The following is a 115,070-nucleotide window of genomic DNA, read 5'->3' on the forward strand; positions in this document are numbered from 1 at the left end:
GCAATGGGCAGCATCTTTTCGGGCAGGGTGGGGCAGAGTTTCTGCACCAGAAACGTTGGGAGGGAGAACGCATCGCGCCCAAAGCAGGTTTCAAGGGTTTGTTCGTCGGGTGTAGGCCCTTTGGTAAGCAGCGCGCCAATAAACGCACCCATCTGTAGCGGGTGCGCCGTACCCGACAGCAGCGCGGCGCGGCACTCCGCAATCAACTCGGGCGAGAGGGGTTTACTACCGTATTTACCAATGCCGATGAGTTTGATTCCTCGGCCCAGCGGCGTGTCGGCGGGATCGCCCATGACGGGCGAAACGGAATGCATGCCAAGCTGTTGCATACGCCTGATGATTGAGTTCAGAAGAAGGTAACGCTGAACACCGTGGTTAGTTTGCCGAAAGGGCCTGTACCGGTCTTTTTTAATTAGCTGCGAAAATAAAATTAACTTCCGTAAACAGAAGTATGTAGCAAATTTTTATTTGCTAAACCGGGTAAATGGCAAATTTTCAATTAGTAAGTTTTCTTTTGGCAATGCAATTATTACACAATTGTATCCAAAACCAGCACGCCTAACAGTCCTACGACACCAACGATCGTTTCCATGACCGACCAGGTACGTAGGGTATCGGCGATGCTGAGGTTGAAATACTCTTTGAACAGCCAGAAACCAGCGTCGTTGATGTGCGACAGCATAAGGCTGCCCGCGCCGATAGCCAACACCATCAGTTCGGGATTAACCCCGGTTTGGCTTTGGAGCAACGGCAGCATGATGCCCGCCGTAGTGAGGCCCGCGATGGTGGCCGACCCGACACACACCCGGATGAGCCCGGCCATAGCCCAGCCCAATACCAGTGGGGGCATGTGCAGCCCGGCCAGTTGCTGCCCAATGTAAACGCTCGTGCCCGAATCGTTGAAGATTTGCTTGAGCGCCCCTGCCCCGGCGATGGTCAGCAGGATGGGCGCGGCTGCTTTGATGGCCTCCTCCAGCATTTTCATGGCGGCTTTGGTGGTTTGCCCCCGCCGGATGGCGAGCGTGTAGACAGCCACCAGCACGGAGAGCAACATGCCCACATAAGGCTCGCCCATCAGGTAGAGCACCTTACCGCCCAGGGTCTGCTCCAGGCCGTGGGTTTTCAGGTACGTGCGGAGCGGCCCGAAGATGGTGAGCATAAGCACCGGCAGCAGTGCCACGAAGAAGCTAATACCGGCACCGGGCAAATCGGTCCTGGGGGCCTCGGTCGGGTCAAATACTTCGCGGTCGGGTTTGGGTGTGAAGCGGCCCAGGGTTTTGCCGAAAATAGGCCCGGCGATGATGATGGCAGGGGTAGCCACAATGATGCCGTACAGCAATGTTTTGCCAATATCGGCCTGCAACTGCCCCACGAGGGCCGCTGGTGAGGGGTGCGGCGGCAGGTACCCGTGCGCCACCGACAAGGCCGACAGCATCGGGATGGCGATGGTCAGCATGGGGAGCTTGGTACTGGCGGCGATGGTGAAAATGAGCGGAACGACGATGATAAACCCGGCATTGTAGAACAGCGGAATGCCGATGATGAACCCGGCCAGCGCCAGCCCCCAGCGGATGTTTTTCACGCCAAACCAGCCAATCAGCACGTCGGTGATGCGGCGGGCAGCGCCGCTTTCGGCCACCACCCGGCCCAGCATGGCCCCAAAGCCGATGATCAGCACCAGATCGCCCAGGGTGCCGCCAATGCCCGTCTGAATCGACTTGCCCACGGCGCCCACCTCCATCCCGGCCGCCAGCCCGATGCCGATAGACACCAGAATAAAGGAGATGAACGTATCGAGGTGGAAATAGGCAATGAGCACAATAAGGGCCAGAATCCCGATAAAGGTTAAGAGCAGCGGCATGTGTTTAGGAATTTGTCATAAAGATAGAAGCACGCCTCGTTTGGGCACGATGGTGGCGCCCCGGACGGTGACCGTACGTCCATTCGCCGATAATAAATAAGTTGGCAATCGTGGCGGCTAGCTTTCGGCGCCGAAGTGATTACTGACACATGGAAGACGCAAGGGTTTGCATTTCTACCTTTGTTTCATGACAACCGACCAACTACGAACCGTTGCGGTGACGCGCTACGTAACGCCGCTGCGCGAGGGGGGCTCGCTGCCCGCACTGGCCGAAGCCGACGACGGATTTCTATACGTGTTGAAATTCAGAGGGGCGGGGCAGGGCGAAAAGGCGCTGATTGCCGAATTGATTGTGGGCGAACTGGCGCGGTTGCTGGGTCTGCGCGTGCCCGAGCTGGTCTTTGCCGAACTGGATGAAGCCTTCGGCCGCACCGAGCCCGACGAAGAGATTCAGGATCTGCTGAAGGCCAGTACGGGCCTGAACCTGGGTCTGCATTACCTGTCGGGCGCCATGACGTTCGACCCCGTCGTGACGACGATCGACGCGCGGCTGGCTTCCGAAATTGTCTGGCTCGACTGCCTGACGATGAACGTAGACCGCACCGCCCGCAACACCAACATGCTCATGTGGCATAAGGAGCTCTGGCTCATCGACCACGGCGCGGCTCTGTACTTTCACCATACGGGCCAACCGTGGCAAGACTTTGTCGAGCGGCCGTTTGCGCAGGTGAAAGATCACGTGCTGCTGCCCCATGCGTCCGAGCTGGAAGCCGTCGACGCTGAGTTTCGCGCTCGGCTGACGCCCGATCAGCTTCAAGCCATCGTTGCCAACGTACCCGACGAATGGCTCACCGACCGGGCCTTCGAGTCGGAAGCGGCGCAACGGGCCATGTATAGCCAATTTCTAGAAGCCCGGCTGGCGGCTTCGTCCATCTTTATTCAGGAAGCGCTCCATGCCCGACAAGCACTTAGTTGAATACGCCGTGATCCGGGTGGTGCCGCGCGTGGAGCGGGAGGAGTTTCTGAATGTGGGTGTAATTCTGTTCTGCGCTTCGCAGCGGTTTCTGCAAACGCGCTGGGTGTTGCCCACCGATCGTCTGCGGGCCTTCCTGCCGAACGTACCTGAGCCGGAACTGGCCGACCGCTGCGCCGAAATCAGCGCTCGGTTGCAGGCTCTTGAACAGGTTAGTCTGGGCGGTCCGGGCAGTGGCCCCATCGGGCAATTGCCGCCCGCCTCGCGCTTTCGCTGGCTCACCGCCGCCCGCAGTACGGTCGTCCAAACCTCACCCGTGCACCCCGGCTTCTGCACCGACCCAGCCGAGATGCTGACGAAGCTATTCGAGCAATTGGTGCTTTGATGAATTGGTCGAACGCGGATGGCGCGGATCTGGGGGGATTAATGAGGATCTGATACTTATCAAGAGCACAGTAAGGGTCGTTTCGTTAGCGGGCGGTTTAAACCGCCCGCTAACGAAACACATTTCAAGATCTGCGACTATCCCAAAAATCCACGTCATCTGCGTGCCATACCTTCATCACTTACTCATTAAAGATTGAACTCCAGAGGGCTTTAGCCTTTTCTTTGGCGGCTTCGATCTGGAGGGCGGCTTCGGCTTTTACTTCGTCGAGTTTAGCCTGTGCCGCTTCGAGTTGAACGGCGGCTTCGGCCCGTACGTCGTCAAACTTATCGTCGGCGATGTCGGCGAGTTCGTCAACTTTGGCGGAGGCCGCCGCATAAGCCGTTTCGGCCTGTGCCTGCAACGACGACAGGGCGTCGGCAGCCGAGGCTTTGGCGTTGTCGAAGTGGGTAGCGGCCTGGGTTTTCAGTCCCTCGATGTCGATGTCTTTACCGGCTTCACGGGCTTTCGCGACCAGCTGATCTTTCAATTCGTCGAGCTGATTGGCGGCGGTATTCAGGTGTTGGCTGGCTTCGTTCTTAAACGCTTCCAGCTTTTCGGCGGCGGCGGTTTTGGCGGCTTGTAGTTGCTCCGTGGCGGTGGTTTTCTGCTCCATTGAAAAAGGTGTTTGCTGTTTGTCGTTTAACGGTTGGCGTGACTTGGCGAAAGCTACCCGGATGGTACCCCGCTCAAGCGCCCTCAAACATCAGACATCAAACGGCAAACTCCAAACCGCTCATCCCAGCCGTCTTACCATCAGACCGTTAACGACGTCAATCAGCTGCATCGGTTTCAGGGTGCGCCAGTTGGGAATGTGCAGGGTGCCCCCGAAGTTGATGTAATAGTCGAGGCGGAAGCGCTTCCATTCCTGCTCCACAAAATCGGGGAAGTTGATGGCCGTAATCCAGCCGTCTTCGACCTCGTCGAACCACTCTTCGTAGTAGCTGTCGTCGGAGCCGTGGAAATTCAGGAGGTTTTCGCCAATCAGCAGAAAGTACTTGATATCCTGCTTGAGCAGGGGATCGATCACCTGTCGTTTCAGGTGCATGATGTCGTTATGGAGCGTGTCGTTCCACTCGCCAAACAGCTCGATCACCACGGCCTGCCGTTCGTAGTTGGCGTAGAGAATCTTGCAATACAGCGTTTCGGAACCGATCTCGTCCCAAAGCGGATGGATGTAGTAGCCGTAAATGTCGTTCTCGTACTGCATCGTATTGTAGGTACGTTCGTAGAACGGCGACTGCTCATCGTCGGAAGCAGCATAGTACTTCTCCCAGCCATAAAACGGTTCAATATCTTGCATAATGGTTGAGTAACGCAGGCGAGCGGCCTACTGTTTCCGCCTTTTATTTCGAGCTCTCAATCAATAAAAAGGTTAGCGAAATTGAGGTGGCCCGCCGGGGAAAAGGGCAAAAATAAGCCTTGCTAACGGCCCGGTAAGCGGGAAATCACCGAAATAGGAACGCAGGAATGATCTTAAATCTATTAAATGGATCGACTAACTAGTTAAACAATGAGTTGCTTAATCTAGCACATAGCCTGCCGGTTGGCAGGTTTTTTTGTGTACACGCTGATGTTCAAGAATCCAAAACTGGCACTTGTGTACGGCATCACCTTTATTGATGCCGTCGTTGCGGGAGGGGTAGGCCCGCTGTTCAACAAATACACCGAAACGCTGTCGGCCAAGCAGGTCTGGGTCATGGCTGGCTCGGCCCTGTTGCTGGGTCTGCAACTTGTGTTATCGCCCGTACTGGGGGCTTTATCCGACAAAATTGGGCGCCGCCCCGTGTTGATCGGTACCGCGCTTGGCTCCCTGCTGGCACCCTTTCTGTTGCTCCCGGTCAACGTGGGTGGTTACCTGAGCAACCGGGCCGTTGAAGGCACAACCAATGGCATGTCGTCGGTGCTGCGCTCGGCGGTGGTCGACATGGCTCCCAAGCAGGACATGATGCAGCAAACGAGCATTCAGGGAAGCATTACGGCGCTGGGCGCGTTGTTTGGCCCAGCGGTGGGCGGTGTGCTGATCATCGCGCTGGCGCAGGCCCGGTTCGATCCCATTCCGATCGTGATTATGTGTATCGGGCTGGCGGTGCTCAATGTGGTGCTGACGTTCATCTTTAAAGAGACCAACCAAAAGGAGAAGCAGCCGGTCGAACTGAAAGAGTTGAAAGCAAAAGCCCTGAACGCGATCAAAGTGAAAACGCTCTGGGATCAACTCGCCGAGGTCGACAAGAAGCTAGAGGGCTTCAAAGACCTGTATATTTTGCAACTGCTGTCGTTGCTGGCGCTGGGCTACTACAATTACTTCATCGCCTACCTCATTGTGGGCGATCTGGGCCTGACGCCCAAACAGGCCTCGTTCTTCTTCATTTATTACAGCCTGATCACCTTTGCCACGAACCTGCTGTTTTTTCAGTTTGCGGTTAAGCACGTCAACCAACGGAAAATGCTGATCGTGCTGGCTTTCGTGGGCATCGGCGTGATGGGGCTGTATGCGTTCACGGGTGGGAGCGTGATGATGCTCTACATCGCGGCTACCGTCGATTCGCTGAGTATTGGTTTGCTCGCCGGGCTGATCTCGGGCCTCACCTCGCAACTCGTATCGAAAGGAGAGGGGCAGGGTAGTATTTTCGGCGATACGCAGGCGCTGGGCGGCGTGGCGAGTTTCATGGCGGCCGTGGCGACAACGCTGCTGACCGCCGTGGATGCGCGGGCGCCGTTTATCTTCTATGCGTTGGCGCTGGGCGTAATTGCCTACCGGGCCATCTACCTGCCCGAAGCGTCGGCGAAGGAAACCGAGCCGGCCAATCAGAACTACGTATAAGCGGAAGCAGGTCAGAGGAGCACCAACAGGCTGGCCGGCAATACCCGAACCGTGCACTCGTTGCCCGGAAGCAGCACGGGTTCGCCATCGGCATGGGCCAGCAACGTATCTGGCCCATCCAGGTCAGGGGCATCGTCGGTGACTTTGGCCAATGTGGCCTGCCGGAGAGGCTGGCTTGCCCAGTAGGAAGATTGGTTGAGGGTTCGGTTGAAGAGCTGCCAACCGATCATGGCCACCATGTGGCCGGGGAAGGGCCGAATCAGGCATACATCGAGCAGGCCGTCGGAGACGTTAGCGTTGGGAGCAATCCAGGCGTTGTTGCCAAATTGGGCAGCGTTGGCGATGGTCAGCGAGAAAAGTGGCCCGGCAGGTACGTTATTGATGAGGTAACTGGCCGGTTGGTAATTCCAGAAGGCCTGATAGGTGGTGCGGACGTAGGTTTGTAACCCACGCACGGGCTGTTTGGCAAATTCGTGGGCTACGTAGGCCTCGAAACCCAGGCCCGCAGTGCAGAAAAAAGGCAACTCGTTCAGTTCGGCGCTGTCGATCAGAACGGGCCGCCCACTGATGGCTTTCTGAATGGCTTTTTGCGGGTTCATCGGGATCCCCAAGTGCCGCGCCAGCCCATTGCCCGACCCCATCGGGATGATGCCCAGCGCCGTGGCCGTTTTGCGGAGCGCGCGGGCCGTTTCGTTGACGGTACCGTCGCCCCCCATGACCAGCACGCGCCGGATGCCGCTTCGGGCTGCCTGCGCGGCCAGCTCGGTGGCATGGCCCGCGTGGGTGGTGGTGATGATCTCCGGTTGAAAGCCCTGACGTTGCGCTTCGGCCACAATGTAGGTGCGAAGGGCCTCTTTCTGCGCCAGCGGCAACGTACCTGAAAGCGGATTGATAATAACGAGCAGGTCGGTGGCGGGCATCAGCTAGGCAAAAAACAGAAACATCAGGGCAATGAAAACGATAATGAAAATGTAATACCACCCGTCGGAGAAGACGTAGGGCTTATATTCCCGGTAAAAATCACGTAACCATTTCATGCCCTAAAGTTCGCCAAAAATGAGACACCTGCTTTGCCTTATCGTTCTACTCGCGCTCGCTCAATCGAGTATGGCCCAGACAGCGGCCGACCGCCAGGAAGTGCTTGGTATTCTAAAACGCCAGAACAACGACTGGAACGCCGGCCGCGTCGAGCAGTTTATGGTTGGCTATTGGCCGTCCGATTCGCTAACGTTTGTGGGGAAGGCAGGGATTACCTACGGGTATGCGGCCACGCTGGCCAATTACAAAAAGCGCTACCCCGACCGGGCGTCGATGGGTACGTTGGCCTTCACGATTCTGAAGGTCGACTTTCCCGGACCCAACGTGGCCTACGTGATCGGGAAGTGGCACCTGACCCGCCCGCAGATTGGCGACGTAGGTGGGCATTTTACGCTCTTATGGCGCAAGATCAACGGTCGCTGGCTGATCGTCAGCGATCATTCTTCGTAGAATGAATAATGTACGATGTACAATGTACAATGGCGCTGTCGGCAAGCGGGCTTTCGTAAGCGGAACGTCGCCCGGCCCATTGTACATTGTACATCGTACATTATTCATTAGTACTCGTCTTCGTTGAAGAAGAAGTCGTCTTTGGTAGGGTAATCGGGCCAGATTTCTTCGATGCTCTCGTAGGGTTGGCCGTCGTCTTCCAGTTCCTGAAGGTTTTCAACCACTTCCAGCGGGGCGCCCGACCGGATCGAGAAGTCAATGAGTTCGTCTTTGGTGGCGGGCCAGGGAGCATCTTCCAGGTAAGATGCAAGTTCGAGAGTCCAGTACATAGTAGAAAAAATTACGCTTTTAAGGTCCGTATTTTTTGAGGCTGCAAAAGTAAAAAAAAACACTAATGCAACACGATACGCTATTTGTTTTTCAAAACTGACTGTTAGCAGGTTATGGCATAAACGGCTTCGTGGGGGCAATGTTATAAAAACAGCAGAGAAAATGTACGGGTTAGATTACCGTTTATTAAGCGCTGTTCGCTTTTACGTTACTCCGCCTGTCGTTGTTACCAAACCGCCGATATTTAGCAAGAAACACATCGATCATGCCCTATACACTTCAAAATCAATACCTCCGGGTGGGTATTCGCGAGCAGGGAGCCGAACTAACGTCGTTGTTCGACCTGACGACCCAAACCGAACATCTCTGGCAGGCCGACCCCAACGTGTGGCCCTGGCATGCGCCTAATCTTTTTCCTGTGGTAGGCGGCCAAACCAACGATCAACTGCTGATCGACGGACAGACGTACCCAATGAAACGCCACGGTTTTGCCCGAACCAGCGTCTTTACCTGCACAGAGGCCTCCGACACGCACGCCGTTTTTGAGCTGCGTTCGTCGGAAGCGACCAAACAGCAGTTTCCGTACGAGTTTGTGTTCGAGATCAGCTACACGCTCGACGACCGCGAACTCGAAGTCAAATACCGGGTAAAGAACCCTACGTCGACCAACCTGTTTATGTCGTTGGGTGCGCACCCGGCTTTCAATGTGCCGTTTGCACCCGACGAAACGTACTCCGATTACTACATTGAATTCGCTGACGATGAAGTATTGGAAACCAGCACGTTGGCGTCCAGTGGCCTGCTGTCGGGCGACAAACAACCGGTGGCGCTCGACAAGCGACACCTGAACCTGACGCCTGACCTGTTTGACAACGACGCGTTGGTGTTATTGACGCTCAAATCACGGAGCGTCACGTTGCGGAGCCATAAAAACCCACACCACATCCGCCTCGACTTTGCGCTGTTTCCGTATTTGGGCATCTGGGCCAAACCGGGTGCGCCTTTTGTGTGCATTGAACCCTGGCTGGGCGTCGCCGATACCGAAACCAAACCCCGCCCCATCGAAGGCAAGCAGGGCATTCAGCGCGTCACGCCCCGGAGCGCGTTCGTCGCGCATTACACGATATCGGTGAATGAATAATGTACAATGTATGATGTATAATGAGCCAGACGGCGTACTGCTAGCATACCCCATTGTACATTGTACATTATTCATTCACGTACATTATTCATTCCCACCCGTCAGCGTCTTAAACACGCCTTCGAGGGAGGTTTCCTGCTGGCGGAGGCCAATGAGCGTGAGGTTGCGGTCGGCGGCGAGGCGGAAGATGGCGGCGCGCAGGTCGGCGTTGGCGGGTGCCGTTACCTGATACTGCCCCTGTCCGGTGCGCTCGACGGCCGTCACGCCGGGCAGGCTGCGCAGGAGTGCTGGGTCGGGTAAATCGCGTTCAAATTCAGCCAGGTACGTTGCCGTATCCACGAGTTGACCGCCGCCGTACCGGGTACGCAGTTCCGCCAGGGGGCTGTCGGCGACGAGTTGGCCTCTGTTGATGATCACGACGCGGTCGCAGAGGGCCTCTACTTCCTGCATGATGTGGGTGGAAAAGAGCACGGTTTTGTCGCGACCGGCGGTTTTGATCACCTGCCGGATGTCGGCCAGCTGATTGGGGTCGAGGCCGGTGGTGGGTTCATCGAGGATCAATACGGGCGGGTTGTGCAATAGTGCCTGCGCCAGTCCTACGCGTTGCCGGTAGCCTTTCGACAGTTGCCCGATGCGTTTGTGCTGCTCGGGCCCCAGGCCCACCTGCTCGAGTACGTCGGCAACGCGTTGGCTCAGGGCCTGCCCGCTCAGGGTGTGGAGCCGCCCCGCGAACCGAAGGAATTCCTTCACGTACAGATCGAGGTAGAGCGGGTTGTGCTCGGGCAGGTAACCCACGCTGCGCCGAACGGCCATCGGGTCGGTTTGCACGTCGTGGCCGTTGACGAGCACCGTGCCGCTGCTGGGTGGCAGGTAGCCCGTGGCAATCTTCATGGTGGTGGATTTTCCGGCTCCGTTCGGCCCCAGAAAACCAACGATCTGCCCCGGTTCGACCGAAAACGTGAGGTCGTCTACGGCCCGGCGGGTATCGGTCCCGTTGGCGCTATATTGCTTGGTTAGGTTCTGTATCTGAATCGACATTGCACGGAGATAACGTATTTTCGGCAAAAAACAGCAATTTTAGTCGTAGAGACGCAACTCTGTGCGTCGCCACGAACGCATTTCATGAGCAATTCTATCCTTCGCAAAAAATCCGTAACACAGGCCGTTGGCGACACGGGCGGTCATCAGCTAACCAAAATTCTGGGGGTGCGTGATCTGACTTCCTTCGGAATTGCCGCCATCATTGGGGCTGGTATTTTCAGCACCATCGGGCGGGCGAGTCTGGCGGGTGGCCCGGCGGTGTCGCTGCTGTTTGTGTTTACGGCGATCGCCTGCGTATTTACGGCCCTGAGTTACGCCCAGTTTGCCAGCACCGTGCCCGTAAGTGGCAGCGCCTATACGTACGCCTACGTGTCGTTTGGTGAGATTTTCGCCTGGATCATCGGTTGGGCGCTTATTCTCGAATATGCCGTTTCCAACATGGTGGTGGCCATTTCCTGGTCCGAATACTTCACGTCGATGCTGGCGGGTTTCGGGGTGCATTTTCCCGACTATCTGGGTACTGACTATGGCTCGGCGGCCAGCGCGGCCGAAAAACTGCGAGCGGGCACCGAAACGCTGACCGACGGCGAAAAAATGCTGGCGGCGGCCTATGATGCCGCGCCAAGTATTGGTGGTTTGAAAGTGATTCTGGATCTGCCCGCCGGGGTGATCACCGTCCTGATTACGTCGCTGGTGTACGTAGGAATTAAAGAGTCGCGGGCGGCGAGCAACCTGCTGGTGGTACTGAAACTCGCCGTGATTGCGCTGGTGATCGTAGCGGGAGCCTTCTTCGTGAAACCCGAAAACTGGTCGCCGTTTGCGCCCAACGGTATCAAAGGGGTGCTGGGGTCGGTGGCGTCGGTGTTTTTTGCCTTTATCGGCTTCGACTCCATCTCGACGACGGCCGAAGAGTGCAAAAACCCACAGCGCGATCTGCCCCGCGCCATGCTATACTGCCTCGCCATCTGTACCACGCTGTACGTGCTGATTACGCTGGTGCTAACGGGCATGGTAAACTATAAGGAACTGGGCGTCGATGATCCGCTGGCCTACGTGTTTCAGAAAGTAGACATGAACTTCATTGCGGGCGTTATTTCGGTCAGTGCCGTGGTGGCCATTACGAGCGCGCTGCTGGTGTATCAGCTGGGCCAACCGCGTATCTGGATGACGATGAGCCGCGACGGGCTGCTGTGGCCCAAATTCGCCCAGATTCACCCACGTTTTCACACGCCTTCGTTCGCGACGATTGTGACGGGCGCGCTGGTAGCCATTCCGTCGTTGTTTCTGGACATGCAGTTTTTCATCGACCTCACCAGCGTGGGTACGTTCTTCGCGTTCATTCTGGTGTGCGGCGGTATTTTGTACCTCGACAGCAGCGGGCTCTCGGCGCAGTCGAAGTTCAAAGTGCCTTACGTTAACGGCAAGTACATCATCGGGATCGGGTTTGTGCTGGCGTTGGCCTACGCGCTCAGTGCGGGCGCTTTCACGGCTGGCTTGGCCGAAAAACCCCTGCTGATCGTGTTCTGGCTTGTGTGGGGTACGTTGTCGGTGCTGGCCTTCCGGCGGAATTTCTCACTGCTCCCGGTGCTGGGTATCCTCACCAACCTCTACCTGATGACCGAACTGGGCATCACCAACTGGGTCATCTTCGTGATCTGGCTCGTGATCGGTCTGGTGCTGTATTTCTCGTACGGCTACCGCAAGAGCAAGCTGGCGTAGGGAAAAGAGTGAAAGAGCGAATGAGTGAAAGAGTGGTGGGTTACTAGATTGCACACTAGTGCTGTAACCACACTCTTTCACTCATTCGCTCTTTCACTCGTTAGTTTCTCCCGAAGATCAGCACGTGTTGCTGGGGGAGGCGGGCGTCGTTTTTGAGCAGCTTCAGGCCGAGGGCCGCCATTTCGCGGGTGGCTTGCTGGGCCGTCATTTTGTGGTGCTCCTTGATGGGTACGTTGGGGTCTTCGCCGCGGTACTCGACCAGCACGATGCGACCACCGGGTTTAAGGGCTTTCACCAGCGCCTGACCCATTTCGCGGGGGTGATCAAACTCGTGGTAGGCATCCACCATCAGGGCGATGTCGACGCTGTTGGCGGGGAGTTTAGGATCGGTGATGGTGCCGAGCACGGGTTGCACGTTGGGCGTTCCGGCTTTTTTCTTGCCCTGATTCAGGTACTCGATCATTTCGGGCTGAATATCGACGGCGAAAACGTTGCCCTTCGGCAGCGCCCTGGCGAGCCGGAACGTGAAATAGCCCGTACCAGCGCCAATATCGGCTACGGCGTCGGTAGGTTTGAGGTCGAGGATATCAAGGAGCAGATCAGTGCGTTCTTCCTGCTGCCGTTCGGGGCGTTCGAGCCACTCGGCGCCCAGATGCCCCATCACCTGCGCAATCTCCCGACCCATGTAGACTTTGCCGATGCCGTCGTAGGCGGGTTTCTTCTCGGTATAGCCGGTTGCGGGCTGGGTACGTTCCGCCGTTGGGCTAGTTGCCTGGGTACGTTGCTCCGTCGACTGACTGTGGCCGCAGCCCGCCATCAAGCAAAGGGCCACCAGAAAAAGCCATGCCGGGTACGTTCCTTCCTTGTTCATTGCGTTGTCGTTTAGTGAATAACGAACGGAACGCGCTTTTGTCCAGTCAATTTTAGCTGGAATAACCTCCCATGACAGCACTGTACGAGATGAGATGACCGACACGGCTGGAGCCGTGCGTTACTTATCACTACCTTGGTGCCAGCCAGGCTTCGGGGTTCATTTTGGCGAACTCTTTCCAGATCTGGAATTGCAGTTCGGCGTTACCGCGGCTGTCGGTGCTGACGGCGCCGATGGTTTCGCGGGCTTTTACGCGTTCGCCTACTTTCACGCGCACGTCTTTGAGCTTGGCGTAGATGGTGTAGTAATCGCCGTGCTGAATGGCCACCACGTTCTGGCTGCCCATCACGTATTCGACGTTCATCACGATACCGTCGTAGATAGCCCGGACGGGCTCGCCCGCGTTGGTCTGAATGTCGATGCCGGGGTTGGAGACTTTCACGCCTTTCAGCACCGGGTGAGCATGCACGCCGAACCGCTCCGACACAAAGCCGCGCTGCACGGGCCACGGCAGGCGGCGGCGCGAGGCGGCAAACGACGAGCCAAGGGCCAGTTCTTCGCGGTTAAGGTTGCTGCTTGTGCGGGTGGCGTCGGCGGCGGCCGCGGCGGGCTCCGGTTCGGGAATCACCACGGGCGGCGGGGCGGGTTTGCCTTCTTCGGCGGCTTTGGCTACGGCTTCGGCGCGTTTGCGCTCGGCTTCGCGGCGTTCAGCAGCACGGCGGGCGGCTTCGACCTTGGCGAGGCGGGCGCGTTCGGCGCGTTCGCGGGCGGCCCGGGCGGCACGTTCGCGGGCTTCGCGGGCGATGATGGCCGTAATCATGTTTTCGAGTCGGCCCAGGTTGCGGCGGCTTTCGGCCAGTTCGGTGCGGAGTTCGCTCTCTTTCTGGCTCAACTGCTGCACCACCTTGTTCTTGTCGTCTTTCAGCGTTTCGAGCTTCTCGGTCTCCTGCACCTTGGCCGTCAGCACGCCTTTCTGTTCGCGGCGTTTGCGCTCGGTGGCGTTACGCTTGGCGCTCAGTTCGCCCTGCACATTTTCGATGTGTACTTTCTGGGTCTGCCGGGCTTTGGCGTACTGTTTCAGGTAGCGGTAGCGAGCCACCAACTGATTGAAGTTTTCCGACGAGAACAGAAAGCCGAGCGGGTTGAGTTGCTGGCGGCGTTTGTCGGCGGCGTAGATCATCTGCGCGTATTCGACCCGCAGCTTTTTCAGGTCGCTATCGAGCACCTGACTGGCGCGGCGCAGGTCGCTGATCTCAGTTTCGCTCAGCTTTATATCGTCGGAGAGCAGGTTGATCTGTTTGGTCTGCGCCTCGATCTGCTCATTGAGGGCCTTTAGCTGACTCATCGACACCTGCTTTTCCGAGGCGGTCTTTTTCAGCACAGCCTGCAATTCGGCCAGTTTGGCCATGTTCCGCCGCTTTTCGTTCTCCAACGCCTGCCGGTCCCGTTTCTGAGCCAGTAACGGGGCGGTGGAGACCAGGATAAACAGCAGTAGAACGAGGCAGCGCATAGGGTGAATGAGTGAAAGAGTAAATGAGATAAGAAGTGAAAGAACAGTTGCATTAGTGTCATCACCCTTTCACTCATTCGCTCGTTCACTCTTTATTTTCTTTGGTACTTCGCCGGGATGGTGAAGGGGAAACCGGGGTTTTTATCCACCAACTCGACTTTGTTGTGTTTGATGCGAATCAGCGTCTGGTAGAACTGCCCGTCGGTTTTGGACGTGTAGTCGAGCGTGACCAGACTTGAATACGGAAACACGAAGTTATTGAGCGCGTTAAAATCTTCGTAATCCAGCCGAAGCGCGTTTTTGGTCGGCTGCTCGGTGACCATCAGGCGTTTGAGCTTCCGGTCGTTTTCGCCGATGTAGTTTTCGACCAGCACTTTACCGGCATCCTGCCGCAGCAACAGGTAATCGCGCTCGTTTTTGATCTTCTGAGCGGGCCGCTTGGGCAAGGGCAGGTTGCCCACGATCAGCGCTTGCAGGAGGTCGTAGTTCATATCGAAATTGAACTGGCGGCTCAGCGTGGGGAAATCAGTAACGATGTACTCCTGTTGCAGCTTGTCCATGATCACGACCGAATCGCGGCTGATGAGCGCCCGCACGGCTTCGATGCCCAGTTTGGAAATACTGATCCAGATGAGGCTGTCTTTGCGCACGCGTAGGTTGAGGCTGGCGTTGCTAATGTCCTGCGTTTTGCTCTTGAACGACAGCTTCGATTTGGCCGTCAGGTACCGGAAGTCGATCTCGGCCACGTTGGCGCGAGCTTCTTCGATACCGGGCCGGGGGCGGGTGTTGGCCGTCGTCGACGTGGGAGCGGGCGTTGTGGGAGCCGCTGTCGTTCCGGTGGCCGGGGCACTGACGATCCGCGCCGTGTCGGCGGGGGCTGGGTACGTTCCGGGCCGTTGGGCGAGCGTATCGGGGGTAGACGAGGGGGAGTTGGTGACTACTTGCCGCCGGTGACAGGCCGCTTGCGTCAACAGAACTAACAGGAAGAGTGCGTGCAGCAGGCTTCTATTCATACAATTTTCCGCCGGCGATCTTCTGATCGAGCCGGTCGCTGGTCTCGCCTTTTTGTTTCGCCAAGCGCCATTGGTCAATGGCCTTCGTTTTCTCACCTAGCTGAAACAAGACATCGCCATAATGTTCACGAATGGTCCCGCTGATATTGGCCGGGTCGGCAGCGATGGCCTGCTCCAGAAACTTCCGGGCTTCGGCGTATTCTTTCAGCGTGTACAACACCCAGGCGTGGGTGTCCAGGTACGTTGCATTTTTAGGGTGCCGCTCGGCCAGCTTGCTCGACATGGCTTTGGCTTTGGCCAGGTTCTCTTTCCGCAACGACAGAAAATAGCTGTAGTTGTTGAGTACCCGGTCGTTCAGTGGGTCTGTTTTGAGCGCGGCCTCGTAGGCTTCGTCGGAGCGGGCGTGGTCGCGCAGGCCGTTGTAGGCGTCACCCAACTGCCCGTTGATGTCGGCCAGCATCTGGGTGTTGCTGAACAGCAGCTTCCGGCTTTCGTCGAGCGCATCTACGGCCTGCTGGTAATGGCGGCGGTAAAGGTGAGCTGAGCCGTTGGCATACCACAGCCGCCCCTGCGCCGGAAAGACTTCGAGGGCTTTTTCGGTGTGCACCAGGATGCTGTCGACCTGCCCCAGATCGCTGTCCAGTTCGATGATGGCGCCCCACACTTCATAAACCGAGGGGTCGAGGCGGGCGGCGCGTACGTAGGCATCCCGGGCTTCGGCCTTCCGATTCTGCTGCGTGAGCAAATCGGCGAGCATCACCTGGGCTTTGGCATCGTTAGGACTTTGCTTGGCCAGATTCTCGGCCATTTTCAAGGCGTCCTGCTTCACCACAGGGCTGTCGCCAGCGATGCCCATGTAGCTTGACAGAATGCGGGCCTTCAGGCCGGCTTCCAGATTCGGATTCGACAGCACTTTCTGCAACTCCTCGCCCGACTTGTCCATGTTGCCCTGCTTGCGGTAAATGTCGGCCAGCATCATGTGGGCCTGAGGGCTGTCGGGGTTCAGCTTCAGCGCTCGCTCGAGCCAGGTGATGGCCATCGGCACGCGCTCATTGGCCACTAGCAGTTCGGCCCCCTCGACCAGGAAATCGGGGTCAGCGGGCTCCGAGGCGATCAACTTTTCGGCCTCTTCAATTGCCTTGTCGACCTTATTCTGCTTCAGGTAGATGCGTTGTTTCTGGCGGGTGATCTCTTCATTCAGGCCCATGGCCTTTTCCACGCGGTCGTAGGTGGCGAGGGCCTTGTCAGGCTTATCGTCGAAGAGGTAAATAGCGGCCAGTTCAACGCCGTATTCGATGGTTTCCTGCCCTTTCTGAAGCAGGGTTTCGTATAGTTCTTCGGCTTCGGCGTAGCGTTTCTGTTTGACGTACAGTTCGGCCACCTGAAGCAGGTAGTAGGAGTTGCCGGCGTTGAGCCGGTAGGCTTTCTGCGCAAAGGGCAGCGCCTCGCTCGTTTTACCGGCCTTGATCAACGCTGTAGCCATCGCATACTGCGCGGCGGCGTTGTCGGGGTTCTTCTGAATCAGTTTTTCAAGGGCCGTAATGGCTTTCGTCGGCTCGTCGACCAGAATGTAGCGGTAGGCGTCGGTAAACTCGGTTTCCTCGGCAACGGCCTTATCTGATTTACTGGTTGGCTGGGCAATCGCCCCGTTATCGGCGGGGAGGGTGCTGGAGGCAGGGGCCGTTGGCTGGGTACGTGGCTGTGCCCACGCGTGGCCGCCAGCCACAAGGCAGGCCAGGCCTACCGCCACCAACCGACGTTGCCACGCGATTGCCGCCGCCTTTCTTTTCGTATCCTGTGTGGTGCGCGTATACATACCCAATAAGCTACCTATCAAACGCCTCAGCAAGGGCTGGTATTGCCATGCTGCGCCAGTCGGGGCCGGAATGATAATTGACTGACGCTTCGTGCCAATCGACGATAATCAGGCCGAAGCGTACATAACAAATGTACGGCAAAATACCAGAAAGCAGATGAAGCAGTACGGTAGGAAAGCAGGGCTGCCGCTGGCCTATTTCCGAATCAATAACCGCTGACCAACCTCAATGTTGTAGTTGGTTAGGTTATTCCAGCGCATCAGGTCGGGGATGCTCACTTTGTTGATCAGGGCGACCCGGTAAACGGTCTGTCCCGGTTGCACGACATGGTAGAACTGCTTGCCGTTGACCTTGGGCGTCTCGACCCGGAAGTTATTGATGACCCCCTTCGACTGCACCCGAATGACCGACTTGGGTGGCGGCGGGTTCCATTTGCTGTCGATGTCGACCGACGATTCGCTGTATTCGCGCTGTTTGGTTGTCGGGGGCGTCGGGCGGGTAGTAGTGGGTGACGGAACGGGACGGGTCGTGGCGGTGGTGGCCGTTGTCGACGGCGTTCCGGTGACCGGGCGCGTTGGGGGTACGTTGTCGGCCACAACGGGCTGTGGCGCTGTGGGGGCCGGTTTCGGGCTGTTGGTCGACGGGGTGGTTGTGGGCGCAGGTTCGTCATCGGCAACCGTGACGGGGCGGCTCACGATCAGCTGCGAGCCGGGAACCAGCGGTTTACGGTACGACAGGTTGTTCCACGACATCAGGTCGATGAGCTTCAGGTTGAACTGCTGCGCAACGCTCGAATGCGTGTCGCCTTTTTTCACCGTGTAGAACGCAAACCCCTTGTTGGCGTTACCACCGTCGGTGGGCGGCGGGGTGGGGCGAGGCGTAGCGGTACCCATGCGCATCGAGATAGCCCGTTGCGACGAGTCGGGGTTGGCGAGGGTCCAGTTGGGCGGGGCCGGGCTATCAACCGCCGATTCCTCATCTTCCCGCGTGAGCTTGCGCTGGGCAAGTGCCGGTTCGGAATCAGGGAAGACATCGGGCATTTTCTGGTATTCGACCGGCTGATCTTTCGGGCGGCGTTCCTGCATCCAGAGAATACGCCCCGGCTGCACGCGCTGCGTAGCCTCCATGCGGTTGAACGTCAACAGGGATTTAAGCCGAACGCCATACATGTTCGACACGTCGCGCAGCGTCTGACCGGGCTGCACTACGTGGAACGGCACCTTGGCTTTGCGGTCTTTCATTTCCAGGTAATACAACTCGCCGGGCCTGATCAGGTCGCGCTCGGTCAGGTCGTTGACCTGCATGAACCGTTTGAGGTCCATGCCGCCGTAATACGACAGCGTAATGATGTTGTCGCACGATTGGGCCTGAATGCCTTTGTGCCCGTTGATTTCGTAGAAAATAGCCGACGCCCGGGTAAGCGGGTCATTGGAGGTGGAGACGGGCAGGCGACGAAGCACGGGGAAGCCCATATCGCGCCGAACGGGCTGCTGCGCGGGCGATTGCTGGGTTTGTACGGTTGCGTTGACCTGGCTCCGCACCGAGATATACTCGTTGGGGGTCAGGCGGATCAGCACCGGGTACGTCTTGTCGGTAGGGATCAGGCGTACTTTGAGCCACTCGTTGAACGGCACAAACCGGTTTTGTTCGATGCCCAACTCGGCCGCAATGGAAGCCAGCGATTTGCCCCGACCCTGCCGGTAATCGTACAGCAGAAACTGATCGGTTGGGCGAATCAGCGGCGCTTCGCGCTCGAATACCAGCTTGCGCGCCAGCACCGTCCAGATGGCATCGGGGCTGTCGAGACCCAGTTGCAGTGTGCCTTTTGTTGCCGTGGGCGTGTTGGCCGGTACGTCGGCCGCCATGGTCGACCGCTGGCCCTGCAGAAAGGCAATCAGCGTTCTGGCCCAGTTGGTGCGTTTGGTCAGCAGCGCAGTCAGCTCGGCCAGTGTGGCGTCGGAGGCCGACGAGAGGTTAAGGCGTTCGTCGACGACGTTGTCCACGCGTAGGTGCAACAGGCTGGCGCGGGTGGCGTCGAGCCCCCAATAGCCGCCATTAGGCTGAAAAGGCAGGCAGGCGTATCGGAAATCGGAGGGGGCATTATGTTCTTCCAGCAGGGGTTCCAGTACCGAATCGATGTTGCGCATCTGCTCGATGGCGTTGCGCAGACCTGTTGGGTCTGAGTAAAGCCGGGCTATTTCCTGCTGCACCCGCTGCTGACTGGGGGCCGTCAGGTAGACGGTAACGCCCGCAAACTGAACCTCGGTGGGTACAGTGGGCATTCCCTGACTTAGCGCTAAATCAGTAAGCAAACACAGCAATAGAAGGATGCCCCAGCGGGCAGACGGCAGTAACACAGGCGTTCGTTTCGTTTCTGGGTGGAGGGCTTTAAGTCTGGTCAACGGCCATTTGAGCGGCTAAAATAGGGAAAATCGTTGACGCAACGGAGAGTTACAACGGGATGTCCACAAACCGACCGGCAATCGGAGCGAATGGTCCAACCGATGCGTTAATCAGCAGTAACTTGCCTGGAGAAAGCCCAATTTAACGAACTGAATACCTGGTTTTGGTTGCTTAAGATGTGTAGTGGTGGTAACCATTTATCACTATGCGTTTATGGGTGAACGATAATCAAAATCATTTATTAGTCACTCAATCGGTTTATTCACCGACGAAGACAATCTTGCACCATTAACTCGGACTACCATGCACCTTGATGCGCAGCATCCCACTGAACTACAGACCTACCTGATCCGCAACGGCTGGCTCAGCGACGATGAACCCATCGTTTCGCTCAGTAAACCCGGTGAGGGTAATATGAACTATACACTGCGGGTTCAAACGACTACCCGGTCACTGATTGTCAAACAGGCGCGTGGGTACGTTGAGAAGTATCCAAGTATCGCTGCCCCCACCGAACGCGCCGTGATCGAGGGGCGCTTCTACCAACAGATCGCCACCAACCCCCAACTGGCGCAGGCAATGCCCGCACTGTTGGGTATGGATGAAGCCGAATCGGTGCTGGTGCTGGAGGATTTGGGTACGTCCAGCGACTACACCTGGCTTTACCAGCAGGCCAGCAAAATCCATGCCGAGGATATAAAACGGCTTGTTGGGTATTTATCCTTATTGCATGCGCAATTCCAGACGGCTGAGCTCGATTTAGCGTTCGCCAATGATGCCATGAGGCGGCTTAATTATGAGCATATCTTCAGCTACCCGTTCCTGGAGGAGAACGGGTTTGACCTGGATACGGTAGAGCCAGGCTTACAGGAAGCCGCCCTGCCCTACAAGCAAAACGAGGCGCTGAAGGTCGCTGCACACGCCCTCGGCGAGCGGTACGTTGGCGCGGCGCCCGCCGGTACGTTGGTGACACTGTTGCACGGCGACTTTTACCCCGGCAGCTGGCTTCAGACAGCGAGTGGCGTACGGGTGATCGATCCGGAATTCTGTTTCTATGGCCCCGCTGAGTTTGACCTGGGCGTTATGATCGCTCACATGCACATGGCCCGACAGGGTGCCGAACTGATCAGGCTGGTCAAGGCGACGTATGTGCGGCCCGAAGGCTTCGATGAACGCCTCCTGAACCAGTTTACGGGCATTGAGATATTACGCCGCCTGATCGGGCTGGCTCAGCTGCCGCTGACGTTGTCACTTGGTGAAAAAGTGGCGCTACTGGCCGTAGGTGAGCAGTTGGTCATGGCTTAAGGGCGCGTAAGCCATTCATTGACACTTTATGAAGCAGACGAAATCAAGTTACCGACGGAGAAGTCGGGCGAGTGCCGTTTTTTGGGGTCTACTGGTTTTGGGGTTACTAGGCCGGTCAGGTACGTTATTGGGGCAGCCGTCACCCAAACGGATCTGGCTCGATACCGACATCATGGTCGGGATGCCCGATAAAAGTGGCGCCCGCGAAGTTGATGACGCCATTGCCCTGATGATGGCCCTGCGGCATGCCGACAAGGTACAGCTGGTGGGCATCAGCACAGTCACTTACGTAACGTATGGGACGGCAATTACTCAGAAACTACTGGGTTATTATAATAAGACCGGGCGTCAGATTCCGGTTTATCGGGGCTCGGATACGTTGCGCGACATTGGGCGCGAAACGGATGCCAGTAGGGCGCTGGCGGCGGCGCTACGTCGCGAAAAAATGCCAATTCTAGCCATTGGCCCCCTCACCAATGTGGCGACTGTGTTGAAAAACCATCCCGAACTGGCAACGCAGATCGAGTCGGTGGTGGTTTGTGCGGGTCGTACGCCGGGGTTGCCCTTCCGGCCTGGTCTGCAAACGCTGACGGTGGGCGACTACAATTTCGAGATGGACCCCGACGCTTTTCGGGTGTTGTTCGACTCGGGCGTAAAGGTGGTGCTGTCGGGCTACGAGTGCAGCGTGTATACTTTTTTGGGGCGAACGGATCTGGATTTCCTGGCGCGGGGCTCGGCGGGCGACCGTTGGCTGAGTCAGACTCTGCGGCCCTGGCAGTTGCTCAACAAAAAGCTCTTTGGTACCGACGGGTTTGTGCCCTGGGATACCACCCCGCTGGGCTACCTCACGCACCCCAACTACTTCAACTACTACGAGAACATTCCCGTCCGCATCAACACGCGCGTGTCAGACACCGACGGGAAGTCGCAGAAGCCTTTTCTGGAGGTGTCGTATGATTACAAAGACACGCCCTGGCGGGCTACCTATGCCTACAAAACGCTTCCCGGTTTTGAAGAGATCGTAATTGAAAGTCTGAAATAGGGTTACACAACGGTGATACCGCCCCAATCGGTGCGGCGGTACGACCGGAACAGCAGCCACGCAATGAGTAGCATGATGGGGATTGCTGCCCACACGCCATACGGGATGTAGCTCAGGCCCCAATGCGCTACACCCACCAGCCCGACGACCAGCATGCTGATCAGGGAGCGCGTTGTCATGTTTTGCTGCACGGCATCCTGCGTCATCGAGAACGGTAAGCTACGTTCACCCATCGTGACCGAAATCAGGAGCATCACCAGCGAACCCGTCAGCGCCAGCAGCACGTCGGGCAATACGTCGATGCCTTTCCGGTAAAACACGTAGGCAGCCAGTAAGGCAAAATAAGGCAGCATCAGCTTGACGATTACGGCTTTCAGTCCGCCCGCCAGCAGTTCACCGGGCCGGCTGATGGGCGTGGTGGCGTAGATCCAGGCGGCTTTGTAGCTGTCCGAAACGGTGATCTGCATGATGGCGCCCAACATGTATAGGCTGCTGAGGTACAGAATAAACAGATGCGACTGCGAAAACGACGCCATACCCGACTGGCGGCTGCTCATCATCACGACATAGACGATGCCGAAAGCCAGCGATGGGTACGTCTTCAGTTTGAATTTCCGGTCGCGGCTGGTGAGGTGCCAGATCATGGTGAAGGTGGCGCGCTCCAGCGGCGAGGTTGTCAGCCAGCCGGCCAGCCGATCGGCCAGCGATGGTTTCGCCAGGGAGCCAGGTACGTTGGTGGCTGTCGGTTGTGGGGCGGTGGGCTGCCGTTCGGCCAGATCGAGGGTGGCCATGCGGTTGCCGAATAGCGGCCCCAGCACCCGACTCATGAGCCAAAGACCTGCAAACGGAACGGTCAGGATAAGGACTAGCCCCAGCCAATGCCAAGTATCGGCGGTTTGGTTGATGAGCAGGTCGAGGCTGCCTGCGCACCAGAAAGGGGGCAGCAGGAGCATCCACCACTGCCCGGTTAGCAGGGTTGGGTTGAGTGGGTCGGCGTTGTTGAAAAAGCGGGGCATAAGCTGAAAGCTGCCGTAGAACAGCACGCCCAGCACGATCTGGAAATAGTTGATGGTTTCGCGCAGCCGTTCTTCGCTCATAAAACGCATCAGCAGCAGGTAGAACACGTTGGTCAGAAAGAGCGACAGAATGGCCACCAACAGCACCAGCAGGAGCGTCAGCAACCCGGCAATCGGCCCGAACCGGCTGGATATGATCAGGATACCCACTACGCTGACCGCCAGCGCAAAGGTGAGCAGGTAACTGGCGATGTGCGTGATCCGGGCGGCCAGGATCGTGCGCCCATCGACCGGCCTGAACAGCAAAATCTGGTTATCGGTTGAGTCGAGCACGACCGCCGAAAAATCGGTGATGAGCGTCATGGCGCAGATGGCCATGACGTAGCCGAAGAACAGCACCGCAGGCATCAGTACGGCGCCCGGCGACACGAAGGCGAGCGGTATAGCCGTGAACAGGCCCAAGAAGGCATACAGGGCAAGCGATTTCCAGTACCCATTGGTATTCTGCCCCTCTTTCTGGCGCCAGTTGGTAAAGGCTGGTACGGGGCGGCGGTTGTCGAGCGAGAGTTTTACGGCCAGGATGGCCCGCATCTGGGCGTAATTTACGCCCAGCAACTGCCACAGCGGTAGCAGCCGGTCTGTAATCCAGAGAGTCATAGAAACGGATGAGTCCGAGGCGCTCGGGCTTATTGAGTAAGGGTGTGGATGAACTCTTCGGCGACGGTATTCTGCGTACCGGTGCCAGTAAGCTGCCCAAACAACTGTTCGAGCGATTCCGAATCACGCTGCGCCTGCAACTGGGCGTAGGAGCCGTCGGCCACGATCTGCCCGGCGTTGATGATGATGATGCGATCCGATATTTTCTCGACTACATCCATGATGTGCGAGCTGTAGAAAACCGTCTTGCCAGCGTCGGCCAGTTGGCGGATGATCTGCTTCACCAGCACCACTGCGTTGGCGTCGAGCCCCGAGAGCGGCTCATCCAGAAACAGCAGGTCGGGGTTATGGAGAAGGCCCGAAATGAGCAGCACCTTTTGCCGCATTCCTTTCGAGAAGGTGGTCATGCGGTCGTTGGCCTGAAATTCCAGCCCAAACAGGCGCAGCAGGTCGGCCGCTTTGCGTTCGATGCTGGCGTTGTCGAGTTCGTAAAGTTGCCCCACAAAACGCAGGTATTCCATCGGGCTGAGCAGGTCGTAGAGGGCGGCGTTTTCGGGAACGTACCCAATGCGCCGCTTTACGGCCATCGCTTCCGTGCGCAGGTCGTGGCCCAGCACCCGCACCTCACCCCGATAATCGGGCAACATACCGATCAACGTTTTGATGGTGGTGGATTTACCGGCTCCATTGGGGCCAATGTAGCCCACAACCTGACCCGCCTCCACGCTGAGATCGATACCCTTCAGGATCTTCGTAGAGCCGTAGTATTGCTCCAGGTTAGTAATGTCAATAACAGGGTTCATGAATCGGTTAAGTCTAATCGATGGTGGATGGAAGATACACGGTTAAGATGGATTTAGCGCCGCAATCGGATTATTGGTTTAGGGGTTGGATAGATGGCCTAAAGCGGCTTTGCCTGCCACAGGCTGACCGATGGGGCCCTCTGACGGATGAGACTGCGACCGGATAAATAGAAAACTTTGAACGTCAAGCTTATTTTTGAACAATGTTCATTATTTTTGCTTTTGTAGTAAGGTGATCAGCAGTGTAATGGGTGTATCGGAACGGAAAGCACGGGAAAAGGAAGAACTCAGATCACTGATTCTGAACGGCGCTATGGCGCTTTTCGCCGAAAAGGGGGTTGAGAACGTCACGATCCGCAACATTGCCGAGGCCATTGAATACAGCGTCGGAACGGTGTACGTGTACTTCAAAGACAAGAACGCCATTCTGCACGCGCTTCATACGGAGGGTTTTTTGCAGTTAGGTAGCCTGTTTCAGACGCTGGCTCAGGTGACCGACCCTATGGAGCGGCTGCGGGCATCGGGTCGGCTGTATCTCCAGTTTGCGGTCGCCAACCCGGATATGTACGACTTGATGTTCAACATGAAAGCACCCCTTGATTTTGTAGAGGATTGCGCCGAGGAAGAGTGGAATGAGGGGAAATCAGCCTTCAATTTTTTGCTACATGTCGTGGAGGATTGTCTGATGGCGGGCTTTTTTAAGGGCCACCGGGCTAAGCCGTTAGCGTTTATGATCTGGAGCACTGTGCATGGCATGTGTCACCTGGCCATTGCCCGGCGGACTGATGTGGTTGGGCTGGAGAAACCTGTGGAAGAAGGCTTCGCCGAATTTCTGATGCTCCTGGACAGGGTCTAAATTTTTTGCCTCTTCAGTGAACATTGTTCAATTGTAGATCAGAGTTCAAAAATAACCTGTGCCTTAACTGGCCTGCTTTTAACAATCAACGTACACTAAACAGTTTTTACACATGAAATCGATGCTGACTGTACTTCGGGAACGCAACGAACTGCTATTCCAATTTGGGCTGATCTGCCTGGTATTGGCGCTGGCTTGCGTCGCCTTGATCTGGTTTATGCGTACGCAGGTGCTGGGCGTTAATGCGTGGTACAAACCCCTCAAGTTTTTCCTGTCGACCGCCGTATTCGTCTGGTCGATGGCCTGGTACACCGGTTATCTGACCGAACGCAGCACCGTTGCCTGGTACTCGTGGGGTATGGTGGCACTTTTTGGCATCGAGCTGGTCTACATCGTGGTGCAGGCAGCCCGGGGGCAGCAATCGCATTTCAACGTCGGCACGCCCGTGACCGCTTCGTTTTGGGTGATCATGGCCGTATCAGCGGTAGGCATTTCCATCTGGACAGCGCGGGTTGGACTACTGTTTTTTCGGCATGATTTCCCCGAATTGCCCGCAGCCTACGTCTGGGGTATCCGGCTGGGTTTGGTGCTGTTTGTGCTCTTTTCGATGCAGGGGCTGGCTATGGGTGGCCGCATGGCCCACACGGTTGGTAGTGCCGACGGTGGACCCGGCTTGCCCGTCGTGAACTGGAGCACTCAGTATGGCGACCTTCGGATTGCGCATTTTCTGGGTATGCACGCGCTACAGGTGGTGCCGTTGCTGGCGTATTATCTGCTGAAAGACATTTGGCAGGTGGTGCTGGTGAGCGTGCTGTATGGGACCGTGACGCTGGTGATTTTCATTCAGGCCTTGCAGGGCAAACCGCTACTTCGGTTTGGTAGCCGATTGGCGGACACGGCTATCGGGACTGCGGCGAGTCAGTAACGCGGTGGTGAAATGAGGTTTAATAAGGGAAGCAGAACCAAGTTTACGCGACAATCTGCTACTTTGACCGTTGAACTTCGATTAGCCTACCTTGAGCCTGATTCTTACCCCCCGCCTTCGTTCGCTCGATGCGTTTCGCGGCCTGACTGTTGCGGCCATGATTCTGGTCAATAATGCCGGTGACTGGGCGCACAGCTACGCCCCGCTGAAGCACGCACCCTGGAACGGCTGGACCCCCACCGACCTGATTTTTCCCTTCTTTCTGTTCATTGTGGGCGTGTCGATCACGTTTGCGCTGAGCAAAAGGCAGACAAGCTTGCTGGAAGATGAAAAGACACAACGGCTGAAGATTATCCGGCGCGGCGTAACCCTGTTCGCGCTGGGCTTTTTTCTCAACCTCTTCCCCCGTTTCGACTTTGCCAACGTCCGCATCATGGGTGTTCTCCAACGCATCGGGATTGTCTATACGGTTTGCGCGCTGGTGTTTCTGCGCACCTCGCCCCGGCAGCAAGTAAACCTGATTCTGCTCATTCTGATCGGCTATTTTCTATTGATGACGATGGTGCCCGTGCCGGGAATTGGCTATGCCAACCTCGAACCGGAAACAAATCTGGCCGCCTGGATCGATCGGACCATCCTCACCCCAGCGCACTGCTACCGGTCGTCGAAGGTATGGGACCCTGAGGGCCTGCTGAGTACCGTGCCCGCCATTGCTACGGGTTTGCTGGGGCTGCTGGCTGGGCGGTGGCTGCGCTCCACGCGCTACGGTACCACCGTGCGCGAAAGCCAGAAAGCCCTGTTTCTGTTTTTGGCTGGCCTGCTAATGGCCTTCGTGGGTACGTTGTTCGATACGGTCTTTCCAATCAACAAGGCGCTCTGGACAAGCAGCTACGTGTTGCTGGCGGGTGGGCTCGCCATGTGCGGGTTGGCTATCTTTTACTACCTCATCGACGTGCGTCGGGCCTTCCAACTGAGTGGTTTGCTGGTCGCGTTTGGTGTCAACGCCATCACCGTCTTCTTCCTGTCGGGCCTGATTCCGCGTATGATGGGCCTGATTCTGGTTGATGGGCCCGATGGTACTAAACTGGGCTTGAAAGAATACCTGTATCGCACGTTCATCGCCCCGCCGTTCGATCCTATCGACCCCCGGCTGTCGTCGTTGGTCGGTGCGCTGACGTTTGTGGGCATCTGGGCCGTCATCCTCTGGATCATGTATCGCCGCCGGATCATCATCAAAGTATAGGTAGCCCATTTCCTCAGTTCTCAGGTACGTTGTCGGCTGGAGACGGTTGTGTTTACCCAACCTACCCCTCCCTCAACCAATGAACAACCCAAGTGAAGACCTGCATGGCAATGCGCCGGATTCGTCGCCAGTAGCGTTGCTGATCGTCGACATGATCAACGACCTGGAGTTTCCCGAAGGCCCTGCTTTTCTGGAACCCTCGCTGGCCGCCGCCGACCGGATCGCCGCGTTAAAGCGCCGGGCCAAGGAAGCGGGTATACCCGTCGTTTACGTAAATGATAATTTTGGCAAGTGGCGGTCGAGCTTTGATGAACTGTTGCAGCACTGCCTGACCGACGACGTGCGGGGCAGGCCTATCGCCGAACGGCTGAAGCCCGATGCCGATGAGTACATCGTGCTGAAACCCAAGCATTCGGTTTTCTTTTCGACGACGCTCGAAACGCTGCTGACGTACCTGAAAACCCAAACGCTCATCCTGACGGGTATCGCCGCCGACGTGTGCATCCAGTTTTCGGCCATCGACGCCTACATGCGCGATCTGAAACTGATCGTACCCGCCGACTGCATCGCGTCGGGGTCGGCTGAAAATACGCAACAGGCATTGACCTACATGCAACGCGTGTTGAGCGCCGACACTACTCAATCGGCGGAGCTGGATTTGGGAAAATTGCTGGTTCAGAGCTAGCTGGCAGCTGCTAGTGGAAAAAGAAGTAGCCCAGCGCGATGCCGGCGATGACGCCAATCAGGTCGGCGAGTAGACCGGCGACGATGGCATAGCGGGTTTTTTTGATGCCCACCGAACCGAAATACAAGGCTACGATGTAGAACGTGGTATCGGCGGCTCCCTGAAAAATGCAACTCAGGCGGCCTACAAACGAGTCCGGACCAAACTGCTTCATAGCGTCGATCATCAACGCCCGGGAGGCGCTACCACTCAGCGGCCGCATCAGCGCGACGGGCAGGGCGTCGGTAAAATCGGTGTTGACGCCCGTCAGGCCGATCACGTATTTCATGCTGTCGACCACGTAGGTCATCGCCCCGGAATTGCGGAAAGCACCAATGGCCACCAACATGCCCACGAGGTAGGGAATAATGCGCACGGACGTTTCGAAACCGGCTTTGGCGCCTTCGATAAAGGTGTCGAATACGTCGATCCGCTGCCGAATCGCGCCGATCAAAAATGTCACGACGATGCTCATTAGCAGGACGTTACCCGTTACTTTCGATACGGTTTCCAACTGCTCTTTCGGCAACTGACCCAGGTACCAGAGCGCCAGCCCAAGAAAGGCCGTCACGCCGCCGATGCCGCCCAGCACCGTTCGGTTTACCAGGTTGAGCCGCTGCTTGATACCCACGATCAGGATGCTGGCAACTGTGGCTACATAAGTCCCGATGAGGCAGGGAATAAACACGTCCGATGGGTCGGCGGCACCCAGAATGGCCCGTTGCGCCATGATCCCCAGCGGAATGATCGTGAGGCCGGAGGTGTGCAGGACCAGAAACATGATCTGCGCGTTGCTTGCCGTGTCTTTGGTGGGGTTCAGCTCCTGTAGGCTTTGCATGGCTTTCAGGCCGAAGGGCGTAGCCGCATTGTCGAGGCCAAGCATGTTCGCCGAAAAGTTCATGATCATCTGCCCGTTGGCGGGGTGATCCTTCGGTACTTCGGGAAAGAGCTTGTTGAAAAACGGCCCGATTACCCGCGCAATCGCCCCGATCGCCCCTATTTTTTCGGCGATGTTGAGCAGACCCAGAAAGAACGTCATCACGCCCGCGAGCGGCAGGGCAATGTCCATGACGGCCGCTTTACTTGAATCGAACAGGCCCTCAACGAGCAGCTTGAAGATTTCGGTATCGCCCAATACAATGAGCTTGAACAGGGCTACCAGAAACGCAATCAGAAAAAAAGCAACCCAGATGTAATTGAGGGCCATGGACTACAATGAGCGAAAGAGTGAATGAGCGAAAGTGCGAGCAGGCCTTCGTTCCGATGTAAGTTTACAGTCGGAAACGTCAGCAAACAACCTATTGCTTCATGACCCGCTTCGTCTGTAGCCTACTCGCCCTTTCACTCATTCACTCGGTCGCTCATTCACAATTAGTTGATGTGCAGCAACTCGACCCGTCGATTCTGGTCGAACTGAAATACTCGACAACCGACAATTTTGTGAAAAAGGATGTCTACGGCGACCTCACGCAGGCCTATCTGCAACCGATGGCGGCGCGCAAGCTGGTAGCGGCCAGCAAGTGGCTTCAGGTACGTAGGCCCGAGCTGCGGCTGCTCGTGTACGATGCTGCCCGGCCTCAGTCGGCGCAGTGGAAGCTCTGGAACGCGTTGCCTCAATACACTGAACGCCAGCGACGTACCTACGTGGCCGACCCGCGCGAGGGTTCCATCCATAGTTACGGCTGCGCCGTTGACCTCACCCTCGCCACTGCCGATGGTAAACCGCTCGACATGGGAACGCCCTACGATTTCTTTGGCCCCAAAGCCTACCCCACTCAGGAAGAACGACTGCTGCGGGCGGGGCAGCTCACCCGGCAACAGGTCGACAACCGGCGGCTGCTACGTCAGGCCATGCAGGCGGCGGGCTTCATGCCCATCAACTACGAATGGTGGCACTTCAACGCGCTCTCCCGTCGGCAGGCCAAAGCGCGCTACAAGCTCGTGGAATAAGGTCAGTGCACCGGCGCACGACGGCTCGATGCCACGACGGCAAAGCGATCTTTCAGGCGTAGGAATGGCTGCTCGAAAAAGCGATACGACAGCCAGGCCAGCAGCGTCGTCAGGCCAAAGGTGGTTGTATAAAGGGCCGCCGTTAGCGCGCTATTTACCTGTCCGTTGGCAACCAGCGACGTGGGCCAGGTACGTATGAAGAGGTTGAGCAGCAGCGTCAGGACGAGGGGGTGGTACATGTACAGCCCATACGAAATGTCGCCCATGAAGCGCGTCAGCGGGTTATCGAGTTTAAGCAGCGAGTGCGGATTCCCGGCCAGATTCAGGATGGCAAAGCAGAAAAACAGGGCGTAGAACTCGTAATTGAAACCCGTGGGTTTGAGGCTGAATATCAGTGCCAGCCCCAACAACGCATAGACGCCCAGTTGCACATCGCGCCGAAACAGGATCGGTAATACAGGATGCCGCCGAAACAACAGCCACGCTCCGGCCCCGCCGATGGCCATACAGCCAATGCGGAACTGCGCCAGGAAATAAGCCAGAAAGCCAAACAGGCTGTCCCGGTTCAGGTCGCTGCTATACACCGCCCGTACGACGAACCGTTCGTAGAGAAACCAGCCCGCCAGCAAAACCACCACGCTCAACACAACCTGAAGGGTGCGCTTCGGGTTGGGGCTCAGAATCAGCCACGGCCACATCAGGTAGAATTGTTCCTCCACGCCAATCGACCAGGTGTGTGAGACCATCGGCGCGGCGCCGTAGAGGGCTACGGCCACGTTGGGGAAAATACTGCAATAGAGCGCGACCTGCGTCCAGAAATGCGCCACGCCGGGCCCAATCTGCCCCAGAAATTCGGTGGGCGTTTGGAGTAGCCGTACGTGCGGCCAGACAAAAAGCCCCGTCAGTACGGTGAGAAAGTATAGCGGCCAGATGCGGAGAATACGCCGGATGTAGAATTTACGGATGTCGACCCGGCCCGTCCGTTGTTGCTCGGCCAGCAACAGGTACGTGATGAGAAAGCCGCTCAGCACAAAAAACAGCGACACGCCCTGCCGACCCAGCTGATAGATGAACGGCCGGGCCCAGAGGTCTTCGCGCCCCAGCAGAAACACGGTTTTGTATTCTTCCAGATGGTGGACAATCACCGCCGATGCCGCAATAAACCGGACCCCGTTGAACCCTTTAAAATAAATTGAACCCGACATGGCGGTAAAGATAATGGGCCGCGAACACGGTCCGCTGCCCATCCGATGTGTATCCTTTGTCGTTCCTTACAGCGAGAAGGCGACAAATTGCCTGCCCGTTTTGGTGCCTAGTTTGCTACCCCCGCAGGCGATCACGACATACTGCTTCCCGCCCACTTCGTAGATGCTTGGGGTAGCGTAAGCTGCCGCCGGGAGCGTCGTTTGCCAAAGCACCTTGCCCGTTTTGGTATCGAACACCCGAAACTGCTCGTCTTTGGTGGCCCCAATAAACAGCAGCCCACTCGCCGTAACGGCCGGACCGCCGTAGTTTTCGGTGCCGGTAGGCGTGCCACCGTTCTTCTCGGAAATGGCTTTCACGTCGCCCAGCGGTACCTGCCAGCGGTGCTTGCCCGTGTTGAGGTCGATGGCCGTCAGCGTGCCCCAGGGCGGCGCAATGGCCGGCATACCCTGACTGTCGACAAAGCGGTTATAGCCCGTCACTTTATAAGGCTGATAGGGTTGCCGCGAGGTGGCGGACGTCGCGTACGCGCTGACCTCCTGCTTTTCAACCCCGAACAGAAAATCGACCAGTGCCTTTTTCTCGTCGGCGGTCAGTTGGGTGAAGCCGGGCATTATGCCTTTGCCGCCACTCACGATCTGCGATACATAAGCGCGGTCACGCCGTTGACCAATATCGACCAGCGATGGGTAGCCGCTCTTTGGGTTGCCTTTGCGCTCGGGCCCGTGGCAGCTCTGGCAATTGAGTGTATATACGCGCTGACCAGGGCTGAGGTGCGCCAGTTCGTCGGCTTTAGGCGTGTCGCGAAGCTTAAAAATCCAGGCCATTTCGTTGGCGTTGACATACAACGTACCTGACCCATCGGCGGCTGATCCACCCCACTCGGCGCCACCGTCGCAGCCGGGAAAGAGCAACGTACCGGCCCCACGATTGATGGGCGCAAACGGTCGGCTGTCGATCTGCTTAAACAGGGTCGTAATCGAATCTTTATCAACCGAATAGGGATTCAGCTGATCGACGGTCAGGGTCTGCCGGGCAAAGGGTGCGGGCAGGGTCGGTACGGGCTGCGTGGGCCAAGTCGTCTCGCCAGGTACGTCGGACTTGGGTACGGGAATTTCCTTGATCGGGAAGATGGGGCGGCCGGTGGTGCGGTCAAACACATACACGTAGCCGGATTTGGTCGTTTGGGCCACCACATCGACCGGTTTGCCGTTTTGCTGAATGGTCAGCAGCGTGGGTGGCGCGGGCAGGTCGCGGTCCCAGATATCGTGGTGAAAAAACTGAAAATGCCAGAGCCGTTTGCCGCTGTTGGCGTCGAGGGCGAGCAGGCAATTGGCGTAGAGGTTCTGGCCTTTGCGGTTGCCGCCGTAGAAATCATACGAAGCCGACCCCGTGGGCACAAACACAATCCCGCGTTTGGAATCGACGGCCATGCCTGCCCAGCAGTTGGCCCCGCCAATATCGGGGTTTTTGTAGGCGTCTTTGGGCCAGGTTTCGTAACCCGCCTCGCCGGGATGCGGAATGGTCCGAAACGTCCAGGCCAGTCGGCCTGTTTGCACGTCGAAGGCGCGTACGTAGCCCGGTGCCGCCCCCGCTTCTTCTGACACCCGCACGGGCATGATGATCAGGTTCTGGTAAATGGCACCCGGCGTGTTGGAGATGATAAACTTGTCCTTATTCGTGTCGCCCAGGCCAATGTGCAGGTCGAGGCGTCCGTTATCGCCAAAGGTCGGAACGGTTTTGCCGGTGCGGGCATCGAGGGCGTAGATATGGCTGCCCATCGTGTACAGAATACGCCGGTCGTTCCCGTCGGCCGATTGCCAGTAGGAGACACCCCGGCTCGTGCTGTGCCAGGCATTCAGCTTTTCGCCGTCGAAGCGCCACAGCTCACGGCCCGTGGCGGCATCGAGCGCAAACGCCTGCACGGCTGCTGTTACGCCGTAGAGCACCCCATCAACGATGATTGGGTTGCACTGCATTTGTCCGGCGTCGGGCGCGTCGTAGGTCCAGGCTACGCGCAGGTTTTGTACGTTATCGGGCGTAATCTGCGTTAGAGGCGAGTAGTGCGCCCGGTCGGGGCCACCCAGGTAATCGGCCCAGTTAGTAGTACCAGCGGTTTTGGTAGGCGGATCGGGCAGGAAGGTGAACGCCAGACCGGCAAAAAGGGCAAGCGCTGGCAGCGATCGGTTCATCATGACAGTTTAGGACAATTCATCAAATATAGTTGGACAAAGGCAATGCCGCTACGCATTTTGGTGGCCCGAACCTGAGTGCGTGGGTTGCATTTCTAATCGGCTGGCTGAACCTTTGCGAACAATGAAAAACCCCTTCTTTTACGTGCTACTGCTCGTGCTGGTGCTGCTCGACGGCTGGCTTATGTCGCACCCCAACCTGCTGGGTCGGGCTGGCATCTTTTTCTACGATTACAATTACCTCAAAACCTTTCCGCGGGCGTTGGGAACCGTAGCGGCGGTGGTTGGGCTGGCTGTGTTGCTGGCCTGGGTGGGAAGCCGGGCCGGGCGCGCCGTATCGTTGGCCTTACTGCTGATGCTGCTCGTCTTGAGCGGGTACTGGTTTGCCATCAGCGTCGGCCAGTTTAACTCGGGCGTGTACAAACTGACCGGCGCGGGTTTCCGGGCGGGGGCTATCCTGCTACCGGGGCTGGTTGTGCTGGTCTTTGGCAAAGGGCTGTACGATACCCTGACCCAACGCCGTTAAGTTTACTTCCTAAACAACATCCGATTCGATGAACACCTTATTTTCGTTACAGGGGCAGCGCGCCTTAGTCACCGGGGCTACCAAAGGCATCGGCGAGGCCATTACCCGCCAATTTCTGCAACTCGGCGCGGCCGTCTTTATGGTTGCCCGCGACAACGACCTGCTTCAGCAACAGCTAACCGATTATCGGCAACAGGGCTACACCGTGGAAGGCCTCGCCATCGACATGAGCCAGCCTGACTCGGTAGAAAAACTGGTTCAGACCGTGCGCGACGGCTGGGGTAGCATCACGGTGCTGGTCAACAACGTTGGTACGAACGTGCGCAAGTCCACCGCCGAGTATTCAGCCGACGATTATGATTACGTCATGAACACCAACCTGCGGCAAGCCTACGAACTCTCGCAGGCAACGTACCCACTGCTGAAGGCCGTGGGCCAGAGCAGCATCGTGTTCGTGTCGTCGGTGTCGGGTCAAACCCATACGAGCAGCGGCTCGCTCTATGGCATGAGCAAGGCCGCCATCAACCAACTCACGCGCAACCTGGCGGTGGAATGGGCTACCGACGGCATCCGGGTCAACGCCGTCGCACCCTGGTACATCCGTACGCCGCTGGCCGCCCCCGTGCTCGACAACCCCGATAAGCTGGCCGGTATTCTGGCCCGGACGCCCATGAAGCGGGTGGGCGAGCCTGAAGAAGTAGCCTCGGCGGTATCGTTCCTGAGTATGCCCGCCGCCAGCTACATCACCGGGCAGGTACTGGCCCTCGATGGGGGGCTGCTCGCCTGGGGGTATTAAGCCGCCGGTTGAGCCATGCTGGCTTGCATGCGGCGAAAGAGCGTGAGCAGAACCAGTAAGAGCGTGATGGGCACCAGCGAGGCGTAGAAAGCAGCTTGCCCGCCGTAGAGCTCAAACACGCGGCCCGTAATGAGTGAGCCCGTCGTGCCACCCAGCGCCGAGAACACGACAATCAGCCCCGCCATCGGTCCGTGTTGGCGCAGGGGCAGGCTGCTGAGGATCGCGGAGTTAATGGCCGGGTAAATAGGCGCGATGAACAACCCAATCAGCGGAAAAATGAAGGCTGCCGCGGGCGCATCGCCCCAGCCGTAGTCGTTGTTCATCACAGCCTGGCTGGCGGCCTGCTCGGCAAGGGGAAGTGCCAGCAACACCAGCCCTCCCGCGATGACCAGGCAGCTCATCAGCAGCCAGTACCACGACACTTTCTGGAGAATGAATCCGGCCAGAAACCGCCCCAGCGCCGTACTTGCCGCCAGAATGCTCGCCATCTGAATGCTCAACGAGGCGGGTAGCTTCAGGTATTTATTGTTGAACGTGGGTAGCCAGCTCATAATGCCCTGTTCCATCAAGACATACGTAAAAGCCGTCAGCACAAACACCAGCACCACGGGCGTCACGGCCAGCCGCAGCATATCGGCCATGTTGTTGAGCCCCACCGCCTTCTCGCCCGAACGTACCTGCGATTCGTCGAGGGGCGTAGTCAGCAGCAGCAAAAAGGCGGCACCGGCCATGGCGGCCAGCACGTAATACACCCGCAGCCAGTTGGTCGACTGGGGTTGGCTGCTATCGACAAACGCGCTGAACAGAAAGTAGCCCGACAGCACGCCAATCATGAAAATCGACTCCAGGAAGTTCATGAAACTGGCGTGTTCGTCGGCGTCGCGCGTGACGAGGCCAATCGTGGCGAAGGCGGAGACTTTGATCAGCGCAAAACTGGACCCGACGGCAGCGAACAGCAGTTTGGTCGTCCAGAAAGCAGGAACCTGCGGCATGAGCAGGCAGGCAACGGTAACCAGGCCGAGGGCCGTCAGCATGGCCTGTTTATAGCCAATCCGGGTTATGAACGAAGCAACGACAAACGAAACCAAGGCAATCGACAGGTCTTTGAAGGCTTCGAGGATCGAGGCGCCCGTGGCTGAAACACCGTAATTGTTCTGGACTTGTAAAATCACGGTCCCGACGCTGTTGAGCAGGATGGCAAACACAACGTAGTTCAGAAAAAGGGAAAGCTTTAGGCGCATGGTGGTGAATTTTTAACGCAAAGGCGGGAAGATTACGCAAAGAACGCAACCATTTGGGCCTTAGCCGTATTGCAGAAAGTATATAATTCATTGGGTACGTCTTTCGCGTTATCCGTTGTGTCTTTGCGGTAAAACCACGTTTCTATGTCTCTTTTTCACGACGTGCAGATGGGTCGGGTCTTTCCTGATCAGAAAACGTTTGTCGACTGTATCCCTAATGAGAATCCGGCTGAGGTTGAGGCGGCTTACGAAGCGGCCCGTCAGCAGCCCGATTTTGAGCTGTCTACCTTTGTGCTGGCTCATTTTACGCTGCCCGAACGCCCCGCTACCGACTACGTCAGCGATACCCGCCTGACCACGGCGGCGCACATCGACCGGCTGTGGGAGCGGCTCACGCGCCCCGCCGACGTACCTGTGCCGCATGATTCGCGGGTGGCGCTACCCCATCCGTATGTGGTGCCGGGCGGCCGTTTCCGCGAAATCTTTTACTGGGATAGTTACTTTACGATGCTGGGGTTGCGCGAGTCGGGCCGCACCGACCTGATCCGGGACATGATCGATAATTTTGCCTACCTCATCGACACCGTTGGTTTTATTCCGAATGGCAACCGAACGTATTTTCTGAGCCGGTCGCAACCGCCGTTTTTCGGGCTGATGGTGCAACTGCTGGCCCACATCGACGGGCCCGCCGTGCTGACAACGTACCTGCCGCAACTGGAAAAAGAATATGCCTTCTGGATGCACGGTGCCGACGCACTGTCGGCCGACAAGCGGGTTGGAAAACGGGTCGTGCGCCTGCCAAATGGAGCCATCCTGAATCGCCATTGGGACCCATCGCCCACACCCCGCCCCGAATCGTATCGGCAGGAGCTGGAACTGACGCCCGACGCGCAGGAGCTGGGTACGTTGCCCGAAACGCTCTACACGCACATCCGGGCCGCCTGCGAATCGGGTTGGGATTTCAGCAGCCGGTGGTTTACCGAGGAACAATCGATGGCTACAATCCGCGCCGCCGACATCATACCCGTCGATCTGAACTGCCTGCTCTACACGCTTGAACAAACGCTGGCCAGGGCCTACGCAAGCGCAGACAATACAACGAAGCAGGCTACGTTCGAACAGGCCGCCACCAATCGGCAGGCGCTCATTCTGACCACGTTCTGGAACGCCGAAACGGGCTTTTTCCATGACTACGCCATAGATACCAACGAGCTAACCCCCTCGCTGACGCTGGCCGCCGCGTTTCCGCTGTTCTGCAAGCTGGCGACGCCCGAACAGGCCGCGCAGGTGCACGAGCGACTCAAGGCCGATTTCCTGCAGGCGGGTGGCTGGGTGACCACGCTTTGCCAAAGTGGGCAGCAGTGGGACTGGCCTAACGGCTGGGCACCGTTGCAATGGATTGTCTACAAAGGCCTGCTCAACTACAGCTTTGCCGAAACCGCGCACGAAGGCCGCGACAATTGGGTAACTCTCAACGACAAGGTATTCCGGGCAACGGGCAAGATGATGGAAAAATACAACGTGGTCGATGCAGCCCTCACCACGGGCGGCGGCGAATACCCTAACCAAGACGGCTTTGGCTGGACCAACGGCGTGTATCTGGCCTTGACGACGGGTGGCGGGGAAAAAGATTAGGTAGCCTCGATCGTGGCCAGAACGGCGTCAACCTCGTCCATCAGCGGGTTATCCAGATTGAACGGCACTACGTATAGCCGGAGCGACGGGTCATAGCCAAAGACCCGCAACGGTTGCTTAAAATGCTCGTGGGCAGGGTAGATCAGCACCAGTTGGGTGGCGTCGTACTTTTTGCCGTAGGCATAGAGCTGGTACAAATCGGCCTGATCAATGCCGTAATGGCCGTTGGTGTCCTGGGCGTTGATCGTCTTCCACTTCGTATCGAGGATGATCGTCTGACCATTGCGCCGCAGCAGCAGATCGGGGCGGAGTTTGAAACGGGGCTGCCCTTCGTGTTCATCGATCAAATGGGCTGAAGCGGATTGTACCTCGGCCCCCACGCGCCGAAACCCCGCCGCTACGTACTGCTCAAACACCCGCTCGATCGGAAACAGCAGGCAGGCCGCTACCTGCGGGCCTTCGCACAGGCTGGCTCCCCGGCCACCGAGTAGCCAACCCGCCAGCCGCAACGCCGGCTCATACGTTCGGGGCAGGCGACTCGTCTGGCCAGCCTGCTGAAGGGATGCCAACTGCGGCGCCAGCCCGCCCGGCCGATTGGGGTTGTAGGTCGGCGTCGATACGTCGGCCAACGTACCCAGCAACTGGCGGCAACGCGTCTGGTTGCTGGTGGTTCGGGTACGTTGCGCAACGTGCAGCAGAGCCAGTTTCAGCAGCCGGTTGGGCGCAATATCCGGCGTGTGGTCGTCGTAGCGAACGGCCAGCTGATCGGGGCGATATTGGCGGAGCTGATCGGCGAGGCGCAGTTTGCCGCGCAGCACCGGTAGATCGGCCTCCTGGGTGACGTAAGCCCGAGCCAGGCCACCGCTCAGTGCCTGCGCCGTTTCGCGCAGAAAGGCGTCGATGAATACTTCCCAGAGCGGCAACGGACTGGGGCCGCTATGCGCCGTGTTGATGTACCGAAAGGGCGGGTCGGAGAGGTGCCGCAACAGCGAGGGTAGGTAGCCCACGCGAGGCTGGATGTCGAATGCCAGGCCGCCGCGCAGTTCGAGCAGCCCCACGTAGTTGCGCAGCCGGATCATCTCGCGGTTGCGGTGGAGGGCGTAGGTCAGCAGGCCGTCGGCGTCGGGCAGGGTAGCAGCCAGTTGTTTGACCGCATCGAATGCTTCATCGGGCAGCAGCAATTCGTCGGGCAGCGCGGGTCCGTTGGGGGCATCGCTGGCGCGGCGCAGGGTGGTGCGTTCGGTGACGGTGTAGAGCAAGGCCGGGATGCGTTCAGGAGGCAGAGACGCCCAACGAAGGTACAACCTAAGCGGCTACGGCGCTTTGGTCAGCGTCATCACGTATTGCCCGTTGGCCAGCAGCGTCAGGCGGTCTTTACCAATGCGGAAGAGTGTCGATTGCTGAAGCGCTTCCAGGTACGTCTCCTCGAAGGGATTGGCGCACTTCTTATTCGTCGTGTTTTTCACCGTGAACTGCACGTGGTCGCCGTCGGCAATGATCTCACCTTTCAGCTTGTTGCAGCCCGTAGTGCCTTCCACTTTATTGTCGCTCAGGTCGATCATGAGCTGGGGTAGTTCGTTGCTGGGAAACTGACCAGCTCGCACCCGCTGCCCTTTGAAGGTTTCGAGTGTCCAGGTGCCGTCGAGGCGATCACTGCCTTTGATAAACGAACCATACCCCTGGTAGCGGCGCCCATTGGCATCGACCCGCACCGTATAGGCGTAGGTACGTCCCGTGAGGTTGTCGCGGGCGGCCGTTGGCTCGATATATACCTTCATGCGGCTGGGCCGATTGGCGGCGTAAGATCGGCGGCTGGCGGTAGCTACCAGGCCCCCACCAACGCGGGCGTCGAGCAGCACACCACTCCGTTTGCCAATCGGCTGCGGCTTGGGCATCTCGGCTACCAGCGTAGCGCTGCTGTAGGGTTTGAACAGAATCTGCCGCGAGAAATCGATGTCCATCGACCACTCGGATGGGGTGATGCCAGCGGCAACGAAATCGATGCCGGTTTGCCGTTTTGCCCGCCATTGGGCTGCTTCGGGCAGCGGGGCAACGGGTGCTTTTTTAGCGTCGGCGGTTTTGGTTGAGGGGAGGGCCGATCGGTTACAACTAATTAGGGATATGAGCCACATACTCACCAGCCCTACGACACGAACAAATCTCATATGCATATCCTACAACGCCAATAGGCTAACAATTAGTGCCTCGAAAAGCGCGAAAACCGGGTGGTTGCCGGTCGCTGGCCCCGTAACCGGGCAGGCATCTTGAAAATAGACTTTCCAGACTTTAGCCTTTTTTTGCGGTATGAAACCCTCAACACCTGTTCGCTTCGCCATGATTGGCGGCGGTAGCTGGGCTACGGCACTCATCAAAATTTTGTCGGAAGGCAACGTCAGCATCCGTTGGTGGTTGCGTAGCCAGGCCGACGCCGAGCACATCAAACGCTTTCATCACAACAAGAGCTACCTCAGCGATGTACAGATCAACACCCGCAAGGTGAAGGTCTGCACCAAAATCCGGGAGGCCATCCGCGATGCCGACTACGTGATTCTGGCCGTACCTGCCGCTTTCATCGCCGACGCGCTGAAGGGGCTTAAAGCGGATCATTTCGAGGGGAAAGGGGTCATTTCAGCCATCAAAGGCATGATCCCCACGAGCAACCAACTGGTGACCGACTGGATATCCGACGTGTACGACGTACCCAGCGGGAAGATCTGCTGCATTGCCGGTCCCTGCCACGCCGAAGAAGTGGCCCTTGAAAAACAATCGTACCTGACAATCGCCAGTGCCGGTACACATTGCGCCGAAGAGGTGGCCCAACTGTTGACCTGCCGGTTTGTGCAGGCCTCGCCCCTCAATGACCTGTATGGGGTGGAATACAGCGCCGTGATGAAAAACATCATCGCGCTGGCCTGCGGGATCACCCACGGCCTGGGCTACGGCGATAACTTTCAAGCGGTACTGGTGTCCAACGCTATGCAGGAAATCCGGCGGTTTGTCGACGCCACTTACCCCATGCAGCGTGATCTGAGCCGCTCAGCTTACCTGGGCGACCTGCTGGTGACGTCCTATTCCCCCTTTAGCCGTAACCGTACGTTTGGTAACCTTATCGGCCGGGGCTATACCATTCAGTCGGCGCAGATGGAGATGAACATGATTGCCGAAGGCTACTACGCCGTTCGGAGCATTCATGCCATCAACGAGGAATACAACGTATCGTTGCCCATCACCGAAGCCGTGTACCGCATTTTATACGAAGGGGCCTCGCCTGCTTCCGAAATGGCCGATCTGAAAGGTAAATTGAGTTAACATCCCTATGCACTTACATCGCGATTTAGGCGTGCTGGCTATTCGGCTGGCCTTTGGATATCAGTTGATTGCCGGGGCGTGGGCCTATGCTTCGTCGCCGTCGGTGAAAATGCCCGAATTCATGGGCTACCTCACCACCATCGGGTTTCCGTTCCCAACCGTCGGGGCCTATCTGGCCATTTATACTGAATTGATCGGGGGTTTATTGTGGGTGCTGGGCTACCAGACCCGGCTGGCATCGGCGCTGCTGCTGATCAACTTTACGGTGGCTGTCATGCTGGCCCATGTCCGCATCGGCGATAGCTACGCGAATACGTTTCCGTCGCTCAATATCTGGGTAATCAGCCTGTTTCTGCTGCTCAACGGGGCCGGACGTTATTCGGTTGGCGAGTGGCTGCATCAGCGGAAGTGGCAGTAGGCAGGAATAAGCCAGCAGGAGCGGGGCTATCGACACCTTTACGGGCGTTTTGTTGTATATACCCTTGTGAATCCAGCTGTACCGCCCGTCGTCGTCGTTATCATTCCGGCCTTTAATGAAGAGAACTCCGTTGGCCAGGTTATTCGCGAAATTCCCGCCAGTCTGGTGAGCGAAGTGATCGTCGTCAACAACAACTCCAACGACCAAACGGCGGTGCAGGCCGCCGCCGCCGGGGCTACCGTGCTCGACGAGCCCGTGCAGGGTTACGGGCGGGCTTGCCTGCGCGGCATTGCCTACGCTCGAAATCGCCAACAAAAGCCCGACATTGTCGTTTTTCTCGATGCCGACTACTCCGATTATCCAGCCGACATGACCGAGGTGGTAGCCCCGCTGCTAACCGGTCAAGCCGATCTGGTAGTTGGGTCGCGGGCACTGGGGCAACGGCAGCGCGGCTCCATGACCCCCCAACAGGTTTTTGGCAATTGGCTGGCTACCCGGCTGATGGATTGGCTGTATGACGTGCGCTTTACCGACTTGGGTCCATTCCGGGCGATTCGCTTCGATAGCCTGCTGGCCCTCGATATGCGCGATCAGACTTACGGCTGGACGGTGGAGATGCAACTCAAAGCGGCCAAGCTGGGCCTGCGGTGCCAGGAGGTGCCCGTTCGGTATCGTCGCCGGATTGGCCACTCGAAGATTTCAGGTACGTTGAAAGGCACCGTGCTGGCCGGGTACAAGATTTTGAGTACAATTTTTCGGTATCGGTAGCGCTGCCGCCTAACGTTATAGACTCGTCAGACCCTGGTTGTCTGTTTATGGAATCGCTCATCATTGCCCTGTATGCAACCATTCTGTTGCTGTTGTTCGCATACAACCTGGGGCAACTTAGTCTCATTGTGATCTACCTCCGGTCGGGTCGGCAGCGGAAGGCAAAGATCATTATGCCCGGCTCGGTCGACTGGCACGCCTTGCCGCCCGTGACGGTGCAACTACCCCTTTACAACGAACGCTACGTGGTGGAACGGCTGATCGACGCCGTAGCCGCCCTGCACTACCCCGCTGATAAGCTGGAGATTCAGGTCCTCGACGACTCGACCGACGATTCGATTCTGTTGAGCGAAAAAAAGGTGGCCGAGTACCAGCAACGGGGCGTCAATATCCAACTGATTCGCCGTCCCGAACGAACGGGTTTCAAGGCTGGCGCGCTGGCGTATGGCCTTGACCGGTCGATGGGTGAATTCGTGGCCATTTTCGACGCCGACTTCGTGCCCGACCCCGATTTCCTGCTCAAAACGGTGCCGCATTTCAGCAACCAGAAAGTGGGTATCGTCCAGACCCGCTGGACGCACCTCAACGAAGGCTACTCACTGCTGACCCAGTTGCAGGCGTTTGGTCTGAATGCCCATTTCTTCATCGAACAGGGCGGACGCAATGCCGCCGATCTGTTCATGAATTTTAACGGCACGGCAGGCGTGTGGCGTAAACAGACCATCTACGACGCCGGCGGCTGGAGCAGCGATACGCTCACCGAAGACCTCGACCTAAGCTACCGGGCGCAGCTGAAGGGCTGGAAGTTTGTCTACCGGGAAGATGTGGGGTCACCCGCCGAACTGCCCGTGGCGATGAACGCGCTGAAATCGCAGCAGTACCGTTGGATGAAGGGCGCCGCCGAATGCGCCCGGCGGCTGATGATGAGCGTGTTGCGTTCGCCGAATGTGCCGCTCGTAAACAAGCTTCACGCATTTTTTCACCTCTTCAGTAGCTCTACCTTCCTGCTGGTGTTTCTGCTGGCCGTGCTGAGCGTGCCGGTACTCTACATCCGCAGCCGCCACCCCGAGTGGGACTCGGTGTATTACCTCATCAATTTTTTCCAGATTAACCTCGTCATTCTGGTGCTGTTCTACGGCATTCCGTTCTGGCTCACACGTCGGCAGTCGGGCAATGGAGCGGCGGCCTTTATCTGGTTTTTCCCGATGTACTCATCGCTGATGATGGGGCTGTCCCTGCACAACACCATCGCCGTAGTTGAAGGGTATATCGGCCGCAAAACGCCGTTTGTCCGGACGCCCAAATTCAACGTGCAGAACGGGTCGGATAGCTGGCGGAGCAACGTTTATGTTACGCAGGGGCTACCGTGGCTGACACTGCTCGAAGGGGGCATGATGCTCTATTTCATCGCGGGCATTGCGCTGGGCCTTCATTTGCACGACTACCGGATGCTGTTCTTCCACTGGATGCTGACCGTTGGCTTCGGCACGGTGTTCGTATATTCGCTGCTGCATACCGTGCGCCGGTACACGCCCGCCTGAGCGTTGCTGGTTGGTTACCTGCCCGTTGTAGATCACGCGGTACGTACCCACACTGACCAGCAACCACGAATGCGCAGCAAATGACGAATACCTTGTTTCTTCGCTGGGGCTGGCTGTTGCTGTCGGCCTGCCTGTTTGGCTTGTTGGGGTACACCATCGCCCGCACGCAGTTTTCGGGACTGATCGGCCTTTACTTCCTGCTGTTCTGGGGCTACAACCTACGCGTTCGTCCGCTGTTGATGGCCACGCCGCGGCTCGATACGGCTCCCCGGCCCGACCGGTTTCTGTTTGGGTCGGCCCTGCTGTTTCGGGTGTTGCTGCTGGGGGCGTTGCCCGCGCTCTCCGACGATTATGCCCGCTTCATCTGGGACGGTCGCCTGCTGCTGAATGGCGTCAATCCGTTTCGGTATCTGCCCTCTGAACTGATGGCGGGCGGCGCCGGCCCCACCATCCCGATCGACGCTAACCTGTATGCGTTGCTCAACTCGCCCAATTACTTCACGGTATACCCGCCCGTCAATCAGGCTATTTTTGCCTTGGCGGCCTGGGCGTTTCCCACAAATTTGCTGGGCGGTGTCGTGCTGATGCGTAGCCTGATTATCCTCGCCGAAGCGGGTACGATAGCACTGATGGTGAAACTGCTGGCGCATTACAAGAAAGATCCCAACCTGGCCCTGCTCTACGCCCTGAACCCGCTGGTGATTCTGGAGCTGACGGGCAACGTTCATTTTGAAGGGATGATGATCGGCTTCGTATTGCTGGCGGTTTGGCTTTGGGTACGTTACCCCCAAAACGGCCCCCGCCGAATGGGGCTATCGGCTGGGGCGTTTGCGCTGGGTATTTGCACCAAACTGATCCCGCTGATGCTGCTGCCGCTGGCCGTCACGCAGCTTGGCTGGCGGCGGGGGCTGCTATATAGCGGACTGGTATGCGGGCTGGTAGCGGTGCTGTTCATTCCCTTTTTCGACATTGAGATGGTACAGCACATGCTCATGAGCATCGACCTGTACTTCCGAAAGTTCGAGTTCAACGCCAGCCTGTATTACCTCATTCGGGCGGCGGGTTACTGGCTCTATGAGTACAATTGGCTCAGTAGCATCGGCGGCTGGCTATCAGTACTAACCACGGGTGGGCTGCTACTGATTGCTTTCAGGCGACGGAGCCAGACCGTACCGGTAGCGATTCAGGCGCTCTGGATGCTGACGTTCTACTTTTTGATGGCCACGACGGTGCACCCCTGGTACATTACGTCGCTGGTGGCGGCCACCGTTTTTACGGCCACAGATACCAGTCGCCCGTTTCGTTATCCGCTGCTGTGGTCGGCGCTAATCTGGGTGTCCTACGCCGCCTACCAGTACAATCCTGTCTACGAAAAGCCAGCCCTGCTCCTGGTTGAGTACGTACCGGTGCTGGCCTTGCTGATTTTTGAGTTGAAACGGAACCCGGATGAAGCCGATCGGGCAGATGCTCGCAGCTAGATTGTCCACCGCGTATTAGCCAACTGCATTAGTGGGAGGAATAAATCTGTGTTTATCCACCCAATCAGGTTCATCCGTGTTTCCATTGTATCATGAAGCGTTTACACAAATTCAAGAACTACGACGTTCACTCGATTACGACAACATCTGGTGAACGGCGCAATGCCAACATTGCTACCTGGGTAATGCAAACGGCGCTGGGCGGTAGCCGGCTGGCGGTGGCGCTTTACAAAGTCGACTACACGATCGAACTGGTGCGTGAAAGCGGTCTGCTCAACGTCAACCTCCTGGCGCAGGACCAAACGGGCCTGATCCGTAAACTCGGGCAGCAGTCGGGGCGCGATAAAGACAAGTTCGTGCGCCTTCCGCATGCCCTCGACGAACGCGGATGCCCCTACCTTACCGAGGCCGTCGGCTACGCTCAATGCCGGGTGCTCGACAGCATCGACGCGGGCGACCATGAGCTGTTTGTTTGTGAAGTACTGAAGCAGGTGGTGCTAAACCCCGACAAGCCTGTGTTAACCAACGACTACCTCAAGGCCAAGAAGCTAGTGAGGGGCTAACCGACCCATGACCAAGGCCGACATTCGCCGCCACTATAAAGCCCGCCGTGCAGCCCTATCCCCCGCTGACGTTGCCGCCCTAAGCGAGCAACTGGCTGAACTGTTTTTTGCCGACGATCAGATCCGGGCCTATCTCAACGTACCTAACGCGGTGCTGCACACGTTCCTGCCCATCCGTCGGCAGCAGGAGGTAGATACCTGGCACATTATCCGGCGGCTCAGGGCGGAATGGCCGCAGATTGTAGTGCTCTCATCGATTACCGATCCGGCAACGCACGCGCTTACGTCGTTCCGGCTTACGCCTGACACCATTCTGACCGAAAACCGCTGGGGTATTCCTGAACCGGCAGGGCCTGTAGATACCAACGTACCCACGCCAACGCTGGTGCTGGTCCCGTTGCTGGCTTTCGATACGCAGGGGCATCGGGTTGGTTACGGCGGCGGCTATTACGACCGGTTTTTGTCCCAACTGCCCCGCATGTGCCAAACGATTGGCTTGTCGTTTTTTCCAGCCCTTTCCCGCCTTGATTCCATAGAACCAACGGACGTACCGCTGACGGCCTGCATCGAGCCAGCGCAAGTAGTAAAATGGTCACTTTTCAACGAAAAATCATAAATTGGTTTATTGTTTTTCTACGAAATAGCCAATTAGTTTGCATTCTTGTTTTATTAGTAATGCAACTACATGCGGAAAATTTACCTCTTTACAACCATTGGTTTAGTGAGCGCCATCAGCAGTTTTGGACAAGTGTTGTTTGGTATTCAGGGAAGTGGTCAGTCGACCAACATTGCCGTAACAGCTCCCGTGGGTGGGCAGCAAATCGTATCGGATCTGTCGGCGTATCTCAAACCCAAGTATGGTTTCCGGGCGGGCCTGATGGCCGACATTCCCATCACCGATAACCTCTCGCTACGGCCTCAACTGCTCTACTCGGCAAAAGGCACGACACTGGATTTAAGCAGCCTGCTGGGTGGGCTTGGGAGTGTCGACAAAAGTGTATTTCAGGCGCCGATCAGCTACAACTTCATCGAACTGCCCATCCAGGCGATGTATGGGCTCGATGCGGGGCCGGGTCGCGTGGTACTGGGCGCGGGTCCCTACGTGGGTTACCTACTCAACGCCAACGTGACGTTCTCGGGCGATACGCAGGATGTGGATCTGGCCGGTACCAAACGGCTCGACCTGGGGGCGCAGGCGTCGATCGGCTACGAACTACCCATGGGTATCACGGCGTCGGTGTATTACGCACACGGTTTTACCAATCTGTCGTCCGATCAGGGCGTTTCGTCGTCGGGCGGGGCTACGCCATCGCTGAGTATCAATGGGGCTGGCACGGCCAATACCCGCGCTTTCGGCCTTACGATAGGTTTCTTCTTCGGTGCCGGTAATTAGGTAGCCGTTTTAGTTTATAAGGAACATACGTAAGACCGTATGACGCCATCAGGTTACGTAGAGCTGTTTCTATTCACGCAGACAAGCCTTACCAAACTGATGGATGCCCTATTCAGGGCTAGTTCGTTTATAAGCTACCCTTTACTCAACCTTCTGTATGCGTAAATTCATCTATTCAATGATCAGCTGTCTGCTGACGACCACCGCCTTGTTCGGTCAAGTTCGGTTCGGATTACAGGGCAGCGGTCAGCTCGCCACTATCGCCGAAAAGGCACCTCAGGGGCAGGGGTTGCCTAATTCGACTGACTATACCAAGCAGCGATTCGGGTTTCGGGCGGGAGTCATGGCCGATATACCCGTGTCGGAGCAGTTTTCGATCCGTCCACAATTGCTTTATTCGGTTAAAGGCACCAAGGTTAACCTGGGTGACTTGCTTGGTGGCGTTCCTACAGGCGTTGATCCCAATAAACTGGAATTGACGCTCAACTACAATTTTCTGGAGCTACCCGTTCTGGTAATGTACGGGCTCGATGCGGGTCCCGGCCGGGTTGTGCTGGGTGCTGGTCCGTATGCTGCGTATTTGTTAAAGACTAGCTCCACTTTCGATGGGAAGACCCTGAACGATGATCTGGCAGACGAAAAACGGCTCGACTATGGCCTTGCTGCTTCGGCTGGCTATGAACTGCCGATGGGCGTTACCCTCTCTGCCTACTATTCGCTGGGTCTGGCCAACTTGGCCGCTGGTTCAGCAACCAATATTCCCGGAACAGGTTCGGTCGCAAATACAGGTAGTGCCTACCACCGAGCTTTCGGCCTCACACTCGGCTATTTCTTTGGCTCCGGTAAATAGATTGAAACGGCTCGCCTCTTAATAACGTACCCGGCTTTTTTCAAAAGGCTGGGTACGTTGTTTTTGTAGCAAGGTGTTGAAATGAAAGTGTAATTCGTAAAAAAAGGCCGTACTTTTGCGGTCAATTTTTCAATAAAACCGAATAATTTCTATGAAAATCGCAGTCGTTGGGGCCACAGGCTTAGTCGGTGGCGAGATGTTGAAGGTGCTGGAGGAGCGGAGTTTCCCCGTTACCGAGTTGATACCCGTAGCCTCTGAACGGTCGGTGGGTAAACAGGTAATGTTTAAGGGTAAACCCGTGACGGTGGTCAGCTACGACGAAGCCATTGCCCGAAAACCCGCGATTGCCATTTTCTCGGCGGGCGGTAGTACGTCGCTCGAATTGGCCCCGCGTTTTGCTGAGGCAGGCATCACGGTAATCGACAACTCGTCGGCTTGGCGCATGGATCCCAGCAAGAAACTGGTAGTGCCCGAAGTAAACGCCGATACGCTCACTGCCGCCGACAAGATCATTGCTAACCCGAACTGCTCGACGATTCAGATGGTGGTGGTGCTGAAGCCGTTGCACGAAAAGTACGGCATCAAGCGCGTCGTTGTTTCGACGTACCAATCAGTTACGGGTACGGGCAAAGCGGCTGTCGATCAGTTGTTTGCCGAGCGAAACGGCGACGAATCGGTGGCCAAGGTATACCCGCACCCCATCGACCTGAACGTGCTGCCCCACATCGACGTATTCCTCGATAACGGCTATACGAAAGAGGAAATGAAGATGGTGAAGGAAACTTGCAAGATCATGGGCGACGACTCGATCCGGGTGACGGCCACAACGGTGCGCATCCCGACGATCGGTGGCCACTCGGAAGCCGTCAACATCGAGTTTGAGCGCGATTTCGATCTGGCCGAGGTAACCCGCCTCTTGAGCGAAGCTGAAGGCGTAGTGGTGCAGGACGATCCGGCCAATAAGATCTACCCCATGCCGCTGACGGCACATGGCAAAGACGAGGTATTTGTGGGCCGTATCCGCCGCGACGAAAGCCAGCCCAACACGCTGAACCTCTGGATTGTAGCTGATAACCTGCGCAAGGGAGCCGCTACCAACGCCGTGCAAATCGCCGAATACCTGATGAAGCACGATCTGGTGGAAAGCGAAGTTGGCGTATAAACAGCCGGGTTTTTACGGCAACCGCATATAAACAAAAAAGCCAATTGGGTCGATCCAATTGGCTTTTTTGTGCGGTCAGGTGCAGGCTAAAGAGGCGCTGGGCCGACTTAGTTGCCTCGTTTGCGTTTGAGGGCGGTGCGGCTGGCGACCTCGGCCTGGAATTTGATCTTCAGTTTCCGGTCGAGTTCTTTGTCGCGAGGTACGTAGATGCTGGTTTTTCCATCCGAAAACTTCAGCTGCCAATACACATTATCGGTAGTCGGCGGGATGGACGTATAAACAGGCTTGTCGCTCATAATTGGCAAACGTGAAGGATGATAAACTCTGACGTAGGGACACCTTGTCTACGCGGCTACTTTCTTAACGCCGATAGCACTGGCACCCTTGGGCGTCATGGTTATCTCAAACGTCACTTTATCTTTTTCGGTGATGGCATCCACCAGCCCGTTCATGTGCACAAAAATGCTCTCCTGGCTCTTAAGGTCGCGGATGAAGCCATACCCTTTTGAGGCATTGAAGAACGTAACCACACCCTGGCGGATCGGGTCTTCTGCCTCGCGGTCTTCCTGCCGCTGCACCCCGATCTGGATGTCTTCCTGGTTGATGTCGCGTCGGCGTTTGGGGTCAGGTGGTGTCGAAGTAATGTTGCCATTCTCGTCCACATAGACCATCATCTCTTCCAGGCTAAGGCCTTTCTTCGCGGTTGCTTTGCGCTCCTCGCGTTTCTCTTCTTTGTCTTTGCGTTTTTTCTGACGTAATTTCTCTTTCTCTTTTTTGCTGAAAGTCTCCATTTACCGGGGGGAAAAGCGGGTTGGCCCCGCTGATGAATGATATCCGCTTAGCAAGCACCGGTCGACAGAAAACAGAGTTGGTGTCGCGACTTTCACTAATCTGATATATAGATAACTGGATATGAGTAAAATAAGTTGAGCTTGGGAAAACTAATTACCGGTGACACTAGTTTTAGTCGGCAATTCGATCATAAACGTCGTTCCGGCGCCTTCTTCCGACTCCACGCGCAACGTACCGGCGTGGCCTTTGCTGATAATATCGTAGCTCAGACTGAGCCCTAAGCCAGTGCCCTGCCCAGTGGGTTTCGTGGTGAAAAAAGGCTGAAAGATTTTTTCCCGAACCGCCGCCGGAATCCCCATCCCGTTGTCGCTGACCCGGATACTGACCCGGTTGGCCGACTGCTCAGTTTTCACCGAAACGGTTGGCTCGTAGCCCACCTGATCCTGCCTTGCGCGCTCCTGAACGGCGTAAAACGCATTGTTGAACAGGTTAAGCAGCACCCGCCCGATGTCTTGACCGACCACGGAAAGCGGCGGCAACGCAGGGTCGAACTCCGTAACGAGTTTCGCGTTGAACGATTTGTCTTTCGCGCGAAGACCATGGTAACTCAGCCGCAGGTACTCATCGGCCAGCGCGTTGAGGTCGGTCGGTTGCCGCTCGCCACTGCTGCTGCGGCTGTGTTCGAGCATGCCGCGCACAATGTTTGACGCCCGTTTGCCGTGATGCCCAATTTTTTCCAGATTCTGCGTCAGGTCGGTGAGGAGTTCGGCTTCGAGGGCTTCATCGCGGTTGGACCGGGTACGTTCATCGCCCAGTTCCTGCGCCAGCTCAAGGCTGACTTCGGCGAAGTTGTTGACGAAGTTGAGCGGGTTCTGAATTTCGTGGGCGATGCCGGCCGTCAATTCGCCGAGCGAGGCCATTTTTTCGCGCTGCACCAATTGTTGCTGCGTCGTTCGTAGCTCGTCCAGCGACTGGCTGAGCGCCTGGGTACGTTCGGCAACCTGTTGTTCGAGTAGCACCTTTTGTCGGGTCAATATCTCTTCCTTCTCGGCCGACAGCTGCTTCACTTCGGCCAGATGCTGTGTCAATTGCTGATTGGTCTGGGCGTTTTCGCGGGCCAGAAGCAATGCAAGGGTAAGCGGGGCCGTCATAAAGAAAATATTGTCGATCAGTTGATTGATCGTGTTGGCATTACTGGCCACCCAGGCACCCAATAAAACGTTGATTACCAACTGGCTGGTTAGGATCGTGATGAGTATCGCCAGGCTCCCCATTACGATCCAGCCATCCGCAATTTTCCGCTTGATAGCCCTGATACTCAGTACCATGCCCAGTGTCAGTAGGATAGCGATCCCCCAGGGGAAAATGTAGGCAGTCAGGTCAAGGGGTGTGTAGGACGAGATAAAGACGTTGGTCAGCATCACGCCAGCCGTCAGCCAGAACAACCAGTGGGGGCGCTGATGTAAATGCAGGTAATAGGTGAGCAGGAGGGACGAGAAGTAGAGCGTAAGCATCAACGCGCTGAACAGCGTTGCCCATTCGGCCCACACAGAATCCGTAGAATAGCGGGTAAGGTTGGCCATGACGAACCACAATACCCCAAAAAACATAGACAGGCTGAAAATCAGATTAATGCGCTTCCGACGGTAGATATAGTACAGGAGGTGAATGGTAGCCAGCGCCAGAAAAAAGCCCAGGAGCCAGTAATTATTGACCGCGTCCCAGTGGGTACGTCTGGTGACGCGCCACGTCAGGCCGTCGGTGGGGACAAGCCGCACACTAAAAACGGACCCTACCCGGTCGAGCCGACTCGGCATGTACCAGGCTAGCGGTTTACGAGCCAAGCGCAGCGCCAGCGTGTGGAGGCCGGCCGATAGGTTGGGCAACTGAACGTATTCGCCCTGCGGCGAAAGGTGTTTCTGACGGATTTTCCCCTGCCCGTCGATCTGCCCAAAGCGGTGAATCAGCCGTCCGTCGACATACACGTCAGCGGCCCAACGTTCGAACACCCGCAACGACAGCGCCCTCGCCGCTACGGACGAATCGACCTGTAGGCGCAGCCGTGCCCAGCCAATGCCTTTCTGTTTGTACTCGGTTAGCTGCGCAACCGTCGGGTAAACGGGAATGGTATCCCAACGGCGAGCGTCGAAATTCGGATCGGCCCAGGCCGGGTTATCACCTGCCTGCCAGCGCCAGTACGTATCGAGGAGCTGCCCCTCATCGGGTAAGCGATTGATGCGGAAACTTTGCGCGCACGTAGCCGTATACAGCAGACAACCGAAAAAGAACAGCAGGGCCGATTTCATGACCCCTAATGTAAGGAGTTCGCAACGTACCTGACGACAAAAAGCCCCCGCCGTTTCCGGCAGAGGCTTTGCTCAAGGGACATCCAGGTACGTATATTAAACGACCTCCGAGGTGACCTTCGCGCCCAGGTACTCGCGGTTGAGGCGGGCGATATGGTCAAGCGAAATCGATTTGGGGCATTCGACTGAGCAGGCACCCGTAAACGAGCAGGCACCGAAGCCTTCGGCGTCCATCTGGGCGACCATTTTCTCGGCGCGTTGGCTGGCTTCGGCTTTGCCTTGTGGCAACACGGCCAGGTGCGACACTTTAGCCGCCACAAACAACATTGCCGAGGCATTTTTGCAGGCTGCCACGCAGGCACCGCAACCGATGCACTGCGCCGCATCCATAGCTTCGTCGGCAATGGGTCGCGGAATAAGCGTTTCGTTGGCGTCGCGGGCCGAGCCCGTGTTTACCGAAATGTAGCCACCTGCCTGAACAACGCGATCAAACGCCGCCCGATCGACCATCAGGTCTTTAATAACCGGGAACGCGCGTGCCCGCCAGGGTTCTACCACGATGGTGTCGCCATCGGAGAAGCTCCGCATGTGCAACTGGCAGGTTGTGGCGCCGGTTTGGGGCCCATGCGCCCGGCCGTTGATATACATCGAACACATGCCACAGATACCTTCCCGGCAGTCGTGATCGAAAGCGATGATTTCCTCGCCCTTCTTGGTCAGTTCGCCGTTCAACACGTCGAACATTTCCAGAAATGACATATCGGGCGAGATATTATCTAAGCTATACTCAACCAGTTTGCCCGCCGCATTCTGGTTGCGCTGTCTCCAGACTTTAAGATTGATTTTCATAAATGAAATGTCATTTGCAGACATCGGCTGCGCGTCATTTATGGTTATCTATCGCTTTTATACGAATGACCATGAATGACGCGCGGCCGATGACCTTTTATTTATAGCTCCGCTGTGTCAGTTTCACGTTTTCGAAGGCAAGCTCTTCTTTGTGAAGCACTTCGGGCTGATTGTCGCCTCTGTATTCCCAGGCCGCCACGTAGGCAAAGTTGGCATCGTCGCGCAGGGCTTCGCCATCTTCGGTCTGGTGTTCTTCGCGGAAGTGACCGCCGCACGACTCCTCCCGATTCAACGCATCGTCGACCATCAGTTCACCCAACTCGAGGAAATCGGCTACGCGACCGGCGTGTTCGAGCGACTGGTTCATCTCTTCGTTTTCGCCCATCACACGCACGTTTTGCCAGAAGTCGGCCCGCAGCTCCTGAATCATCTTCTTGGCTTTGGTCAACCCTTCGGCACTCCGCGACATCCCGCAGTATTCCCACATAATATGACCCAACGCCTTGTGGTACTCATCGACGGTCTTGCTGCCTTTGATGCTCAGGAACCGGTCGATCTGATGCTTCACGCTTTGCTCGGCTTCTTTGAAAGCAGGAGCCTCCACGGGAAGCTTATCGGCGGGACCGATGGTGGCCAGGTAATCACCGAGGGTGTAGGGGATTACGAAGTACCCGTCGGCCAGGCCTTGCATGAGGGCTGATGCCCCCAGGCGGTTGGCACCGTGGTCCGAGAAGTTGGCTTCGCCCAGCGCATACAGGCCAGGTACGTTGGTCATTAGGTTGTAGTCGACCCAGAGGCCCCCCATCGTGTAGTGCACGGCGGGGTAGATCATCATCGGCGTCTCATACGGGTTGTCGTCGACGATCTTCTCATACATCTCGAACAGGTTACCGTATTTAGCTTCGATGGTTTTACGACCGTCGCGTTTGATGGCATCGGCAAAGTCGAGGTACACGGCCAGACCGGTCGCCGCTACACCGCGCCCTTCGTCGCACACGTATTTGGCATTCCGCGACGCCACGTCGCGCGGCACGAGGTTACCGAACGAGGGGTACCGGCGCTCCAGGAAGTAGTCGCGGTCTTCTTCTTTCAGGTCGGTGGGTTTCAATTGGCCCTTCCGAATCTTTTCAGCGTCTTCCTGCCGTTTTGGTACCCACACGCGACCATCGTTCCGCAGCGATTCCGACATCAGCGTCAGCTTCGACTGGTAATCGCCTTTAACCGGGATACAGGTCGGGTGAATCTGCGTGTAGCAAGGGTTGGCCATCAGGGCGCCCCGCTTGTGTGCCCGCCACGCCGCCGTCACGTTGGAATTCATGGCGTTGGTCGACAGGTAAAATACGTTACCGTAGCCACCTGAGCACAACAGCACGGCATGCGCCGAGTGCGACTCGATTTTGCCCGTCACGAGGTTCCGCGTGATGATGCCGCGGGCCTTGCCGCCTTCCACCACCACGTCGAGCATCTCGGTGCGGGGGAACATCTTCACTTTACCGCTGGCAATCTGGCGGCTCAGGGCCGAATAGGCACCCAACAGCAGCTGCTGACCGGTTTGGCCACGTGCATAGAAGGTGCGGCTTACCTGCGCCCCACCGAACGACCGGTTAGCAAGCAGTCCGCCGTATTCACGGGCAAAGGGCACTCCCTGCGCCACGCACTGGTCGATGATGTTGACACTCACCTCGGCGAGGCGGTACACGTTGCCTTCGCGGGCCCGGTAGTCGCCTCCTTTGATGGTGTCGTAGAACAGACGGAAGATACTATCGCCGTCGTTCTGATAGTTTTTTGCCGCGTTGATACCCCCCTGCGCCGCAATGCTGTGCGCCCGGCGGGGGCTATCCTGGAAACAGAACGCTTTTACGTTGTAGCCCAATTCGGCCAGCGACGCGGCGGCCGAAGCTCCGGCCAAGCCCGTTCCAACGACAATGACTTCGTATTTACGCTTGTTGGCCGGGTTCACCAGCTTCAGGCTAAACTTGTGCCGCGACCATTTTTCGGCCAGCGGTCCCTCCGGAATTTTTGACTCTAAGTTCATAGACGCTCGTTGTTAGGAAAGCTAATTATCCGATGACACCTACGTGTTTCAGGTAAAAATAAACCGGCATGGCTGCGAACAGAGCCGGGATCAATATAGCAAACACATACACCCCCAGGAACTCAATGAGGGGCGTATACTTCTTGTGGCGGAGGCCCAGGGTCTGGAAACCGCTCTTGAAGCCATGAACAAGGTGGTAGCCCAGGGCGCCCATCGAAATCACATACAGGAGCACGTACCACCAATTAGAGAATGCTTCGACCACGATTTTGTAGAGGTCTTTGTATTCTTTGCCATCGTATTCGGCAACCGGAATGGGGCCGAAGTGCATGGTGTACCAGAAGGTCCGCATGTGGATCACGATGAAGATCAGCAGGATGGTTCCCAAGATACCCATGTTGCGCGACGACCAGGGGCTGTTGGCTTCGGGCCGCTGGTAGGCGTATTTCACTGGGCGGGAGGCCTGATTGTGGCGCGTCAGGATGAGGGCCATCAGGGCGTGAACGATAATGGACGTGTATAGCAGGTAAGACACGGTCATGATTAGCGGATTGTGCGTCATGAAGTAGCTATACTCGTTGAACGCCCGCCCTTCATCGCCTTTAAACAATTGCAGATTGCCCGCTACGTGAACGATCAGGAATGTGCAGAGAAACAAGCCGGTCAGTGCCATTATCACTTTCCGGCCCAGCGAACTGGCTAACGTTTGGGTTACCCAAGACATAGGTTATTGTGACAGATATACAGTTGAAAAACACCAGACTACGCCCTTACGTGCCCGCCACTTTACGGGACCGTCAAGACCGCGCAAAAGTACAGGCCAACCGCTACGCAAACAAGGTAAAACCCCGTTTTTCGGCCCGCTGCTTACCCAGCTTAGTTACCACTCGATCAACGTAGTGTGCAAAAAATTTGTTTAATGTTTGCGAATAAAACCTAAACAAATGGCGGCTGGGTACGTTCGGCGCGTGGTTAGCTAAGGCTTAGCGAAGCAAACGAAGCGATTAGACTGGGGGCAATAGCGGGTTGGTGTGTAGCTTGCTTTATCGGCTTGTCTAAGTCGAATTAACAGGCCAACTACTCATCCGCATGATTACCCGAGCATTGCTACTCGTACTTTTAGCCGTAAACTACCCCGCGCCGATCTGTCTGGCGCAGACAACCAACTCGCTGGGCATGCCGCTCGTGCCGATTCCGGCGGGGTCGTTTTACAGGGGGGCGGAGCGAAAAGGGAAGGATATCGACGAAAGCCCCGTGCACCGGGTAACCCTCGCCAATGGCTTCCTGATGGGAGCTACTGAAGTAACCAACGCGCAGTACGAAGCCTTCAACCCCACGCACCGGCAACTCCGCGGTAAACAGGGGTTTTCAACCGGCGACAACGAAGCCGTGGTGTTTGTGAGCTATCCCGAAGCCGTCTCGTTCTGTGCCTGGCTGTCGCAGAAGGAAGGGAAGCCATACCGCCTCCCCACCGAAGCCGAATGGGAATATGCCTGCCGGGCGGGTAGTATCAGTGATTTCTCGATGGGTAACGTGCTGCCCGCCGCTTACCACAAAAGCCAGACAACCAACCGCGACGCCCAGACGGTGTCGCTGGAAGTGGGGAAAACGCCCGCTAACCCATGGAGGCTCTTCGACATGCACGGCAACGTGGAAGAATGGTGTCTCGACTGGTATGGTCCCTATGCGTCTGGTCCCCAGCGCGACCCGGTTGGGCGGGCCACGGGCCTGTATCGGGTTACACGCGGCGGTAGCCACGGTACGCCGGTTCAGTTTCTGCGGTCGGCTAACCGGCTTGGCATGATTCCCGCCGACAAAAGCTGGCTGGTTGGTTTTCGGGTGGTGCAGGCACCTATGCCTGCGTCTGCTCCGCTGCCGGTTATGGCGCCCCCGCCTTATCCCCGCGCCATTTCGCAACAGAAAGCCAACTGGCCCCGCCTCGATGCAACAAAGCCCATTTTTCACGAACCGCTGCGCTACGTGCTTGAGCCCGACTGTGGGCGGAAGGTGCCGTTCTACAGCCATAACCATCAACCGGCGGTCACCTGGTGCTCCAACGGCGATCTGCTGGCAATCTGGTTTTCGACCGATGAAGAAAGTGGCCGCGAGATGACCGTACTGTCGAGCCGGTTTCGGGCCGGGCAGTGGGACGAACCTTCGGAGTTTTTTAAGGTGCCCGATCGGAACATGACCGGCGCCTCGTTGTTGCACGACGGCAACGGAACTATCTACCACATGAACGGCGTGGAAACCGACGGCGACTGGCAGGATCTGGCGATGGTGCTGCGAACCAGCCGCGACAACGGCGCTACCTGGACTGCCCCGGCCCTGGTAGCCCCCGAGCATACTAAACGCCATCAGGTCATTGCGGGTATGATCCAGACCCGGGAAGGCTGGCTGGTGCAACCCGCCGACGCCGATCCGGGGCCAACGGGTGGTACGGCGATTCACGTCAGCAAGGACAAGGGACGTACCTGGACCAACCCGTATGTGGGCGAGCAAACCCCCAGCTTCCGGGCGGGCGAGACGGGCGGGCTCATTGCCGGTATCCATGCCGGGGTCGTGCAATTGAAAAACGGCGACCTGCTTGCCTTTGGTCGAAAGAACGACATTCCCGCCCCCGACAGCTCGGGCCTGCGGATGCCGATGAGCCTGTCGCACGATGGGGGCAAGACCTGGACCTACGCGCCCTCGCCGTTTCCGCCGGTCTGGAGCGGGCAGCGGCTGGTGGTATCGCGGCTCAACGAAGGGCCGCTGTTGCTGGTATCGTTCACGCACCACCCCGACGACCGCAACCCGGCGGGCATGACGTTCAGAGCCGTCGATGGTACAAGCTACAAAGGCTACGGTATGTACGCTGCACTGTCGTTTGATGAGGGTAAAACCTGGCCGGTGGTCAAACTCGTCACCGACGGTCGGGAGCGCTACCTGAACGGCGGCGCCTGGACGGGGGCGTTCGAGATGAACAAGACCCATGCCGAGCCTAAGGGCTACTTGGCCATGACCCAAACCCCCGACAACGTTATTCACGTGCTGAGCAGTAGCCTCCATTATCGGTTCAATCTGGCCTGGTTAAACGCACTGCCTGCTCCGGTGAAATAAGTGCGCCGATGGGCGTTTACAACGTACCCAGACAGGCCCCATAAGCTGGGTACGTTGCCTTCTCTACCAGGCGCCGGCCAAAGGCTCAGATCCGCCTTATTTTTCTGACTATCAGCTGGGTTGCGGGCTTGCAAATGTGCGGCGGGTGGGTTAACTTTACTCTACAGTTTAAGCCTACTAACAACACTAATGAATGCCGGAACGCCTCGTGGGCGACACTCCGGCTTTTTCGCGCTTATGGCACGCACCAAATATCATCCGAGTCAACTTCAGATTGATTTTCTGGCCGCTTTCCGCCAGATGCTGGTTAGTCTGGGTACGCCCGAAAACCTGCCCCAAAACGAGGCTCTTTTCGTGCGTATGACCGATCAGTGGGAGAGCACCCGCGTGATTCCGGCTGATCTGCTGTTTCAGAAAAGCCCCGTGGAAGCGGTCGTCTACCGGCTTAAGAAACAAGATGACCGCCTGGTCTTCCCGGCCGACATGATCGCGGGTGAACTGCGCGGCACACCGGGCCTGACGGGCTTCTCGGCTAAGTTTCGGGAACAAGGCTGGATTATCCTGCCCGCCGAGCTATCCGGCATGTACAAAAACCTGTTCCTGACGATTCTGACGGCGTCTGTTGGGCTGGAACACCTGTACGCTAACCGCCGCGAGCTGTTGGCCGAAGCCGAGCGCGTAGGGCTGGCGTCGCTATTGCCCGAAGCCGAGATGAAGAAATTCTTCGGTATCAAGCTGTCGCGTTTCCCTGACTCGTTCCGTAGCGAGGTCGCCAACTATTTCAACCTGCCGTTCGATTATGTGCTGAAGCGGGCACAGCATATGGGCGCCGTTTCTGACGAAGCGGTCGAAGAAGCCAATAACCCGCGCGCCATCCGGCCGGGTACGTTGCGCAAGGCCGTTAGTTCGCGGGCTGCTTAAGTCATCCTCGGTTTACGAATCAAAAGCCCCGTTTGGGGCTTTTTTTATAGCCTGTCAGGTACGTTGTATCCGTGTTTGTAACGCCGCTGTAACCGGTGTTGCCAATCAACGAAGACGTGTTTAAAACAGACTTCCCTGTACGACCTGCGGCTGCAACACTGGCTCCTGTAGATTCAGACTGCACTGTTCGTTAAGTTGGCGGACCCAGTACCGAATCAGTTCGGGCGCTGTGTCGTTGTCGCCACCGCCGTGGATGAACAGATAGGCTGTTTGCAGCCCTTTATCAAACCATTTCTTGAGCCGCTCGATCCAGGCATCGCTACGGCTGTAGTCGGTTCGGTGGCCCTCGTTGGCAATGAATCGTAACGTCAGCACGGGACTGCTCAGCCCCATGTGCAGCACGTCGCGCCGACCGGCTACATCGGTGATCACGGTGTGTCGGTGCAAGGCGTGAAGCCGTTCCAGCGTCTGCGTCCAGATAGCGGGCTTAAACCAGTCGGGATGGCGGAATTCAACGGCCACGTCGAGGTCGTCGGGCAGCATCCGCAGGTAGCGTTCGAGCGTCAGCCATTTGTCGGGGCCGAAAACGGGCGGCAGTTGTAGAAACGACATGCCCAGAAATTCTTCCAAACCAAAAATAGCGTTGATAAACTCGTCGGTGAGCGATTCGGCTCCCTGCAACAGGCGTTCGTGGCTGATGATCTGCGGAAACTTGGGGCAATAGACAAACGGTCGGCCACTACCAGCGGCTTCGGTTTTCCACTTGTCGATCATGGCGGTCGTGGGAATCTGGTAGTGCGTCAGATTCAGTTCAATGGTGTTGAACTGCCGCACATAGTGGTGCAGGAAATCTTTCTCCTTGGCCGTGCTCGGGTACACTTTACCCACGTAGTCTTTGTTGGCCCAAACCGGCCCGCCGATAAACACTTCGGGGCGGGCGTTGGGCGTTACGTTGGCCCATACCCGCGCGTTGAAGGCGTGGCCGGGCGGCAGCGACAGCGCGACGCTATCGAGGGTGGCGGGATTAGCAACTTTTCCGAAATCCATGATGAAGTGATAGCCAAACGACTGGTGCAGCTATAAGCAAAAAGAAGCGGGCTTTGTTTCGTTACGATCGGTTCGGTGTACTACCTGTATCCTTTCTGCCATTTCGCCCACGCGTCGTCAGGCTTTTCCACGTACTGCTCAATGTAGCCGCACTCGCCGCAAACCGCTGCCAGGCTTGGGTACGTAGCTCTATCGGTCAGTTGGACCCACGCGCCGGGTTCTTTAGGCGACGTCAGGTATAGGCCCGGTTGCGCGTAGATTTCGTGGATGTGGTTGTTGAACCGCACCGGAAACATAATCTTCTCCGACTGACAACGGGCGCAGGTACGTGGTGGGGTCATGGCAATTTCTTGGGTATCTATTAATGCTTCCTCGAGTGGTCGGAACGTCAGCCAACGATCGAATATACTAACGTCCTGCTTTATCGCTATGGCCAAACAGCCTCCTTGATTGCAAACCGATGCAGAGGTGCCAACCAGATACTAGTTTTTCTTCAGTTTGTGTCGAAAAAGCAGAAAGAGCACCAGAAACGTCAGTTCACCGATCAGCGCCCATGCCTGTGATTCGATTTTCCAATGGAAAGGCACCCATTGGCCACTCAAATAAGCGACGAACAGATAACTAACCAGTAAACTAATAGCGACAAGCCCAAGTGTTCTCATAGACGTGTGTTATACGGTTCGACCCTTGCCACGTTGTCGTCCTTGCCATCCCATCAGTCAACAGGCAATCGTCAGCATACCAGGATTGACACTATGAAGCTATACCGGTATGGATGGCTTTCTGTTTGGCAGATAGCGAGTTTTTGACTTGAAGCGCTGACGGCCAAGGTGTAAATGGCATGAATAAGGCTTGTTTTTGTGCAAAACGATAAGTTCGCTACTGACTTACAAAAAAGGCCGTCTCCAAGTAGGAAACGGCCTTTTCGGTCAAACCTATAAGGTCTTCAAGACCTTATAGGTTTGTTGCTTTTCTTAATTTCGCAGGGGTTTGCCGCCTTGCAGCAGGCTTTGGATGCGTTCCAGGGTCTTCTTCTCGCCGGTGAGCGATAGGAAGGCTTCGCGCTCCAGATCGAGGAGGTATTTCTCCGACACCAGTTGCGGGCTGCTGAGGTCGCCACCGCAGATCACATAGGCTAATTTGTTGGCAATCTTCTCGTCGTGCTCCGAGATGAAGCGCCCCATCTTCATGGCCGTCACACCCGCCCGGAATAAGGCAATACCCGTCTTACCCTGCACCTTAATGTCGGTGCGTTGCTTGGGTTGCGTATACCCGTTTTCGGCGAGCTCGATGGCGACCTGCTTGGCCTCGGCAATCTGGCGGCTCCGGTTCAGCACGATCTGCGCCGACGGAAGCAGGTAGTTCATCTCGCGGGCCTCCTGTGCCGACGTCGACACTTTCGCCGTGGCGATGTTCATGAAGGCCGATTGCAGGATGTTCAGTTCGGGGTCGCCGGTCTGGTACAGGTCCGAGCAACGCGCAGCCATTTCTTTGGTGCCGCCCCCGGCCGGGATCAGCCCCACACCGACCTCCACAAGACCCATGTATGTTTCTGAGTGTGCCACGACGCGGTCGCAGTGGAGGTTGAGTTCGCAGCCGCCACCCAGCGCCAGGGAGTGCGGTGCGCCCACCACCGGAATCGCCGAATAGCGCGCCCGCATCATGGCCTGCTGGAAACCGGCAATCATCAGGTTGATTTCGTCGTATTCCTGCTCCAGGGCAAACATGAACAGCGTGGCCAGGTTGGCACCCGCCGAGAAGGCCTCCGACGACTCATTGCCGATGACCAAGCCCCGGAAATCCTTTTCGGCCAGCGAAATGGCTTTGTTGAGTCCCTCGATCACCTCCGCCCCAAACGTATTCATCTTCGAGCGGAATTCGAGGTTGATGATGCCGTCGCCGAGATCGTAAATGGCTGAACCCGCGTTTTTCCAGATAACGTTATCGCTCAGGCTTTCCAGAATGATAAACGACTCGGTGCCGGGGATGGTCTTGTACGCCTTCGACGGGATGTCGTAGTACTGTTTTTTACCTCCTTCGGTCTTGTAGAAACTCGTAGCGCCGCTGGCGACCATGTCGTACACCCACTGCGCGGGCTTCCGGTCGAGTTTCTCCATCATGTCGATACCGGCCTGCGCGCCAATGGCATCCCACGTCTCGAACAGGCCCATCTGCCAGCCAAAGCCCGCTTTGATGGCCTCGTCGATCTTGTACAGTTCGTCGGCGACTTCGGGGATGCGGTTGGTGGCATACTGGAAGCCGTCGGCAAACGTGCGGCGGTAAAACTCACCCGCTTTATCGGTACCGGCCAGCAGAATCGGGAAACGTTTCCGCAGGCTTTCGACCGCCTTGGTGCTGTCGAGCGTCGCGAATTTTACCTTCTGCGACGGCTCATACTCAAACGTTTTGAGGTTCAGGGCCAGAATGACCGACTTCCCCTTTTCGTCTTTGACTTTCTTATAAAAACCCTGCCCCGTTTTGTCGCCGAGCCACTTGTTGTCGCTCAGTTTCTGCATGGTCGAGGGCAGTTCAAACGCCTTGTGCGACTCGTCGTACTCGAGCTTCACCAGGTTGCTCGCCACGTTGACGGTCGTGTCCAGCCCCACCACATCCGACAGCCGGAACGTACCTGACTTGGGCCGCCCCACCACCGGCCCGGTCAGCTTATCGACTTCTTCCACGCTCAGGCCCATCTCTTCGGACACCCGGATCGTCTGGATCAGCGAGTGAATGCCCAATCGGTTGGCAATGAAGCCCGGCGTGTCTTTGGCCAGCACGGTGGTTTTGCCCAGATACAGATCGCCGTAGCTCATCAGAAAATCGATGATGGCGGGGTCGGTCTCGGGGCCGGGGATGATTTCGAGCAGGCGTAGGTAGCGCGGTGGGTTAAAGAAGTGCGTACCGCAGAAATGCCGCCTGAAATCGTCGGACCGGCCTTCCACCAGCAAATGCATCGGAATGCCCGACGTGTTGGACGTAATCAACGTACCTGGCTTGCGGAACTGCTCCACCCGCTCGTACAGGGAGCGCTTGATGTCGAGCCGTTCCACCACCACCTCGATCACCCAGTCGTAGGTAGCGATGTCTTTGAGGTTATCGTCGAAGTTGCCGAGCTTGACCCGATCGGCGAATTTGGGCGTGTAGAGCGAGGCTGGCGTGGCCTTAAGCATCGTTTGCCAGGCGTCGTTGACGGGCCGGTTGCGTACGGCGGGGCTGTCGGTGGTGAGGCCTTTGGCGGCTTCGGCGGCGTTGGGTTCACGCGGGACGATGTCGAGCAGCAGTACGTCGACGCCAATGTTGGCGAAGTGCGCGGCAATGCGTGAGCCCATAATGCCAGAACCCAGCACAGCTACGCGCCGGATATTGCGGTTTTTCGTCTGGGTTTGTGGTTTTGCAAGTGTTGCTTCCATAAGATTAAAGGGGGATGGGACGCGGATGACGCTGATGAACCGGATCTACACGGATTTTCGATTTGGCTAGGTGTCAAAAAAGAATCCGAATCAATCCGTTCCATCGGCGTCATCCGCGTTCCATCAGTTTACTAAGTTCATCAACGTCGCCAAGGTCTTTGGCCCGACCAGTAGCGCGCTTTTCGGTGATTAAATCGTTTAGATGAATGACGCGAAAGGGTACATCGTCAAACGTAGCCGGGCGGGCACGAGCGAAGCAGGCATCAAAGTCCGAGTCGGCAAATGCTTTCAGTGCATGACCCATGTCGAGTGTGAAGCCCTGTTTACCGACTGCGACGGTTGTCCAGCCAAAAAGGAGCGGTACATGCTGAAGAAGCTCCGCGCCAACCACGTCGTTTTCCGTCAACGCGTTGATTAGCTTCGCTTTGTTGGTTTCGCCAACCCGGATCCAGAGGGCTAGGTCTTCCGTTGCCCGAACGTACCCGTGAACGATGTTTGCCATCCCACCAACCAGTAAATACTGAACGCCATACTTGTTCAGACTGCGGAATAGCTGCTGTACATCGTCCTGCGAAATGTCCATTGGTTTTGGCGGATTAGTTGGGTTGCTCCGGTAAAACACGCTCGCGACCCGCATCAGTCCGACGAAGCGGTCAAGTAAAGGCTGAGCGCGGATGGGCAAAACCGGTTGCATAGGCGGGCGTTACACGACGTCTTCCACCGGGGCGTTGGTGGCTTTGAGTTTGTTGTTTTCCTCTTCGACCAGCAGGTTGATCTCTTTGATGACATCGAAAAAGACGACGAGCTTATCGAGGGGAATTTTTTCGCGGATCATTTTATTGAATTCGATGACGCCTTCGCGGGCCATTTCGCGCTTGGCGCGCCCTTCGTCGGTGAGGTAGATACGCACAAAGCGCTTATCGGCCTCGTCGGTTTCGCGCCGGATGAGCCCGCGCTCTTCCAGGCCCTTCAGCATCCGGACCAGGCTACGCGGCTCCATGCCCAGCAAGGGGCCAATTTTGGTCGCTGGTGTGCCCTGTTCCGTGTCAATGTTAAGCAGCACGTAGCCCGTTGCCATCGTCAGGCCGAAGCTACCGGCATGGGCGTTGTACATGCGGGAGATCGCATGCCAGGCCCATTTTATATGGAAATCAACGGTTTTCTCTTTCTTCATCTGGTGTCGGTTCACGTACCGATAGCGACGCTGTTCGTTTCGCCGCTGCCACCGTAACCTTCACAAAACTACAATTTTTTCAGAAATAGTATGCATGCATACGGTTTTTGAAAAAACGATGCGTGGCAAGTAATCAATCCGCTGCCAGTCGACTGACCGCGTATCGCTCATCACGTACCACGCATCGTTCGTCAGGAAGCCTGCCCGCCGTTGACGCCCAGTACCTGTCCGTTTACGAACGAGGCTTCGTCGGAGGCCAGGTAAAGGTAAGCGTAGGCAATGTCCAGCGGTTCGCCCATTCGTTTGGCGGGAATCAGTTGAATAGTGGCCTGCCGGGCTTCTTCGGGCATGGCGTCGGTCATATCGGTGCGGATGAAGCCGGGGGCCACCGCATTGGCTGTGATACCTTTCGAGCCCAGTTCTTTAGCCCAAGTGCGGCACATGGCCACCACTCCCGCTTTAGTGGCGGCGTAGTTGGTCTGCCCAAAATTACCGTGAATACCAACTACCGACGAGGTGCAGATAATGCGCCCGTACTTCTGCTCGACCATGTGCGGCACCACCGCTTTGGTGCAATTGAACACGCCCGTGAGGTTCACGTCGATCACCTGTTGCCACTCCAGGTGGCTCATTTTCAAAAGCGTACGGTCGCGGGTGATGCCCGCGTTGTTGACCAGAATATCGATCTGCCCGTATTGCTCGAGCACCGCCCGAACGGCCTCTTCCACGCTGGGTACGTCGGTCACGCTGACCCGCATGAACGTGGCCTTGTAGCCTTGATCGCGCAAGGTCTGGGCCGTGTCTTCGCCCTCGTCGAGCATATCCCAGATCACGACGGCAGCACCCTCGCGGGTGAAGAGTTCGGCGGCGGCCCGGCCAATGCCGCGAGCCCCGCCGGTGATAATGGCCGTTTTATTGGCTAAACGCATAAGGTAACAGGGTTTATGGTAGGTAGAACCGTAAGGGCGGCTTGCGGCGCTACGGCGAAAATCACTCAAATAACAGCATAATCAGCTCCGCGACGCAAGCGGGCTTTTGCTGACCGTCGACCTCAAAGACGCACTCGATAATGGCCCGAACGCCAGTCGATTCTTCGTTGGCATTCTGGGGCTCCACGTGGTGCAGCCAGGCTTTCATGCGCAGGCGGCTGCCGCTGGGCACAGCGTTGGTAAACCGGATCTTGTTGGCGCCGTAGTTGATCGCCATCTTCACCGACTCGACCCCGTACACGTCGGCCAGCAGGCGCGGCGCCAGCGAGAGCGTTAGAAAACCGTGGGCGATGGTGGTTTGGTAGGGCGATTCGCGGGCAGCCCGTTCGGTGTCGAGGTGAATCCACTGGTGATCGCCGGTGGCTTCGGCAAATTGCTGAATCTGTTCCTGACTGATTGTAACCCAGTCAGTGGTGCCGAGTTCTTGCCCGGCATGGGCCGTAAAAGCGGCGAGGTTAGGGAATGTTTGCATGATAACTGTTGGATACTGGCTACTGGAAACCGGATATTTGATGTCTAACCAAGCGTCGCCCGTCTGTGCCCAGTGAGTCCCATCCGATAGCCAGTCTGCATTACATCAAATACGGAACGGGCCCGACAATCTGGCTGGCGTTGCACGGTATCGGGCAGGATGCCAGCTGCTTTGCCCCGTTCGGCGAGCGGTTGGCCCAAACGCACACCATCTACTCACTGAACCTGCCTTTCCACGGGCCGGACGCCGACGGGCCGGACGCCGAATGGCCTGCTACCATAACCAAACCCTACTGGCAAAGGTTATTGGCCGATTTTCTGTTGGCCCACCAGATCGACCGTTTTTCGGTGGCGGGGTTCAGCATGGGTGGGCGGTTTGCGCTGGTCACGGCCGAGTTGTTTACCGACCGGATCGATCAGTTGATCCTGCTGGCGCCCGACGGGGTCACCGACGATCCCTGGTTCAGGACAGCCACCAGCACCCGGGCGGGGCAGGCGGTGCTCCGGTTTATGTTAAATCATACCGGCTTCTTTCACCAGGTCGGGACGGGGTTGGTACGGCTGAAACTGCTGAAACCGGGGCTGTTGCGTTTTGCCGAAGCAACGCTGAAAACCCCCGCGCAACGTACCCAGATTTACCGGTCCTGGACGGCCTTTCACCCGCTGACGATCGACGTACCCGCGCTGGCGCAACGGCTACGTACCCAGCAGGTAGCGGTGTGCCTGATTCTGGGCAAATTTGACGCCGTGCTCCCCGCGGCCTACACGCAGCCGTTGTTGCGGGCGCTGCCCGAGTGCCGCCTCGTTGTGCTGCCAACGGGCCATACGTCGCTGGTGAGGCGGGCGGCCGACGAAATAATGCTATAATCGTGCACCTTTACGTTTAAGATCGACCAATCGCCATGTTTGTTCAGCGCCATTTTCTCACCATCGCCGTTGTGCTGTCGGTAGTATTCGCCATTGCGATGGGGGCTACCGTTTACCAGAAAGGCCCCACGCCGCCACCGGCTGCCACGCCAGCCGCGCAACCCAACTTCCGGGCCTACTGGTTTGGCGGGAAAGCTGAACTCAATCACTACCGGCTCGAGCAAGCGCAATACGGGGCCATGAACCCCGGCGAAGCGGTTCTGATCTTCGTGACGGAAGATTTTCGGACCGATCAGCAGGTGAAATCCGAGACTGAGGCCAGCCACGACCGCTCGGTACCGGTGCTGAAAACCAACTACATCCGTCGCTTCAAAACAGGCGTATACGACTACTCGCTCTTCACGTCGGTGTTTACGCCCATCGATAATCCGGCCTTTCCAAACACGTTGAAAGTCAGCACCTCGGGGCAGGAGTGGTGCGGCCATAGCTACGTGCAGGTGAGCTACAAAAACAACGGCTTCCGGGTGAGCGGGCGTTCCTATTTCGAGCAGGAGGTAGCCGAAGACTACGATGTCGATGAGGCCATGCTGGAAGATGAACTGTTCAACCGAATCCGGCTCAACCCCGCCGCCCTACCTACCGGCGACATTCACCTGATTCCCGGTACACAGGCGGCCCGGCTGCGCCATAAGCGATTGGCCTCGCTGCCCGCCACCGCCACACTCGACACCGTCCGGGCGACGGAGTGGGTACGTACCCACGCGCCCAGCCCCGCAGCCAGCCAGGTGGTGGCGTATTCGGTTGACTATAAAGACGATGGGCGGTCGCTGCTTGTGGTATTTGAAACAGCCTTTCCGCACCGGATCTTGGGCTGGGAAGACACCTACAAAACAAAAGACCGCCTGCTGACGTCGCGGGCGGTCCTGACCAGTTCGTTGCAATCGGACTATTGGGCCCACAACACCCCCGCCGACAGTACGCTACGGAACCAGTTGGGCGTGGGTTTCTAGGAAGGACCTACCTTACCTCCACTATGGTGAAGGCCGACTGATTGGGCTGGCGCACTTTATTGGCCACTTTGGTGGGCAGGCGATCGTCGTCGTGGATGAGCAACAGCGTATTGGGTGTCAGAAACGTCAGGTCTTCGGCTTTGTGCGAAAGCCAGAGCGGCTCGTCAGTCGGGGTACGTACCACGGTCATCGTGCCGATTGCCAGTTCGGCTTCGGTGGCAGTCCACAGGTAAGCGCCTACGTTTTCGCCGTCTTCATGGGTCGTAATAATCCAGAACAACTTGCGGACCGGGTCGTATTCGAGGCTCGATAACGCCAGCTTACCCGTCAGCTTTTCGGGCGTTTGCTCCGCCACGTTGACGGTGCCCAGCAAACTGAAATCGCCCGCCAGTTCAACATGCTGATCGGTACCACTGCCGACCACCTGATACGGCACGCTCAGCACCCTGACGACGGGCTTAAAATCCTGGAAACTGTTGCCTTCTTCCCGAACGCCAAAAAACAGCCGGTCGGCGGTGGCTGTCAGCCCTTCAATTTTGAAGTAGCGCACCAGGCCGTAATAATCGAGGTCGCTGAGTGCGATGGCCGACGAAATCTTATCACGCAGTCCCACCGACGTATTCAGGGAATCGCTGACGTTGGGCGCGCCCCCCAGCAAACGTACCTGCGCGGGCTTCCCAGCGGGCCAGCAAAGCAGCATGTTGTAAGTGTTCCAGGCGTTGCTGCCTTCTTTCACGCGGTCGAAGGCGGTAGTCAGAAACACCCATTTACGGTCGGGCGTCTGGGCCAGCTCTTCGTATTTGATGCCCCGTTTGAACAGACTATGGGTGAAATAGGTGGGCGGTTGCTGGTTGTAGAGCGCCTCGGTAGTAGCCCAACTCCCAACCGATGCCTGCCCGTTGGGCATGGGTTTGTCGTGCGCCATCAGCACCGATTTGCCGTCGTACAGGATGGCCGACCCTTCGAACCAGAACGGCTTACCGCCTGCCTTGACACTGTCTGGAAAACCAACCGAAAACCCCTCAAAGCTAACCGACGCCCGAATGGGCTTTAGCTGAGGCTGAGCAACGGCGGCAGACACAAGCGCCATACACGAAGCGGTAAGCCAGGTCAACCGCTTGCAAAACAGTAGGTTAGTCAAGGAGTTTGGCATATATCGCGGTAATCTTATCCATCTTGGCCAGCATCCGGTTGGTCACAGTGAACACCTCGCCTGGGTCCATTGATTTGTCCTCGAAAGCCAGGCAGTTGGTTTTGTTGCACTTCTCCTCAATCTCGCGCCAATCGATTACTGCCTGCGCGATGGCATCGTCGACCTCGATGGTGTTCATATCTGACATCACCAATGTTGTGATACCGGTTTGAATCCCCGTCGCTATTTGTTGGATCTGTTTTACGATGTCGTTATTGGGGGTAGTGAGGCCACCCACGTGGGCGCCATAATAGAGCGTGAGCCGTTGGGTCAGCAGTCGTATCCGTCCCGCCTGACTGGTGTTGGCGGCGATTGCATCGACCGCCGTCTTCGTTTCTGACTCTGGCCGTGGTTGAGTGGCCGCCCATTTCATCAGCGTTACAACCACATCGTTGGTCGCCGCCAGCAGTTGCGAATTCGCAGCAAGCACAGCCTGTGCATTGTCCCGGTTGGGTTCGGCCTGCAACAGCTTTTTGTAATCGGCCCAAAGGCTTTCTTGTTTGGCCAGCAGTGCAGCCATCGTTGGCGGCGTATTGGCCTTCAAGATTTTTAGGTTCTCCTCAAACTGCACCACCGACGTCTGCAACTCGCGTGTGGCGACATCGGCGTGCTGGTTCAGGAATCGGAATATGAAGTCTTTACCCAGGCGCTGCGACAGAAAGCGCTGTTTATCGGCTATGTTGATCGACGTACCTGGCTGAAGCGACTTTTGGGCTATAGCAATTGACCCGGCTCCGGTGGTAAGCAGATAAAGCAGCAGTTTGGCCAGTCGGTGGAAGCGTTCCGTGGACCAGCGAAAACGCCGGGTCTGGATAGGGTTGCGGGGCGGCATACGTAAAACGGTGGATAGGTGCCGGTAGAGTAGCACATCGTACCGCAACTTACGTACCAATCGGGCACAAGCGCGAATTATTGCTTGGGTATAAAACTGAATTTAGTCGGCTGGGTTACTTAACGGTACGCTCTCGGGAAAAGTGACTATGTGTACTTATCCGATTAGGAAAAAGCGTATACGACCATTAACCCAATACCGTCTCTACCAATAGGTAGCCGTTCAGCACGATGATGAGAACAGCGACGCCCCAGGCCAGGGTCTTCAGCCAGAACGGGTTGACAAACCGACCCATTTTCAGCCGATCACTCGTGAACTGCACCAAAGGCACCACGGCGAAGCTAAGCTGAATCGACAGGATAACCTGGCTCAGCACGAGCAGTTCCGACGTACCCCGTTCGCCGTAGAGCAGCGCCACTACCAGTGCCGGAATGATAGCAATCAGGCGCGTAATCAGCCGACGTACCCAGGGCTTGAGGCGCAGGTTCAGAAACCCTTCCATCACGATCTGGCCCGCCAACGTACCTGTGAGCGTGCTGTTTTGGCCCGAAGCCAGCAGCGCCACGGCAAACAAGATACTCGCCATGCCCACGCCCAGCAGCGGGTCGAGCAGGCGGTGTGCATCGGCAATGTCAGCCACCTGCTGATTGCCCGAGAAATGGAACGCCGCCGCCGCCAGAATCAGGATAGAGGCATTGATGAAAAAGGCCAGCAGCAACGATATCGTCGAGTCAATCGTAGCAAACTTGATGGCCGTAGCCCGGCCCGTCTCGGTGCGGGGGTAATCGCGGGTTTGCACGATGCTGGAATGCAGGTACAGGTTGTGGGGCATCACGGTGGCCCCCAGAATCCCGATGGCGATGTATAACATGCCGGGGTTGGTGACTACCTCCAGCCGGGGAATCAGGCCACCCATCACGGCGCGTACGTCGGGCTGAGAGGCAATGAGTTCGTAGCCGAAACAGGCGAGAATGACAAAAATCAGCCCGGCCACCACCAACTCGAGCATACGGAATCCTTTGTGTTGCAACCAAAGCAGCAGCAGCACATCAACGGCCGTGATGACGATACCTACGGCCAGCGGCATGCCAAACAATAAATTCAGGGCAATGGCCGAGCCAATGACTTCGGCCAGATCGGTAGCGGCAATGGCGATTTCGGCCAGCACCCACAGGCCAATGCTGACGGGGCGGCTGTAGTGTTCGCGGCAAGCCTGTGCCAGATCGCGGCCCGTGGCGATGCCCAGCTTCAGCGCAAGGTGTTGCAAGAGAATGGCAAACAGGTTGGAAATCAGCACGACGCTGAGTAGCCGGTAGCCAAACTGCGCGCCGCCCGCAATATCGGTCGCCCAGTTGCCAGGGTCCATATAGCCCACGGCCACCATGAGGCCAGGGCCAAGGTAGGCTTTCAGGGTGCGGAAAAACCCCGCCGATCGCGGCACGCGCACGCTGGCGTGCGCCTCAGGCAACGACTGGGTAGAGGGGTCAAGGAGCATAGAATCAGGACGAATACGGTGATTTTTAGAGTGGTCTAAAAATATATTCTTACTAACCAAAAACTGATTTCCCGTTGGTTCTGTTCAACTTGCGTTCATAAACGGGAAAAAATTTTGCTACCCCATGCCGACGCAGTCGCCCACGGAAGAAAACTACCTGAAAGCTATCTACGCCATTTCAAACCGGCAGGATGGGGAAGAGGTGAGCACCAATGCACTGGCCGAAATGACCGCCACCCGCGCGGCCTCCGTCACCGACATGCTCAAGCGGCTGGCCGACAAGGGGTTGATTCATTACCGTCGGTATCAGGGCGTGCGCCTGACCGACGAAGGCGAGCGCCGGGCATTGCGGATTATCCGGCGGCACCGGCTGTGGGAGGTGTTCCTGGTCGAAAAGCTGGGGTTTGGCTGGGATGAGGTGCACGACATGGCCGAGGACCTCGAACACGTACGGTCCGATGAATTGGTGGCCCGCCTCGATACGTTTCTGGGCAACCCGCAGTTTGATCCGCACGGCGACCCTATCCCGACCCCAACCGGCCAAATGCCCCGCACCGGCTACCGCCCGCTGGCCGACCTCAACCCCGGCGACGAAGCGACCATGATGGGCGTGCTGGATCATTCCACCGCGTTTCTGCAGCACTTGGCGCAGTGCGGGCTGGTGCTGGGGTGTCCTGTTAAAGTTTCTGAAATCAATGCCTTCGACCGGTCGATGCGGGTGACTATTGACGCCCATCCGGCGTTATTCATAAGCTACGACGTAGCGAAAAATCTGTTAATGAAATAACACCGGATTGCATCCGGTGCAAGTGAGGCTCCGCCCTCGTCGGCTTTCTCGCAACGCAGAATTGCCGAATAAAGGCAGGAATGGCGAAGCCTCACTTGCACCAGGCGTTGCCCGGTGAACCGATTGATGAAAAAGTTAGACTGGTATATCCTGAAACGCTTTTTGCAGACCTACTTCTTTGTGGTGCTGCTGATCGTGTTGATTGTCTGCGTCGTTGATTACACCGAAAAAGTCGATGACTTCCGGAAACGAGCCGCTCCAGGCGCGGCCATTCTGTTCGACTATTACCTAAACTTCATTCCGCACTGGGCCAACATGATCAGCCCGCTGATGGTGTTTATCGCGACGGTTTTCCTGACTTCGCAACTGGCCGCCCGCAGTGAGATCATCGCCATCCTGAGCAGTGGCGTAAGCTTTGTCAGGCTGTTGTACCCGTATGTGCTGGGGGCCACGATCCTGGCGGCGTTGAGCTATTACATGGTGAACTACCTCATCCCGAAGGCCAACAAGACCCGCATCGCCTTCGAGTTGAAATACACCAAAGACGCCTACACCTACACCGGCCGAAATGTGCACATGAAGGTGGCGCCGAACGTGTATGCCTATCTGGAAAGCTATAACAACCTGAATAACACGGGTTATAAGTTCACGCTCGAAGAGGTGAAGGATAACCAGCTAAGGCAGAAGCTCTCGGCCGACCGTATCGAGTGGGACACCAAGAAAGGCAAATGGGCCATCTACGACTACCAGGTACGTCGGTTCGACACCGATCAGCGCGAATCGCTCACGCCCGGCACTCGCATCGACTCGACGCTCAACCTGAAACCGTCTGATTTCGACTCTGACTTCAGCCTGTTCGAAACGCTGACCAAACCCGAACTCGACAATTACATCAACCTCATCAACAGCCGCGGGGCCGACGGGGTGCAGATTTACCTGCTCGAAAAATACAGCCGCGACACCCGCCCCTTCGCCATCATCATCCTGACGGTAATCGGCGTGATTATGTCGGCGCGAAAAAGCCGCCGGGGTGTGGGTTGGCAGGTGGCGCTAGGGTTCATTCTGGCGTTTGTCTACATTCTCTTCTACATGCTGGCCAAGGGCGTGGCCGAAGGTGGCACTATTGATCCGCTGCTGGCCGTCTGGTTACCCAATATTGTCTTTTCGGGAATCGGCGTACTGCTGTACAATACCATTCCGAGGTAAAAAAAGAGCCGGGGTGGCAGGGCGGCGTTGCTGCGGGAGTGGCTGGGATGGTTCGCATCGTACCTTTGTCCCAGGCGACCCCTGCGCGAAGCAACCACGCTATCCGTGCGTGAAGCGACCCTGCGGCAACGCCACCTTATGCTCAAACATTACCTGCATCTTCATTTTATTGTCCTGATCTGGGGCTTCACGGCCATACTGGGGCTGTTGCTTGAACCATTGGGGGCGCCCGCCCTCGTCGTCATCCGCACCGGGCTGGCGGCGGCGGGACTCTGGGCGGTGCTGCGGTTCTGGAAATCATCGGAGAGCAACGTACCCAACCCCGCCACGTACCCACGCGACCGCTGGGTGCTGCTGGCCGTAGGCGGTCTGATCGCCATCCACTGGTTTGCCTTTTTCTGGGCGGCGCGGCTGGCCAACGCGTCAGTTTGTCTGGCGGGTATGGCTACCAGTTCCTTGTGGGCGTCTATCCTGGAGCCATTGATCCTGAAACGCCGCGTGAAACTCATCGAGGTGGTGCTGGGCGCCGTGGTCATGTCGGGCCTGTATTTGATCTTCCGGTTCGAGTTCGATAAGGTGGCCGGGCTGGCGGTGGCGGTGTTTTCGGCCATGCTGGCGGCGCTCTTCACCATCATCAACAGCCGATTTACCAACCGGTATAGTTCGCTGGTCATTGCCCAGCGCGAAATGGGCGGCGCCTTCCTGACGTCGCTGCTCCTAACGGCCGTTTACGTGGCCGTAGCCCATCCGCCGCTACACGAACTAACCCTGCAACGGCCCGGCCAATGGCTGTGGATGGCGGTGCTGGCTTTCGTCTGTACGGTCTATGCTTACACGGCGGGCGTGGGTCTGCTGCGTAAGTTTTCGCCGTACATGGCTATTTTGACTGTTAATTTGGAGCCGGTTTATGGCATTTTGCTGGCGGTCTTGATCTTTGGCAACAGCGAACGCATGACGGGCGGCTTCTACGCGGGCACGCTGGTGATCCTGCTGGCCGTGCTGAGTTACCCCTTTCTGGTCCGCGAGCAACGCGCTGACACACTCGAAACCGGGGCCGACCCGCTGGACTGAATCCCGTAGACCACACCCATTCACGCTGTACCTTATGACGTCTCCGCTACTGGCCCGCCTGCTTCCGTTTGCCGCCTACGGACTGTTTGCCCTTGTTTTTGTCCCGCTGCTGGCGCTTTCGGCGTTCAACCACGCGTCGGCGGCCGACGATTACTGCTTTGCGGATACGGCGGTGAAATATGGTTTCTGGCAGGCGCAAACGTTTTACTACAACGGCTGGACGGGGCGTTACTTCTCAAATTTTCTGGTGCACGGCAGCCCGCTCGTCTGGGGCTGGTACGGTGGGTACCGGTTCATTCCGGCACTGGCCGCAACGGGCTGGGTGTGGGCCGCCTACCTGTTTGTCGGCGAACTGCTGCGTGGGCTCATCGCTCCGGCTTCGGTACGTCGGGTGAGCGTCAGCCTGACGGCCATCTTGTTCTTCCTGTATATTCTGGCCCTGTCGAGTGTGGTAGAAGGGTTTTTCTGGCTGGCCGCCGTGACCGTCTACACCGTCCCGACGGCGCTGATGCTCTACTGGGGAGCTGTGATGCTGCGCTGGTATCGGCAATCGCCAGGTACGTTGCGTACGCTAACTGGTGTCTGGGCGGGCGTGCTCGTCTTTTTCATTGCGGGCTGCGGCGAAACGCACATGCTGCTGCTGCTGGGCATCCTGGCGGCGGCGGGTTTCTGGGTACTGTTGCGCGACCGTCGGCTTGATTGGCGGCTGGCGGCCATGTTTGTGGTGGCGGTTATTTCGGCCTGGCTGGTGATCCGGGCACCGGGTAACGCCGTTCGGATGAGCGGCGGTGTTACGGCGGGTAGCGTGCCGACGGCGCTGAAACTGTCCTTACTCTGGCTGGCGAAGAACGTACCTGGCTGGCTGATTCGGACGCCGCTGTTGCCCCTATCGGCCTTGTGGCTGCTGCTGGGCGGGCGCAACCTGCGCGAAGGAGGGCGACCCAACGCCTTCGTCAACCTGCCGTTCTGGTACGCGGCACTGGTGGTGGCAGGCCTGTTGCTAGCGACCGTGCTGCCGTCGTTCTACGCCACCCAATTCATCACCGACCGGGCTGTCAACGTCACCTACGCCGTTTTTCTGCTGGGCTGGCTTTACCTGCTTACGACCCAACTGGCCCGCGCTCAGCAGCTGTCGACGGGTACGTACCTGCCCGTGTTGCTGGGCGTAACGGCGATCTGGGTGCTGTTTGGTATCTGGCGTAGTCAGCCCGTCAAGCTGATGTATAGCGATCTGTTGAAAGGGAAGGCTGCGGCCTATGACCGTGAAATGACCGAGCGCCACAACCGACTCATTCAGCCGCCCGTGGCCGATACGCTGCGGCTGGCCCCCCTGACCGTGGCCCCAGCGACGCTCTACGTAGAAGATATGCGCGACAGCCCAACGCACTGGTGGAATCGCTGCCAGTCGGGCTATTACCAACATAAAGCCATCATCATCGATTCAACGCTCCGCGCGCCGGCTGCTTCGTTATGACCAACCCCGTTTGCATCATTATTCCGTGCTATAACGAAGCCGACCGACTGCCCGCCGAGGCCTTTCTAACATACCTGACTGCCCACTCCGACGTATCGTTCTGCTTTGTGAACGACGGCAGCCGCGATGGGACGGCCGACGTACTGGCTCGCCTGCAACAGCAAATGCCCCGGCAGGTCGACGTGCTCAACCTGACCGCCAATCAGGGCAAGGCCGGGGCCGTGCGGGCGGGCATGCAACACACCTTACCCAAAGGGTACACGTATCTGGGCTATTTCGACGCGGATCTGGCCACGCCCCTGACCGCCATCGACGACCTGCGACGGGTGCTCGATCAACAGCCCGATTGTCGGCTGGTGATGGGTTCGCGCATCAAGCACCTGGGCGTCAATATTCAACGAAAGGCGTTTCGGCACTACGTGGGACGCATCATCGCTACCTTCATTAGCCTCATCCTGAACCTGCCCGTGTATGATTCGCAGTGCGGGGCCAAACTGATGCGCCGCGATGTGGTCGACGCCATCTTTCGCGACCCATTTATCAGCCCGTGGCTGTTCGACGTGGAACTGCTGGCCCGGCTAATTGGCGTCTACGGTCGCCCGAATCTGCCAGGTAAACTGCTGGAATTTCCGCTGCGGGAATGGATCGAGCAGGCCGATTCGCGCATCAGTCCTACCTACATGTTCCGCATGTGGGCCGAACTTTACCGCATCTACCGCACCTATAATCACCTGCGCTAACCTGCATGACTGCTTTACCCCGTTCCTTTTCGGTCTGGACAATTGGGTTGATCGCCCTGCCCGTGCTCGTGTTTGGCGGCCTGCTCTATACCTACGCGCTGAATATTCCGTGGTACGACGACATCGAGGCGTTCGTAGCGTTTTTGCCCGCTTACGACCGCGCCCCCACGTTTGGCGAAAAGCTGTACTGGCTGCTGAAACCCAACAATGAACACCGGATCTTCTTCGGGAAAGTCGTTACGGTAGCCATCGCCCGCCTGACGGGCGAGTTAAATTTTCGGTACATCATTCTGGTGGGTGGCGGCTGCCTGCTGGGCATCCTGACCATCTTTAGCCGGGTGTTCCGTTGGCAGAAAACGCCCTGGCTGTGGTTTGCGCCGGTGCCGTTCGTGCTGCTCCATCCGCAATTTCATCTGGCGAGCCTGTGGGCGATCACGTCCATGCAGCATTTGGGCGCCACGTTTTTCGTGATGCTGAGCCTGTATTTACTGGCGAAACCAGCCTCGACTGGTCGGTTTGGGGGGGCGGTGCTGGCGCAGACGATTGCGGCCCTATCGATGAGTAACGGTCTGTTTGGCTGGGTCGCGGGTGCGCTGGTGTTGCTGGCGCAGCGACGCTACGGCCATCTGGCGGCCTGGGTAGCCATCAGCGCGCTGGTGTTCTGGTTCTATTTCCACGATTTTTCCAGCCCGCAGGGCAACGAAACGAGTATTTCGTTTTTCCTGAAACACCCGCATCTGGTCTTTTTCGGCTTCTTCACGTTCATCGGTGCCCTGTTCGACTTCGTCCCGAACCAGCCCATTCTGTGGCGGAGCGTACTACCTACGTTAGCGGGTTTTGGCATCGTGGGCAGCATAGCGTGGTTGGTGTGGCAACAGCGTTGGTGGCAGAAACCTACGGGTCAGGTGCCAGCCGAGCGGCTCCACCAACGCTATTTCTGGCTGGGTGGCTACACGTTTCTGCTGGTCAACGCGGTGGTGGTAGCCTTTCTGCGCCCGCGTTTCGGCTACGACCTGATGCTCATCAGCAACTACATGCTCTACCCAGCTTTGTGGATCTGTCTGCTGTATATGCACTGGATGGGTGAGCAGGCAACCCGAACCAACCGATCGCTGGCCGTTGTGCTGAGCCTGAGTGTGGCGGTCTGGGCGCTATCGTATACCCTTAACTGGCCGAAGGTGCACAAGTGGCATCAGTCGCTTCAGGCCTACGGGTTCAACCAGCAACATGCCGCCATCGGGCTGGCGGGTCAACTCAACACGCCCCTCGCCGATTACGTCGATCAGCACATGCGCGAGGTGGTTCAGCTGGGCTATTACCAGTACCCCGTCATCCACGCCGCCCTGCCCGATTCGACGTTGCTACGGCCGGCCGCGTCGGTGGGAGCCTTTGTGCCGCAACCCGCCACCATCACCTCGCTGCCCGATCGCTGGCAAATCGAGCTGTTGCCGTCGCCCGCCTTATCAGCCCGCAATCCGGCGTTTATGCTGTTGCAGTCCGACGCGTATACGTACCTGCTGGGCAATCAGGTGTCGGTCAAGCTGGCGTCGTTTGCGCTCAACCGGCCCGTCATGGCCGTCCAGGTAGAAGCCTATAAAGGTAGTTTCCGCCCCGGTCGCTACCGGCTGGGCTGGGCCACCACCGACGGCGCGTCGACCCCCGTCGTTCGCTACACCGATCAGTTTTTGGTGGTGGAATAAGCGCTTACTGTTTCACCACTTTAAATACCGTTTGGCCCGCGTCGCCAACCACGCTGAGCAGGTATTGACCGGCGGGAAGGTTGCTCAGGTCGACCTCGTGGTCGAGGCTCGTTAACGTACCCAGATCGCGCTGCCAGAGGGCCCGCCCCTGCATATCGGTGAGGTGGAGCGACAGGCGTTGCGCCATGGGCAAAGGCCCCCAGACACGTACCTGACCCTGCGTTGGGTTAGGCGCTACCGTCGCCCGAATGGGCAAACTTGGGTCAACCGCGAGTGGGTTCACGACCGTTAGCGTCAGGCTACCGGTAGCGCGGCCAAGCCCGCATTGCAAGTTGAAGACACTCTGTAAGGTATACGTCGTGGTGGCGTCGGGCCGAACGCGGTAGAAAAACGGTGACTCGTTGATGGTCAGCACTTCCATACCATAAACGCTGTTGGTCAGCGTCAATGACCACGGCCCGCTGTTGTTGAGCGTAATCACAATCGGCACTAGCTCATTCACATACGCCTGCGTGGGCCCGGCAATGGTCGCCACCAGCCCCGGCCGGATGGTCAGGATAGTGCTCGACGAACCTAGTACGGCCGGATTGCTGGCCCCGATGCGCAGCCGATACCCGGCCCCCGCGACGTTGGCGGGCAGAGTAACCGACAACGTGTTGGCCGAAACGAGTCGGGTCGGCAGCGGCTGGTAGTTGAGGCCGGTCGTGTCGGAAAGGTACACCGTGTAGGTGTTGCCAGCACCGAACGCGCCTTTCGCCTCAAACGTCACCAGCACCGTACCACCCTGGCAGATGCCTTGCAGGCCATTCGTTGGGCTGATGGTGGTCACGCGAAGCTCATTCGTCGCGTTGGGCAGGACCGTCACCGAGACCGACCCCGTGGCCGACCCCACGCCGCAACTGTTGCTCACCCGCGCCACCTGATACGTGCTGCTCTGCTGGGGCGAAAACGTAAGCGTGTTGTCGGCCGTGTTGAGCGTCTGCACCGTGCCGTTAGTAAACGTTACCGAGACGGGCAGAAAGCCACTGGCCACCCGCACGCCCACCGTCACGGGCTGGTCGGGGTACTGAATGGCATTACCGCCCGCAATGACCACGCTGGGTACGTCGCCTACCACAATCGTCGGTGTGTTATCGAAGCCCGGCAGGCCCGTTACCGACGAGACCAGCGAGACCAGATACGTACCCGACGGGATGCTGGCATTAATCGGGAAGGTAAGCCGGTCGATGGCGTTGGCCGACTCCGCCACCCGGATGCGGTTGCCACTAGTGCTGGTGAGGAAGACCGTGAACCGATCGGTTGCCGCAAAATCACCCGCGACTTCGTAGGCCACCGTGGCCTGATCGCCGTTGCGGCAAAACTGCGCTTTGTTGACGGCCAACGCCCGTAGTCCTGGCTTAAACGAGACCCGCACACTGCCCGTCGCCACACCAAACCCGCAATATGAATCATACACGCCCGACACGCTGTACGACGTCGGTCGGGCGCTGTTGGCAAATAGCGGTACCGTAGTCGGCAGCGTAGCGATGGGCGAATAAAACTGGTCGTTGATGCGGTACTGGTAGGGGCGAGGCAACACGGTTGGCGTTCCCGACGGGTCAGTGAGCTGCACGTTGACGCTGTTCTGGTTGGCTTCAAGCACCACCGCCGTCTGGTTGTTGGGCGGCGTCAACTGGAGGCGCGGAATCCGATAAAACCGAAATGAACTGGCAGTCGGCTGACTGTAAAACTGGTCGCCACCAGCGTTGGACAGCACCCGCACGGCATAGCTTTGATTGAGCGTAAGCGAACTGGGTAAGCTGCTGGTGAGCCGGTTGCCCGCGAGGCGCGCCGGTAGTGTCTGCACGACATTGTCGTTGACCAGCAGCTGCAACGAATGGGTCATGTTGGCCGGAACCGTCCCCTGGGTAACCACAAAAACGCCCAGCGAATCGCCTTCGCAGTAAGCTGTTTGCTGCAACTGCGGTTGCCAGATGAACGGCTGCACCCGCACCGTGACCGTACCCGTGCCCCTGGCCGCGCCGCAACCGTTTTGCACCGATCGGATGGTGTAGGTCGTGGTTTGGGTGGGGCGTACGAGCACATCGGTACCCGCCCCCGTGAACGTGCCGCGTGTGCCGTCGGAGAGGGTGAGCTCCACAGGTACGTTGCTGTTTGAGGTGGTGGTCAGGCGCAAGGGGACGGCATCGCCGGGGCGGATTACGGTTTCGGTCGCCCCAAATCCGCCGTAACTCAGCCGCACGGCCTGGGTCGGGTCGATGTACGTAAACGGCCGGGCGGCGCTGGCCAGCACATTCGTTCCCGCCACCGGGCTGCTGGTCACGACCCGTACCTGGACCCGGTTGAACAGCGTATACCCAACCGGGATCGTGACCACGATGGGGCTGGCCGTACCTGCCCCCAGATATCGCCCTTTAAACAGGCCGTCGTCTTCCATAATCTCGACCCGATACGTGGTATTGGCCGGTACATTGCCTTTCGTCGTAAACGCGACCGATACGGTGTTGGCTCCGCAGAGGATGGCGGGAATCGGGCGCATGAAAATGGCCGTTGTGTCGCCCAGCACCCGTACCTGTGCGCTTCCCTGCGCAACGCCCACCCCGCAGCTATTTTGTACCGATGCGACGCTGAACGTACCTGTCTGATTGGCCAGCGCTTCGACGAGCACGGTACTGGCTTTCTGCGAAAAGTCGATCAACCCGGATACGGTTTGCCGGGATCCGTCGGAGAGGGTAAGCTCGGTTGGGCCGCCCTGGCTGGCCAGATCGGCGAGCAGGTAGGTCAGTTGCGGCCGGTCGAGGGTTTGCGAGGCGGAACGAAGTAGCAGGCGCGGCGGTGTGGCCACGGCCAACGGCTGGCCATACACGTTGCCAGCATTGCCATTGCGGGCAAGCTGGCAAAAAAACTGCCCGGCTCCCAAGGCGCCGTCGCGGTTATACGTGGGGTCGGTCAGGTAGTTATCGGGTAAGGGGCGCGCAATGGCCGTCAGGATACCGGTGTTGGGCTGGGCACCGGCCACCACCCGTTGCACCACAAAGTCGATGGTGCCCGCCTGTAGCTGATCACCGCTGACGCGCGCCGCCCCACGCAGGCTGTATTCGGCTACATTGGTCGAAATAGTCCCTTCGTTGGTCGTAAAATACACCTGAAACGGCTGCCCCGTACACACCAATGTGCTCGACAGGGAGTCAATGCGGTAGCCGGTCCGGACGGTCACGGTGGTACTCCCGCTCCCCGCCTCAGCACCCGCCGCCGCGCAGCCGCTGCTCACGCGCTGAACGGTGTAGGTCGTCGTCTGGCGCGGTTGCACGGCAATGGTCTGGTCGGCTCCTTCTTCATAGGCCATAAAGGGTCGTTCGCTGCCGTCGGTAAAGGCCACAAAGCCGCCGCCCAACCCCACGATGGTGGCGCGTAACTGCGCCGTCTGACCAAAATTGATGGTCGTATTACCACCCGCTAACCGGACCGTTGGCGCCCGCCGAATCATAACCAGACTGGCAACGGGATCGTACTGATCGCGGTAATAAGCCGACACGTTGGCAACATCCGACGTAAGCCGGAGCCGATAGGCCCCCGATGTCGCCACGTTAGCCGGGACAATGAGGCGTATCGGGCTCTCCGTGGCCGAGACGGAGGTACTGTAAGTGGGTCCATTGCCGGTTACGGGAAGAAAATCGGCCCGAAAGGGCGTATTGGCTGGCAACGGCCGATCGGTGGAGTAATACACGAGCAACGGTTGCCCGGCGCAGGGTTCGGTCGTCGATAACCGCGAAACCAACAGACCCGCCGACCGCACCGTTACGGGAATGGCCCCGCTCGTGCCGCTGACGCCGCAATTATTGCCCACCGTGGCTAATTGGTAGGTTTTGCTTTCTGTCGGAAACACCGTCACCGTTGCCTGGAAGACATTGTCGATGGTTCGCTGCTGACCGTCGGTAAACTGAAGCGTATAAGGTCCGCCGCCGCTTAGGCTAACGGCGAGCGGCAGCGGATCGCCCGGATTAAGGGTCACGTCGGCGGCCGGTGTCAACAAGCGGGCCGAGGGGATGGTGTTGGCCTGAAAATCGACAAAGTTGCTGCCCACCTCCGGCCTCGTCGATGATACCTGAATCCGATAGGCCTCTCCTGCCCGTATTTTATCGGGAATACGGATGCTGCCACCCAGCGCCGACACATTGTCGGTGACAACGGCGACCGATCCATTGTTATCATGAAACGTGACTTTGAACTGGTTCCCTACGTCAAACGGCCCCACGACAGTAAAGCTCACCGGTACGGTACCGCCCAGGCAACCGGTTGGGGCAGGACTTAGCAGGATTTGTTGACCAAATCCGGGTAGCGCTAGCAGGCAACTAAGCAGGTAGCCTGCATAACGAAAACCGGCTTTGGAAAAAAGGAAAAGGAAACGTTGATGCACAGGGTAAAGGGTTGGCTGTTCTGATCTGAAAATTAACCATTCCACAACCAACCAATGCCAGAAAGGCCAGACAATAGCCTGTGGAAGCGTCTTTTTTTATCGAATACGCATACAAATGCACTGAAAATAAAACTTTTGCAAGAGAAAATTGTAATTTCTAATACCTAAACGTGCTTGACCGCACACAAACCAAGTAAGTATGGCAGTTAATCTGATTGACATGGCTAAGAGTTACCTGACCGACGCCGTTATTAGTCGTATCAGTAATTCATTGGGCGAAAGCCCCGAAGGCACACAAAAAGCAGTTGTTGGCGCACTGCCTCTGTTTCTGAGTAGCCTTATCTCGCGGAGCAGCACGCCGGAAGGCGCTGGTTTTCTGAGCCGCCTACTGCAGCAGGCCATGCCGTCGGCAACCACATCGGCGACCGTCGATGCCAACGACCCGGATACGCTCATGCAGCGGGGTAGCGGGCTTGTCGATTCCCTGTTCGGGCCAAGCAGCAACCTGGTGTCGGGCGTCTTATCTCAATATGCAGGTGTGAAAACCTCGTCGGCATCGAGCCTGCTGGGGTTGGCCGGGTCGCTCATCACCGGTGCGCTGGGCCGTCAGGTTGCTTCGCCGAATGGCGGTTTCGATGTGTCCCGAATCATGGGCCTGCTGGGCGATCAGAAGGACAGTATCGCTGCCGCCATGCCGTCGGGGCTATCGGCGCTGCTGGGCAACGTACCTGGCCTGGGTTCGCTTACCAGCGGTCTGGCGGGCGCAACGGGCGCTGTTGGGTCTACCCTGGCGGGTGCAGGTGCGGCAGCGGCTTCGGCGTTTGGCAACAAGCCCAGCAGCACGCCGGTCAGTACGCCCGCCTATGCCGATGACGATAATCGGGCCGGTGGGTTCAACTTCTGGCCGTGGGTACTGGCGGCGCTGGCGGCTGGTCTGATCTATTACTTCGTGCGGGGCTGTGGCGATAAACCGACCGACGCAACGACCACAACCACGTCGACCGTCAACGACACCACATCCGCTGCCGTGCAAGACGCTACGGCCACCGTCGATACGGCTCAGGCCGCCATGGAAGCCATGGCCGATACGGCAAGCAGCGCGATCGCCAATGCGGCGAGTAATGCCGCGGCCGCCTTGGGTGCGTTTGGTGCCAAAAAACTGCCCGATGGTGTGGAACTGAACATCCCGGCCAATGGCATTGAAAGCAAACTGATTGCCTTTATCGAAGACGCCAGCAAGCCTGTTGACAAAACCACCTGGTTCAACTTTGACCGGCTGCTGTATGAAACCGCCAGCGCCAAGCTGAAGCCTGAATCGCGCGAGCAGTTGCAGAATATTGCGGCCATTCTGAAAGCGTACCCCGCCGTGAACCTGAAAATCGGTGGCTACACCGATAACACCGGCAACGCGGCCGCCAACAAAAAACTGTCGCAGGATCGGGCCGAGTCAGCGATGAAAGAACTGGTTAATCTGGGCGTAGCGGCCAGCCGATTGGAGGCCGAAGGCTACGGCAGCGAGTATCCTGTGGCCAGCAACGCCACCGAAGAAGGTCGTGCGCAAAACCGCCGTACGTCTTGCCGGGTGACGAAAAAATAAATAGGCGGTAGGGTATCGAGTCGTATGGACTGGCGCGCGAATATTGCAGACGCGTCAGCCCATACGACTTATTTTTTTGCCTATGACCGCCAGCGAAGCCTGCATCCGTCGGTACATCGACGCCTACAACCGGAAAGATATCGATGCCATGGTGGCCTGTTTTACCCACGATGTCGTGTTCCGAAACATCAGCAACGGCGAGATTACGCTCGAACTGAGCGGGCAACCGGCACTCCGCAAACAGGCGCAGCAAGCGGCCCTGCTGTTTAGTGAGCGCCAGCAGACCATCACCGCCCTGCTGACCTATGGCGATTTCTGGGAAGCCACCATTGCCTATCGGGGTACGTTTGCCAGCGGCCCCAATGCCGGCCAGACGATCGAGCTACAGGGTGAGTCGCGCTTTTTCATGGAAAACGACCTCATCGCCCAACTTACCGACAAGAGTTAGGTCGCCAGCCTGACCGTACCCCGCTGAGAATCACGCAGGGCATCGCGCACCCGTAGCGCGTAGCCAATGGTTTTGCCAACACAAAAGAGCCGGATGGCATTACCTAACATCCAGAGTACACCCAAGCGGTGGGCCTCGGCCTCGGGTACGGCAACTGGTCCCAGAAAGAGTTTTACGTTGAGTTGCAGTACAATCAGGACCGTCAGTAACGTACCCACCCCACCCCAGATGGCCGCTCGTTTCAATGCGGCGGGGGCTACCAGACGAGCGGGGTTCTGACGAAAACAGAGCCAGACCAACGTCAGTACCGCCAATTGGGTGATGGGTACGTAATAGTGGTATTGGAGTACGACCGAGTAAAAGCGGTTGTAGGCGTGCAGCACATCGAGTGGAGCCACCAGCCAGTTGGGCATCAGGATGACCTCTTCATACAGATTGCCAAAGAACCAGAGGAGCAGCCCGAACAGAGAGGCATGGAGCCAGCCGAGAGTTTGTTTGCTTGTCATAGCCCAAAGTTCGGGCGGGACACAACGGCTAAACTTGCCAAAAGGCAAGAAAGGCAGTGGGTTATTTTTTTCGCCGTAAGCGGCTCAGCGTGTGTGGCGTAATACCCAAAAATTCGGCAATGTATTTCAAGGGTGCCGACTGCACAAGCGTGCTTTCCCGACGGATGCGCTCATAACGAACCTCGGCCGGCTGTGCCTGAAAGGAAACGATTAGCTCAATCAGTTGCACCGACACGTCTTCCCACAGTTTACGGCCAAATTCCTGCCAGCCCGGCACCGTCTGGTAGAGATGCTGCATATCGGCATACGAAATCACCAGTAATGTGGTATCGGTCAGGGCCTGAACGGCAAAACGGCTAGGTCGCTGATCGCGAAAACTGGCCAAGTCGCAAAACGATTGGCCACTCATGGCGAGCCAGCCCGTCAGTTCATGCCCGTCGGGTGTAAGATGGGAAATTCGGAGGCTACCTTGTTGAATAAAAGCAAATTCGCCATTGACCTGCCCCGGTTGCAAGTAGAAACGGCCCTTGCTGACCAGCCTGATTTTGGCGCAACGGTTGACGGCTTCCAAGTCATAGGCAGTCAGTGAGACATATTGAGCTATGAACGTATTGAACTGATGCATACCTGATTAAGGCGCTGGTTGGCAACGTTTTTGCTACGCACAATACGAGTTATTGTGTGACCTACGCTGATGCCAATTAACTGCACTACCTCTTATGTTAAAACAACTACTCAACAATAGCGGGTTGATACGTACCCACTTGGTGGCCCCCCTGAAGATCGTCTTACTGGGTGTAGGCCTGTTTTCGGTGCTTCAGGCTTGCCGCTCTACAAACGGCACCGATCCGGTTGCTCCACAAACCCAAACCAACCGGGCGGCTGACTATAGCAATGACGTGGCGCTGCAATGGAGCGATATGCACCTGCGGCTCGTGCGGAACAGTCCCGGTTTTACGCCACCCGTCGCCGCCCGTACGTTTGGGTATGCTGGCCTGGCGATGTACGAGGCGGTAGTGCCGGGAATGCCCAATAACGTATCGATGGTCCGGCAATTGCAAGGGCTGACGGCCCTGCCACAAACCACGCCTAGCCAAACGTACAACTGGGCCCTAAGCGCCAATGCGGCACAGGCCGAGGTGCTGCGCGGTTTATTTGCCAACGCGACTGCTGCCTACAAAACCCGCGTCGATTCGCTGGAGCAGGCATTATTCAATCAGTTTAAAACCACCGATCAGGAGCAAAACACGCGCTCGGCGGATTTTGGCAAGCGCATTGGGGCGGCTGTGTTTGAGTGGTCGAAAACCGATGGCGGGCACGAAGGCTACAGCCGAAACTTCCCGACCTCGTTTATTCCCAGCACCGATCCCGGCCTGTGGCGACCCACTGAAAACGGGCGAACCATCCCGATGCAGCCGTATTGGGGCCAAAATCGGACGATGCTCGCCTCGACGCAGGCCATGACCATGCCCGTACCGCTGGCCATCTCGACGCAGGTAACGTCGACCTATTTTGCGCAGTACCTTGAGGTGTATACCAAGAACAAATCCCTGACGCAGGAAGAGAAGGAAATCGCCGTTTGGTGGTCCGACGACCCCAGCGAGACGTTTACGCCACCTGGCCACTCGTACAACATTGCGCGGATTACGGCCCGTACGGCCAAAGCGGATCTGGGGAAGGCTGCTGAAACCCTGGCGCGCGTGGGTATTGCCGTATCCGACGCCTTTGTGCGTTGCTGGAAATGCAAATACTTGTATAACAATGAGCGGCCCTACACCTACGTCCGCCGGACCATCGACCCTACTTGGGTACCCTTCTGGCCGGCACCGCCGTTCCCCGGTTTTCCGTCGGGGCACTCTACACAGTCGGCGGCAATGGCAACGGTGCTGACGGATCTTTATGGAACTACGTTTGCTCTGACCGACGATTCACACGTAGGCCGGGTACGTGACGCCGCCCGCAACACCGATTTCAAGCCGCGGTATTACCGGTCGTTCTGGGAAACGGCCGAAGAGTCGGGCTGGTCGCGGATTCTGGGGGGCATCCACACCCGTCAGGATAACGACACGGGCCTGCGCGAAGGCCGCGCCATCGGCCAGAATATCAATGAGTTAACTTGGAAACGGTGAGGGGGATGAATGTATAATGCATGATGGACAATGCACAATGGGGCTGACGCAAGAATAGACGCGTCAGCCCCATTGTGCATTGTCCATCATGCATTATACATTCTTACTGAAGGGCTGCTACGCCGGGGAGGGTTTTGCCTTCCATGTACTCGAGGAGCGCGCCGCCGCCGGTCGATACGTAGCTGACGCGGTCGCCGTAGCCCGCGTTGTTGATGGCCGACGCCGAGTCTCCGCCGCCAATAAGCGAGAACGCTCCGTTTTCTTCGGTTGCTTTCACGACCGCTTCGGCGATGGCGTTGGTGCCGGTGGCAAAATTCGGGAATTCAAATACGCCCATTGGGCCGTTCCAGAGGATGGTTTTGGCGCCTTCTACGATGCCGGTGAACAGCTTCACCGATTCGGGGCCAATGTCGAGGCCTTCCCAGCCGTCGGGAATCTGACCCGTGGCAACGGTTTGCCGGTTGGCATCGTTCGAGAAATCATCGGCACACACGTTGTCGACGGGCATGACGATGTTCACGCCTTTTTCTTTCGCTTTTTTCAGGATTTCCAGCGCCAGTTCCTGTTTATCGGCTTCGAGCAGCGACTTACCAATCTGACCGCCCTGCGCTTTGGTAAACGTATAGGTCATGCCCCCGCCGATGATCAGCGTATCGACCGTATCGAGCAGGCGTTCGATGATCAGGATTTTATCGGAGATTTTGGCCCCGCCCATGATCGCGACAAACGGCCGCTCGGCGTGATTCAGAATCTTGTCGGCATTTTCGATTTCGGCCAGCATCACGTACCCACACACGCGGTCGTCGAAGAATTGGCCAACTACCGCCGTAGAGGCGTGTGCGCGGTGCGCCGTTCCGAAGGCGTCGTTTACCCACACATCGCCGAGTTTCGAGAGCTTTTCGGCAAAGGCCACATCACCTTTTTCTTCTTCCTTGTAAAAACGCAGGTTTTCGAGCAGCAGAATTTCCCCTGGTTGCAGGCTGGCCGCCAGATCGGTCGCCGATTGGCCGATACAGTCATCGGCAAACTTCACTTCCCGGCCAAACGTCTTCGACAACGTCGGAATCAGGTGCTTCAGCGAATACTTCTCGGTTGGGCCATCTTTCGGTCGGCCCAGGTGCGACATCAGAATCGCCGACCCGCCATCGTTCAGAATTTTCGTGATCGTCGGGATGGTCGCTTTGATGCGCGTATCGTCGGTGATGTTGTATTCTTTATCGAGGGGTACGTTGAAATCGACACGGACGAGGGCTTTCTTGCCCGCAAAATTGTAAGAGTCTACAGTCTTCATGCGTAGTCTGACCGGTTTTGGTTAGCGGGGCAAAAGTAATGAAAAGCATGGGGCTTAGGGCAAAGGGCAGGTATCGGAGACCCTGCCCTTTGCCCTAAGCCCCATGTGCATACGCCTACATTCCCTGCAATACGGCCCAGAGTTGGTCGGCGACGAATTGGTTGCCCGTATCGTTGAGGTGCACGCGGTCGGTGGTCAGGATGCCCTTTTCCTTGTTGCCAGCGTTATTCCGAACATTATAATCCAGGAAGGATTTCCGGAGGTCGCAGAGAGGCAGATTCTGGCGGGCGGCCAGGTCACGGATGAGGTTGCTGTAAGCGTTGAGGTCGCCGTCCTGATCATTCGAGAAGTCGGTTTTTTCACCAATGGCGGCGGGCGTACAGAGCACTACCCGGCCCCCGTTGGCCTGAATCTTACGGATAAGCGCTTCGTAGAACTTAACAAACTTGTCGGGGTCGGTACCCGTGCCGTAGGTACGTTTGTGCCACACGTCGTTGACGCCAACGTAGATCACCACCACATCGGGTTTGAGGGCAAGCACGTCATCGTCGAGGCGCAGGTAGAGGTCATACACTTTATTACCCCCGATGCCCTTGCCGATAAGTTCGTAGTCGGCCGCTTTGTTCTGCTTAGCCAGCATCTCCTGCATTTTCGTGATGTAACCGCCGGGTTGAACGCCTGCCTGCGTGATAGAGTCGCCGAAGAAAATGATGCGTTTGGGTTTCGTGGGGAGGGTGAAGGCCAACAGGAGTGGCAGCAACAGATAAAGGGCTTTCATGACAACGTAGGGGCACTGTTTGGTTCGAGTAAGAAACCGCCCGGAAACCATTTTATACTGAAACCGAAGCCCCCATGCAGCGCACCCTTTTGCTCGATATGCTTGCCCAGAATGAACTGACCTGCTCGTTTGCGCTGAACCGGATTACGGCCGAGAACAGCCGGTTACGCCTGACGGAGACCAGCGCGTCGGTCGGGTTTATCTACCGCCATCTGGCCGAGACCATGCTGCTATTCGGTACGTTTTTCGGTATACCCACCAACGTACAAAACACCACGATGGGCCGCACCGACGAAGGGGCCGTGTATGACCTTGCCGAAAGCCATCAGCTGCTTGCCGACGGCTACGCCCAATTCAGGAAGCTGGTTGAGACAACGCCTGACGATGCCTGGCTACAACCCATTGACACCCCCTTTTTCGGGACGGTATCGTGGGGGCGGCTGTTTGGGCATGTATTGTTTCACAACGCGCACCATACGGGGCAGATTGCCATGGCGTTGGCACACGGAACTGAGCTGCGCTAATGCCCTGGCTGCCGCACCGACCAGTTTCGGTAGTCAGCAACAGTCTGGGCGGGCAACTCTTCCATGGGTACGTGGCCCGCATTCGGGTAGATGATGAGCGTATCGTTGGGCAAGTCGCGGTGAAAGCGTTGCGCCACCTCCACCGGGATCAGGTTGTCGTGTTGGCCCCATAGAATCAGCGTCGGTTGGCGAATCTGGCCGATGCGTAGCCAGAGCGAGTCGAGCGCGGGTTGCCGACGAACAAACGCCTGCCGGTTCCCTTCGCGGCGATTCAGGTCGGCGTAGCGCTGCACGAGCGTATCCGTCACGAGTCCATCGTTATGATACAGGTTTTCGAGACTGCTACGAAACAGCGCGTCGGGCGTCAGCTTCGCTATCAGACCATTAACCAGCGGTAACTGCGCGAGCCGGAAGCCAATAGGCACCGATTTAGGCGTAAACGGGTAGCCCGCCGCGTCGATCAGAATCAATTGACGTACCCGGTCGGGACCCATCAGCGCCATATGCCAGGCGATGTTGCCACCCAGTGAATTGCCCGCCACGTCGCAGCGCTTGAAGCCCAGCCGTTCGATGAACAGCGCCATAAACCGGGTGTAGTACTGAATCGACGCTTCGTTTTGCGGGTGCGGGCCGGTCAGCCCATAACCCGGCAAATCGAGCCGGACAATGCGTCGGCTGTCGCGTAGGGCATTGACCCAGCCGTCCCAAGTTTGCAGCATGGACCCAGTGCCATGAATCAGCACCAACGGGACCGAATCGGCGGGGTTTCCTTCCAGCCGGTAATGCACATCCATGCCATCCAGGTTCATGAAGGCGGAACTGGCATCGGTATAGCGGGCTTTAAGCTCGGTAACGGTAAGGTCGGTGCGGTACAGACCGACGATGACGACTAGCAGCAGGATAGGGAGATAGGAACGTATCTTTTTCAAAGCAAAAGCGATAGCCGAGTTGGCGACGAATTGTGTAGGTTGCACTACCTGACCAACACACCATCTAGAGCTCGTAAATTACAACTTATGACTGCTATTTACACGTACCGCTGGCTCGCCTTACTTATGGTATACGCCGCGCTGGTTGCTTTTGCCCACTTAATCGTGCTACCCTCGGCGGCTTACACAACTCGCCCAGAACTAATTGGCACGGCGCTGCTTTTTGACCTAATGGTCTGGCCCCTGCTGACTTTCTATTGGCTCATCGCCCGGCCACAGCGGTGGTCGACGGGGCGCCTGGCTCTATTGGCGGCGGGGTTAGCGCGTTTGGCTATGGCCTGGCTTCCCAGTCTGCCCGTGCCGGGTTGGGCGTTGATGTGGGGCGTACTGGAGGGGCTTGTGCTGGGAGGGCTGGCGTTTCGGCTGCGCACAATTATCCGAACCTACCGCCTTCTCCGACGTACCCAGGATGCAGAAATTGCCTGGCAAGGCGCGTTAGCTGCCGTAGCTGGCGAACGGCTTGCTAGGCTTGTGCTGGCAGAAGGAGAAACGATCTATTACGCCCTGCTAAACTGGCGCAGCGAGCCCTCGTTTCCTGCTAACACCACTCCGCTCACGACCCACCGCGAATCGGGGCAACTGGCGTTGTTGTGGGGCCTGCTCGGCATCAGTTGTATTGAATTAATGGCCGTACACGTACTCCTACTACATTGGTTGCCGTCGGCCGCGGTCTGGGTTACTCTGCTGAGTGGCTACGGCTGCCTGCTGCTGCTGGCGGTGATCAACACCATCCGGGTGCGCCCCTCTTACCTAACCCTTGACGCCCTGCATCTGCGCCTCGATTTGCGCTGGTGGGCTGTTATTCCCCGCCATCATCTTGCCGACGTGACACCCATATCGGACAAACAGCCGGGCGCGCTCAATGCCGCCTTGCTGACAGCCCCCAATTTGCTGATAACGTTTAACGAGCCCATTCAGCTCACGGGCCTGTACGGAATCAGGAAGACTGTTACCCAGCTAACACTGTTTGTCGATGATCGTGGAGCTGTACTCAGGAACATCACAAATCAATAAAATCAACCGCCGCACCATATAGAAATGGCAAGACAAACGATCCTGTCGGGTTCGCCCTGGGAAGACAAAATGGGCTATTGCCGGGCCGTCAAGATCGGCAACGTCATTGAAGTGTCGGGCACAGTCGCTATCGTGGATGGCCAAGCCGTAACCGCCACCGATATCACGGCCCAGACCCAGAACATATTGGACCGTGTGGCCAGTGTACTGGCTGGATTGGGGGCGTCGATGGCTGACGTGGTGCGTACCCGGATGTTCACCACCGATGTGTCGCGCTGGGAGGAAATTGCCGTGGCGCATGGCGCGGTGTTTGGCGACATCAAACCGACCACCAGTATTTACGAAGTCAGTGCCCTGATTGCGCCCGAATACCTCATCGAAATCGAATTCACGGCTATCCTGAGTGACTAAAAAAAGGCCGCTCAACCAGGAGGCTGAGCGGCCAGAAGCAGCTAGTACGTACCCAGCGCTGATCAGAAACTGACGCCTAACCGCACGGCCAGTCGGTTGTATACGCGGCTTTCGTCGCGCCGGATGTCGTTCCATTGCAGGGGCTTGGCCGACTCGACGGTTTGTCGTTTATAGCTCACCGTCAGCAGAAAAGCGCCTTTGTCGGGTTTGCCGAAGCGCAGCCCCAGGCCGGGGTTAAGCATCAGCCCGCCGCGCGTGAGTTCGTAGCCCGTGGTCGACTGGTTGAGCCAGGTAAGGCCGTAACCAACATCCGCCGAGGCAAAGACCTGCACGTTTTTCTGATTGGGCCGCGCCAGGTCGTACCGTATCCCGGCCCCAACCGGCATCAAGAGTGCGTTGCTGTACCAGTCGACGCCGACCACGCCGCCAACGGCTAGCCGGGGTTTTAGTTGAACGCCGTTGAAGGTCTGAATGGTCAGGCTGAGCCGGTTCTCGACCTGCTTATCAACCGACTGAACCGTCGTGGTGCCATTCCAGATCCAGCTAGGTACGTCGTATACCACCCGCCCAAACAGCCCGCCCACTTCGGTGTAGTTGACAAACGGCCGGGTACGTTCCCGGACCACCTCCTGCACCTGGGCCATTGCCGCGTGGCCCGCCAGCATCGCCAGCAGACCACCTATTGCCAGAAAAGCGCGCATACCTAGGTCAGAACGGGGCTTTTCACGGGAATCCGGCTCAGCAGGCGGAGCGCACGCGGGTTGCTGTAATCGAACTGGTAAAACCCGTCGCGACCGATCAGCAGCAGCGTTTTGCGGCCGTTAACGCCTCCCATCGGGATCACGTCATAGGCTTGCAGGTCTTCCATGTATTGCTGTAGGTTCTTATCCACCTGCATAGGATCGGCGACATTGAAGGATTTGAGCCCGTAGGCGCCTTCGCAGATGAACAGGTTGGGGAAATCGACGCCGAGGCCGTGCGGATTACGCATGGGATAGCTCTTCAGCAAGCGCGGGTTCGTCAGGTTCGTAATATCGACTACGTCGAGCTGATTGGTGAAACCAGCGCAGGTATTGCCCGACCGAAGCGTGACGTAGGCCGTGTTGTCATTAACCACCACCGGGTCGCAAACGCGGGCGTGCTGGAACACCGACAGCCGCTGCGGATTGGCCGGATTGGCATTGTCGTAGATGAGCATACCCGTCTGAGAACCAATAAACAGCTTGTCTTTATACGGGAAAATCGTTTCGATGCCCCAACCCATGTTGATGGTGTTGCTCAGGGCGGGTTGGCTCGGTTGCTGAATGTTGAACAGCTTCATGTCGGTCTGCCCGACGGCATACAGAAACTTGTCGTAAAGTGTGAATCGGGCCATCGAGCCGCCCGTGCCGTTGGTGCCACCGCCCGGCGACGCTTTGTTACCTCCGCTGCTCAAGTCAGCAGAGGCGAAGGCTACGCCCCGGTTCCACCACACATTGTTGGTGGGGGTAGCCTCACAGTTGGTCTGGATGGTTTCGGTAACGTACCTGACTTCCTGATCCTGAATCATATTGTTGCCATTCTGCGGGGAGTAATACCACCAACCGCCGTCGAATTGGCCCTGCACAAATACATCCCGGTTGCGGCTCACCTCCCGAATGTTAGTAAGATCACCGATGTCGAACGTGACAAGGTCCATGTAGCTGTCGGCATACAGAAAATTGTCGCGAATGGCCAGATCGCCGTTGCCGGGAATGCGCAGAAAGGCTACTTTCTTGGGCGACTCGGGGTTACGATTGTCGATGACGTGAATGCCTCGTTTCAGCTCATTGATAAACAGGTAGCCGTCTTTCGTGTAAATCTTACCGGGTTGCTCCAACTCACGGGCGGCCTCGATGCTCACACCCTGACGTACCTGCGTGGTGGTGAGCTGCACCGCCGTGTATTGGCGGTAGGTGTGCGTCTCGGTGCACTGGTCGGTACAGGCCGAATCGATCATGGCTAAAGGCATCAGCCACAATAACTTGTAGAGTCGTTTCATCGCGTTGCTTGGGGTTTATAGTGTATACAGGCAGGAGTCGGCCGGTACGTATTTCGTTGGAATAGCGACAAAAAAATCGCCCGGCAGCAGGGCCACCGGGCGATCACGTCCTACACAAAATGTTATTCACTACTTACTGTCGTTGGTAAATCAGAATTCCGGGGGTTACTGCGGTGTAAGTCAGGTATAATAAATCATTGCTGGTCACTTCAGCGCGGGTCACATTGCGAAGCCGGGTCAGGTACGTGTCTTCGTAGCGCATGGCGTCGGCAGGGCCCGCTACCAGGGTCGATCCCAGGTTGCCAATGCCACCCGTGCCCGCTTCACCCGATTCGATCGACGGCCCTTTGCTGATGTTCGCATCCGCGAAATAGGCGTTGACCGGCGCCCGCCCCGACAGTTTGAACGAATCGAATCCCGCCAGCTGAACCGGCTGTTCTTCAATCCGCAAGGTTACCGTATAAGCCGAATTCGGGTCGACCAGCTTCCAGTCGCCCACCAGCGTGCTGCTGCCGGTGGGTCTGACTGCATCGCCAGACCGGCAACTGCCCAGTAGTAGTACACTTAACCAGATGAAAACCAGTGCCTTCATGATACGATCAGATACGGATTTAACGCCTTCGTGGTTGCGTACGGATATCGTTAAAAATGCCGATCAACGCTGAAACTCAGCCCCACCTGCTGCGGTAAAGCCTGTAGATTGACATCGTTGAGCGTCAGCGATTGCAGATGTTGCTGGTACATACCTGCCATCGAGGCCGACCAATGACGGTCGGGGCGGTAACGTACCCGAACGCCCGCCGTTCCGGCCATCGTAACGGGCCGGTAAATGCCGTCGCCCGGTTTTACGTCGATGGTCTGGTTGACGGTATTGCGCACGAACCAGTTCGAGACGAGGCCCGTCAGCAGGGCTAGCCCAAATTTGCGGCGGGGCCGGAATTCGTAGCTCACCTGTGCCGGCACCTGCACAAACTGATAGCTATTGCTAACCGTTGACCCTGCCGACTGTTGGTAGCGGGCATTCTGAGTACCGACAAAATCGTTGATCAACCCGTTGGCGGCAGAGGGCGAATAGGCAACCGACTGATTCGACAAGCGGCTGCTGATCAGGTCGGTATATAATGTCTGGTTACTTACGTTACCAACACTGCCTTTGTCAGCAACGGAGGCATAGGTCGCCCGGCCGGGGCTCTGTACGCTTGCCTGACTGCTGAGGTAACCCACGCCCGTTTCGATGGCCCAATGCTCGCTCAGAGGCAGACCCGCGTTGACCTGAACGGTCATGGCGCTGCCTGTCTGCGCGTTGATTGTGGCCGGATTGGCGGCGAGGTTGTTAAACGTGCTGTTATAGCCTGAGTTTACGTTTGCCATTGATGCCACGGCGCTTGAGCGCATCGCGAGCGTCGGGTTGAACGACGCCGCCGCGACGCCAGCCGATACCCAGGCTTTGCGGTGCTCGGTGCGCGATTGGGCGGTGCTCACATCGGCCTGTTTGGCCGTAGTTTCGGCGGCTTCGTCGTGCTTGTACCAGACAATCCGATCATTTCCCACTGCCCGAACTGACAGCGGCTGAATGCTCAGTGGAGCGAGATTCATCACCAGCCGATCCGGCGAAGCATTGTCCAATACCAGCAGATCCACACTCGGCGGGACCGCGCCGGGTACGTTTACTTGGGGCGTGATTGTCGTGTTCGCTACAGAATGCGCATTTGCCAGGTGCTCAGTACCTACTACCGGCTGGGATTGGCGGAATGACATGGTCGGCATGGAACGGTTGCTGGGGGCCATTGACGAGGTCATCGACATGGTGACTTGTCCGAACGTGCCTCTGGATGCTACCCGTTGCGTGATAACCACCTGTTCGTTGAAAGTCATCGATGGTTTGGCGGCTGGCTGAGTCGGTTCAGGAACAGGCGTGCTTGCCGCGGCGACAAGGGGCGTTTCAGTAACCTCCGGCTGATCAGCGGTCGGTGCCGCCGTTGGGTGCTGTTTCGCCACTCGGCTGGCCCGCACAGGTACGTTGGCTGCCAGGGTAGCCGGGCGTTCTGGCCGGGCCGACCGGCTCGCCAGCTGATCGGGCTGGGTGGCCGGTTCGTCAATAGATGGCTGCGCTGCACCGGCGGCAGGAACTGGCTTTGGGGCTACGGCCATCTGGCTGCTGCCCGTTGTGCCGGGGCGCAGGCCATCGTCGCGGTGCCAGGCCCACCAGCCAAACAGCGTGAGCAGGAGCGAAGCGGCAATACCCGCCGCCCAGCGACCAAACAGCATCGACTGCTGCCCCTGCCGGTGTTGCCAGAGCGGAATAATGCCATCTTCGTCGTCGAGGTCGAGCTGGCGCTCCACCGCATCCCAAACCCGGGGCGGGGGCGCCTCCGACGCGTCGTCGAAAACGCGCTTCCATTGGTCGTTGGGTGAACCAGAAGCACTACCCATGATATAGTCGTCAGAACGATTCATTTCGGATCGGTAAGTCGTTCGTTAATTTTTGTTGTAACAGGCCTCGGGCCCGGAAAAACTGAGATTTTGAAGTCCCTTCCGAAATGCCCAGTAACTCGGCAATTTCGATATGGGTATACCCTTCAATGGCATACAGGTTAAAGACCGCGCGGCACCCGGCCGGTAACTCCTGCACCAGGGCCAGCAGGTACTGATAGTTGAGCGTCGGCAACGTTTCGTCGGCTTGCGGCAGCAGGTTGGCGACCTCGTCTACATCGGTCACATTGTCGAATGGCTTGTTCTTGCGAATATGTTTCAGCGCCGTGTTGATCACGATTCGTTTCAACCAGGCCTCCAGCGGACAGTCGTGGCGAAACTGGTCGATGTGGCGAAAGATCTTCACGAACGAATCCTGCAACACATCGGCCGCTTCATCGACATCCTTAATGTAGCGCTTACTAACGGCAAATAGCTTCCCCGCGAACCGGTCGTACAGCTGTCGCTGGGCGAGCCGGTCCTGGTTTTTGCAGCCGTCGATAAGCCTTTGTTCGTCGAGCATAAGGGCGTGTAGGTAGTTGAAAGACCCTCTTCATCCGCCACGGGTTGGAAACGAAACGGTAAAAGTTTAGAATACCTGGTTCGTCACAACGCCATCATACAGGGTCGCTGCTACCTTCCCAAGCGGTTACCCGTTCAGTAACAAAGATAACCCGATACACAGCCCGTTGGGTGTCCGTCTGACTAGTGCTGGGTACGTTGCGGTAGCAGGCCGTCTGCGTGAAAAGATGCTACAGCCGTATGGACGTATACGGAAAATCTCGATTTTGTGAAGAAAACGGGATCATGACACGCACAACGCTTTTACTGGCCGCTTTACTGGGCAACTGGCTGGTCGCTCGGGGCCAATCGGCTACGCCACCACTGGAAGCGCCTACCGTACAACAATCGCTCAATTCGCTGGGCACCAGCGGTAACATGTCGGCCGTCCGCACCTTCGATGGCCGGGTCATTAACCTGCGCGGCACGCCCCTGCTGTACCCCGACTGGACGCCCGGCGAGGCCACGCTGGTCAACGGGGCGCAGATCACCAACGCCCGCTTCAAGTACAACGTACCCGACAAGCGGCTTCTGGTTTTGCGGCAGGGGAAAGATTCGACGCAGGTTGAAGGCTACAACGTGCAATCGTTGACCCTACAGCCCATGAACACGGCCGAGCCCCAACGCTACGAACACCTGCCGCCGTTGAAAAACGACGTGTCCATCACGCGGGGCGATCTAGTGCGGGTTATCTATCGGGGGCCATACACGCTGGTTCAACTGCCCGTGAAAAGCTTTTACAAGGCCACCTCGTCGAGTCCTTACGGCGAAGCCCGCGATTATAATGAGTTCCGCGACGAATCGGTATACCTGCTTGTTCGGCCCGATGGCACCGCCGAAAAAGTGAAGCTAACCAAGAAGTCGCTGGCGGGTGCCTTGCAGCAACAGGCCGATGCGTTTACTAAATTCGTGAAAGACAACCGGCTGGATGTTGCCTTGGAAAGCGACGTTGCCAAAGCCCTGGCCGCCTTGAGTAAGTAACGTCCGCTAGGTCAAGCGAACGGTCTGTTGACCAGGCAATGAAAAAGGTGGTTGGGCTGACACGTACCTGCGTCAGCCCAACCACCTTTTTCGTATTGATCGTGTCGTCTTGCTGGTCTAGAAGCCCAGACCAACCGCCATCCCGCGAATTTCGGGGCTGCTCGGCAGCGCCGTCACCAGCGTAGCCGTGCCGTTAGTCAGGTTGATGCGGTATACACTGACGGCGTTATTCACCCGCAGCAGTGCATAAGCCATGCCCGACATACCACCGATATCAAACCCGTTGGCCGCTTCAAACGTACCCAGACCCAATGAGCCGACCATTACCTGCGTGCCGTTGTTGGGTGGTGCCTGCGTGTACAGGTTGCCCGTTGCGTTGTCGAGGCTGTAGAGCGTAGTCGAGCCAGCGCCTGCAAAGTTGTTGGTGTAGGCCGACGCCGAGATGTTGGTTGATGCGCCGTTGATCGCGCCATCCACTACGGCAACGCCATCGGCCGGGTTCACGCGCAGGTTTTGGCCCGTGCTGCTCACAATCCGGATACGGTCAACCGTGGGGTTGAAATCGAAGCCGAACGTGGTGCCGGTTAGCGGTGTGCTCAACGTCGCAACCGCCGTAGCGGCGCCGCTCGATACGTTGATCGTGTAAAGGCGGCTGGTGCTGCCCAGAGCGTACAATTGCCCATTGACCGGCCGGAAGTCGATACCATAGATGCTTTCGCCCGATTGCAGGCCCGTCAGCGGTTTGATAATCGGGCTGGGTGCCAGTGGGTTGAAAATGTGCAGGTTGTTATTGCCGTCAACGGCATAGGCAACCGCCTCCGCCGGAATGGCGAGGCCAATGATGTTGCCCGGCAGATTGCCCAGCTTTTGCAGCTTACCCGTGCTCAGGTCAACCTGCGAGAGCTCCGATTGCCCGTTGAACACGGTTGCGGCTAGCGCCCGGCCATCCGGTGCGATATCGAAACCACCCACCGCCGTAACATCAAGACCCAGCGGGCCAACAGGCACCAGGCGGCCGTCGTTTGGCGGATTCTGGATGTACAATTGATCCGTAACCGGGTCGATGTCATACAGCGTCGTCGTCGTTACGCCCGACCGGTTGTTGGTGTAGGCCACCGCCGTGATAGTCGCGTTAGGAACGCCGTTGATCGAACCGTCAGTTGCCTGAACGGCACCCGTTTCCGGGTTCAGGCGGAGGTTCTGGCCCTGTGCCGTTGTTACCCGAATCCGGTCGACGGTAGGGTTGAAATCAAAGCCAACGGGCGTACCGGTCAGCGTGGGCGAAAGCGTATTGCCAATGGCCCGTGCTACCCCCGTCATCTGGTTGATGATATACAGGCGGCTCTGGTTCGAGATGCCATACAGCTGACCCGTTGCCGGCCGAAAATCAATACCGACCAGTTGTTCGCCCTGTTGCAGGCCCGTCAGGCCAACGGTAGCCGTTGGAGCATTTGGGTTACGGACATTGGTCTGAATAAGTTGGTTCGCGTCGTTCAGCGCGTAAATCGTTACGTCGGGCAGAATAGACGGATCGGGGGGTGTGCGGTGATCGCAGGCGCCTAGTGTGAGCAGCGCACCCAGCGCCACAAAACCAATCGCTTTACGGGTAGACAGGTAGTTGAGCATGTGTAAATCAATGAGTTCTACAGACAGTCAGTCGTTGACTGCACCCATGCTTACGCAAGAAGTAGGCCTTTAGATTTAAAAATGATTAAAAAATGACGTAGTGGCCTTACCTGCTCACCAGTGCTTCGATAGGCTGATGTAGCCGCCCGAATTGACAGGTAGTAACGTACCCCGGTCAATGGCTGCGGCGGTCGTGAGCAACAGGCCTGAAGCGCGGCTAATGGGCCATTGCAAGGCCAGAGAAGCTGATACCTGTTCGGTGGGGGTTGGGTATGGTTTGGCAAACGTGCCGAAACCTCTCGAAAATGAGCCCCGAAGCGTAAAGGATGGCCCTCTGGTAAAGCCACCCTGCACCGCGCCGTACCAGGCAATCAACCGGTTATTGGGAAAAAAGCCGGAGTTCTCATAGGAGGCCGCCGTTGGGCCAAGCTCTGTTACCGGCACCATCAGGGGCGAGCCGATTGTCCGCTGCCGATACGACCAGCCCTGCCGGTATTGAGCGTGGTTGAAGTAGTTGTCGGCACCCTGAAAGCGCGCCTTGAAATCAAACGTATCGTCGGTCTGATCGGTCGTGCAGAGCCACTCCACCGTGACGCGACGTACCTGGAAGCGCGCTTTCGGATTGGCCAATCGCTGGTAACGTAGCCCCGTCAGCCCGTCAGGTACGTTCTGGAAGGCCAGCCCGGAGGCGTCTTCGTAGATATGCTGGTGATAAAGCTGCCATTGCCCCCGTGGCCGCCGCCAGTCGACTGAGAAGTCGATGCTGCCGATGTGATTACCGACCCGGTTTTCACCATCAAATTCGGTCAGCCGGTCGTTTCGGAAGGCTTCGGGATATGACCCGCTGATCACATACCAGTAATCGCGGAGTGTACTCGGTAACTGGCCATTGACCGCAATAGGGGAGTTCAACAGATAGTCGGCGTAGCCCGCCCATTGCACCTGATGGTTCAGCCCGCCCGTTACGTGTAACCGGGCATTGGGTTTACCCAAGCGGAGGTAAGCGTATTTCTGATGCAGGTAGGAGCCTTTCACGTAGGTATTGGCAAACCAGCCGTGCGCGTAGCCCGCCCGAAACGCCACAAACCCCTTGGTAAAAGGGAGCGGCACAAAGTCAGGCGTGTGGAGTTGCACTTTTGGAAAAGGCAGCGCATTGCCCGACCAGATCACAAACCCCGACGATAGGAGTGTGTCGCCCAAGCCAACCACCTCGCGCCGGTTGCCCCCCCACAACTCGATGCCCCCCCAACGCAGCTTAACATAGGCATCGGGCAGGTAGGTTGTCGCGGACCGCGCCGACGGGCCAATTCCCTGATTGAGTACGCCGTATAAGCCCGCTCCCCAGTCAAATCGGCGCGCACGGCCGGTGGAGTCGGTGGCATACTCGCGGCGGAGGGTAGCTCGCAGCGTACCGAATGACCCCTTGACCGGCACGGCGCCCCACTGATTGGCCCGCAACCAGAGCGGTGTTTGCTCGTCGGTGGTCACCAGACCGCCTACTTCTGCGTCGGCATGCCATCGGGACTGGGCCGTTGTAGCTAACGTAAGTCCCAGAAGAAACGCGAGGTAGAGAAGCCGCATGAAACGAAGAGTACAGGTCGAGCTGGTCAATGTATACGGTGCGTGTATAGGGTTTACGGCAAAAAAAGTAAGTGGGATTGTTCACCCGTCAACACCATTTTACTTGACACGAACCGGTAAAGGCTGAACTTTAGCCCATAAATGTATCGTACAGCACTATGGCTTCTATTTTTTCACGCATTGTGGCCGGCGAAATTCCCGCCCACAAGATTGCCGAAACCGACGATTACCTGGCCTTTCTAGACGTGATGCCTACCGCAGTGGGGCATACGCTCGTCATCCCTAAAAAAGAAGTTGATTACCTGTTTAGTCTCGACGACGACCTGTACATGGGTCTGATGGCCTTTGCCAAAAAAATTGCTCCGGCTATCGAAAAGGCCGTGCCCTGCCGCCGCATTGGCGTGGCGGTCATTGGCTTGGAAGTGCCCCACGCCCACGTGCACCTGATTCCGCTCAACAGCATGGCCGATATGAACTTCAACCACAAACTGTCGCCAAGCCAGGACGAACTAGCCGCTACAGCCGCCAAAATCCGGGCGCAACTGGGCGAGGGCTAAGTTGGCCTACTCGATTTCGATCACAACGTTTCGGGAAGCTGGGTGCGCTACGCACGTGAGTACGTACCCAGCTTTCAGTTCCGACTCCGACAGGCCGTCTTCTTCATCAAGTTTCACCTCGCCCGATACGCACTTACCCAGACAGGCGGTGCACATGCCGGCCTGGCAAGAATAAGGCAGGTCGATGTCGAGGTCGAGGGCCGCCTCCAGAATGGTCTGGTGTGGCTCCACGGTGAACTTGTATTCGTTGCCTTCGTAGAGCACCGTTACATCCTGCGTCGAACTATCGGCATCGTCGGTATCCCCTTCGAGCACCACGCCCACAGCCTGAGCGGTAGATGCCGTTTGAAAACTTTCTTTGTGAATATGGTCGGCGGGCACGGCTAACAAATTCAATGCCGATACCGTTTCGGCCATCAGCCCATCGGGACCGCACAAATAATATTCAGCCTGTCGCAAGGCCTCAGGCCGATGCGTTTCGAGCAGTTTCAACAGATTCGATTTATTGATGCGCCCCGTAAAACCGCTCCAGTTGGCAGCGGGTTGGCTCAGCACGTGCGTCACCGTAAGGCGGCTGGCGTGGACGCTCGCCATGGCATCCAGATGAGCTTTATAAATAATCGACGACTCGTTGCGGTTGCCATAAATAAGCCAGACCTCGCTGTTGGGTTCAACGTGCAGGATCGACTTGACCATTGAAAACAAGGGGGTTATGCCGCTGCCTGCCCCGATCAGAATGTGAAGCCGCCGGGCACCAGGGTTGAGTTTCGGCGTAAATGTACCCATGGGTTCGAGCGTCTCGATGACGTCGCCCGGCTTCAGTCGATCACACAAGTAATTTGAGGCAAGGCCACCCGGTAACCGCTTCACTGTCACCGACAAAGCCGCATCGACATGCGGCGATGACGACATCGAATACGATCTGCGTATTTTTTCGTTACCGATTGTCAATAAAAACGTCAAAAACTGGCCGGGCTGATAGCGCACCTCTTCACTGATGGGATGCCAGAAGTTAACGGTGATGGCGTCAGACGTTTCCTGAACGACATCTTTTACTTTCAAATAATAGCGACTAGCCATAAATGGTGCAATGAAAATGAGCTGCTTTGTTGATGCAGTGCTTATCCGCAAAGGTCGTTATAAATCAGTTTGCTGCATCTGTTTCTGGCTAAATCGGCCAATTACCCCCCAGCCCATATCCATTAAAATGATCTGCCGTTCTTTCATCTGTAAAAGATTGCTGTATGCCATCAGTTTGGATATATATTTTTCGCACGGTTTTTGAACTTTCCCCTCCAACAGCCTCGAGTATTCTTTTTGCTTACCTGGTAATGACCGGTTTACGTGTAGCTAATGAGAGCAACCCAGCGCTGGGTGTTCTCGGGTGCGTAGCGCGGTATTGCCAATCGGCCTGGTGGCGGGTCGTCAAACTCAGCTTTTTGCGGTTGCCTCTCTCCGTGCCGACCACAGCCTCCCGGCGGCAGGGTGATTTACTTGTGCGTATATTATCCAACTAATAAAGATGAGAAAACAATTTACGAATCGGAGGCTGCTGATCTGGGCCACCTGTATCCTGGGTTTCCTGCTACCACGCTTCTTAAGTGCACAACCTGCTTATGATAACAAGCGATACATCATCTACCCAACGTATCGGGCAGGCGATTTCTCAGGTGACGGCACCATGCAGGATGTTACGTATGCACTTGACAACGGCTGTAACGCTGTCGAAATAGGTATACGTTGGGAGGATTTACAACCATCAGCCACTGCTCAGCTCAATTGGGCGAAATATGATAAGATCGTCGCCCTTGTGCTTAGCCGGAATGCTAAAGTCGCATTTCGGCTGAGTACGATGCGCAACACGCGAGCAGGCTTCTGGACGGATGATCAGGCTATGCGTGACACGCGGGGTAATATCATTAACTCGGGCGGCGAATCACATTTCAGACTCGGGTATACACCTGCAGCTAATAAAGCCCAAGATTTTATCCGTAGCGTTGTGCAACGCTACCAGTATCTAAATCAACGTGGCCAGTTGTTGTTCATATCAGTTACAATCACTCCTTATCTGGAAAATGAATACTTCGGCCTCAACTGGCGGGCCGATGGTTCACCGAGTTATGAAACGATGTTTGACTACAGTGAGCCAACTGTAAATGATTATCAGCAATGGGTCTTACGAAAGTATAACAACAGCTTAAGCGAACTCAACCAAAAATGGGGCGCTGATTACAAGAACGTTTCAGATATTAAACCTACCTATCCCAGCAACGGAGGCAACCAAGGGGCTTTCTCAGGAGTTAGGGGATTGGATTGGTATGTATTCCGGCATAGCCAGTTGAAGGCTTATATAGATATGTGCATCAGAACCATAAAAGGTGTAGATAACTCTATCCGGGTTGTTAACCAACATGGGTCGGTGCACGACCCACTTTCCGGTTTTCGAAGCACATACGGGTTTAAGAACTTAGCTGAATTGGCTGATGGCATCAAAGTGAACGACTCACCATGGTGGCCATTTCAATATTCAATGGATGTAGTTCGAAGTAACATCAAGCCAGGAGATTGGATGATTAATGAGCTTGATGGAATGTTTTCGCTTTCAAGTCCAGGAGTAAATACTCTTCTTAAAGAACAGATTGACGCAAGTTTCAAATACGGTGCTAATGCCATAACATTAGCAAACTATGTAGTAGGACTGAATGAGTCCTATATGAAAGAGCTTCTAGATTATATCAAAGCAAAAGGAATACTAAATCAGCCTGTATCAACGGTTACACCGGTCGGTACGATTTCATACAAATTGTCGCGTGTAGTTCAAAGTAATATACACGAGATTGGCCTCACCGGCGATTGGATAGCCATGCGTGGCGCCGATAGTAAGCCCGTGCGGATTATACTCGATGAGGATATTCTAGGCGGCACTGTGACGGTGCCTCTCAACCAGCCGCCAACAGTTATTAGCGCGATTCCAAATCAGGAAACATTGGTTGGGAAGGCCTACTCATACCGCATTCCCGATAATACATTTAGTGATCCCGACGGGCAGATTGCCTCTATCGCCGTGTCGAATTTGCCAGCTGGCATCACGTACAACGCGTCAACCCGCACAATCGGTGGTACAGGTACGTCGGCGGAGTCGAAAGACGTAACGGTGACGGCTACCGACGACAAAGGTGCCACAGTCAGCAATGTGTTTACGCTGGCGATTAAGCAGGTGCAGACGACATCACCGCTGCGGTTGCTAGATCCGGTACTGGCCTGCACCACAGGCAAGCTGGATTTCCGTTCGACGGATGGCGACGGAACGACGATCGAGTACAAACTGGAGGGGATTACCGACTGGTCGACCAACGCATCAATAACGCTGGATAATCAGTATCGGAATGGGTCGGTGCTGGCCGTGAAAGCGCGGCAAAGCGGAACAACCTATTCGCTGAATTACACGACAACCTGCGCCGTGACGAACCGGCCGCCCATCGTCGCTAATCAGCTACCCGATAAATCGGTGGCTCAAAATCAGTTTCTGTCATTTCTGATCCCGGGCAGCACGTTTTCCGACCCTGACGGACAGATTGTGGCCATCTCGGTGTCAGGGCTTCCCTCGGGGATGAGCTATGATGCAGCCTCTGGCTTCGTGAGTGGCCTGATCACCACGTCGAATAGCTGGGTAGTGACCGTAACGGCTACTGACGATAAAGGGGCGAACGTGTCGGATCAGTTTACGATCAAAACCAACGGCGAGATCAAGCCACTGCGATTGCTGGCTCCGATTCTGAACTGTAATACGGGCCGATTCGAGTTCGTTACGGCCGATGGGGACGGAACAACCATCGAGTACACGATGGACCGCGTTTTCGACTGGACTTCACAATCGGTACAAACCCTGTCGGAAACGGTTCGGCAAAATGACCAACTTCATTACCGGGCCCGGCAGAGCGGCGTCGTTGTCTTCGGCGTGTATACACCCAATTGCCCGCCGCCCAACAAACTGCCGACAGTTGCCAGCATTATTGGTAACCAGAACTGGACGCAATACAAGAATATCTCATTCGCGATTCCGGCCAACACATTTGCTGATGCAGATGGCAAGATTACCAAAGTTAGCCTAACGGGCCTGCCCAGCGGCCTGACGTACGATGAAACCCAGAAAACCATCAGTGGCGCTCCCACGGGCACCGGTAGCTGGACTATCACCGTGACGGCTACCGACGACCGCGAAGGAACTGTGTCAACAACGTTCGTTGCGACAGTGGCCAGTGGCGCGAAACCCCTGCGATTGCTGGCACCCGTATTGGCCTGTAATACCGGCCGCCTGGATTTCAAGACTGCCGACGGCGATGGGACAACCATCCAGTACAGCATTGATAATATCCTGAACTGGACAACCCAGAACAACTATACACTGGCCGCTGCCCTACGCTATAACACGACCCTGACAATCCGCGCCAGACAAGGTGCCAGCGAGGTTTCGGTTACGTATCAGACGTCGTGTCCACGTACCAATCAGCCGCCGGTCGTTGCCAATCACATTGCCAATCAGGTGCTAACCGTCAACCAGGTTGCTTCCATTGCCATTCCGGCTACTACGTTTACGGACCCCGACGGGCAGATTGCCTCGGTGACCATAACGGGTTTACCAGTAGGCCTAACGTACGATCCGGCGAAACGTACGATAACGGGCATCCCTACGCTGATCGGCTCAAGTGCAGCGATTGCCAAAGCCGTCGACAACGCGGGAGCATCAGTTAGCGATACCTTCACGATTACGGTACGCAGTGCGCCCCGCTTTACGGCAACGGTCTCTATGCTCGATGCGCAGAATAAACTGGTACAAACCATCAATGAAGGCGACCTGATCGACATTCAGAAGATTCCGACGCTGGTGAACCTCAGCTGCATTCCTAAAACATTGTCGGGAAGCGTGTTGATGGAATTGACCGGAAAAGCCAAGCGGACAACCTACGCCAACGCGGGGCCTTATCAGCTGTTTCCAACGCAGCAAGGCTTCAAGCCTGAACTGGGTACGTATCAGCTGAAGATAGCGGCTTATTCCGGCGTCAATGGTACAGGTACGTTGCTGGGAACGACGACCATCCGGTTCGACATCGTGACGGCCAGCGAACCCGGCAGTATTCGCATGGAAGTTTCCGAAAAATAAAGAAGGGTGGCTTGGCCCTCCATCGGCAAGTGGTGATGGAGGGCCGGTTGCTAAACGCCTTGGCGCGCCTGATGATAGTCGATCAGGCCGCGCATCGGCGCCTGTACAATCCGGCCGGTTAGTAGCTGTTGCTGGCTAAGCACCTCGTGCAACAACGACTGAAAGTAATAAGCGACCGACCCTACAAAGTGGATGGGTGTGCTGGCATAGTCGGGCATTCGCCGGACGTATAAGTTGACAAACTCCGTAAAAGCCGTGGTGACTAATTGCCTGACGAACGGGTGTTGCTGATGCTGACCCAGAAAGGGGGCAAACGAAGCAAAGTAGCGATTCGGGTTTGGCTTGTTGTAAGCGTGATCGAGCACCTTTAGGCGATCGAGCGCATAAAGTGCGGTAAAATCAGCGCGTAGGTCATCGGGTAGTGAGCCATGCAAATAGGCCGTTACGAGCCGTTTGCCCAGATTCCCGCCACTACCTTCGTCGCCAAGCCAGAAGCCCAGTGAGTAAGCTGGTGAAACGATTTGGTCGCCGTTGAAGTAACAGACATTAGCGCCCGTACCCAGGATACTGACGATGCCCGATGAATGGCCGGCAACCGACCGGGCGGCACCGAGCATATCACTGGCAACGGACACGGAGTGAGTGGCTGGTAACGTACTCCGGATGGCGGCTTCAACGCGCCCGTTAGGTTCAGGTCCCGAACAGCCCGCTCCGTAGAAAAACACGTTGATCGGTTGCGAAACTGATAAATCAGGGAGTTTAGGTAGTAACTGCGTCTGAACCGTCTGTTGAAGTTGCTCCAGCTTAAGAAAGTACGGATTGAGTCCGTCGGTATGATAGCTGAGCGGGGGCTGATCAGGGAGCAGTAAACACCACTCTGTTTTAGTCGACCCGCTGTCGGCGAGCAAAAGAATAGCCATAACCGGCTTACGTTTTAAGAATGAAGGAGATGAAGAATGCCGATATGGTGGCGTGGGCTAGATAAGCAGGCCAACAGGGCTAAACCGGTCGAATACAGCGTCAGTATGAGGGGCATCGAGCAGTTCTAATGTCAGGTCCTGGCCGGCCCAGTGTTCGTAGTGCATGCCCTTACGCCAAAGGCGCGAAGCCGATACGTCGTAGATAATGCCTTTATAGGCGCACCAGATCTCGTCGCGGTCCTGCCCATTGCGAAGCGCCAGTTGAGCGCGGGAAAACGAAGGAAGTTGGCTTGTTATTTGTGTATGAAGCATCCGTACAATCAACTGGCCCAAAAATAGTGTGAATCTTGATTGACTGTTATACAGATTAACGTGTACCTTTAACCTTGCAGTGTGACGCAAAACTGGCTTATGAACAAGACCAAATACTTCTTTTTTGTTGCTATCAACGCTCTCTTTCTATTTCTGGCTAGCTGCAAAGGCACAACACCAGAGCCGACTACGGAGGAGCGTATGAAAAAATCGTGGACGGTACAGAGCGTGACAGAAAACGGTGCGGCGGCTTATACAAATGGAGCAGCTAACAACACCAGACCGGGTTACTCACAGTTTCAATTAAATCTGGCTAGCCCTCCCTCGGTAACTTACCGTAGCGTTGATGGGCAGACGTTTACAGGTACATATAGCATTTCGGGTTCAACCCTGACGCTGACCGGCCTGACCCCCCAACCCACGGGAACGAATGGCACGATCTCATTCAATATCTCCAACCTGACCGACACCGGCGTGACACTAACGCGTACCACGGCTGACCCTAAAACGGGTAACTCGACGAACGTTTACACGTTGAAAACGCCTTAATCGACTTGTATCTGCCCATAGAGCAGTGGCCTGTTTCTAATAGGTAGCAACTAATTCGGCATGTAGGCCGTTCCAACAAACTGGAACGGCTTTTTTTTGCCCCACCCCCTGCCGGCGCCGGCAGGGGGTGGGGTCACTTTTCTATGACTTCACTAAATACCCTCGGCGAAATAGGTCTGATTGAACGCATCCGGCAAGAAACGCCCTCGCCAGCCCAATCATCTACCATTCAGGGCATCGGCGACGACGCCGCCGTTTTTGCCATCGATGAGCAGACACTGGGTCTGCTGTCGACTGATATGCTGGTGGAGGGAATCCACTTCGACCTGACCTACGTACCGCTGCGGCACTTGGGCTTCAAAGCGGTGGCGGTTAACGTTTCTGACATCGCGGCAATGAACGGAGTACCCACCCAATTAACGGTGAGCCTGGGGCTGAGCAGCCGGTTCACCGTTGAAGCCGTCGACGAACTGTACGCCGGCATACGGGCTGCCTGTGCCGCCTATAATGTTGATCTGGTCGGTGGCGACACCACCTCGTCACGATCAGGGTTGGTGCTATCTATTGCCGTCATTGGGCGTGTCGACAAAGACCACATCACATACCGGCGTACGGCTCAACCCAACGACGTTATCTGTGTGACGGGGGATTTAGGCGCGGCTTATCTGGGCCTGCAACTGCTCGAGCGGGAAAAGCAGGAATACCTGGCTAATCCTGAGATGCAGCCGGCTATTTCGGAGGAACGAGCCTACCTGATTCAACGGCAACTACGCCCCGACGGCCGTACCGACATCGTTCACGAACTCCGTGACCTCGATATTGTCCCGACGGCGATGATTGATATTTCGGATGGGCTGGCGTCGGAGTTATTGCATCTGTGTACGCAATCGGGAACAGGAGCTGTCATTTTTGACGAAAACATTCCAATCGATGATCAGACGTACCTGGCTGCCGACGAGTTCAAGATCAGCCCGATTACAGCGGCACTGAACGGGGGTGAAGACTACGAACTACTGTTTACCATTCCCCCTCAAGAATTTGAGAAGCTAAAAAATCATAGCCGTATTACCGCCATAGGCTACATGACCGATGCCGATGGCCGGGCACCCTCAGATCGCGTTATACTAGCGACGAAAGCCGGGCAACAAACCCCAATTCGAGCACAGGGTTGGACTGCTGGATCATAACAACTTTAATACGCTTAATCACGGAACCAGCCCGCATACATGACGTAGTTATTGGCTGTTCGCTGAAAAACCTCTGCCTGCTCGGGCGAAACAGGTTTTAGAAAACGGGCGGGATTACCCGCGTAGATGCTACCCGGCGGCACCACGGTATGCTGCGTAATGATGGCACCTGCTGCGATGATCGACCCGGCTCCAATGACGGCGCCGTCCATGACGATGGCCCCCATGCCGATCAGCACGTTATCCTCAATGGTGCAACCATGCACAATTGCGTTGTGAGCGATCGAAACAAAGTTGCCGATGGTAGTGGCGTACTTCTGATAGGTGCAGTGAATCACGGCCCCATCCTGTACATTACAACGTTCCCCCATCACGATCCGGTTGACGTCTCCCCTGACCACAGCATTGAACCACACCGTGCAATCGCGTCCCATTGTAACATCACCAATGATTGTCGCGTTATCGGCGAACCAGCATGAATCATCGAATTGCGGAGCCGTGCCACGAACGGGTTTGATGAGGGCCATAATTATTATTTTTGATTATAGACAAAGTTAGATATTTGTGACGGAGCATAAGTAGTTTGTTGAAGATTGAGGCTCTCTTTTTAAAGCGGTTGATAAAAATGTTGATCATGCCATCAATTAAATGTGTTTGCGTTCTACTTGATTGTAGCTTTACCTATAGATTTGTAGTTCTGTTATCTAGTACGACTGCACGTTGAGAGATATAAAGAAGATTAATTTATTTTGATTTTAAGTTGAAGTTAATGAAGTACGCAACAGTGGGACGCTTTCAAGGGAATTATTAATTATCAATATGTCAAACCATTGTTTTTAACTTATCAACGCTAAATAATAACTGTCTATGAAATGCTTTTTCTCATTTAAAGCTAGCGCTGATAAATCACACAATTATGATCAACTATTAAAAGTAGCTGTTTACTCAGCGCTAAAAAATACTACTTTACAGTTGTATTGTATTTTCGATGGTTTACCAAATGAACTAACTAAATGGCTCGAGAGTAAAAATGTAACTGTAATTTTTCGTCGTAGCTATCTCTATAATAAACTGGCTTACATCACTTGCGAAAAGCTCAATAACCCATCCTTACTGAATATTGGTGGAGGTGCTTTTCTTCGCGTCGAAATCCCTGCAATTATGCAGGAATTTGGTTACAATGATCGGTTCGTTTTATACACCGATTGTGACGTAATGTTTCAGAAAGATGTAGCGGAAGGATTGTCTAGGTACGAACCCAAGTTTTTTGCTGTTGCTCCTGAAAATAATATAAACAGCTATAGATTAATGAACTCGGGTGTCATGTTAATGAATATGCCTAATCTCCAAAAAAGAGACAAAGATTTTAGAAACTATGTTGAAAAAAACCTAGAAAGTTATATACCAGGTATAGGAAAACCGGTTAGGCCCAATTTGTTAGTTTATGCTCTTAGCGGGCGAGTGAACTATTACCCTGCCTGGGACCAAAGTGCCTATCAGCATTACTACACGCAAAACTGGCTATCTATTCCTGGTTGGGATAAATTGCCGCCTTCTTTCAATTGGAAACCTTATTGGGGTGATAGCAGTCAGGCAGATATTGTTCATTTTCATGGCCCCAAGCCAAACCAAGCTCAGTTATTTAGCTCTAAACAAGTACCTGTGCACTTAGAGCCATTGATTGATTTAGCAACGCCCAGCTATTTTGAGAGCAGTCGGCAATGGAATGCCCTCTTGAAAGAAGAAATCAAGGGGTAAAACGAATCGTTTTTGACTAATTTATTATTTTACTAATAGCTTCATAAATAATAAGCATACATAGCCGGATTAGGCGGTGATCATTTTGGCTATCACCGCCTAATCCGGCTATGTATGCTTAGACTAAACTACTTTTTATCCACCTTCTTCATCAACTTCTCGAGCGAGTCGTCGATGTCATCGATCAGGCGGTTGGTTTCGCGGCGGGCCTGCCGGAAATCGCTTTCCGACGAGCGCTGTACCTTGTAGGCCTGGTCGGTCAGTTGGCGGCGCTTTTCCTGAAGATCCTTCTGAGCGTTTTCCCGGTCGCGGCGGGCAGAACGGTTTTCATTGTCCGGCGCCTGATTCATCCCTTCCAATTGCCGATCGATCTTGGTGATCTGCTCGTCAATCTGGCTCATCAGATCCTGGCGTTCGCTGGAGAACCGATCATTGTTGCCGTTTGTACGGTCGTTATTCATCCGGCCGCCCGTGTTCATGTCGCCACGTTGCTGGCTCATGTCCGTATTCCGGTCATTGGTATTGCGGTCGTTCGAGCTGTATGAGTCGCGACGGTCGTAGTTATTGCTCATAGAGCCGTTACCGTACTGACCACCCGATTGGCTGCGGTTCGAGTCAGACTTGCTGTTCGAGCGGTTATCATATTGACCTTGCCCGTAGCTTCCTGAATTCTGGTTCGAATTCATTCCATCGTTACGATTGCCATACGAATCGCGCTGATTCATACCCATGCCTTGCTGGCTACGATCGTTCTGGTTGTAGTTATCGTTGCCACCATACTGGTTGCTCCGGTAGCTGTCGCTGTACGAACGGCTGTTGTACGAATCATAATTGCCCGACTGGCCATCCGACGAGTTGCGCCGCCGGTTCATATCGTCATAGTCGTTGGAACGATCGCTGCGGTACGAATCACGGTCGTCGTAACGGTCCATCGAGCGGCGGCTGCGATCTGAGTCCGACGAATTCCGGTCATTGTAGCTGTAGGAATCCCGATAGGGGCGGTTCGATGATCGGTCGTCGCGGTACGAACTGTATGAATCATCGTAGCCATTTCCCCGGTTGTCATAGCCATCATCGTAGCGGCGGCTCGACCGGCTGTCGCGGTTATCATCATCGTACCGATCGGATGAGTAGCGGTTGTTGTACGAACTGCTGCCATACCGGTTTGTATTCGAGTCGTCGCGATACCGGTTGTTGTATGAACTGCTTCCCGTACGGTTGCGGCGCGACGAGGTGTTATCGTCATCGTCACGACGGGAGAAAATGCTCCGACGCTCGTTGCGATCATCATTATTGCGATCATCTCGGTACGAGTTACGGCTGTCGCGATCGTCGCGGTTATCACGACGAGCCATGCGGTCGCGGCGATCAGTATCGGTGTCCCGATCTGAGTCGGCACGGCCACGGTCTGACTGGGTCGACGACACCCGGTTGACGTTGTTATCGTCTTTGTAAAGCCAGCGCTCCACGGTCGCACACGACGACAGGGTGGTTACAGCCGCTAGCATAGCTCCTACGTACCAGGTTCTCTTTTTCATAACGCTTGTGTTGAGTTGAGATCTTTATCGGCGAAAGCGTTCCAAAATCGGTGCCAATGCCGATTCTGAGCCGCTTTCGCCAATTACATAACTCACTACTGTGGAAAAAGTCTACCGAAACCGTGGAATACATTGCCTTACCAATTGGTAACCTTACTCTACGGTCACACGGCCAGCGCCGTTGTAGCTGCGCAATTCGGGGTTGTACATGGCGTCGGCTGACACGGGGCCAACCACAAAGCGCCCTTTCGTTACGGCCCGGACCATGTAGTATACCGTCTTCGTTTCCGTACCCGTCAACGAGAGGTAATAGTTGACCCGATCGTCGCGAATGTCGAAATGATCCACGGTGGCGGCCCCTTTCAGCCAGCTTAACGTGCGGACACTGCCCGATTGGGCGCCGCCCGTGCTCTGATCGCCGGTGAGGCGTGGGTTTTCGACTTCAAACCCAGCGGGTAGCAGGTCCGTCAGCACGATATTTTTCACGGGTAATCCGTTTTGGCTGCCTAACGTGAGCTTCACGACGATCAGATCGTTTTGCCGGAAACGACTCAGCGGACTGCCATCGCGGCTCAGGTACGTTCGACGAACGACAAGACCGGCATCTTCGTCAGCAACGATGCCCTGGCTGGGTACGCCCTCGCTTTGACCGAAATAGTACACACTGCCTGAGCCTTTAGCACTTAAGGTCAGGGGTTTACCAGTGGGTAACCGACGAAGGGTTAGGTCGTCACCAGCGAACGTACCTAGAAGGCCTTTCCCCGCGGCCGTGAGTGTAGCCGTAGCGGTGCTGCCAGCCGTTTGCCGGGCCAGTTTCCCCAGCGCCAGAAAAGCAAAGGCAGCTTCCTGTGTGTTCAGGTACGTTGCCTGCTGAACGGCCCCACCCAACTGCCTGGCCAGGGTCGGGATTTGCAGGTTATCAGGGTCGGTATCGATCAGGTTGCTCAAGACCAGGGCCATGTTGCGGACGGGTGATGAATAACTGTCGCCCGTTTCGCGGCCCGACGTGGTCGACGTGAATTGCTTGGGTAACAGCGCGGCACTGCTTTGTGCGTCGCCGAGGCGGGCGTAGGTTGTAGCCAGCAGGTACCGGCCGTCGGTGGTCAGCAGGGTATTCGTGGCTTCCTTGTAGAAACTCATAGCGGCCCGGTTGGGCTGCTCGGCCAGGGCCAGGGCGTAGAGCGCATACAGGTTGGTGTAGCTCGCCACAGGGCGGTCGGTACGGGTGCCGTCTTCGGCAAACACCGACTGCGTAACGGTCC

The 115,070-nt window shown here is 56.8% G+C and carries 104 protein-coding genes (2 of these 104 only partly in view); 48 read left to right on the top strand and 56 right to left on the bottom strand.

Annotated features, from left to right (window positions below; all coding sequences use genetic code 11):
* On the bottom strand, nucleotides 1-329 hold the 5' portion of the coding sequence (locus FAES_RS02590) for an Anthranilate phosphoribosyltransferase-like protein (protein WP_015329630.1). Its footprint begins 982 nt before the window's first position; the window shows 329 of its 1,311 coding nt (coding positions 1-329); the start codon lies at nucleotides 327-329; its stop codon lies off the left edge, out of view.
* Nucleotides 330-529: 200 nt separating this feature from the next.
* Nucleotides 530-1,861, bottom strand: coding sequence for a GntT/GntP/DsdX family permease (locus FAES_RS02595; protein WP_015329631.1), 1,332 nt, complete (start codon nucleotides 1,859-1,861; stop codon nucleotides 530-532).
* 187 nt (nucleotides 1,862-2,048) lie between these two features.
* Between FAES_RS02595 and FAES_RS02600 the strand changes: the two genes are divergently transcribed.
* Together FAES_RS02600 and FAES_RS02605 are read left to right on the top strand one after the other, a co-directional pair.
* Nucleotides 2,049-2,837: a HipA family kinase gene (locus tag FAES_RS02600; RefSeq protein WP_015329632.1), complete on the top strand. Its 789-nt coding sequence runs from the start codon at nucleotides 2,049-2,051 to the stop codon at nucleotides 2,835-2,837.
* Complete coding sequence (locus FAES_RS02605; protein WP_015329633.1) at nucleotides 2,815-3,219, top strand: DUF3037 domain-containing protein; 405 nt, start codon at nucleotides 2,815-2,817, stop codon at nucleotides 3,217-3,219. Before FAES_RS02600 ends, FAES_RS02605 begins: the two co-directional genes overlap by 23 nt.
* Nucleotides 3,220-3,400: 181 nt before the next feature.
* Here the strand turns inward: FAES_RS02605 and FAES_RS02610 are convergent, their stop codons facing one another.
* Both FAES_RS02610 and FAES_RS02615 read right to left on the bottom strand, forming a co-directional pair.
* Nucleotides 3,401-3,874, bottom strand: a complete 474-nt coding sequence (locus tag FAES_RS02610) for a hypothetical protein (RefSeq protein WP_015329634.1) — start codon at nucleotides 3,872-3,874, stop codon at nucleotides 3,401-3,403.
* Between the two features lie 120 nt (nucleotides 3,875-3,994).
* Nucleotides 3,995-4,561, bottom strand: coding sequence for a hypothetical protein (locus FAES_RS02615; RefSeq protein ID WP_015329635.1), 567 nt, complete (start codon nucleotides 4,559-4,561; stop codon nucleotides 3,995-3,997).
* Between the two features lie 270 nt (nucleotides 4,562-4,831).
* On the opposite strand from FAES_RS02615, the gene FAES_RS02620 reads away from it, so the two are divergent.
* Nucleotides 4,832-6,082, top strand: a complete 1,251-nt coding sequence (locus FAES_RS02620; protein WP_041258528.1) for an MFS transporter — start codon at nucleotides 4,832-4,834, stop codon at nucleotides 6,080-6,082.
* A gap of 11 nt (nucleotides 6,083-6,093) precedes the next feature.
* On the opposite strand, the gene FAES_RS02625 is transcribed toward FAES_RS02620, so the two are convergent.
* Entirely contained in the window at nucleotides 6,094-7,002 is a 909-nt protein-coding gene (locus FAES_RS02625) for a diacylglycerol/lipid kinase family protein (protein WP_015329637.1), read from the bottom strand.
* A gap of 136 nt (nucleotides 7,003-7,138) precedes the next feature.
* On the opposite strand from FAES_RS02625, the gene FAES_RS02630 reads away from it, so the two are divergent.
* Nucleotides 7,139-7,570, top strand: a complete 432-nt coding sequence (locus FAES_RS02630) for a YybH family protein (RefSeq protein WP_015329639.1) — start codon at nucleotides 7,139-7,141, stop codon at nucleotides 7,568-7,570.
* 107 nt (nucleotides 7,571-7,677) lie between these two features.
* Here the strand turns inward: FAES_RS02630 and FAES_RS02635 are convergent, their stop codons facing one another.
* Nucleotides 7,678-7,899: a DUF2795 domain-containing protein gene (locus tag FAES_RS02635; RefSeq protein WP_015329640.1), complete on the bottom strand. Its 222-nt coding sequence runs from the start codon at nucleotides 7,897-7,899 to the stop codon at nucleotides 7,678-7,680.
* A gap of 266 nt (nucleotides 7,900-8,165) precedes the next feature.
* Between FAES_RS02635 and FAES_RS02640 the strand changes: the two genes are divergently transcribed.
* A complete protein-coding gene (locus FAES_RS02640) occupies nucleotides 8,166-9,041 on the top strand; it encodes an aldose 1-epimerase family protein (protein WP_015329641.1) in 876 nt (291 codons plus the stop codon).
* Nucleotides 9,042-9,125: 84 nt separating this feature from the next.
* Here FAES_RS02640 and gldA read toward each other — a convergent pair whose 3' ends face one another.
* Nucleotides 9,126-10,079, bottom strand: coding sequence for a gliding motility-associated ABC transporter ATP-binding subunit GldA (gene gldA, locus FAES_RS02645; protein WP_015329642.1), 954 nt, complete (start codon nucleotides 10,077-10,079; stop codon nucleotides 9,126-9,128).
* Between the two features lie 84 nt (nucleotides 10,080-10,163).
* Between gldA and FAES_RS02650 the strand changes: the two genes are divergently transcribed.
* Nucleotides 10,164-11,801, top strand: a complete 1,638-nt coding sequence (locus tag FAES_RS02650) for an amino acid permease (RefSeq protein ID WP_015329643.1) — start codon at nucleotides 10,164-10,166, stop codon at nucleotides 11,799-11,801.
* Nucleotides 11,802-11,901: 100 nt separating this feature from the next.
* Here FAES_RS02650 and FAES_RS02655 read toward each other — a convergent pair whose 3' ends face one another.
* The 5 genes from FAES_RS02655 to FAES_RS02675 all read right to left on the bottom strand — a co-directional run bounded on the left by FAES_RS02655 (nucleotide 11,902) and on the right by FAES_RS02675 (nucleotide 19,294).
* Nucleotides 11,902-12,672 carry a class I SAM-dependent methyltransferase gene (locus FAES_RS02655; RefSeq protein ID WP_041257417.1) on the bottom strand — a complete coding sequence of 257 codons (771 nt, stop codon included), beginning with the start codon at nucleotides 12,670-12,672 and terminating at the stop codon, nucleotides 11,902-11,904.
* 130 nt (nucleotides 12,673-12,802) lie between these two features.
* Nucleotides 12,803-14,182, bottom strand: coding sequence for a murein hydrolase activator EnvC family protein (locus tag FAES_RS02660; protein WP_015329645.1), 1,380 nt, complete (start codon nucleotides 14,180-14,182; stop codon nucleotides 12,803-12,805).
* Between the two features lie 92 nt (nucleotides 14,183-14,274).
* Entirely contained in the window at nucleotides 14,275-15,195 is a 921-nt protein-coding gene (lolB1, locus tag FAES_RS02665; protein ID WP_015329646.1) for a lipoprotein insertase outer membrane protein LolB1, read from the bottom strand.
* Nucleotides 15,188-17,011 carry a tetratricopeptide repeat protein gene (locus tag FAES_RS02670; protein WP_015329647.1) on the bottom strand — a complete coding sequence of 608 codons (1,824 nt, stop codon included), beginning with the start codon at nucleotides 17,009-17,011 and terminating at the stop codon, nucleotides 15,188-15,190. The genes lolB1 and FAES_RS02670 overlap by 8 nt, the downstream gene beginning before the upstream one ends.
* Before the next feature lie 195 nt (nucleotides 17,012-17,206).
* The gene (locus tag FAES_RS02675) at nucleotides 17,207-19,294 is read right to left on the bottom strand and encodes a LysM peptidoglycan-binding domain-containing protein (protein ID WP_015329649.1); all 2,088 of its coding nucleotides are present in this window, start codon (nucleotides 19,292-19,294) and stop codon (nucleotides 17,207-17,209) included.
* 424 nt (nucleotides 19,295-19,718) lie between these two features.
* Here FAES_RS02675 and FAES_RS02680 point away from each other — a divergent pair, with 424 nt between their 5' ends.
* Entirely contained in the window at nucleotides 19,719-20,720 is a 1,002-nt protein-coding gene (locus FAES_RS02680) for a phosphotransferase (protein WP_015329650.1), read from the top strand.
* Nucleotides 20,721-20,748: 28 nt separating this feature from the next.
* Nucleotides 20,749-21,762 (top strand): nucleoside hydrolase, encoded by a 1,014-nt coding sequence (locus FAES_RS02685; protein WP_015329651.1) that lies wholly within the window; start codon nucleotides 20,749-20,751, stop codon nucleotides 21,760-21,762.
* A 2-nt stretch (nucleotides 21,763-21,764) separates the two neighbouring features.
* Here FAES_RS02685 and FAES_RS02690 read toward each other — a convergent pair whose 3' ends face one another.
* Nucleotides 21,765-23,435 carry a magnesium transporter CorA family protein gene (locus FAES_RS02690; RefSeq protein ID WP_015329652.1) on the bottom strand — a complete coding sequence of 557 codons (1,671 nt, stop codon included), beginning with the start codon at nucleotides 23,433-23,435 and terminating at the stop codon, nucleotides 21,765-21,767.
* A gap of 29 nt (nucleotides 23,436-23,464) precedes the next feature.
* The gene (locus FAES_RS02695) at nucleotides 23,465-24,238 is read right to left on the bottom strand and encodes an ABC transporter ATP-binding protein (RefSeq protein ID WP_015329653.1); all 774 of its coding nucleotides are present in this window, start codon (nucleotides 24,236-24,238) and stop codon (nucleotides 23,465-23,467) included.
* Nucleotides 24,239-24,470: 232 nt separating this feature from the next.
* Here FAES_RS02695 and FAES_RS02700 point away from each other — a divergent pair, with 232 nt between their 5' ends.
* The 4 genes from FAES_RS02700 to FAES_RS02715 all read left to right on the top strand — a co-directional run bounded on the left by FAES_RS02700 (nucleotide 24,471) and on the right by FAES_RS02715 (nucleotide 27,947).
* Nucleotides 24,471-25,094, top strand: a complete 624-nt coding sequence (locus FAES_RS02700; RefSeq protein ID WP_229364410.1) for a TetR/AcrR family transcriptional regulator — start codon at nucleotides 24,471-24,473, stop codon at nucleotides 25,092-25,094.
* Between the two features lie 112 nt (nucleotides 25,095-25,206).
* The gene (locus tag FAES_RS02705) at nucleotides 25,207-26,019 is read left to right on the top strand and encodes a hypothetical protein (protein WP_015329655.1); all 813 of its coding nucleotides are present in this window, start codon (nucleotides 25,207-25,209) and stop codon (nucleotides 26,017-26,019) included.
* Between the two features lie 91 nt (nucleotides 26,020-26,110).
* Nucleotides 26,111-27,262 carry an acyltransferase family protein gene (locus tag FAES_RS02710; RefSeq protein WP_229364411.1) on the top strand — a complete coding sequence of 384 codons (1,152 nt, stop codon included), beginning with the start codon at nucleotides 26,111-26,113 and terminating at the stop codon, nucleotides 27,260-27,262.
* A gap of 79 nt (nucleotides 27,263-27,341) precedes the next feature.
* The gene (locus tag FAES_RS02715; RefSeq protein WP_015329657.1) at nucleotides 27,342-27,947 is read left to right on the top strand and encodes a cysteine hydrolase family protein; all 606 of its coding nucleotides are present in this window, start codon (nucleotides 27,342-27,344) and stop codon (nucleotides 27,945-27,947) included.
* Between the two features lie 10 nt (nucleotides 27,948-27,957).
* On the opposite strand, the gene FAES_RS02720 is transcribed toward FAES_RS02715, so the two are convergent.
* Nucleotides 27,958-29,193: a spore maturation protein gene (locus FAES_RS02720; RefSeq protein ID WP_015329658.1), complete on the bottom strand. Its 1,236-nt coding sequence runs from the start codon at nucleotides 29,191-29,193 to the stop codon at nucleotides 27,958-27,960.
* A gap of 101 nt (nucleotides 29,194-29,294) precedes the next feature.
* Here FAES_RS02720 and FAES_RS02725 point away from each other — a divergent pair, with 101 nt between their 5' ends.
* On the top strand, nucleotides 29,295-29,936 hold the full coding sequence (locus tag FAES_RS02725; RefSeq protein ID WP_015329659.1) for a M15 family metallopeptidase: 642 nt from the start codon (nucleotides 29,295-29,297) through the stop codon (nucleotides 29,934-29,936).
* 2 nt (nucleotides 29,937-29,938) lie between these two features.
* Here the strand turns inward: FAES_RS02725 and FAES_RS02730 are convergent, their stop codons facing one another.
* Both FAES_RS02730 and FAES_RS02735 read right to left on the bottom strand, forming a co-directional pair.
* Nucleotides 29,939-31,141: an acyltransferase family protein gene (locus tag FAES_RS02730; RefSeq protein WP_065814289.1), complete on the bottom strand. Its 1,203-nt coding sequence runs from the start codon at nucleotides 31,139-31,141 to the stop codon at nucleotides 29,939-29,941.
* Between the two features lie 66 nt (nucleotides 31,142-31,207).
* On the bottom strand, nucleotides 31,208-33,334 hold the full coding sequence (locus tag FAES_RS02735; RefSeq protein ID WP_015329661.1) for an outer membrane protein assembly factor BamB family protein: 2,127 nt from the start codon (nucleotides 33,332-33,334) through the stop codon (nucleotides 31,208-31,210).
* A gap of 121 nt (nucleotides 33,335-33,455) precedes the next feature.
* On the opposite strand from FAES_RS02735, the gene FAES_RS02740 reads away from it, so the two are divergent.
* Both FAES_RS02740 and FAES_RS02745 read left to right on the top strand, forming a co-directional pair.
* On the top strand, nucleotides 33,456-33,857 hold the full coding sequence (locus FAES_RS02740; RefSeq protein ID WP_015329663.1) for a hypothetical protein: 402 nt from the start codon (nucleotides 33,456-33,458) through the stop codon (nucleotides 33,855-33,857).
* Between the two features lie 28 nt (nucleotides 33,858-33,885).
* Nucleotides 33,886-34,653, top strand: coding sequence for an SDR family oxidoreductase (locus FAES_RS02745; RefSeq protein ID WP_015329664.1), 768 nt, complete (start codon nucleotides 33,886-33,888; stop codon nucleotides 34,651-34,653).
* Here the strand turns inward: FAES_RS02745 and FAES_RS02750 are convergent.
* The gene (locus tag FAES_RS02750) at nucleotides 34,650-35,894 is read right to left on the bottom strand and encodes an MFS transporter (RefSeq protein WP_015329665.1); all 1,245 of its coding nucleotides are present in this window, start codon (nucleotides 35,892-35,894) and stop codon (nucleotides 34,650-34,652) included. The genes FAES_RS02745 and FAES_RS02750 overlap by 4 nt on opposite strands.
* Before the next feature lie 144 nt (nucleotides 35,895-36,038).
* Between FAES_RS02750 and treF the strand changes: the two genes are divergently transcribed.
* Nucleotides 36,039-37,529 carry an alpha,alpha-trehalase TreF gene (gene treF, locus FAES_RS02755; RefSeq protein ID WP_015329666.1) on the top strand — a complete coding sequence of 497 codons (1,491 nt, stop codon included), beginning with the start codon at nucleotides 36,039-36,041 and terminating at the stop codon, nucleotides 37,527-37,529.
* On the opposite strand, the gene FAES_RS02760 is transcribed toward treF, so the two are convergent.
* Together FAES_RS02760 and FAES_RS02765 are read right to left on the bottom strand one after the other, a co-directional pair.
* Entirely contained in the window at nucleotides 37,526-38,788 is a 1,263-nt protein-coding gene (locus FAES_RS02760; protein WP_041257422.1) for an McrC family protein, read from the bottom strand. The two genes, treF and FAES_RS02760, sit on opposite strands and share 4 nt — an antisense overlap.
* Nucleotides 38,789-38,842: 54 nt before the next feature.
* Nucleotides 38,843-39,694, bottom strand: a complete 852-nt coding sequence (locus FAES_RS02765; RefSeq protein WP_158408744.1) for an META domain-containing protein — start codon at nucleotides 39,692-39,694, stop codon at nucleotides 38,843-38,845.
* 139 nt (nucleotides 39,695-39,833) lie between these two features.
* On the opposite strand from FAES_RS02765, the gene FAES_RS02770 reads away from it, so the two are divergent.
* The 10 genes from FAES_RS02770 to FAES_RS02815 all read left to right on the top strand — a co-directional run bounded on the left by FAES_RS02770 (nucleotide 39,834) and on the right by FAES_RS02815 (nucleotide 49,011).
* The gene (locus FAES_RS02770) at nucleotides 39,834-40,838 is read left to right on the top strand and encodes an NAD(P)H-dependent glycerol-3-phosphate dehydrogenase (RefSeq protein ID WP_015329669.1); all 1,005 of its coding nucleotides are present in this window, start codon (nucleotides 39,834-39,836) and stop codon (nucleotides 40,836-40,838) included.
* Nucleotides 40,839-40,845: 7 nt separating this feature from the next.
* Entirely contained in the window at nucleotides 40,846-41,256 is a 411-nt protein-coding gene (locus FAES_RS02775) for a DoxX family protein (protein WP_015329670.1), read from the top strand.
* A gap of 66 nt (nucleotides 41,257-41,322) precedes the next feature.
* Complete coding sequence (locus FAES_RS02780) at nucleotides 41,323-42,024, top strand: glycosyltransferase family 2 protein (protein WP_015329671.1); 702 nt, start codon at nucleotides 41,323-41,325, stop codon at nucleotides 42,022-42,024.
* Between the two features lie 47 nt (nucleotides 42,025-42,071).
* On the top strand, nucleotides 42,072-43,565 hold the full coding sequence (locus FAES_RS02785) for a cellulose synthase family protein (protein WP_015329672.1): 1,494 nt from the start codon (nucleotides 42,072-42,074) through the stop codon (nucleotides 43,563-43,565).
* 80 nt (nucleotides 43,566-43,645) lie between these two features.
* On the top strand, nucleotides 43,646-45,043 hold the full coding sequence (locus tag FAES_RS02790) for an MptA/MptB family glycosyltransferase (protein WP_015329673.1): 1,398 nt from the start codon (nucleotides 43,646-43,648) through the stop codon (nucleotides 45,041-45,043).
* A gap of 92 nt (nucleotides 45,044-45,135) precedes the next feature.
* Nucleotides 45,136-45,606: a flavin reductase family protein gene (locus FAES_RS02795; protein ID WP_015329674.1), complete on the top strand. Its 471-nt coding sequence runs from the start codon at nucleotides 45,136-45,138 to the stop codon at nucleotides 45,604-45,606.
* A gap of 7 nt (nucleotides 45,607-45,613) precedes the next feature.
* A complete protein-coding gene (locus FAES_RS02800) occupies nucleotides 45,614-46,222 on the top strand; it encodes a 5-formyltetrahydrofolate cyclo-ligase (RefSeq protein ID WP_015329675.1) in 609 nt (202 codons plus the stop codon).
* Between the two features lie 69 nt (nucleotides 46,223-46,291).
* The gene (locus FAES_RS28830) at nucleotides 46,292-46,999 is read left to right on the top strand and encodes a porin family protein (RefSeq protein WP_015329676.1); all 708 of its coding nucleotides are present in this window, start codon (nucleotides 46,292-46,294) and stop codon (nucleotides 46,997-46,999) included.
* 157 nt (nucleotides 47,000-47,156) lie between these two features.
* On the top strand, nucleotides 47,157-47,849 hold the full coding sequence (locus FAES_RS02810) for a porin family protein (protein WP_015329677.1): 693 nt from the start codon (nucleotides 47,157-47,159) through the stop codon (nucleotides 47,847-47,849).
* Nucleotides 47,850-48,000: 151 nt separating this feature from the next.
* On the top strand, nucleotides 48,001-49,011 hold the full coding sequence (locus FAES_RS02815) for an aspartate-semialdehyde dehydrogenase (protein ID WP_015329678.1): 1,011 nt from the start codon (nucleotides 48,001-48,003) through the stop codon (nucleotides 49,009-49,011).
* 107 nt (nucleotides 49,012-49,118) lie between these two features.
* Here the strand turns inward: FAES_RS02815 and FAES_RS02820 are convergent, their stop codons facing one another.
* The 6 genes from FAES_RS02820 to FAES_RS02845 form a co-directional block, all read right to left on the bottom strand.
* A complete protein-coding gene (locus tag FAES_RS02820; RefSeq protein WP_015329679.1) occupies nucleotides 49,119-49,307 on the bottom strand; it encodes a hypothetical protein in 189 nt (62 codons plus the stop codon).
* A gap of 48 nt (nucleotides 49,308-49,355) precedes the next feature.
* Nucleotides 49,356-49,802, bottom strand: a complete 447-nt coding sequence (locus FAES_RS02825) for a cold-shock protein (protein ID WP_015329680.1) — start codon at nucleotides 49,800-49,802, stop codon at nucleotides 49,356-49,358.
* A 150-nt stretch (nucleotides 49,803-49,952) separates the two neighbouring features.
* Entirely contained in the window at nucleotides 49,953-52,109 is a 2,157-nt protein-coding gene (locus tag FAES_RS02830; protein ID WP_015329681.1) for a sensor histidine kinase, read from the bottom strand.
* A gap of 96 nt (nucleotides 52,110-52,205) precedes the next feature.
* The gene (locus FAES_RS02835) at nucleotides 52,206-52,958 is read right to left on the bottom strand and encodes a succinate dehydrogenase/fumarate reductase iron-sulfur subunit (RefSeq protein WP_041257427.1); all 753 of its coding nucleotides are present in this window, start codon (nucleotides 52,956-52,958) and stop codon (nucleotides 52,206-52,208) included.
* A gap of 97 nt (nucleotides 52,959-53,055) precedes the next feature.
* Complete coding sequence (locus FAES_RS02840; protein ID WP_015329683.1) at nucleotides 53,056-54,993, bottom strand: fumarate reductase/succinate dehydrogenase flavoprotein subunit; 1,938 nt, start codon at nucleotides 54,991-54,993, stop codon at nucleotides 53,056-53,058.
* A 25-nt stretch (nucleotides 54,994-55,018) separates the two neighbouring features.
* Nucleotides 55,019-55,717 carry a succinate dehydrogenase cytochrome b subunit gene (locus FAES_RS02845; RefSeq protein ID WP_015329684.1) on the bottom strand — a complete coding sequence of 233 codons (699 nt, stop codon included), beginning with the start codon at nucleotides 55,715-55,717 and terminating at the stop codon, nucleotides 55,019-55,021.
* Between the two features lie 365 nt (nucleotides 55,718-56,082).
* Between FAES_RS02845 and FAES_RS02850 the strand changes: the two genes are divergently transcribed.
* Nucleotides 56,083-58,095 carry an SUMF1/EgtB/PvdO family nonheme iron enzyme gene (locus FAES_RS02850; protein ID WP_015329685.1) on the top strand — a complete coding sequence of 671 codons (2,013 nt, stop codon included), beginning with the start codon at nucleotides 56,083-56,085 and terminating at the stop codon, nucleotides 58,093-58,095.
* Nucleotides 58,096-58,332: 237 nt separating this feature from the next.
* Nucleotides 58,333-59,016, top strand: coding sequence for a hypothetical protein (locus FAES_RS02855; protein WP_041257429.1), 684 nt, complete (start codon nucleotides 58,333-58,335; stop codon nucleotides 59,014-59,016).
* A 120-nt stretch (nucleotides 59,017-59,136) separates the two neighbouring features.
* Here the strand turns inward: FAES_RS02855 and FAES_RS02860 are convergent, their stop codons facing one another.
* The 8 genes from FAES_RS02860 to FAES_RS02895 form a co-directional block, all read right to left on the bottom strand.
* On the bottom strand, nucleotides 59,137-60,063 hold the full coding sequence (locus FAES_RS02860; protein ID WP_015329687.1) for a DUF72 domain-containing protein: 927 nt from the start codon (nucleotides 60,061-60,063) through the stop codon (nucleotides 59,137-59,139).
* 80 nt (nucleotides 60,064-60,143) lie between these two features.
* Entirely contained in the window at nucleotides 60,144-60,404 is a 261-nt protein-coding gene (locus FAES_RS02865) for a hypothetical protein (protein WP_015329688.1), read from the bottom strand.
* Nucleotides 60,405-60,545: 141 nt separating this feature from the next.
* Nucleotides 60,546-60,725: a hypothetical protein gene (locus tag FAES_RS02870; RefSeq protein ID WP_015329689.1), complete on the bottom strand. Its 180-nt coding sequence runs from the start codon at nucleotides 60,723-60,725 to the stop codon at nucleotides 60,546-60,548.
* 312 nt (nucleotides 60,726-61,037) lie between these two features.
* Nucleotides 61,038-63,473 (bottom strand): 3-hydroxyacyl-CoA dehydrogenase/enoyl-CoA hydratase family protein, encoded by a 2,436-nt coding sequence (locus tag FAES_RS02875; RefSeq protein WP_015329690.1) that lies wholly within the window; start codon nucleotides 63,471-63,473, stop codon nucleotides 61,038-61,040.
* A 109-nt stretch (nucleotides 63,474-63,582) separates the two neighbouring features.
* Nucleotides 63,583-64,167, bottom strand: coding sequence for a hypothetical protein (locus tag FAES_RS02880; protein WP_015329691.1), 585 nt, complete (start codon nucleotides 64,165-64,167; stop codon nucleotides 63,583-63,585).
* A gap of 9 nt (nucleotides 64,168-64,176) precedes the next feature.
* Nucleotides 64,177-64,647, bottom strand: a complete 471-nt coding sequence (locus FAES_RS02885) for a MarR family winged helix-turn-helix transcriptional regulator (RefSeq protein WP_015329692.1) — start codon at nucleotides 64,645-64,647, stop codon at nucleotides 64,177-64,179.
* 191 nt (nucleotides 64,648-64,838) lie between these two features.
* On the bottom strand, nucleotides 64,839-65,576 hold the full coding sequence (gene fabG / locus FAES_RS02890; protein WP_015329693.1) for a 3-oxoacyl-[acyl-carrier-protein] reductase: 738 nt from the start codon (nucleotides 65,574-65,576) through the stop codon (nucleotides 64,839-64,841).
* A 61-nt stretch (nucleotides 65,577-65,637) separates the two neighbouring features.
* The gene (locus FAES_RS02895; protein ID WP_015329694.1) at nucleotides 65,638-66,108 is read right to left on the bottom strand and encodes a MaoC family dehydratase; all 471 of its coding nucleotides are present in this window, start codon (nucleotides 66,106-66,108) and stop codon (nucleotides 65,638-65,640) included.
* Nucleotides 66,109-66,173: 65 nt separating this feature from the next.
* Here FAES_RS02895 and FAES_RS02900 point away from each other — a divergent pair, with 65 nt between their 5' ends.
* Nucleotides 66,174-66,974: an alpha/beta fold hydrolase gene (locus tag FAES_RS02900; protein ID WP_015329695.1), complete on the top strand. Its 801-nt coding sequence runs from the start codon at nucleotides 66,174-66,176 to the stop codon at nucleotides 66,972-66,974.
* Between the two features lie 35 nt (nucleotides 66,975-67,009).
* Nucleotides 67,010-67,984, top strand: coding sequence for a hypothetical protein (locus FAES_RS02905; RefSeq protein WP_015329696.1), 975 nt, complete (start codon nucleotides 67,010-67,012; stop codon nucleotides 67,982-67,984).
* Between the two features lie 7 nt (nucleotides 67,985-67,991).
* Here the strand turns inward: FAES_RS02905 and FAES_RS02910 are convergent, their stop codons facing one another.
* The 3 genes from FAES_RS02910 to FAES_RS02920 form a co-directional block, all read right to left on the bottom strand.
* Nucleotides 67,992-69,074, bottom strand: coding sequence for a hypothetical protein (locus FAES_RS02910; protein WP_051054014.1), 1,083 nt, complete (start codon nucleotides 69,072-69,074; stop codon nucleotides 67,992-67,994).
* A gap of 43 nt (nucleotides 69,075-69,117) precedes the next feature.
* Nucleotides 69,118-70,008: a type IV pili methyl-accepting chemotaxis transducer N-terminal domain-containing protein gene (locus tag FAES_RS02915; protein ID WP_015329698.1), complete on the bottom strand. Its 891-nt coding sequence runs from the start codon at nucleotides 70,006-70,008 to the stop codon at nucleotides 69,118-69,120.
* A gap of 187 nt (nucleotides 70,009-70,195) precedes the next feature.
* Nucleotides 70,196-71,503: an Nramp family divalent metal transporter gene (locus FAES_RS02920; protein ID WP_015329699.1), complete on the bottom strand. Its 1,308-nt coding sequence runs from the start codon at nucleotides 71,501-71,503 to the stop codon at nucleotides 70,196-70,198.
* Between the two features lie 124 nt (nucleotides 71,504-71,627).
* Between FAES_RS02920 and FAES_RS02925 the strand changes: the two genes are divergently transcribed.
* From FAES_RS02925 to FAES_RS02950, 6 genes are all read left to right on the top strand, one after another.
* A complete protein-coding gene (locus tag FAES_RS02925; protein ID WP_015329700.1) occupies nucleotides 71,628-72,290 on the top strand; it encodes a metal-dependent transcriptional regulator in 663 nt (220 codons plus the stop codon).
* Between the two features lie 126 nt (nucleotides 72,291-72,416).
* Nucleotides 72,417-73,496, top strand: coding sequence for an LptF/LptG family permease (locus FAES_RS02930; protein WP_015329701.1), 1,080 nt, complete (start codon nucleotides 72,417-72,419; stop codon nucleotides 73,494-73,496).
* A gap of 138 nt (nucleotides 73,497-73,634) precedes the next feature.
* Nucleotides 73,635-74,567, top strand: a complete 933-nt coding sequence (locus FAES_RS02935) for a DMT family transporter (RefSeq protein WP_041257434.1) — start codon at nucleotides 73,635-73,637, stop codon at nucleotides 74,565-74,567.
* A gap of 34 nt (nucleotides 74,568-74,601) precedes the next feature.
* Nucleotides 74,602-76,041 (top strand): DUF6056 family protein, encoded by a 1,440-nt coding sequence (locus FAES_RS02940; protein ID WP_015329703.1) that lies wholly within the window; start codon nucleotides 74,602-74,604, stop codon nucleotides 76,039-76,041.
* A complete protein-coding gene (locus tag FAES_RS02945; RefSeq protein ID WP_015329704.1) occupies nucleotides 76,038-76,781 on the top strand; it encodes a glycosyltransferase in 744 nt (247 codons plus the stop codon). The genes FAES_RS02940 and FAES_RS02945 overlap by 4 nt, the downstream gene beginning before the upstream one ends.
* Before the next feature lie 5 nt (nucleotides 76,782-76,786).
* Nucleotides 76,787-78,481, top strand: coding sequence for a hypothetical protein (locus FAES_RS02950; protein ID WP_015329705.1), 1,695 nt, complete (start codon nucleotides 76,787-76,789; stop codon nucleotides 78,479-78,481).
* Nucleotides 78,482-78,485: 4 nt separating this feature from the next.
* Here the strand turns inward: FAES_RS02950 and FAES_RS02955 are convergent, their stop codons facing one another.
* On the bottom strand, nucleotides 78,486-82,751 hold the full coding sequence (locus FAES_RS02955; protein ID WP_041257438.1) for a T9SS type A sorting domain-containing protein: 4,266 nt from the start codon (nucleotides 82,749-82,751) through the stop codon (nucleotides 78,486-78,488).
* A gap of 346 nt (nucleotides 82,752-83,097) precedes the next feature.
* Between FAES_RS02955 and FAES_RS02960 the strand changes: the two genes are divergently transcribed.
* Nucleotides 83,098-84,495: an OmpA family protein gene (locus FAES_RS02960; protein ID WP_015329707.1), complete on the top strand. Its 1,398-nt coding sequence runs from the start codon at nucleotides 83,098-83,100 to the stop codon at nucleotides 84,493-84,495.
* Between the two features lie 82 nt (nucleotides 84,496-84,577).
* Nucleotides 84,578-84,943 (top strand): nuclear transport factor 2 family protein, encoded by a 366-nt coding sequence (locus FAES_RS02965; RefSeq protein WP_015329708.1) that lies wholly within the window; start codon nucleotides 84,578-84,580, stop codon nucleotides 84,941-84,943.
* Here the strand turns inward: FAES_RS02965 and FAES_RS02970 are convergent.
* Both FAES_RS02970 and FAES_RS02975 read right to left on the bottom strand, forming a co-directional pair.
* The gene (locus tag FAES_RS02970) at nucleotides 84,940-85,449 is read right to left on the bottom strand and encodes a hypothetical protein (protein ID WP_015329709.1); all 510 of its coding nucleotides are present in this window, start codon (nucleotides 85,447-85,449) and stop codon (nucleotides 84,940-84,942) included. The two genes, FAES_RS02965 and FAES_RS02970, sit on opposite strands and share 4 nt — an antisense overlap.
* Before the next feature lie 61 nt (nucleotides 85,450-85,510).
* On the bottom strand, nucleotides 85,511-86,074 hold the full coding sequence (locus FAES_RS02975) for a Crp/Fnr family transcriptional regulator (protein ID WP_015329710.1): 564 nt from the start codon (nucleotides 86,072-86,074) through the stop codon (nucleotides 85,511-85,513).
* 94 nt (nucleotides 86,075-86,168) lie between these two features.
* Between FAES_RS02975 and FAES_RS02980 the strand changes: the two genes are divergently transcribed.
* Nucleotides 86,169-87,578 (top strand): vanadium-dependent haloperoxidase, encoded by a 1,410-nt coding sequence (locus FAES_RS02980; RefSeq protein WP_015329711.1) that lies wholly within the window; start codon nucleotides 86,169-86,171, stop codon nucleotides 87,576-87,578.
* Between the two features lie 103 nt (nucleotides 87,579-87,681).
* Here FAES_RS02980 and FAES_RS02985 read toward each other — a convergent pair whose 3' ends face one another.
* Entirely contained in the window at nucleotides 87,682-88,869 is a 1,188-nt protein-coding gene (locus tag FAES_RS02985) for a phosphoglycerate kinase (protein ID WP_015329712.1), read from the bottom strand.
* A 115-nt stretch (nucleotides 88,870-88,984) separates the two neighbouring features.
* Nucleotides 88,985-89,647: an SGNH/GDSL hydrolase family protein gene (locus FAES_RS02990; RefSeq protein WP_041257441.1), complete on the bottom strand. Its 663-nt coding sequence runs from the start codon at nucleotides 89,645-89,647 to the stop codon at nucleotides 88,985-88,987.
* Nucleotides 89,648-89,721: 74 nt separating this feature from the next.
* Between FAES_RS02990 and FAES_RS02995 the strand changes: the two genes are divergently transcribed.
* Nucleotides 89,722-90,171: a DinB family protein gene (locus FAES_RS02995; RefSeq protein WP_015329714.1), complete on the top strand. Its 450-nt coding sequence runs from the start codon at nucleotides 89,722-89,724 to the stop codon at nucleotides 90,169-90,171.
* On the opposite strand, the gene FAES_RS03000 is transcribed toward FAES_RS02995, so the two are convergent.
* The gene (locus tag FAES_RS03000; RefSeq protein WP_015329715.1) at nucleotides 90,168-91,100 is read right to left on the bottom strand and encodes an alpha/beta fold hydrolase; all 933 of its coding nucleotides are present in this window, start codon (nucleotides 91,098-91,100) and stop codon (nucleotides 90,168-90,170) included. The genes FAES_RS02995 and FAES_RS03000 overlap by 4 nt on opposite strands.
* An 87-nt stretch (nucleotides 91,101-91,187) precedes the next feature.
* On the opposite strand from FAES_RS03000, the gene FAES_RS03005 reads away from it, so the two are divergent.
* Nucleotides 91,188-92,174 carry a hypothetical protein gene (locus FAES_RS03005; protein ID WP_041257443.1) on the top strand — a complete coding sequence of 329 codons (987 nt, stop codon included), beginning with the start codon at nucleotides 91,188-91,190 and terminating at the stop codon, nucleotides 92,172-92,174.
* Between the two features lie 24 nt (nucleotides 92,175-92,198).
* On the top strand, nucleotides 92,199-92,585 hold the full coding sequence (locus tag FAES_RS03010; RefSeq protein ID WP_015329717.1) for a RidA family protein: 387 nt from the start codon (nucleotides 92,199-92,201) through the stop codon (nucleotides 92,583-92,585).
* Between the two features lie 62 nt (nucleotides 92,586-92,647).
* On the opposite strand, the gene FAES_RS03015 is transcribed toward FAES_RS03010, so the two are convergent.
* The 5 genes from FAES_RS03015 to FAES_RS03035 form a co-directional block, all read right to left on the bottom strand.
* Nucleotides 92,648-93,286 (bottom strand): hypothetical protein, encoded by a 639-nt coding sequence (locus tag FAES_RS03015; protein ID WP_015329718.1) that lies wholly within the window; start codon nucleotides 93,284-93,286, stop codon nucleotides 92,648-92,650.
* Between the two features lie 2 nt (nucleotides 93,287-93,288).
* Nucleotides 93,289-94,605, bottom strand: coding sequence for an LVIVD repeat-containing protein (locus tag FAES_RS03020; protein WP_015329719.1), 1,317 nt, complete (start codon nucleotides 94,603-94,605; stop codon nucleotides 93,289-93,291).
* 133 nt (nucleotides 94,606-94,738) lie between these two features.
* Complete coding sequence (locus FAES_RS03025) at nucleotides 94,739-95,197, bottom strand: META domain-containing protein (RefSeq protein ID WP_015329720.1); 459 nt, start codon at nucleotides 95,195-95,197, stop codon at nucleotides 94,739-94,741.
* Between the two features lie 50 nt (nucleotides 95,198-95,247).
* On the bottom strand, nucleotides 95,248-97,062 hold the full coding sequence (locus FAES_RS03030) for a hypothetical protein (RefSeq protein ID WP_015329721.1): 1,815 nt from the start codon (nucleotides 97,060-97,062) through the stop codon (nucleotides 95,248-95,250).
* Nucleotides 97,049-97,600, bottom strand: coding sequence for an RNA polymerase sigma factor (locus FAES_RS03035; RefSeq protein WP_015329722.1), 552 nt, complete (start codon nucleotides 97,598-97,600; stop codon nucleotides 97,049-97,051). Before FAES_RS03035 ends, FAES_RS03030 begins: the two co-directional genes overlap by 14 nt.
* 284 nt (nucleotides 97,601-97,884) lie before the next feature.
* Here FAES_RS03035 and FAES_RS03040 point away from each other — a divergent pair, with 284 nt between their 5' ends.
* On the top strand, nucleotides 97,885-98,619 hold the full coding sequence (locus tag FAES_RS03040) for a hypothetical protein (protein WP_041257446.1): 735 nt from the start codon (nucleotides 97,885-97,887) through the stop codon (nucleotides 98,617-98,619).
* A gap of 117 nt (nucleotides 98,620-98,736) precedes the next feature.
* Here FAES_RS03040 and FAES_RS03045 read toward each other — a convergent pair whose 3' ends face one another.
* Together FAES_RS03045 and FAES_RS03050 are read right to left on the bottom strand one after the other, a co-directional pair.
* Nucleotides 98,737-100,245, bottom strand: coding sequence for a DUF4394 domain-containing protein (locus tag FAES_RS03045; protein ID WP_015329724.1), 1,509 nt, complete (start codon nucleotides 100,243-100,245; stop codon nucleotides 98,737-98,739).
* A 114-nt stretch (nucleotides 100,246-100,359) separates the two neighbouring features.
* Complete coding sequence (locus FAES_RS03050; RefSeq protein WP_015329725.1) at nucleotides 100,360-101,826, bottom strand: capsule assembly Wzi family protein; 1,467 nt, start codon at nucleotides 101,824-101,826, stop codon at nucleotides 100,360-100,362.
* Between the two features lie 158 nt (nucleotides 101,827-101,984).
* Between FAES_RS03050 and FAES_RS03055 the strand changes: the two genes are divergently transcribed.
* Nucleotides 101,985-102,383: an HIT family protein gene (locus FAES_RS03055; protein WP_015329726.1), complete on the top strand. Its 399-nt coding sequence runs from the start codon at nucleotides 101,985-101,987 to the stop codon at nucleotides 102,381-102,383.
* Nucleotides 102,384-102,389: 6 nt separating this feature from the next.
* Here the strand turns inward: FAES_RS03055 and FAES_RS03060 are convergent, their stop codons facing one another.
* The gene (locus FAES_RS03060; protein ID WP_015329727.1) at nucleotides 102,390-103,463 is read right to left on the bottom strand and encodes a ferredoxin--NADP reductase; all 1,074 of its coding nucleotides are present in this window, start codon (nucleotides 103,461-103,463) and stop codon (nucleotides 102,390-102,392) included.
* 601 nt (nucleotides 103,464-104,064) lie between these two features.
* Between FAES_RS03060 and FAES_RS30580 the strand changes: the two genes are divergently transcribed.
* A complete protein-coding gene (locus FAES_RS30580; protein WP_015329728.1) occupies nucleotides 104,065-107,544 on the top strand; it encodes a putative Ig domain-containing protein in 3,480 nt (1,159 codons plus the stop codon).
* 50 nt (nucleotides 107,545-107,594) lie between these two features.
* Here FAES_RS30580 and FAES_RS03070 read toward each other — a convergent pair whose 3' ends face one another.
* Both FAES_RS03070 and FAES_RS03075 read right to left on the bottom strand, forming a co-directional pair.
* Nucleotides 107,595-108,464: a hypothetical protein gene (locus tag FAES_RS03070; protein WP_015329729.1), complete on the bottom strand. Its 870-nt coding sequence runs from the start codon at nucleotides 108,462-108,464 to the stop codon at nucleotides 107,595-107,597.
* A 57-nt stretch (nucleotides 108,465-108,521) separates the two neighbouring features.
* Nucleotides 108,522-108,776, bottom strand: coding sequence for a cytochrome b5 domain-containing protein (locus FAES_RS03075; protein ID WP_015329730.1), 255 nt, complete (start codon nucleotides 108,774-108,776; stop codon nucleotides 108,522-108,524).
* A gap of 99 nt (nucleotides 108,777-108,875) precedes the next feature.
* On the opposite strand from FAES_RS03075, the gene FAES_RS03080 reads away from it, so the two are divergent.
* Together FAES_RS03080 and thiL are read left to right on the top strand one after the other, a co-directional pair.
* On the top strand, nucleotides 108,876-109,325 hold the full coding sequence (locus FAES_RS03080; RefSeq protein ID WP_041257450.1) for a lipocalin family protein: 450 nt from the start codon (nucleotides 108,876-108,878) through the stop codon (nucleotides 109,323-109,325).
* 143 nt (nucleotides 109,326-109,468) lie between these two features.
* On the top strand, nucleotides 109,469-110,512 hold the full coding sequence (thiL, locus tag FAES_RS03085; protein ID WP_015329732.1) for a thiamine-phosphate kinase: 1,044 nt from the start codon (nucleotides 109,469-109,471) through the stop codon (nucleotides 110,510-110,512).
* 14 nt (nucleotides 110,513-110,526) lie between these two features.
* Here the strand turns inward: thiL and FAES_RS03090 are convergent, their stop codons facing one another.
* Complete coding sequence (locus FAES_RS03090) at nucleotides 110,527-111,039, bottom strand: gamma carbonic anhydrase family protein (protein ID WP_041257452.1); 513 nt, start codon at nucleotides 111,037-111,039, stop codon at nucleotides 110,527-110,529.
* A gap of 340 nt (nucleotides 111,040-111,379) precedes the next feature.
* On the opposite strand from FAES_RS03090, the gene FAES_RS03095 reads away from it, so the two are divergent.
* On the top strand, nucleotides 111,380-112,270 hold the full coding sequence (locus tag FAES_RS03095) for a glycosyltransferase family protein (RefSeq protein ID WP_041257455.1): 891 nt from the start codon (nucleotides 111,380-111,382) through the stop codon (nucleotides 112,268-112,270).
* A 128-nt stretch (nucleotides 112,271-112,398) separates the two neighbouring features.
* Here FAES_RS03095 and FAES_RS03100 read toward each other — a convergent pair whose 3' ends face one another.
* Both FAES_RS03100 and FAES_RS03105 read right to left on the bottom strand, forming a co-directional pair.
* The gene (locus tag FAES_RS03100) at nucleotides 112,399-113,808 is read right to left on the bottom strand and encodes an OmpH family outer membrane protein (RefSeq protein WP_015329734.1); all 1,410 of its coding nucleotides are present in this window, start codon (nucleotides 113,806-113,808) and stop codon (nucleotides 112,399-112,401) included.
* A 153-nt stretch (nucleotides 113,809-113,961) separates the two neighbouring features.
* On the bottom strand, nucleotides 113,962-115,070 hold the end of the coding sequence (locus FAES_RS03105) for an alpha-2-macroglobulin family protein (RefSeq protein WP_015329735.1). 4,483 nt of this gene lie beyond the right edge of the window; the window shows 1,109 of its 5,592 coding nt (coding positions 4,484-5,592); the start codon falls outside the window, past its right edge — the gene reads right to left on this strand; the stop codon is at nucleotides 113,962-113,964.

Origin of the sequence: Fibrella aestuarina BUZ 2, from assembly GCF_000331105.1 — a bacterium.
GTDB lineage: Bacteria > Bacteroidota > Bacteroidia > Cytophagales > Spirosomataceae > Fibrella > Fibrella aestuarina.

Coding starts and splice junctions, on each gene's coding strand:
- FAES_RS02895 (WP_015329694.1), bottom strand. CDS start 66,108: ATGCAAACATTCCCTAACCTCGCCGCTTTTACGGCCCATGCCGGGCAA.
- FAES_RS02855 (WP_041257429.1), top strand. CDS start 58,333: ATGGCACGCACCAAATATCATCCGAGTCAACTTCAGATTGATTTTCTG.
- FAES_RS02625 (WP_015329637.1), bottom strand. CDS start 7,002: ATGCCCGCCACCGACCTGCTCGTTATTATCAATCCGCTTTCAGGTACG.
- FAES_RS02740 (WP_015329663.1), top strand. CDS start 33,456: ATGAAAAACCCCTTCTTTTACGTGCTACTGCTCGTGCTGGTGCTGCTC.
- FAES_RS02615 (WP_015329635.1), bottom strand. CDS start 4,561: ATGCAAGATATTGAACCGTTTTATGGCTGGGAGAAGTACTATGCTGCT.
- FAES_RS03080 (WP_041257450.1), top strand. CDS start 108,876: ATGAACAAGACCAAATACTTCTTTTTTGTTGCTATCAACGCTCTCTTT.
- gldA (WP_015329642.1), bottom strand. CDS start 10,079: ATGTCGATTCAGATACAGAACCTAACCAAGCAATATAGCGCCAACGGG.
- FAES_RS02915 (WP_015329698.1), bottom strand. CDS start 70,008: ATGCCGCCCCGCAACCCTATCCAGACCCGGCGTTTTCGCTGGTCCACG.
- FAES_RS02985 (WP_015329712.1), bottom strand. CDS start 88,869: ATGAAGACTGTAGACTCTTACAATTTTGCGGGCAAGAAAGCCCTCGTC.
- FAES_RS02840 (WP_015329683.1), bottom strand. CDS start 54,993: ATGAACTTAGAGTCAAAAATTCCGGAGGGACCGCTGGCCGAAAAATGG.
- FAES_RS02930 (WP_015329701.1), top strand. CDS start 72,417: ATGAAAAAGTTAGACTGGTATATCCTGAAACGCTTTTTGCAGACCTAC.
- FAES_RS02860 (WP_015329687.1), bottom strand. CDS start 60,063: ATGGATTTCGGAAAAGTTGCTAATCCCGCCACCCTCGATAGCGTCGCG.
- FAES_RS02945 (WP_015329704.1), top strand. CDS start 76,038: ATGACCAACCCCGTTTGCATCATTATTCCGTGCTATAACGAAGCCGAC.
- FAES_RS02690 (WP_015329652.1), bottom strand. CDS start 23,435: ATGACTCTCTGGATTACAGACCGGCTGCTACCGCTGTGGCAGTTGCTG.
- FAES_RS02685 (WP_015329651.1), top strand. CDS start 20,749: ATGAAGCAGACGAAATCAAGTTACCGACGGAGAAGTCGGGCGAGTGCC.
- FAES_RS02960 (WP_015329707.1), top strand. CDS start 83,098: ATGGCAGTTAATCTGATTGACATGGCTAAGAGTTACCTGACCGACGCC.
- FAES_RS02980 (WP_015329711.1), top strand. CDS start 86,169: ATGTTAAAACAACTACTCAACAATAGCGGGTTGATACGTACCCACTTG.
- FAES_RS02660 (WP_015329645.1), bottom strand. CDS start 14,182: ATGCGCTGCCTCGTTCTACTGCTGTTTATCCTGGTCTCCACCGCCCCG.
- lolB1 (WP_015329646.1), bottom strand. CDS start 15,195: ATGAATAGAAGCCTGCTGCACGCACTCTTCCTGTTAGTTCTGTTGACG.
- FAES_RS03010 (WP_015329717.1), top strand. CDS start 92,199: ATGGCAAGACAAACGATCCTGTCGGGTTCGCCCTGGGAAGACAAAATG.
- FAES_RS03020 (WP_015329719.1), bottom strand. CDS start 94,605: ATGAAACGACTCTACAAGTTATTGTGGCTGATGCCTTTAGCCATGATC.
- FAES_RS02655 (WP_041257417.1), bottom strand. CDS start 12,672: ATGAACAAGGAAGGAACGTACCCGGCATGGCTTTTTCTGGTGGCCCTT.
- FAES_RS02595 (WP_015329631.1), bottom strand. CDS start 1,861: ATGCCGCTGCTCTTAACCTTTATCGGGATTCTGGCCCTTATTGTGCTC.
- FAES_RS02600 (WP_015329632.1), top strand. CDS start 2,049: ATGACAACCGACCAACTACGAACCGTTGCGGTGACGCGCTACGTAACG.
- FAES_RS02650 (WP_015329643.1), top strand. CDS start 10,164: ATGAGCAATTCTATCCTTCGCAAAAAATCCGTAACACAGGCCGTTGGC.
- FAES_RS02870 (WP_015329689.1), bottom strand. CDS start 60,725: ATGAGAACACTTGGGCTTGTCGCTATTAGTTTACTGGTTAGTTATCTG.
- FAES_RS03030 (WP_015329721.1), bottom strand. CDS start 97,062: ATGAATCGTTCTGACGACTATATCATGGGTAGTGCTTCTGGTTCACCC.
- FAES_RS02950 (WP_015329705.1), top strand. CDS start 76,787: ATGACTGCTTTACCCCGTTCCTTTTCGGTCTGGACAATTGGGTTGATC.
- FAES_RS02730 (WP_065814289.1), bottom strand. CDS start 31,141: ATGTCGGGTTCAATTTATTTTAAAGGGTTCAACGGGGTCCGGTTTATT.
- FAES_RS03040 (WP_041257446.1), top strand. CDS start 97,885: ATGACACGCACAACGCTTTTACTGGCCGCTTTACTGGGCAACTGGCTG.
- FAES_RS02995 (WP_015329714.1), top strand. CDS start 89,722: ATGCAGCGCACCCTTTTGCTCGATATGCTTGCCCAGAATGAACTGACC.
- FAES_RS02715 (WP_015329657.1), top strand. CDS start 27,342: ATGAACAACCCAAGTGAAGACCTGCATGGCAATGCGCCGGATTCGTCG.
- FAES_RS02605 (WP_015329633.1), top strand. CDS start 2,815: ATGCCCGACAAGCACTTAGTTGAATACGCCGTGATCCGGGTGGTGCCG.
- FAES_RS02820 (WP_015329679.1), bottom strand. CDS start 49,307: ATGAGCGACAAGCCTGTTTATACGTCCATCCCGCCGACTACCGATAAT.
- FAES_RS02800 (WP_015329675.1), top strand. CDS start 45,614: ATGACCAAGGCCGACATTCGCCGCCACTATAAAGCCCGCCGTGCAGCC.
- FAES_RS02675 (WP_015329649.1), bottom strand. CDS start 19,294: ATGCCCACTGTACCCACCGAGGTTCAGTTTGCGGGCGTTACCGTCTAC.
- FAES_RS03100 (WP_015329734.1), bottom strand. CDS start 113,808: ATGAAAAAGAGAACCTGGTACGTAGGAGCTATGCTAGCGGCTGTAACC.
- fabG (WP_015329693.1), bottom strand. CDS start 65,576: ATGCGTTTAGCCAATAAAACGGCCATTATCACCGGCGGGGCTCGCGGC.
- FAES_RS02990 (WP_041257441.1), bottom strand. CDS start 89,647: ATGAAAGCCCTTTATCTGTTGCTGCCACTCCTGTTGGCCTTCACCCTC.
- FAES_RS02790 (WP_015329673.1), top strand. CDS start 43,646: ATGACGAATACCTTGTTTCTTCGCTGGGGCTGGCTGTTGCTGTCGGCC.
- FAES_RS02720 (WP_015329658.1), bottom strand. CDS start 29,193: ATGGCCCTCAATTACATCTGGGTTGCTTTTTTTCTGATTGCGTTTCTG.
- FAES_RS03050 (WP_015329725.1), bottom strand. CDS start 101,826: ATGCGGCTTCTCTACCTCGCGTTTCTTCTGGGACTTACGTTAGCTACA.
- FAES_RS02640 (WP_015329641.1), top strand. CDS start 8,166: ATGCCCTATACACTTCAAAATCAATACCTCCGGGTGGGTATTCGCGAG.
- FAES_RS02705 (WP_015329655.1), top strand. CDS start 25,207: ATGAAATCGATGCTGACTGTACTTCGGGAACGCAACGAACTGCTATTC.
- FAES_RS03090 (WP_041257452.1), bottom strand. CDS start 111,039: ATGGCCCTCATCAAACCCGTTCGTGGCACGGCTCCGCAATTCGATGAT.
- FAES_RS02910 (WP_051054014.1), bottom strand. CDS start 69,074: ATGGCGCTTGTGTCTGCCGCCGTTGCTCAGCCTCAGCTAAAGCCCATT.
- FAES_RS02825 (WP_015329680.1), bottom strand. CDS start 49,802: ATGGAGACTTTCAGCAAAAAAGAGAAAGAGAAATTACGTCAGAAAAAA.
- FAES_RS02880 (WP_015329691.1), bottom strand. CDS start 64,167: ATGCAACCGGTTTTGCCCATCCGCGCTCAGCCTTTACTTGACCGCTTC.
- FAES_RS02835 (WP_041257427.1), bottom strand. CDS start 52,958: ATGAAAATCAATCTTAAAGTCTGGAGACAGCGCAACCAGAATGCGGCG.
- FAES_RS03035 (WP_015329722.1), bottom strand. CDS start 97,600: ATGCTCGACGAACAAAGGCTTATCGACGGCTGCAAAAACCAGGACCGG.
- FAES_RS03055 (WP_015329726.1), top strand. CDS start 101,985: ATGGCTTCTATTTTTTCACGCATTGTGGCCGGCGAAATTCCCGCCCAC.
- FAES_RS30580 (WP_015329728.1), top strand. CDS start 104,065: ATGCAGGATGTTACGTATGCACTTGACAACGGCTGTAACGCTGTCGAA.
- FAES_RS02725 (WP_015329659.1), top strand. CDS start 29,295: ATGACCCGCTTCGTCTGTAGCCTACTCGCCCTTTCACTCATTCACTCG.
- FAES_RS02925 (WP_015329700.1), top strand. CDS start 71,628: ATGCCGACGCAGTCGCCCACGGAAGAAAACTACCTGAAAGCTATCTAC.
- FAES_RS03045 (WP_015329724.1), bottom strand. CDS start 100,245: ATGCTCAACTACCTGTCTACCCGTAAAGCGATTGGTTTTGTGGCGCTG.
- FAES_RS28830 (WP_015329676.1), top strand. CDS start 46,292: ATGCGGAAAATTTACCTCTTTACAACCATTGGTTTAGTGAGCGCCATC.
- FAES_RS03095 (WP_041257455.1), top strand. CDS start 111,380: ATGAAATGCTTTTTCTCATTTAAAGCTAGCGCTGATAAATCACACAAT.
- FAES_RS02770 (WP_015329669.1), top strand. CDS start 39,834: ATGAAACCCTCAACACCTGTTCGCTTCGCCATGATTGGCGGCGGTAGC.
- FAES_RS02815 (WP_015329678.1), top strand. CDS start 48,001: ATGAAAATCGCAGTCGTTGGGGCCACAGGCTTAGTCGGTGGCGAGATG.
- FAES_RS02735 (WP_015329661.1), bottom strand. CDS start 33,334: ATGATGAACCGATCGCTGCCAGCGCTTGCCCTTTTTGCCGGTCTGGCG.
- FAES_RS02975 (WP_015329710.1), bottom strand. CDS start 86,074: ATGCATCAGTTCAATACGTTCATAGCTCAATATGTCTCACTGACTGCC.
- FAES_RS02695 (WP_015329653.1), bottom strand. CDS start 24,238: ATGAACCCTGTTATTGACATTACTAACCTGGAGCAATACTACGGCTCT.
- thiL (WP_015329732.1), top strand. CDS start 109,469: ATGACTTCACTAAATACCCTCGGCGAAATAGGTCTGATTGAACGCATC.
- FAES_RS02750 (WP_015329665.1), bottom strand. CDS start 35,894: ATGCGCCTAAAGCTTTCCCTTTTTCTGAACTACGTTGTGTTTGCCATC.
- FAES_RS03070 (WP_015329729.1), bottom strand. CDS start 108,464: ATGGCTATTCTTTTGCTCGCCGACAGCGGGTCGACTAAAACAGAGTGG.
- FAES_RS02850 (WP_015329685.1), top strand. CDS start 56,083: ATGATTACCCGAGCATTGCTACTCGTACTTTTAGCCGTAAACTACCCC.
- FAES_RS02610 (WP_015329634.1), bottom strand. CDS start 3,874: ATGGAGCAGAAAACCACCGCCACGGAGCAACTACAAGCCGCCAAAACC.
- treF (WP_015329666.1), top strand. CDS start 36,039: ATGTCTCTTTTTCACGACGTGCAGATGGGTCGGGTCTTTCCTGATCAG.
- FAES_RS03060 (WP_015329727.1), bottom strand. CDS start 103,463: ATGGCTAGTCGCTATTATTTGAAAGTAAAAGATGTCGTTCAGGAAACG.
- FAES_RS02920 (WP_015329699.1), bottom strand. CDS start 71,503: ATGCTCCTTGACCCCTCTACCCAGTCGTTGCCTGAGGCGCACGCCAGC.
- FAES_RS03005 (WP_041257443.1), top strand. CDS start 91,188: ATGACTGCTATTTACACGTACCGCTGGCTCGCCTTACTTATGGTATAC.
- FAES_RS02875 (WP_015329690.1), bottom strand. CDS start 63,473: ATGGAAGCAACACTTGCAAAACCACAAACCCAGACGAAAAACCGCAAT.
- FAES_RS02810 (WP_015329677.1), top strand. CDS start 47,157: ATGCGTAAATTCATCTATTCAATGATCAGCTGTCTGCTGACGACCACC.
- FAES_RS02635 (WP_015329640.1), bottom strand. CDS start 7,899: ATGTACTGGACTCTCGAACTTGCATCTTACCTGGAAGATGCTCCCTGG.
- FAES_RS02670 (WP_015329647.1), bottom strand. CDS start 17,011: ATGTATACGCGCACCACACAGGATACGAAAAGAAAGGCGGCGGCAATC.
- FAES_RS02965 (WP_015329708.1), top strand. CDS start 84,578: ATGACCGCCAGCGAAGCCTGCATCCGTCGGTACATCGACGCCTACAAC.
- FAES_RS02970 (WP_015329709.1), bottom strand. CDS start 85,449: ATGACAAGCAAACAAACTCTCGGCTGGCTCCATGCCTCTCTGTTCGGG.
- FAES_RS02630 (WP_015329639.1), top strand. CDS start 7,139: ATGAGACACCTGCTTTGCCTTATCGTTCTACTCGCGCTCGCTCAATCG.
- FAES_RS03075 (WP_015329730.1), bottom strand. CDS start 108,776: ATGCTTCATACACAAATAACAAGCCAACTTCCTTCGTTTTCCCGCGCT.
- FAES_RS03025 (WP_015329720.1), bottom strand. CDS start 95,197: ATGAAGGCACTGGTTTTCATCTGGTTAAGTGTACTACTACTGGGCAGT.
- FAES_RS02865 (WP_015329688.1), bottom strand. CDS start 60,404: ATGACCCCACCACGTACCTGCGCCCGTTGTCAGTCGGAGAAGATTATG.
- FAES_RS02940 (WP_015329703.1), top strand. CDS start 74,602: ATGACGTCTCCGCTACTGGCCCGCCTGCTTCCGTTTGCCGCCTACGGA.
- FAES_RS02785 (WP_015329672.1), top strand. CDS start 42,072: ATGGAATCGCTCATCATTGCCCTGTATGCAACCATTCTGTTGCTGTTG.
- FAES_RS03015 (WP_015329718.1), bottom strand. CDS start 93,286: ATGCGCGCTTTTCTGGCAATAGGTGGTCTGCTGGCGATGCTGGCGGGC.
- FAES_RS02620 (WP_041258528.1), top strand. CDS start 4,832: ATGTTCAAGAATCCAAAACTGGCACTTGTGTACGGCATCACCTTTATT.
- FAES_RS02775 (WP_015329670.1), top strand. CDS start 40,846: ATGCACTTACATCGCGATTTAGGCGTGCTGGCTATTCGGCTGGCCTTT.
- FAES_RS02905 (WP_015329696.1), top strand. CDS start 67,010: ATGTTTGTTCAGCGCCATTTTCTCACCATCGCCGTTGTGCTGTCGGTA.
- FAES_RS02845 (WP_015329684.1), bottom strand. CDS start 55,717: ATGTCTTGGGTAACCCAAACGTTAGCCAGTTCGCTGGGCCGGAAAGTG.
- FAES_RS02680 (WP_015329650.1), top strand. CDS start 19,719: ATGCACCTTGATGCGCAGCATCCCACTGAACTACAGACCTACCTGATC.
- FAES_RS02795 (WP_015329674.1), top strand. CDS start 45,136: ATGAAGCGTTTACACAAATTCAAGAACTACGACGTTCACTCGATTACG.
- FAES_RS02830 (WP_015329681.1), bottom strand. CDS start 52,109: ATGAAATCGGCCCTGCTGTTCTTTTTCGGTTGTCTGCTGTATACGGCT.
- FAES_RS02885 (WP_015329692.1), bottom strand. CDS start 64,647: ATGAAGAAAGAGAAAACCGTTGATTTCCATATAAAATGGGCCTGGCAT.
- FAES_RS02765 (WP_158408744.1), bottom strand. CDS start 39,694: ATGAGATTTGTTCGTGTCGTAGGGCTGGTGAGTATGTGGCTCATATCC.
- FAES_RS02745 (WP_015329664.1), top strand. CDS start 33,886: ATGAACACCTTATTTTCGTTACAGGGGCAGCGCGCCTTAGTCACCGGG.
- FAES_RS02935 (WP_041257434.1), top strand. CDS start 73,635: ATGCTCAAACATTACCTGCATCTTCATTTTATTGTCCTGATCTGGGGC.